The sequence below is a fragment of the Helicobacter cynogastricus genome (genome assembly GCF_900197855.1).
GTDB classification, from domain to species: Bacteria; Campylobacterota; Campylobacteria; order Campylobacterales; family Helicobacteraceae; genus Helicobacter; species Helicobacter cynogastricus.
Genome location: NZ_FZMQ01000005.1, coordinates 1 through 88,114 on the forward strand (window position 1 = coordinate 1; position 88,114 = coordinate 88,114).

88 protein-coding genes are annotated in these 88,114 nt (G+C 44.0%); 37 read left to right on the forward strand and 51 right to left on the reverse strand.

Annotated features, from left to right (window positions below; genetic code table 11):
• The 5 genes from C6H00_RS01215 to C6H00_RS01235 all read left to right on the forward strand — a co-directional run.
• Positions 1 to 1,675: PBECR3 domain-containing polyvalent protein (locus C6H00_RS01215; protein ID WP_104749238.1), on the forward strand; the 1,675-nt coding region annotated here is incomplete at its 5' end.
• Positions 1,676 to 1,777: 102 nt separating this feature from the next.
• Positions 1,778 to 2,539 carry a DNA-methyltransferase gene (locus C6H00_RS01220; protein ID WP_104749239.1) on the forward strand — a complete coding sequence of 254 codons (762 nt, stop codon included), beginning with the start codon at positions 1,778 to 1,780 and terminating at the stop codon, positions 2,537 to 2,539.
• A gap of 10 nt (positions 2,540 to 2,549) precedes the next feature.
• A complete protein-coding gene (locus tag C6H00_RS01225; protein ID WP_233704349.1) occupies positions 2,550 to 2,780 on the forward strand; it encodes a hypothetical protein in 231 nt (76 codons plus the stop codon).
• Between the two features lie 24 nt (positions 2,781 to 2,804).
• Positions 2,805 to 3,053, forward strand: coding sequence for a hypothetical protein (locus tag C6H00_RS01230; RefSeq protein ID WP_104749240.1), 249 nt, complete (start codon positions 2,805 to 2,807; stop codon positions 3,051 to 3,053).
• A 105-nt stretch (positions 3,054 to 3,158) separates the two neighbouring features.
• A complete protein-coding gene (locus tag C6H00_RS01235; RefSeq protein ID WP_104749241.1) occupies positions 3,159 to 3,686 on the forward strand; it encodes a restriction endonuclease subunit S in 528 nt (175 codons plus the stop codon).
• Positions 3,687 to 4,054: 368 nt separating this feature from the next.
• On the opposite strand, the gene C6H00_RS01240 is transcribed toward C6H00_RS01235, so the two are convergent.
• Genes C6H00_RS01240 through ilvC form a run of 15 tightly spaced genes read right to left on the reverse strand, consistent with a single transcriptional unit; the run spans position 4,055 to position 16,421 of the window.
• Positions 4,055 to 4,291, reverse strand: a complete 237-nt coding sequence (locus C6H00_RS01240) for a hypothetical protein (protein ID WP_104749242.1) — start codon at positions 4,289 to 4,291, stop codon at positions 4,055 to 4,057.
• Complete coding sequence (gene fliS, locus C6H00_RS01245; RefSeq protein ID WP_104749243.1) at positions 4,275 to 4,658, reverse strand: flagellar export chaperone FliS; 384 nt, start codon at positions 4,656 to 4,658, stop codon at positions 4,275 to 4,277. Before fliS ends, C6H00_RS01240 begins: the two co-directional genes overlap by 17 nt.
• A 17-nt stretch (positions 4,659 to 4,675) precedes the next feature.
• On the reverse strand, positions 4,676 to 6,733 hold the full coding sequence (gene fliD / locus C6H00_RS01250; protein ID WP_104749244.1) for a flagellar filament capping protein FliD: 2,058 nt from the start codon (positions 6,731 to 6,733) through the stop codon (positions 4,676 to 4,678).
• Positions 6,734 to 6,739: 6 nt separating this feature from the next.
• On the reverse strand, positions 6,740 to 7,111 hold the full coding sequence (locus tag C6H00_RS01255; protein ID WP_104749245.1) for a flagellar protein FlaG: 372 nt from the start codon (positions 7,109 to 7,111) through the stop codon (positions 6,740 to 6,742).
• 55 nt (positions 7,112 to 7,166) lie between these two features.
• On the reverse strand, positions 7,167 to 8,411 hold the full coding sequence (locus C6H00_RS01260; protein WP_104749246.1) for a murein hydrolase activator EnvC family protein: 1,245 nt from the start codon (positions 8,409 to 8,411) through the stop codon (positions 7,167 to 7,169).
• Positions 8,408 to 9,217 (reverse strand): cell division FtsX domain-containing protein, encoded by an 810-nt coding sequence (locus C6H00_RS01265; protein WP_104749247.1) that lies wholly within the window; start codon positions 9,215 to 9,217, stop codon positions 8,408 to 8,410. The genes C6H00_RS01260 and C6H00_RS01265 overlap by 4 nt, the downstream gene beginning before the upstream one ends.
• Positions 9,204 to 9,875 (reverse strand): cell division ATP-binding protein FtsE, encoded by a 672-nt coding sequence (locus C6H00_RS01270; protein ID WP_104749248.1) that lies wholly within the window; start codon positions 9,873 to 9,875, stop codon positions 9,204 to 9,206. The genes C6H00_RS01265 and C6H00_RS01270 overlap by 14 nt, the downstream gene beginning before the upstream one ends.
• The gene (trmB, locus tag C6H00_RS01275; protein ID WP_104749249.1) at positions 9,872 to 11,020 is read right to left on the reverse strand and encodes a tRNA (guanosine(46)-N7)-methyltransferase TrmB; all 1,149 of its coding nucleotides are present in this window, start codon (positions 11,018 to 11,020) and stop codon (positions 9,872 to 9,874) included. The genes C6H00_RS01270 and trmB overlap by 4 nt, the downstream gene beginning before the upstream one ends.
• 3 nt (positions 11,021 to 11,023) lie before the next feature.
• Positions 11,024 to 12,280, reverse strand: coding sequence for a fibronectin type III domain-containing protein (locus C6H00_RS01280; RefSeq protein WP_104749250.1), 1,257 nt, complete (start codon positions 12,278 to 12,280; stop codon positions 11,024 to 11,026).
• A complete protein-coding gene (locus C6H00_RS01285; protein ID WP_104749251.1) occupies positions 12,225 to 13,190 on the reverse strand; it encodes an RluA family pseudouridine synthase in 966 nt (321 codons plus the stop codon). The genes C6H00_RS01280 and C6H00_RS01285 overlap by 56 nt, the downstream gene beginning before the upstream one ends.
• Complete coding sequence (ruvX, locus tag C6H00_RS01290) at positions 13,187 to 13,573, reverse strand: Holliday junction resolvase RuvX (protein ID WP_104749715.1); 387 nt, start codon at positions 13,571 to 13,573, stop codon at positions 13,187 to 13,189. The genes C6H00_RS01285 and ruvX overlap by 4 nt, the downstream gene beginning before the upstream one ends.
• An 8-nt stretch (positions 13,574 to 13,581) precedes the next feature.
• On the reverse strand, positions 13,582 to 14,382 hold the full coding sequence (dprA, locus tag C6H00_RS01295; RefSeq protein ID WP_104749716.1) for a DNA-processing protein DprA: 801 nt from the start codon (positions 14,380 to 14,382) through the stop codon (positions 13,582 to 13,584).
• Complete coding sequence (minE, locus tag C6H00_RS01300; RefSeq protein WP_104749252.1) at positions 14,378 to 14,620, reverse strand: cell division topological specificity factor MinE; 243 nt, start codon at positions 14,618 to 14,620, stop codon at positions 14,378 to 14,380. Before minE ends, dprA begins: the two co-directional genes overlap by 5 nt.
• Complete coding sequence (gene minD, locus C6H00_RS01305; protein WP_104749253.1) at positions 14,617 to 15,408, reverse strand: septum site-determining protein MinD; 792 nt, start codon at positions 15,406 to 15,408, stop codon at positions 14,617 to 14,619. Before minD ends, minE begins: the two co-directional genes overlap by 4 nt.
• A complete protein-coding gene (ilvC, locus tag C6H00_RS01310; protein ID WP_104749254.1) occupies positions 15,408 to 16,421 on the reverse strand; it encodes a ketol-acid reductoisomerase in 1,014 nt (337 codons plus the stop codon). Before ilvC ends, minD begins: the two co-directional genes overlap by 1 nt.
• 72 nt (positions 16,422 to 16,493) lie before the next feature.
• Between ilvC and C6H00_RS01315 the strand changes: the two genes are divergently transcribed.
• Positions 16,494 to 19,121, forward strand: coding sequence for a phosphoenolpyruvate carboxylase (locus tag C6H00_RS01315; protein WP_104749255.1), 2,628 nt, complete (start codon positions 16,494 to 16,496; stop codon positions 19,119 to 19,121).
• Between the two features lies 1 nt (position 19,122).
• Positions 19,123 to 20,871 (forward strand): hypothetical protein, encoded by a 1,749-nt coding sequence (locus tag C6H00_RS01320; protein WP_104749256.1) that lies wholly within the window; start codon positions 19,123 to 19,125, stop codon positions 20,869 to 20,871.
• Positions 20,872 to 20,900: 29 nt separating this feature from the next.
• Here C6H00_RS01320 and C6H00_RS01325 read toward each other — a convergent pair whose 3' ends face one another.
• Complete coding sequence (locus tag C6H00_RS01325) at positions 20,901 to 21,692, reverse strand: outer membrane protein (RefSeq protein ID WP_104749257.1); 792 nt, start codon at positions 21,690 to 21,692, stop codon at positions 20,901 to 20,903.
• A gap of 199 nt (positions 21,693 to 21,891) precedes the next feature.
• On the opposite strand from C6H00_RS01325, the gene flgG reads away from it, so the two are divergent.
• The 4 genes from flgG to C6H00_RS01345 all read left to right on the forward strand — a co-directional run bounded on the left by flgG (position 21,892) and on the right by C6H00_RS01345 (position 27,873).
• Entirely contained in the window at positions 21,892 to 22,680 is a 789-nt protein-coding gene (gene flgG / locus C6H00_RS01330) for a flagellar basal-body rod protein FlgG (RefSeq protein WP_104749258.1), read from the forward strand.
• 459 nt (positions 22,681 to 23,139) lie between these two features.
• Complete coding sequence (locus tag C6H00_RS01335; RefSeq protein ID WP_104749259.1) at positions 23,140 to 25,101, forward strand: methyl-accepting chemotaxis protein; 1,962 nt, start codon at positions 23,140 to 23,142, stop codon at positions 25,099 to 25,101.
• Between the two features lie 58 nt (positions 25,102 to 25,159).
• The gene (gene gabT / locus C6H00_RS01340; RefSeq protein WP_104749260.1) at positions 25,160 to 26,449 is read left to right on the forward strand and encodes a 4-aminobutyrate--2-oxoglutarate transaminase; all 1,290 of its coding nucleotides are present in this window, start codon (positions 25,160 to 25,162) and stop codon (positions 26,447 to 26,449) included.
• Complete coding sequence (locus tag C6H00_RS01345; RefSeq protein ID WP_104749261.1) at positions 26,446 to 27,873, forward strand: NAD-dependent succinate-semialdehyde dehydrogenase; 1,428 nt, start codon at positions 26,446 to 26,448, stop codon at positions 27,871 to 27,873. Before gabT ends, C6H00_RS01345 begins: the two co-directional genes overlap by 4 nt.
• Before the next feature lie 69 nt (positions 27,874 to 27,942).
• Here the strand turns inward: C6H00_RS01345 and C6H00_RS01350 are convergent, their stop codons facing one another.
• Complete coding sequence (locus C6H00_RS01350) at positions 27,943 to 28,779, reverse strand: outer membrane protein (protein WP_104749262.1); 837 nt, start codon at positions 28,777 to 28,779, stop codon at positions 27,943 to 27,945.
• A 375-nt stretch (positions 28,780 to 29,154) separates the two neighbouring features.
• Here C6H00_RS01350 and glaH point away from each other — a divergent pair, with 375 nt between their 5' ends.
• Both glaH and lhgO read left to right on the forward strand, forming a co-directional pair.
• Positions 29,155 to 30,114, forward strand: coding sequence for a glutarate dioxygenase GlaH (gene glaH / locus C6H00_RS01355; protein ID WP_104749263.1), 960 nt, complete (start codon positions 29,155 to 29,157; stop codon positions 30,112 to 30,114).
• Position 30,115: 1 nt separating this feature from the next.
• Complete coding sequence (gene lhgO, locus C6H00_RS01360) at positions 30,116 to 31,324, forward strand: L-2-hydroxyglutarate oxidase (RefSeq protein ID WP_267891972.1); 1,209 nt, start codon at positions 30,116 to 30,118, stop codon at positions 31,322 to 31,324.
• Positions 31,325 to 31,334: 10 nt separating this feature from the next.
• Here lhgO and fliY read toward each other — a convergent pair whose 3' ends face one another.
• The 14 genes from fliY to fliI all read right to left on the reverse strand — a co-directional run bounded on the left by fliY (position 31,335) and on the right by fliI (position 44,611).
• Positions 31,335 to 32,222 (reverse strand): flagellar motor switch protein FliY, encoded by an 888-nt coding sequence (gene fliY / locus C6H00_RS01365; protein WP_104749264.1) that lies wholly within the window; start codon positions 32,220 to 32,222, stop codon positions 31,335 to 31,337.
• Positions 32,219 to 33,280, reverse strand: a complete 1,062-nt coding sequence (gene fliM, locus C6H00_RS01370) for a flagellar motor switch protein FliM (protein ID WP_104749265.1) — start codon at positions 33,278 to 33,280, stop codon at positions 32,219 to 32,221. Before fliM ends, fliY begins: the two co-directional genes overlap by 4 nt.
• Positions 33,273 to 33,986 carry an RNA polymerase sigma factor FliA gene (locus C6H00_RS01375; protein WP_233704352.1) on the reverse strand — a complete coding sequence of 238 codons (714 nt, stop codon included), beginning with the start codon at positions 33,984 to 33,986 and terminating at the stop codon, positions 33,273 to 33,275. The genes fliM and C6H00_RS01375 overlap by 8 nt, the downstream gene beginning before the upstream one ends.
• Positions 33,973 to 34,284, reverse strand: a complete 312-nt coding sequence (locus tag C6H00_RS01380; RefSeq protein WP_104749267.1) for a hypothetical protein — start codon at positions 34,282 to 34,284, stop codon at positions 33,973 to 33,975. Before C6H00_RS01380 ends, C6H00_RS01375 begins: the two co-directional genes overlap by 14 nt.
• 10 nt (positions 34,285 to 34,294) lie before the next feature.
• Positions 34,295 to 35,167, reverse strand: coding sequence for a P-loop NTPase (locus C6H00_RS01385; RefSeq protein ID WP_104749268.1), 873 nt, complete (start codon positions 35,165 to 35,167; stop codon positions 34,295 to 34,297).
• Positions 35,164 to 36,495: a flagellar biosynthesis protein FlhF gene (gene flhF, locus C6H00_RS01390; RefSeq protein ID WP_104749269.1), complete on the reverse strand. Its 1,332-nt coding sequence runs from the start codon at positions 36,493 to 36,495 to the stop codon at positions 35,164 to 35,166. Before flhF ends, C6H00_RS01385 begins: the two co-directional genes overlap by 4 nt.
• Positions 36,492 to 36,881 carry a 2-amino-4-hydroxy-6-hydroxymethyldihydropteridine diphosphokinase gene (folK, locus tag C6H00_RS01395; protein WP_233704353.1) on the reverse strand — a complete coding sequence of 130 codons (390 nt, stop codon included), beginning with the start codon at positions 36,879 to 36,881 and terminating at the stop codon, positions 36,492 to 36,494. The genes flhF and folK overlap by 4 nt, the downstream gene beginning before the upstream one ends.
• A 97-nt stretch (positions 36,882 to 36,978) precedes the next feature.
• Positions 36,979 to 38,004, reverse strand: coding sequence for an aminopeptidase P family protein (locus tag C6H00_RS01400; RefSeq protein WP_104749270.1), 1,026 nt, complete (start codon positions 38,002 to 38,004; stop codon positions 36,979 to 36,981).
• Between the two features lie 3 nt (positions 38,005 to 38,007).
• A complete protein-coding gene (aroQ, locus tag C6H00_RS01405; protein ID WP_104749271.1) occupies positions 38,008 to 38,496 on the reverse strand; it encodes a type II 3-dehydroquinate dehydratase in 489 nt (162 codons plus the stop codon).
• Between the two features lie 47 nt (positions 38,497 to 38,543).
• Positions 38,544 to 40,181: a methyl-accepting chemotaxis protein gene (locus C6H00_RS01410; protein WP_104749272.1), complete on the reverse strand. Its 1,638-nt coding sequence runs from the start codon at positions 40,179 to 40,181 to the stop codon at positions 38,544 to 38,546.
• Positions 40,182 to 40,209: 28 nt separating this feature from the next.
• A complete protein-coding gene (locus tag C6H00_RS01415) occupies positions 40,210 to 40,977 on the reverse strand; it encodes an HpaA family protein (RefSeq protein ID WP_104749273.1) in 768 nt (255 codons plus the stop codon).
• A gap of 75 nt (positions 40,978 to 41,052) precedes the next feature.
• A complete protein-coding gene (locus C6H00_RS01420) occupies positions 41,053 to 42,033 on the reverse strand; it encodes an iron-sulfur cluster assembly scaffold protein (protein WP_104749274.1) in 981 nt (326 codons plus the stop codon).
• Between the two features lie 11 nt (positions 42,034 to 42,044).
• The gene (locus C6H00_RS01425; RefSeq protein WP_104749275.1) at positions 42,045 to 43,214 is read right to left on the reverse strand and encodes a NifS family cysteine desulfurase; all 1,170 of its coding nucleotides are present in this window, start codon (positions 43,212 to 43,214) and stop codon (positions 42,045 to 42,047) included.
• A gap of 86 nt (positions 43,215 to 43,300) precedes the next feature.
• Positions 43,301 to 44,611, reverse strand: coding sequence for a flagellar protein export ATPase FliI (gene fliI, locus C6H00_RS01430; RefSeq protein ID WP_104749276.1), 1,311 nt, complete (start codon positions 44,609 to 44,611; stop codon positions 43,301 to 43,303).
• Positions 44,612 to 44,694: 83 nt separating this feature from the next.
• On the opposite strand from fliI, the gene tig reads away from it, so the two are divergent.
• Genes tig through C6H00_RS01470 form a run of 8 tightly spaced genes read left to right on the forward strand, consistent with a single transcriptional unit; the run spans position 44,695 to position 55,527 of the window.
• On the forward strand, positions 44,695 to 46,002 hold the full coding sequence (gene tig / locus C6H00_RS01435; RefSeq protein ID WP_104749277.1) for a trigger factor: 1,308 nt from the start codon (positions 44,695 to 44,697) through the stop codon (positions 46,000 to 46,002).
• A complete protein-coding gene (clpP, locus tag C6H00_RS01440) occupies positions 45,999 to 46,592 on the forward strand; it encodes an ATP-dependent Clp endopeptidase proteolytic subunit ClpP (RefSeq protein ID WP_104749278.1) in 594 nt (197 codons plus the stop codon). Before tig ends, clpP begins: the two co-directional genes overlap by 4 nt.
• Before the next feature lies 1 nt (position 46,593).
• On the forward strand, positions 46,594 to 47,115 hold the full coding sequence (gene def, locus C6H00_RS01445) for a peptide deformylase (protein ID WP_104749279.1): 522 nt from the start codon (positions 46,594 to 46,596) through the stop codon (positions 47,113 to 47,115).
• Complete coding sequence (locus C6H00_RS01450) at positions 47,115 to 48,638, forward strand: YifB family Mg chelatase-like AAA ATPase (protein WP_104749280.1); 1,524 nt, start codon at positions 47,115 to 47,117, stop codon at positions 48,636 to 48,638. The genes def and C6H00_RS01450 overlap by 1 nt, the downstream gene beginning before the upstream one ends.
• 1 nt (position 48,639) lies before the next feature.
• Positions 48,640 to 50,685 carry a heavy metal translocating P-type ATPase gene (locus C6H00_RS01455; protein WP_104749281.1) on the forward strand — a complete coding sequence of 682 codons (2,046 nt, stop codon included), beginning with the start codon at positions 48,640 to 48,642 and terminating at the stop codon, positions 50,683 to 50,685.
• A 10-nt stretch (positions 50,686 to 50,695) separates the two neighbouring features.
• Entirely contained in the window at positions 50,696 to 51,991 is a 1,296-nt protein-coding gene (gene dnaA / locus C6H00_RS01460) for a chromosomal replication initiator protein DnaA (protein ID WP_104749282.1), read from the forward strand.
• 49 nt (positions 51,992 to 52,040) lie between these two features.
• Positions 52,041 to 54,341, forward strand: coding sequence for a DNA topoisomerase (ATP-hydrolyzing) subunit B (gene gyrB / locus C6H00_RS01465; protein WP_104749283.1), 2,301 nt, complete (start codon positions 52,041 to 52,043; stop codon positions 54,339 to 54,341).
• Positions 54,334 to 55,527 carry an epoxyqueuosine reductase QueH gene (locus C6H00_RS01470; protein ID WP_104749284.1) on the forward strand — a complete coding sequence of 398 codons (1,194 nt, stop codon included), beginning with the start codon at positions 54,334 to 54,336 and terminating at the stop codon, positions 55,525 to 55,527. The genes gyrB and C6H00_RS01470 overlap by 8 nt, the downstream gene beginning before the upstream one ends.
• A 27-nt stretch (positions 55,528 to 55,554) precedes the next feature.
• On the opposite strand, the gene C6H00_RS01475 is transcribed toward C6H00_RS01470, so the two are convergent.
• The gene (locus C6H00_RS01475; protein ID WP_104749285.1) at positions 55,555 to 56,268 is read right to left on the reverse strand and encodes a DUF2470 domain-containing protein; all 714 of its coding nucleotides are present in this window, start codon (positions 56,266 to 56,268) and stop codon (positions 55,555 to 55,557) included.
• Positions 56,269 to 56,480: 212 nt separating this feature from the next.
• Complete coding sequence (locus C6H00_RS01480) at positions 56,481 to 57,674, reverse strand: hypothetical protein (RefSeq protein WP_104749286.1); 1,194 nt, start codon at positions 57,672 to 57,674, stop codon at positions 56,481 to 56,483.
• Positions 57,675 to 57,769: 95 nt separating this feature from the next.
• Here C6H00_RS01480 and C6H00_RS01485 point away from each other — a divergent pair, with 95 nt between their 5' ends.
• The 6 genes from C6H00_RS01485 (at position 57,770) to C6H00_RS01510 (ending at position 61,512) form a co-directional block, all read left to right on the forward strand.
• Positions 57,770 to 58,783: a branched-chain amino acid aminotransferase gene (locus tag C6H00_RS01485; RefSeq protein ID WP_104749287.1), complete on the forward strand. Its 1,014-nt coding sequence runs from the start codon at positions 57,770 to 57,772 to the stop codon at positions 58,781 to 58,783.
• A 307-nt stretch (positions 58,784 to 59,090) separates the two neighbouring features.
• On the forward strand, positions 59,091 to 59,606 hold the full coding sequence (locus C6H00_RS01490; protein ID WP_104749288.1) for an outer membrane protein: 516 nt from the start codon (positions 59,091 to 59,093) through the stop codon (positions 59,604 to 59,606).
• Between the two features lie 295 nt (positions 59,607 to 59,901).
• Positions 59,902 to 60,600, forward strand: a complete 699-nt coding sequence (locus C6H00_RS01495) for an ABC transporter permease subunit (RefSeq protein WP_104749289.1) — start codon at positions 59,902 to 59,904, stop codon at positions 60,598 to 60,600.
• Entirely contained in the window at positions 60,597 to 61,070 is a 474-nt protein-coding gene (locus C6H00_RS01500; RefSeq protein WP_104749290.1) for an ATP-binding cassette domain-containing protein, read from the forward strand. Before C6H00_RS01495 ends, C6H00_RS01500 begins: the two co-directional genes overlap by 4 nt.
• 77 nt (positions 61,071 to 61,147) lie before the next feature.
• Complete coding sequence (locus C6H00_RS09115; RefSeq protein ID WP_407645527.1) at positions 61,148 to 61,255, forward strand: ATP-binding cassette domain-containing protein; 108 nt, start codon at positions 61,148 to 61,150, stop codon at positions 61,253 to 61,255.
• A 32-nt stretch (positions 61,256 to 61,287) separates the two neighbouring features.
• Complete coding sequence (locus C6H00_RS01510) at positions 61,288 to 61,512, forward strand: ATP-binding cassette domain-containing protein (protein ID WP_104749291.1); 225 nt, start codon at positions 61,288 to 61,290, stop codon at positions 61,510 to 61,512.
• A 160-nt stretch (positions 61,513 to 61,672) separates the two neighbouring features.
• On the opposite strand, the gene C6H00_RS01515 is transcribed toward C6H00_RS01510, so the two are convergent.
• Positions 61,673 to 62,869, reverse strand: coding sequence for an AAA family ATPase (locus tag C6H00_RS01515; RefSeq protein WP_233704354.1), 1,197 nt, complete (start codon positions 62,867 to 62,869; stop codon positions 61,673 to 61,675).
• A 36-nt stretch (positions 62,870 to 62,905) separates the two neighbouring features.
• Positions 62,906 to 63,703 (reverse strand): diaminopimelate epimerase, encoded by a 798-nt coding sequence (dapF, locus tag C6H00_RS01520; RefSeq protein ID WP_104749292.1) that lies wholly within the window; start codon positions 63,701 to 63,703, stop codon positions 62,906 to 62,908.
• 45 nt (positions 63,704 to 63,748) lie between these two features.
• Between dapF and C6H00_RS01525 the strand changes: the two genes are divergently transcribed.
• Entirely contained in the window at positions 63,749 to 64,810 is a 1,062-nt protein-coding gene (locus tag C6H00_RS01525) for an AI-2E family transporter (protein ID WP_104749293.1), read from the forward strand.
• Here C6H00_RS01525 and C6H00_RS01530 read toward each other — a convergent pair.
• Complete coding sequence (locus C6H00_RS01530) at positions 64,782 to 66,434, reverse strand: L-lactate permease (RefSeq protein WP_104749294.1); 1,653 nt, start codon at positions 66,432 to 66,434, stop codon at positions 64,782 to 64,784. The genes C6H00_RS01525 and C6H00_RS01530 overlap by 29 nt on opposite strands.
• Positions 66,435 to 66,777: 343 nt before the next feature.
• Between C6H00_RS01530 and C6H00_RS08700 the strand changes: the two genes are divergently transcribed.
• Both C6H00_RS08700 and C6H00_RS08705 read left to right on the forward strand, forming a co-directional pair.
• The gene (locus tag C6H00_RS08700) at positions 66,778 to 67,461 is read left to right on the forward strand and encodes a CgeB family protein (protein ID WP_233704355.1); all 684 of its coding nucleotides are present in this window, start codon (positions 66,778 to 66,780) and stop codon (positions 67,459 to 67,461) included.
• Positions 67,446 to 67,844 carry a glycosyltransferase family protein gene (locus C6H00_RS08705; protein WP_233704356.1) on the forward strand — a complete coding sequence of 133 codons (399 nt, stop codon included), beginning with the start codon at positions 67,446 to 67,448 and terminating at the stop codon, positions 67,842 to 67,844. Before C6H00_RS08700 ends, C6H00_RS08705 begins: the two co-directional genes overlap by 16 nt.
• 26 nt (positions 67,845 to 67,870) lie before the next feature.
• Here the strand turns inward: C6H00_RS08705 and C6H00_RS01540 are convergent, their stop codons facing one another.
• Positions 67,871 to 69,253, reverse strand: a complete 1,383-nt coding sequence (locus tag C6H00_RS01540) for a multiheme c-type cytochrome (RefSeq protein WP_104749295.1) — start codon at positions 69,251 to 69,253, stop codon at positions 67,871 to 67,873.
• A gap of 33 nt (positions 69,254 to 69,286) precedes the next feature.
• Positions 69,287 to 69,979, reverse strand: coding sequence for a cytochrome c3 family protein (locus C6H00_RS01545; protein ID WP_104749296.1), 693 nt, complete (start codon positions 69,977 to 69,979; stop codon positions 69,287 to 69,289).
• A 176-nt stretch (positions 69,980 to 70,155) separates the two neighbouring features.
• Here C6H00_RS01545 and C6H00_RS01550 point away from each other — a divergent pair, with 176 nt between their 5' ends.
• The 3 genes from C6H00_RS01550 to C6H00_RS01560 all read left to right on the forward strand — a co-directional run bounded on the left by C6H00_RS01550 (position 70,156) and on the right by C6H00_RS01560 (position 73,395).
• Complete coding sequence (locus C6H00_RS01550) at positions 70,156 to 71,283, forward strand: DUF2130 domain-containing protein (protein ID WP_104749297.1); 1,128 nt, start codon at positions 70,156 to 70,158, stop codon at positions 71,281 to 71,283.
• 45 nt (positions 71,284 to 71,328) lie between these two features.
• The gene (locus C6H00_RS01555) at positions 71,329 to 72,876 is read left to right on the forward strand and encodes a DUF2779 domain-containing protein (protein ID WP_104749298.1); all 1,548 of its coding nucleotides are present in this window, start codon (positions 71,329 to 71,331) and stop codon (positions 72,874 to 72,876) included.
• A gap of 144 nt (positions 72,877 to 73,020) precedes the next feature.
• Positions 73,021 to 73,395, forward strand: coding sequence for a hypothetical protein (locus C6H00_RS01560; RefSeq protein WP_104749299.1), 375 nt, complete (start codon positions 73,021 to 73,023; stop codon positions 73,393 to 73,395).
• On the opposite strand, the gene mnmA is transcribed toward C6H00_RS01560, so the two are convergent.
• The 11 genes from mnmA to C6H00_RS01615 form a co-directional block, all read right to left on the reverse strand.
• Complete coding sequence (mnmA, locus tag C6H00_RS01565) at positions 73,392 to 74,432, reverse strand: tRNA 2-thiouridine(34) synthase MnmA (RefSeq protein WP_104749300.1); 1,041 nt, start codon at positions 74,430 to 74,432, stop codon at positions 73,392 to 73,394. The two genes, C6H00_RS01560 and mnmA, sit on opposite strands and share 4 nt — an antisense overlap.
• A gap of 71 nt (positions 74,433 to 74,503) precedes the next feature.
• Positions 74,504 to 76,126, reverse strand: a complete 1,623-nt coding sequence (locus C6H00_RS01570; protein ID WP_104749720.1) for a hypothetical protein — start codon at positions 76,124 to 76,126, stop codon at positions 74,504 to 74,506.
• Positions 76,116 to 76,862, reverse strand: a complete 747-nt coding sequence (locus C6H00_RS01575; protein WP_104749301.1) for a hypothetical protein — start codon at positions 76,860 to 76,862, stop codon at positions 76,116 to 76,118. The genes C6H00_RS01570 and C6H00_RS01575 overlap by 11 nt, the downstream gene beginning before the upstream one ends.
• Positions 76,863 to 76,865: 3 nt before the next feature.
• On the reverse strand, positions 76,866 to 77,894 hold the full coding sequence (locus C6H00_RS01580; RefSeq protein WP_104749302.1) for a hypothetical protein: 1,029 nt from the start codon (positions 77,892 to 77,894) through the stop codon (positions 76,866 to 76,868).
• A gap of 22 nt (positions 77,895 to 77,916) precedes the next feature.
• Entirely contained in the window at positions 77,917 to 78,210 is a 294-nt protein-coding gene (locus C6H00_RS01585) for a YkgJ family cysteine cluster protein (protein ID WP_104749303.1), read from the reverse strand.
• Position 78,211: 1 nt separating this feature from the next.
• Positions 78,212 to 78,625 (reverse strand): hypothetical protein, encoded by a 414-nt coding sequence (locus C6H00_RS01590; protein WP_104578830.1) that lies wholly within the window; start codon positions 78,623 to 78,625, stop codon positions 78,212 to 78,214.
• Between the two features lie 215 nt (positions 78,626 to 78,840).
• Complete coding sequence (purB, locus tag C6H00_RS01595) at positions 78,841 to 80,145, reverse strand: adenylosuccinate lyase (protein WP_104749304.1); 1,305 nt, start codon at positions 80,143 to 80,145, stop codon at positions 78,841 to 78,843.
• Positions 80,145 to 81,089 (reverse strand): thiamine pyrophosphate-dependent enzyme, encoded by a 945-nt coding sequence (locus C6H00_RS01600; protein WP_104749305.1) that lies wholly within the window; start codon positions 81,087 to 81,089, stop codon positions 80,145 to 80,147. Before C6H00_RS01600 ends, purB begins: the two co-directional genes overlap by 1 nt.
• 10 nt (positions 81,090 to 81,099) lie before the next feature.
• The gene (locus C6H00_RS01605) at positions 81,100 to 82,323 is read right to left on the reverse strand and encodes a 2-oxoacid:ferredoxin oxidoreductase subunit alpha (protein WP_104749306.1); all 1,224 of its coding nucleotides are present in this window, start codon (positions 82,321 to 82,323) and stop codon (positions 81,100 to 81,102) included.
• Positions 82,313 to 82,741 (reverse strand): 4Fe-4S dicluster-binding protein, encoded by a 429-nt coding sequence (locus tag C6H00_RS01610; RefSeq protein WP_104749307.1) that lies wholly within the window; start codon positions 82,739 to 82,741, stop codon positions 82,313 to 82,315. Before C6H00_RS01610 ends, C6H00_RS01605 begins: the two co-directional genes overlap by 11 nt.
• A 9-nt stretch (positions 82,742 to 82,750) precedes the next feature.
• Complete coding sequence (locus tag C6H00_RS01615; RefSeq protein ID WP_104749308.1) at positions 82,751 to 83,311, reverse strand: pyruvate flavodoxin oxidoreductase subunit gamma; 561 nt, start codon at positions 83,309 to 83,311, stop codon at positions 82,751 to 82,753.
• 106 nt (positions 83,312 to 83,417) lie between these two features.
• On the opposite strand from C6H00_RS01615, the gene C6H00_RS01620 reads away from it, so the two are divergent.
• Positions 83,418 to 84,404 (forward strand): glycosyl transferase family 90, encoded by a 987-nt coding sequence (locus C6H00_RS01620; RefSeq protein ID WP_104749309.1) that lies wholly within the window; start codon positions 83,418 to 83,420, stop codon positions 84,402 to 84,404.
• Here the strand turns inward: C6H00_RS01620 and C6H00_RS01625 are convergent.
• Positions 84,401 to 84,667, reverse strand: a complete 267-nt coding sequence (locus C6H00_RS01625) for an EscU/YscU/HrcU family type III secretion system export apparatus switch protein (RefSeq protein ID WP_104749310.1) — start codon at positions 84,665 to 84,667, stop codon at positions 84,401 to 84,403. The two genes, C6H00_RS01620 and C6H00_RS01625, sit on opposite strands and share 4 nt — an antisense overlap.
• Complete coding sequence (ribE, locus tag C6H00_RS01630) at positions 84,667 to 85,281, reverse strand: riboflavin synthase (RefSeq protein ID WP_104749311.1); 615 nt, start codon at positions 85,279 to 85,281, stop codon at positions 84,667 to 84,669. Before ribE ends, C6H00_RS01625 begins: the two co-directional genes overlap by 1 nt.
• 72 nt (positions 85,282 to 85,353) lie before the next feature.
• Here ribE and C6H00_RS01635 point away from each other — a divergent pair, with 72 nt between their 5' ends.
• The 3 genes from C6H00_RS01635 to C6H00_RS01645 form a co-directional block, all read left to right on the forward strand.
• The gene (locus tag C6H00_RS01635) at positions 85,354 to 86,136 is read left to right on the forward strand and encodes a TatD family hydrolase (RefSeq protein WP_104749312.1); all 783 of its coding nucleotides are present in this window, start codon (positions 85,354 to 85,356) and stop codon (positions 86,134 to 86,136) included.
• Positions 86,136 to 87,218: a lytic transglycosylase domain-containing protein gene (locus C6H00_RS01640; RefSeq protein ID WP_104749313.1), complete on the forward strand. Its 1,083-nt coding sequence runs from the start codon at positions 86,136 to 86,138 to the stop codon at positions 87,216 to 87,218. The genes C6H00_RS01635 and C6H00_RS01640 overlap by 1 nt, the downstream gene beginning before the upstream one ends.
• A 6-nt stretch (positions 87,219 to 87,224) precedes the next feature.
• Positions 87,225 to 88,114: septal ring lytic transglycosylase RlpA family protein (locus C6H00_RS01645; protein WP_104749721.1), on the forward strand; the 890-nt coding region annotated here is incomplete at its 3' end.

Here is an 88,114-nt window from a genome sequence, read left to right on the forward strand (position 1 = left end):
CAAGCTAGACCCTAACACTCCTTATACAGGGGACATCAGTTACAATGAGTTTAAAGCCCAACTTAAAGAACAAGGGCTTTTAGCAGAGGCTAAACCCTTTTTAAAATTCATTGAAAGCAATGTTTACAACAAAGAGGGGGTTAGCTTTACCCAACTTGAAAACGCGCGCAAACTGCTCAATAGCTACTACAAAGAGGCACAAAACCCTAATTTAAGAGATCATATCCAAAGGGGGCTAGAAAACTTTTTAAGAGAGGATATAAAAGCGGGCAGCAGCCAACTTTTTAAAGAACTTCCTGCGCAGATGGGGAGCAAATATGAACAACTCTTTAACACCGCGCTTAAAGATTATGCTTTAAGTAAGCAGACTTTAAAGCAAGTGAAGAAATTGCGCTTAAGAGATGTGGCCAGTAGCCAAGAGCAGGCCCTAGATGCGCTTATCAAATTTGCTAAGGGTCAAGGAGAGGAGGGGCTAGATAATTTTAGCAAGCTCACTAAGGGTCTAAGCGCGCAAAATAAAGAAGTGCTAGAGCTTAACATGCTCCATCGAATTTTTCAACGCTCTTTAATCGGGGAGGAGGATTTAAAGGTCTTTGATAGCGCGCAATTCTTTGAGAAGTTGGGCAAACTCACGCAGGGGACTTTTAGCAGCAAGGGGGCTAAGGATTTTATAGAAATTGCTCAAGGCTTTCATAGACTTTTTAATCAAGATGCTAACATTTTAAGAAGCTTGAAACCCACCACAGGGGGAAAAATTGGCTCAAGCATTGCCACCTCTGTGAGCGGGGCTATGCAATTTCAAGTTACTAAGGCCCTCTTTGATCTAGTGGTGCGCACCGCCCCCTATATTCCCTTTGCTAAAGTGCTCAATGATAAAGTCAGTGGAGCGGCTCTAAGACACCATATTAAAAGCGCATTGCATAAAAGCTACAGCGTTGCAGAGTTTAAACAACATTTGCGCGCCTTAGGCCAACGCGTAGAGTTTGACAACGCCACTAAGGCTCTTATTAGAGAGATTGAAAGGGGGTTACCTCCAGATGACCCACCCCCCGGAGGTGGTGGAGGTGGAGGGGGAGGGGGAATACCTAGCCCTAAAGACACGCCCATTAGTGGTGGAGGCAATAAACCCCCTAAGGGCAATGATGAGAAAACGCTCAAAGAGGGGAATGGGGAACTTATTAGCAAAACCACACCCACACGCAAAGCCACTAAGGAGGACTTGACAGAGGAATTTTTAGAGGAAGTCAAAAGACGCAAGAATGATAAGGTTTGGGTAGGAGACTTGACTAACCCTAAAATCATTGAACATCTAGGTTTTGACCCTAACAAGCCTATTAAGATGTTATTTGATGGGGATGCTTTAACCCATATTGAAAAAAGGCATGGCAAGGGGAGTCCTTTAGTTGAAGAGAGCAAACAGCCAGCAGTAACGCGCGAAGACATAGCCACTTATCCAGAGATTGTGAATGGGGCGGATTTGATAAGAGTAGATAAAGATAGAGGTAGAACAGTGCTTATTATTGGAAAACAAATTAATGGGTATATGGTTGTGGTGGAAATAGTGGGCAAAAAATATAATTTACTATCACTAAAAACAATTTACAAAGAAAACGGGAAGTTAGAAAACGGCTTAGCTTTTAAAGATGGTGCCGGTATACAACTATCTAAATTTTAGATAGCGTAGCTCGTCCGTCCATACGGGTGCTACTTAGATGCAACTGCACCACCACAAAAACCCTATAACAAAAACATTTAATCTTAACTTAAAAGAAGTACCATGCTCTCCTCCTACCTTAACCAAGTTTTTCATGCTGACGCTTTAGAGTTTATGCAGGGCTTGCCTGAAAACTCTATTGATTGTGTTTTGATGGATCCGCCTTATTGCAGTGGCGGGGTGAAGTCTTTGAATGCGCGCAATGCTAACACGAATAAAAAGTATGTAAACAACAATACCAAATACTACGAATTTGTAGGCGATGGCAAAGACCAAAGAGTGTGGATAGCATGGATTGGCTCTGTCTTTGCCCAAATTGAGCGCGTGCTCAAGCCTAATAGTTATTTTTTTAGTTTCATTGATTGGCGCATGCTCCCTGCTCTAAGCGATGCCGTGCAGTTGGCAGATTTGGCATGGCGGGGCGTGATTGTATGGGATAAGGGACGCTCTGCTAGACCCTTTCCCAATGGTTTTAAACAACAATGTGAATTTATTGTTTGGGGAACTAAGGGGGAGCTACCCGCCTATGAGTGCAGAACGGAGGCGCGCTATCACTACGGCTATAAAGAGGCCTATTTACACCCCAAACACAAACAACACGCCACGCAAAAACCCTTAGAGATTTTGACCCATTGCTTAGAGATTGTGCCTAAGGGCGGGATAGTGTTAGATTGTTTTGCTGGCAGTGGGAGCAGCGGGGTGGCGTGTATGCAATTAGGGCTTAATTTCATTGGCATCGAGAAGTCCAAAGAGTATGCCCAAATTGCTCAAGAGAATTTTTTAAAGGCTTTTAAAAATAGGGGTTCTTTGTTTGATAGGCCTTAACCCTTGTTTGATGCGCGCATTGTGGGTGCTGATGCGTGTTGTTGGGGTGGTTTGTTTGGGGGTTTTTTGCTTGGGTTGTGCGCCGCGTGTGCTTTACAAACAAGTTTACACGCCTGTTAAATGCCAAATTGTAAAGCCTATTAGGCCTCATAAGAGTTTAGAGACACTGGAGTATTTAACAGAGTTATTGGCCTACATAGAGGAGTTAGAAAAGGATTTAGATTTTTGTGTGGGGGATTGATAAAACTAGGAAGAAAGGCATAGCGTGGATATACAACAGCTTTTAGAGCAAAAACAAGAAGAGATGAAGACAGCGCGTTATCTCTATGATGAGCATTTTTATACGAGCCGTAAATTCAAGGGGAATAAAGAGCAGCGCAAGCAACAAGAGAGTCTATACTTTGAGCAAGGCAACGCGCTCAGAGATCATCTAGTGGCTCTAAGAGAAGAGGTGGCCCACTTAAGAAAAACCCTAAACTTACCCCCCCCTGCAAGAGCAAAGAACAAAGTTTAAACGACTAAAAACAGAATGCAATGCGCCTTTAGAGCGCGCCAACTTGCAGGATTTCTATAAAAGTATTAGCGCGTTTTTGGAGTATGAAGTTAGGCGGGCATTAGGATGTTAGCTGTCGCTATTAAAGAGTTTTTTAAAGTCTTGCCAAGTGCAAAAAGCTTAGTAGCAAGCAGGGTTGAGATTTTTCAAACTCCTAGCCCTGATACGCACCCCTTTGTGTGCCGCTCTGCTAAAAATAATGGCATACGCGGGTATATCAAGGCAGATGAGAGATTTTTAAACCCCAAAGGCACGCTAAGTTTTGCCCAAGATACTTTTTTTTGTTTCTACCAATCAGAAGCGTATTTTACAGGCAATGGAGTGAAAATACTCGCCCCAAAGTTTGCGCTTAACACACAAGCAGGCTTATTTATCTGTACTAGCATTAATAAAGCGGTGTCTAATTTAAGCTGGGGAGAGAGTGGGGGAGTAGCAAAAATTGAGAATATAGAGTTTTACGCCCCGCTTAAAGAAGATGGCAGTTTGGATATTGAGCTGATGACAGATTTTATCAATGGGCTTTTTAAACTGCATGTAAAAAAGCTAGAGAAGAGTTTTTACCAGCTGAAAACAGAGCTTAAAGGGGTTTGCTAGAGCTTTAAGATGGCCATGATTGTTTGAAAACAGATATGCCAGATTTAGTAAAAGCACGCGTTAAAGGGGTTTGCTAGAGCTTTCAGCTCTAGCCTTAATCTAGTCTAGCTCATCTTGGTTTTACTTGGCACTTCTTTAAAACCACGCGGCGTGAGTGCGTAAGTTAATCTTTCATGTTGTCCTCAAAAGCTCTAAATGGACCAAAAGGGGTAAACATGTAACCTTATGAAAAGATACAAGAGCCAATTAAGGTTACTTAACGCACTAGAATAGAAAGTTTAGGCTTATTGGAGTTGACCAAAAACACACTGGCCAAACACAGAGATGCCAACAGAAACCAAGAGGCTATAGCTCCAAAAATTAAAAGTCTATTGTGAGATTTCCATAAAACGGCGTGCGGCTTTGAGCTGGCGCATTTGCAGACCTAACTGCTGTTGGGCCTCTTGAAGACGCGCAATCGTTTGGGTAATAAGCTCCCTAGCTATCTGCAGAGTCTCTAAATCTGCTTGAGCATTTTCTAAGAAGGGACAATTCTCAACTAAAACCCCCGCCTTTTCAAGGTTGTTCTCTAAAAGAGCGATTTTGAGCTCATCGACCCAGTTCATGCTGGTGAATCTCTCGCCATGCCTCTAGGAGTCCGCGTGCTACCCGTATCACAAGATTGATTTTTTCCGCGTCATTCTCCATATTTGCTTGTGTAAGCACCTTGATTTGGTGGGTATACAGGCCTGTCAGATAGACAGCGACCTCGCCCCCCCTCTCATAATCTAAAACATTCAGAAGTTCTGTAAAAATGTCCGTAACCTTGTTAATGTAAAGAATTTTCTTTTCAATATCACCGGTTTCAATATGTCTTTGGGCCTGTGCACAGAATTTTAAAATCCCTTCATAAAGCATCTCAATAAGCTTGGCAGGCGACTCCACGGTTACAGAGTTTTGTTGATACAAATTATAGGCATTGGCTCGAAACATCTTATCCCTTCTTAACATTAGTTTTTCTTAGCGGCAGCTTGATCGATCATCATCTGCACCGCGTTAAACGACCGATTAGCCTTAGAGATCTGCTCGTCATAGGCAGCGAAACGATCCGCCATAATGTCGTAGCGAGTTTTCAATAACTCCATAGCATTCTCTTTGTCTTTTTTAAGACTTTTGGCATCTTGATCTAAAGAATCTTCATAGAGCTTCAAACGCGCATGTCCACCATCGACCAAATTAGACAAAACTTTATCCACTCGCTCAAAGATTCCATCTTGATGGGTTTCTTTGCCTCCCATACTTTTCACATCGCTTCCATAAAAGAAGTCCTGAGTTCCTTGGGGGTCGGCATTAATCGCGCTGGAAAGACGACTTTCATCTAGGCTCATTTTGCCATGGTCATCTAACATGATTCCATACTTCATCAAGCTTGCCACACCCTTACTATTGGTAATTGTAAAAGTAACTGCATTGATGAGCGAAGAGCGGATAGTGCGGATATCACTCACTCCGTTAAAGACCCCGGCAATCCTTGTATCTGGATCGTAACGGGTAGTCTCGTCCAATTTAGGCATTAACTCATTGTAGGCTTTGACAAACTCTTTAACATTATCGATGATAGCCTTGTCATCTCTAGTAATACTAACAATGGCCCCCTTACCTGGCTCTGTTGTGCCTAGCAAACTTAAAGACACGCCATTGATCACATCATTAACCTCATTGGTAGGGCGCGTAATGCTAGCTCCATTGTAGGTAAATTTAGCATCGCTAGCACTCTGCAAGGTTTTAATTGAAAAGAGCTCTTGGGCGTTAGCATAAGAACGACTAAAGCCCTCAGAAAGTCCTAGAGATTTTAAAGCTTTTTTACCCTCTGGGTTTGCTCCAGTTAAACGCAATTGCCCGCTGACACTATTGAGCACTAATTTCCCATCCGCACCCACAGACGCGCTCAAGCCTGCAATTCCATTAACGGCTTTGGCTAGGGCGTTGGCATTATCTTGGCTAGAATTGTGCTCAGCTGTGATCGCTCCCATGTCAATATTTTGCCCATTTAGACTAATAATGCCCTTGATTTTGCCAGATTGTGGAGCAGTAAGCGCTTTGAGCAAATCACCTTCTGTCTGAGATTTATCTTGGATAAAGCCTAATTCGTGCGCCTTAGCCCCCCCCACCTCCACGCTCAAACCTCTTTTATCATTGATTACCAAAGATTTACCCTCATTGATAATCCCTACATTCAACTGCCCATCGTCTACCAAAGATTTTGTAGTCTGATTATCCTCTAAGGCTTTCTGGATGGCAGCGCGCAAAGCCGCATTTTTGGCTTCAATAGATCCCTGCAACTTGAGAGTGATAGGAATTTCTATGACATTATTTTGCTCGTCATGCAATTTGATAAAAAAATCATCCTCAGGCTTTGTCTCGCTCTTGGCTTCTAAATTAATGGTCGCATCATTGCTCAAATGGGAGATGACACTAGAGCCAAAGAAGATACGATTATCTGCACCCGTCCCCTTACTATTGATCATCAGTTGATAGGGTTTATTTCCCCCCGTTTTCATCACAATTCCCATCACCTTGCCATCAGTAGCATCTGTGATTGCCTGGGCAACATCCCCTAGAGTCATCCCGGCCTTAATTTTGACGGCATAATCTTGATGGTTAGTGTAAAAGTGTAGTGTAGTGTCAAACTGAGCAAAGGCATCATCTCTAGAGCTAAAATGAGTGCCCACTTCATTAATATCCCCCTGTGCTAAACTCTCTACATCTACTTTGATATTTTGAATAGGGATACCCGGACTCACACTCACTTTGAGCGCATCTCCAGTTACATTGCTATGTCTAGCTGTATAAGTAGAATAATCACTTAGAGCTCTGACAGGTGTGCGCAAATTGCCAAGCAAGGTTTGAATTTCAACAAGGGCTTTTTGTTTTTCTAAATTGGCTTCCATCTTTCTCTCGATGGGCTTGACCATAGTATTTTCATCCGCCTTCTTAAGTTTGTCAATCACATCGTAATTTAAAACCTTGCTACCAATCCCCAAAGAACTTAATTGCCCTACTGCCATCGCTTTTTAACCCTTCTTGTCAAAGAGAATCCCCACAATATCGCGCATTTTCTTGCTCAATTCGATCACCGCTTGGGGTGGAATTTCGCGAATCACTCTATTGCCACGATCGTCCTTGATGGTTACTACCAAACCCTCAATGTCCTCATTGTAGCTGAAGGTAATGTCTGAATGCATGCGTTTCATCTTCTCGTTAAGCTCCTTGCTAAGCTTCTGCAAATCCTGTTCCGTCAGCTCTTGTTTTAGCGATTCTATTTCAGTTTTTTGATGATCTGAGGAATGGATTTGTAAGGTTGTAAGCTTATTGTTAGGAGTAGATTGAGATAGAAAGTGATTTAGACCAGAAACATCAGAAACGCCCACAATATTGCCGGACATGAACTCTCCTTAAATACACCAAGATCGGCAATGGCTGGTTGTTTTTGATAAACAACTAAGGGTTTTGTGCGATGAGCTCTAGGGGATTAATATGTTTATCTTTAAGAGTTACTTCAAAACTCAACCTTTGATCGATGCGCCCAATCACATAACCCTTTTGCACATGCAAACCATGCCGGATAGTGGGCGCAATTTTATCTAATTGAGAGTAAATGGTGTGCATCCCGTCTTTATGTTCAATAATGATCACCTTTTTTAAGATGGGCACTTCTTTAGCATAGACCACTCGTCCATCAAAGACGCTACGCACCACAGCATTAGGTCTTGTAGGCACAAGGGTGATCGACTCATTAAAAACTTTGAGTCGATAAACCGGATCAAAATAGGGTCCAAATTTTTGTACCACCCTATAACTGCTCAAGGGAGAGATGGTCTTAGGACCACGATAAGCGATAGTTACAATATCACGATAAGAGCTAGCTACCTGTCTGACTTCAATGGGAGCTTCTATACCTCCAATAGCAGATTTTAAATCCTCCTCATCTTGGGTTTTTTTTCGTTCCATTTCTTTCTGTTTAGCAAGTTTGACAATATTAAGTGAGGCCAAGAGTCGATCGAGTCCCTTACGCTCTTTATCCAAAGTTTCTAGCTTTTTATTGTAGAGTTGAAGTTCGGCGCGCATGCTCTCAATTATTTTTTGTTGTGCGCTTACCACAAGTTGCAAATCACGCTTTCGATCCTTTTGGGCGTTGATGGTGGCACTAATTTGAGTGATACTATCAGAGATTTTAGCGATCTTGGCATTGATCTGCTCCTCTTGGAAACTCAAACTTGCTAACTGATTTTTAGAACTTTGGTTGAGTCGTTTAAAGAGCTCTTGAAGCATAAGATCTTCTGTGCTAACGCGATCTTGACTCTCCAAAACCATCACAAATACAATATCTTTTAGTAGTAGAGTTGTAACCTCATCTTGTATCTTAAGGCGATTCTTTTTAAGACTATTCAAATAGTTGCGGTACTCCCCCAATGCTTTTTCTTGAGCTTGGTTTTGGGCTTGATTTTTATCAATACTTTTTTGAATCTCTCGGATTTGTTGGGCGAGCTCTTGACTTTGTCGGTATTTCTGATTGATCGCATTGCCCAGAGTGTTGAGGTGATTACTAAGCTTGGTTTTTTGAGCGGTAGCTTCTTGCAATTTATTGGTATTAAGGTGGATATTACGCTCGATCTCGTCGATCTCCTCTCCTTTAGAGGCGATACAAAATAATCCTATCAAGATAGCGAGCGTGCATTTTTTCATGCACCTCTCCTCTGAATCACGACAACCCACACACAAGTCAATGAAATAGCAAGCGAAGCTAGTAAAAAGATCGCTAAATCTTCTTGCCACACAAATAACTTATCTTCCAGGCCAAGAGTGCTCAAAATTGTTTGGAATCTTTGTTGCGAGATCAAGTACGCCCCACCTAGCAATACCCCCACGCTTGCTAGTACAGAATCGATTAGGGCTAAACGGAATAAAAAACCATGCTTAATTCGCATAGGAGCCCCCAAAAGGTCCATAATCTCAATGCGCTTAGAGTATTGTAAATTCCATACCCGAACCTGTTTGATCAAGAGCAATACAGAAAGTGTCCCCACTAATAGGGCAAAAATTAAGGTGCTTTCTTTGAGCAATAGCAAAAGGCGGTATTCTTGGTCGTGAGTTTTGCTAAAGACTTCTACCCTAGAGACCCCCGGGATTTTTTGTAGCCTTTTATGGATGAGTTGTAATTCGTCAGAAGTGGGGAATTGACGGAGTTTAAGAGAATAAAAAAGAGGCAGACTCTTTTTAAGATTAGCCAAACTATTGGGGCTGATATTTTGTTGCAATTTTTGCAAGATAGAATCAGGGCTAAGTTGCTCTAAAGAAATGGCAGTGCGAATATTTTGACGGATAAACTCTAATGTCAAAGATTGTTGGCTAACTATTGTGATCGTATAATTTTTTGAAAGTTGTTTTTCGCGTATATCCACAGCCCGCAGAGTCCAAAGTACACTTTCTAGACCAAAGAGGAGTGCCATCAGAGGCAACAAGAAAGCCAGATGTTCCTTAAGTGTATTCATGCACCTCTCCATCCTTAATATAAATCTTGCGGTAAGGCACATTGAAATTACTGGGGATGCGGTGTGTAACCACCACGATCGTAATATCTAATTGCTTATTTGCACCCTTGAGCAAACTCCAAATCATATCACTAGAATAGTCATCTAAGTTGCCTGTGGGCTCGTCTGCTAAGATCAAAAAGGGTTTGTGCGCGATAGCCCTAGCCATAGCCACGCGTTGTTGCTCTCCCCCACTGAGCTCTAAGGGGTAGCGGTTAGATTTATAGAGTAAATCCACATGGGCTAAGAGTTTTTCAGTCTGGATATTACATTCTTCTTTGCGGTAGCCATTAATAAGCATGGGCAATTTGATATTTTGCTCCACGGTCCACTCTTCCACCAGCTTATAATCTTGAAACACCACGCCGATATGGCGGCGTAATTCGTTAATAAAGGCTTTTGAAGCTCGGTTTACATTGATATTACACACTTCTAAGTTCCCTCCTAATAAAGGAAGATCGCCATATAAAGATCGCAAAAGCGTGCTTTTACCACATCCGCTAGGTCCTGAGATAAAAACAAAATCCTTGCGCTCTACTTTCAAATTAGCCCCCCGAATCACCCATTCATCTTTTTTATAGCCTAGAGACAAATCTCTTGCTACCACAATGCTGCTCACAATGCCTCCATGAGAATTTCTAATAATTTTCGTTGCGCTAATCTATTTGCCTCTGTGTTATAAGGCATCCCTCCTACATAACTTAGGTTCTGTCCATTCCACAGAGCAATCTTATTTGTGGGAGCTATAAAATCCCCAAAACTGAGCACTAAAACCCAAAGTTTGCCGTATTCTAACACATCTTGAATGTGCAAAAAGTAACTCGTCTCTTTAAAATGTCGCTGACTCAAAACCTCTTGTAGAGGTTTAGGCGTGCCTTGTATTAGCTCCCTTTCTAAAAGGATTGATTTATGAGATGGGAGATGACTTGCAGATGCACACACCCGTAAATCATAAATATTTCTCTCTTGCTTGAGCCAGCGTTGCTCATACTTGCTAGGCACAGCCACAAGAGCATTTGTGTCCGTGGTGTAGATACAATTTTCTTGTTGAGCAAGGCGTAAGCTTTCTTGAAAATATATCTGACTATCTGTACGCAACCACAAATAAGCGTCTTTTTTGAGAACTCTGAGCATATTTTGAAATACATGAGCCCCCATTACTCTTCTTGTAGGGCTTTTCTCCCAAGGCACAGGAAAATGTAAATCCAAACTAAGACACACGCTAGAAGGGAGTACTTCTAGAAGAGAGCGCGCATCTGTACGCGCCAAATAGAGATTTTTGAGTCCTAAAAGCTCTATCTGCCTTAAAACTTGCTCTAAACTAGGGGTGTGGACTTCTAGGCCTATGTAAATTTCTTGTGGGTGGTTTTTGGCCTTTTCTAACAAGTGTCTCCCCGATCCAAACCCGATTTCCAAATGGAAAGCATTAAACTTTGAAAAATCCCTCCCTGTCAATAAAAACGGGCTTGTCTTGCAAGATTTTTCTTGGGTTAAATTTCCTACTGCTCCCTCACAATGACCCATCAAGACACGCAAAGCTTTTTGTAAAATTCCTACAGGAACAGGCCGTGTAGATTTTTCACCCTTAAAAAGATAGTCCTCTTGGCGCATGATTTTATGCAGGCAAAAATCATGCGCTTCACTCTGAACATGAATAAGACTTTTATGAGGATAAAGACAACTTCGAGCCTCATATAAAAAGTGGAGATTTTCCTCTTGGAAAGGGAAGGAAGCAAAAACTTTAGTTGCGCTAAAATGGGGCATGAGCTAGCGATCCAATCGTAATTCTACCTCTTTGCTTGGGCGCGACTCCAACCCACCTCCATCTACACTTACAACCTGATAGCGGTATTTTGTACCTGTTTCCATCGCTTTGTCAATAAATTGTGTACCCAAAATAGAGCCATACCGCAAGGGTTTAGAATGGGCATTATTTTCAAAACGATATACGGCATAACCCTGCACCCTTGCATCTTTGATCGCTTCCCAAGTAATGATGGCACGACCATCTTCAATAGTGCCTTTTGTGATAATGGGTGTAGGGGGTCTTGGCAAAGTCGCTCCTTTGATGGCCTCTTGAGGCATACTGCCCTCAATTCCATCTTTATCTACAGCCACAATTTTGTAAAACCTATCTATTCCATCTGTATTTACATTGTCAACATAATCCGTAGTGCGGGTTTGGGCAATTTCCTTGTATTTACCATTGAGATCATCAGCTGCGTAAATTTTATAACCTACGATGTCTTTTTGTTCAGAAGGATTCCATTTCAGTTGCACGCGCCGTGTAAGATCGTTGCTGGCTTGGACACTCTGCACTGCGGATGGAGGATTTTTTGTCTTGCCCACCACTACAGCACTAGGCAAAGACTTCGCGCCCTCAAAATCCTCAGCAATCACGCGGTAGCGATGAGTTTGCCCATCTCCTAGTTTGCGATCAAAATATTCTACAAAAAGGCGATTTTTTACTACTCCAATGTTGGCAAATTTTCCCTGATCGTCTTCTCTTTGAATAATGTATTTTGCAATACTGGGGTTGGGATGAGGAGTCCAAAAGACTTTGATTTCTCTAGGCGTGGTCATGCTCGCAAAGACATTTTCTACAGGATTGATAAAAGAAGTGCGCACACCGATTGTCTTAGACATTTGGGAAATCTCACCATTTTTTCCCATAGTAGCGATTTGGTAGTAATACTGGGTTTGGGGCGTGAGGTTGTCATCGTAATAATGGGTCGCAAAGGGGTTACGGACCACACCCACGCGTTTAAAATTTTGATCCTGTTGGGTGCGATAAATCACAAAGCCATCGATTCTCTCAGGGTGGCTAATGGGCAACCATTCAAAACCTACGGACTGCACATCGTTAATAGTCTTAATTCCCTGCACGATTGGAAGATTTGCATCTGTCGTATTTAAATCTTGGTGATCTGCAAAAGAGAGAGTATTATTTTTTTTTGAGGGGGCACAACTAGACAGAAGAAGTGCGAAAACGCTCAAGAAAACTAGCTTCTTGGATACACCCATACCAATCATTTCCTTGCAAGTGGGATTGAGCGCATTCTACCATGTCCTTTAAAAGACTGGCTTTAAAAAGGTGTTGGTGGCCGGTTCTAGGGTGGATGAGATAGAGGATATAGGCGTGCAACATGGTGCGCTCTGCACTTCCCTCTTTAGCTCCATAGAGTGTGTCCCCTAAAATGGGTCGCCTTAAACTCTCTAAATGTGCGCGCACTTGATGGGTGCGTCCACTATAAAGACGCGCACCTATAAGTTGGCATTTGAGCCCATCAAAGAGAGGAGCAAAAAATGTTTTTGAGGGTTTCCCCCCCTTGATTTTAAGCAAATCTAAATTAGTCCTTTTGAGGCGGTTTTTAGGGTGTCTTCCCAAATGACATTCTACAAATAAAGGTTCGTGCAAATGTCCCTGTATCAAGGCTAAATAATAACGCCCCATTTGGCGACTCTGCAGCTGCGCGCTCAAGTGGGCATGACAAGCATTGTTCTTGGCTATCACTAACGCCCCGCTGGTGTCCTTATCCAAGCGGTGCACAATCCCACAACGCCCCGCGCCATTAAAGTTTGAGAGTTGATAGCCCTTAGCGATCAAATAATCCATCAAGCTTTCTTCTTTAAGACTGGGAGCAGGGTGTACAGCTAAATGCGGGGGTTTGTTAATGACTAATAAGTCCTCATCCTCATAGAGGCATTCGATGCTAAGAGTTGTAGGCAAAGGTTTTATTTCTACCGCTGGGGGTTCTTGCACGCATACATAACTTCCGGGTTTGACTTCCACCCCCCCTTTTTGACATATTTTTCCATCCATAAATACCAAGCCCGCCTTGATACACCCCAAAACTTGACTTCTAGAGATGTTTAATGTTTGGGCGAGGAGTTGATCGAGTCGCCCACTTTGTTGAATCACCCACTCTTTCATAATCCTAAATAACGCTCCAAAAGAATACATGCCGCCAAACTATCTAGGATTCCATTCTTGCGCGCCTTTTGGCGTTGTTTGTAAGGGAGATGAAAAATGCGCTCTTGGGCTTGCGCGCTACTATCATCTTCATTGACATAAAAAATAGGTGCAAAGTCTAAACCCTCTATAAAATGTTGCACGCGCGCGCGCGTGTCGGCATAGCAGGCATTAGGCAAACCTACAACCAAACCTACAGCGCGCTTATTCTCTAAAAAAATTTTAAGATCATAGCGGGCTTGATCGCGGTTATGACGCAAGATAGCAGGCATGGGCAAAATGGTCTCTTGAGTGTAGAGAGCTAGCCCGATGCGCTTCAAGCCCACATCGCAGCCAACTAAAATCTGCCCTTTCATGCTAGCACCATGCGTCCATGTCGGCGCGTGATCAAGCCCTGTAATTCGTATTCGTCTATCAAAGTCCCATAACGGGCATAAGCTTGCTCACAAGTGGGATTTGTTTTAAAAAAGCTGAGGTGATCCTCAAGGGGTGGGGTGCTAGGAGGGTTGAGCTTATAAGTTTGGCATAGTGTTTGGCAAAACGCCTCTATATCGTAAATGCTCTGCGCTTTGTCCTCTGCTAAAAGTGCTTGTGTGCCCGCACTCTCTGCTAATCTATGGGGCAATACAAACAGGGGTTTTTGGGCATGCAGGGCGTATTTAGCACTGGACATCGATCCGCTGTGCAGATTTGCCTCTGAGATGATCACTACATCGCTTAGAGCAATCACCAAACGATTGCGCTCTAAAAAAGAATATCTATGTGGAGTGGTATTTTGAGCGTATTCGCTTAAAATAAGCCCCTCTGTAGCGATTTGCTCAATAATGCGCGCATTGCTGGGGGGGTAGAGATAATCTAGGCTACAGGGGGCGATCATGATTGTGTGGGGCAGGGCGTGTTGTTGGGCGATAATATCCACGCCCAACGCGCCCCCACTCACCACCACTGCGCCTAATTTGGCGATCTCTTTAGCCAGCCATGCCGTGTGTTGTTGGGTGTATTGGCTAGGGTGGCGTGTGCCTACGATGGCAACTTTTAGAGGGGCTTGTAATAATTCTTGATTGCCGGTGTAATAGAGCTCTTTGGGAGGGTTTTTGACACACCCCAAACCAAGAGGAAGAGCTTTTAGCTTGGAGTAAGAAAAATGGCTAATTTTCAGGATTTTCCTTTGAGTTACGCTCAAGGATGATTTCAACCTCCAGGGTGTCCATCTCTTGGTTGGAGCTTGTGCGCACATCAATTTTAGTGGTGGCGATGTATTTTTGCACAACCGCTAAAATTTCTTTTTTCATCTCCTCCATGTAGGGGATGCGCATGCTTCTCTCATAAGCCAACACTAAAGTTAGGCGATCTCTAGCCCGCGCGCTCGATCCCCCCTTAAACCACTTCATGCAAACCAACCCTTAATAGTCCCTACTAGGCCTTTTTTACTCTTAAATTCTACAAAATCCACCTCTTCGCCCAAAACGCGCCTTGTGATTCTTTGAAAAGCTAGCGCGCTAGGGCTTTGGGTGTAGATCACTGGTTCGCCGGTGTTGGTGGCTGAAACGATTTTATCATCCTCGGGCACTAGACCAATGAGAGGCAGAGCTAGGATTTTGAGCACATCCTCATTAGAAAGCATTTCTTGTTTTTCAACCAAGTCGGGTTTAATGCGGTTGATAAGTATGTGTTTGACCATCTCTTGCCCCTTTTGGCTCTTAGCATCGATGATGCCGATCACGCGATCGCTATCGCGCACACTGCTAACCTCTGGGGTTACTACAATGATGGCGCGATCGGCAAAGAGCACGGCGTGCTCAAACCCACTCTCAATCCCAGCCGGAGAGTCGATGAGCACAAAATCAAATTGAGCATTGAGCTGTGCTATGAGAGCCTGCACTTTGGCTTTATCTAGGATATTTTTATCCTTGCTTTGAGAGGCGGGCAAAAAATAGAGATTTTTATTTTTCTTATCGTTGATCAAGGCTTGGGGTAATTTACAATTCCCCTCCATCACATCGATTACATCATAAACAATGCGATTTTCCAAGCCCAAAATCATGTCCAAATTGCGCAAGCCGATGTCAAAATCCACAGCCACAACTTTTTTATTCTGCAAGGCTAGCCCTATGGCTAGATTAGCCGTTGTGGTGCTTTTGCCTACTCCGCCCTTGCCTGAAGTAATGGTGATAACCATCAATTTCCCTTAAAAAGATAACTGCGTAAATGCGCCCCCACTTCTTCTAGGGGGTGCTGTGCTAATTGTGCACGCTGATGATGCATTTGGGTAAAACCGCGCGTTTTTTCCTCAAGAAACTTTTGGGCAAAATCTCCCCCTTCAATTTGCTTTAAAATCTCTTGCATGCGCGCTTTCATTAAGTCATCCACAAGATAGCCACCACTGAGCAGACCGCCATATTCTGCCGTGTTGGAAATGTGCTCTTGCATCATAGCCACCCCCTTAGTATAGATCAAATCTGCGATGAGCTTGATCTCATGCACGCACTCAAAATACGCCAACTCTTTGGGATAACCTGCTTCTACCAACACCTCAAAGGCCTGGCGCAACAAGTGCACTAGCCCTCCACAAAGAACCGCCTGCTCTCCAAAGAGATCGCTACAAGCTTCGTGTTTAAAAGTAGTTTGCAAAATCCCCACGCGTCCACAACCCAAAGCACAAGCATAGGCTAGGGCAATTTCTTTAGCATTATGGGCACTATTCTCCTGCTCTACGCCCACCAATGCAAAAAGACCGCTGTTATTTTGATAATTTTCTCTAAGAGCTGACCCTGGACCCTTAGGGGCTACTAAAGCCACACCTACCCCCTCAGGCGCGCAAATTTGCTTAAAATGCACGCTAAAGCCATGCGCAAAGATCAAGGTTTGACCGGGCTTTAAATAAGGGGCGATTTCTTGGGTATACACCTCTTGGTGCAATTCATCGGGTAGTAAAATCGCTAGGACATCTTGACTCTGCGCACAAGAAGCCACGCTGTGCACTTCAAAGCCCTCCTCTCTAGCCAGCGATGCGCTCTTGCTTGTGTCATGCAAACCTACCACGACCTTAACCCCACTATCGCGCAAATTGAGCGCGTGCGCACGCCCTTGTGCCCCATAACCTAGCACCCCCACGCTTCTTTTTGCGATGTGCTCTACACTCCCATCTGCATCCGTATAGATGGGCAAGAAACCATCAGAAACCCTAGACATCGATTTCCTTTTGTATTATAATTTAAAGATAGATTTTAAGAAAAAATAACTTAAACTTGTGCAGGGGAAGCGATGCGCCAACACCCGCAGGTAGAACGAGAACTTGAGTTTCTCCACGACTTGGTCGTGAATGTTTTAGACACCTTTAGCCCCACCATCACGCGCCACTTTTTGCGCCTTAAAAACCTCTTTGAAAATACGGAGCACTCCCAAGCAGAGATAGAGATAGCCTTGAAAGAAGTCGCCACCTCTGAGCAGATATTAGGTGTGATCAAGGCTTTTTCTCTCTACAATATCCTAATTAATATTGTAGAAGAACGGCATAAAAACCAACAACCTGCGCGCTTGCAAGAAACCTACCAAGAATTACTAGATATGGGTTTTGAGACAACAAAGCTAAAAGGCGTGTTAGAGAATATCCAGTTTTACCCCGTTTTCACTGCCCACCCCACCGAGTCAATGCGCCGCACCTTTTTAGAAGCTATTCAAGAGATGTATCATGACCTTTCTTTAGTCTTTGACAATGCGTGCAACCAAGACATGGTCGCGCATGCCAAAAAACGTTTAAACTACCGCTTAGGCCTTTTGTGGAAAAGCCACTTAATACGCCAAGAGAGACTAGAGGTTCTCTTTGAGTTGGACAATCTGCTCTATATTTTGCAACATTCGATTTTGCCTAGCTGTCGCGATCTTTTGGGGACAATTCAAAAAATGCTAGATAAACCCCTTGAACATTGCCCTTTACACTTAGGGAGTTGGATCGGGGGCGATCGAGATGGCAATCCCTTTGTGAGCAACGCCCTTTTACAGCAGGTGGTCAGCATCCAGCATGAGTTCATTATCAAGACCTACTTAGAATACACCGCCAAACTCCAAAGAGAACTCTCCATCGCCCTAGATTTTTGCCCCATCTCAGAGGCTTTAAAAACCGATTTGCAGGCCTCTTTTCATCGACTTGATCCCACCAGCGCGCGCCTGCATGTCAAAGAGCCTTTTCGCGCAAAACTGATTTTAATGGAGCAAAAACTCAAAAACCGCCTCATCGCTTTGAGTGCGCCCCTAGAGATTGACTTCGCTTATAAAAATCCACGCGAACTCTTAGAGGACATCGATCTTTTGTTAGAAAACCTAGAGCCTAGTCTGTCTCAACCCTTATTGGATTTTAGACATCTTGTTCTTTTGGCTGGGTTTCATCTCTTGTCTTTGGATTTCAGGGAGCATAGAGATGTTTTTCTTTATGCCATTAGCGAGGTGTTTTGCCATTTGGGCTTGGCGACTAGCGATTTTTACGCCCTAGAAGAGGAGGCTAAATTAGAGATTCTTAGCCACGCCCTAAGCCAAGAGCCCACCACTCTACAATCTTTGATGGTGAGTCCGGAGTGTAAGCGTCTCTTAGAAGCCTTTAGCCACATCGTGTGGGCTAAGAGTCGTATCGGTACTGAAATTTTTCACTCCATCATTGTTTCCATGACCACGCAAGCAAGCGATCTGCTCTGTGTGCTGTGGTTGGCTAAACAAAGCCGCCTAGTTAGTAAGAATCTCAAAATTTACATCACGCCCCTTTTTGAAACCATCGCCGATCTCCAGCACGCCCAAGTAATCATGCGCACCCTTAGCCAAAACCCCCATTATCGCGCTTATTTGGAGATCATGGAGTTTAAACAGGCGATCATGGTGGGCTATTCGGATTCAAGCAAGGATGGGGGCATTTTTGCGAGCAATTATAATCTTTATAACGCCATCAGCGCGCTTGTGGATTTAGAGCAAGAGTTGGGGATTAAATTTATTCTTTTCCATGGACGAGGGGGGAGTGTGAGTCGGGGTGGGGGAGATTTGCAAAACGCCCTTTTGAGTGCTCCCACACATAGCGTTGATACGACTTTAAAGCTCACAGAACAGGGGGAAATCATTAGCTCGCGTTACCTCAATCCAGCCAGCGCGCGCTCTAATCTAGCCAATATCATGGGTGCGCTTTTAAAAAAGAACACTTTGGATCGCCATTCTCCCTTGCCCAAAGCTCCCCTTCATCCCTCTTTAAAAACCATTTCAGAGGTTTCTTGTACTGCCTATCGCGATCTTATTTACCATACACCGGGCTTTTTAGACTACTTCAAACAGGCAACTCCCATTGCCTTTATTCAAGAGCTCAATTTAGGTTCGCGCCCCTCCAAACGCAAGGAAAGTAGCAAAATTGAGGATTTACGCGCCATCCCTTGGGTCTTTGCGTGGACACAAAACCGCAGTTTGTTACCTGCGTGGTATGGTGTAGGGAGTGGTTTAGAGAGTGTTGGGGATTTTGAGGCGTTGCGATCACTCTATGGTAAAGATGGTTTTTTTAAAGCGGTGCTAGATAACATTGCCCAAGCCCTTTTAAAAGTGGATTTAAACATTGCTAGAGAGTATCACAAATTCGCCACCCATAACCCTAGTGCCCTAGATATTTGGGAGCGCATTGAAAAAGAGTTTGCAAAAACCATGCGCGCGGTTTTGCTTATACGATCAGAAGACAAATTGCTAGACAAAGACCTCAGTGTGCAAGAGGGTATTTTATTCCGCACCCCCTACATTAACGCCCTCAATCACTTACAAATTGCTCTCATCTCTGCCTTTAAACAACAAGAAGGGAATTTAGAGCAACTCAAAATCTATATTCATAGCACCATTGTGGGAATTGCCCAGGGGATGCGCAACACGGGCTAGTATGAGGTGGCTTATTTTAATTCTCTTTTTCTGTGTTCAAGTACAAGCTCTACGGATTCAACTCCTAGAAAGCCTCAATCTACACGCCCGTGGGGGCAAATTTAGGGGATATGTCCTCTATAAAAACACCCCTCAGAAACATTTATTAGTGCATGGACGCTTCCAACTCTTAGGACGCGATCTGCTCTTAGAGGCGACCTCTTTGCAAAAACTCAAACCCCACACAAAAACCCTGCGCCTCTCTAAAGTGCAGGCTAAACAACGCTTAGAGAAAATCCCCGCTACAATTCCTAAGAGAAGCCACGTGTTTTTTAAGGATACCAACCCCCAGCAAATGGCACTTCTACTAGGTCTTAATCCTAAGCAATACGCCCAAGATCAAAGCTTCGGTTTAGGACAAAATCGCACCGATTCTATGGGCTTAACACACAGCACACAAAACGATTTAAATCAAAACACCCGCACCTCTAATAACAAATCCTATGGGCGTTCCACCTCACGCAAACGCTCCTACCGCTCTAAGAGTTCTAAGAGTGCTCGTTCTAGCTCTAAGCGTTCCAGCAGATTTGCCACTTCACGCACCCGCTCCACACGCACACCCCGCACCACCCGATCGCGCACTTCTAGCTCGCGTTCCACTCGCTCATCAAGCCGTGTTAGCCGTACTTCTAGTCGCACTTCACGCACAAACCCAACCCCCCAAACAATTCAAACAACCCCCACCCAGCCCCCTAATCTCTCCACGCCTCAAGCCTCACAACCTCAAAATTCTTACACAGCTTCTAACCCTTACGCTCCAACCCCTCCGCTACTGCCCATTCCTGATCCCTACATTCCACCCCAAGCCTATAATTACTCCGCTAATCTATCTACACCCACTCAAAATACTCCAAGCGCGCCTAAAACTCAAACCCCTGCCACATCACCAAGTACAAGCACTTCAGAAAATCCAGCTTCAACCTCTCCAGCTACGCCTACAACCTTAGCTAGTATTCCTCCAGCCACCCCCCAAACACCTAATGCGGGTATGGGTGGCTTTGAGGAAGTGCCTTGTGGAAATTGGACCTATGATGATGAAAAATTAGAGGCTAGCCGTCCTACGATGTTAAGATCGCTAGATAAAGCCAGTGGGCAGTATCTGAGCATGGGGGCGTGCGATTTTAGTGCCGATGCCTCCAATGGCAAGATAGGTAAAATCACCTTAGCCTATACCCAGCTCCCCGATAAAATTGAGGTGTTAGGCCCCACAAAAACCACACACACTTTTAGCCTAACCCGGGCCTCTGTAGCGACTAGGCGTTGTTACAAAGCCCGCACACGCCAGTGTTTTTGGCCTGAGCAAACCAAACAAGAGTGGAGTAGCACCTACTCTACCACTACCACTAAAACCACAAAAACCTATCAACGCCCTGTGCAAGTGGGAGCTTCTGCCCCTACGGAGTTGGTGCGCCTCATTGTCGAACATAAGGCAGAGCGCAAAACAGATGTCAAAATCAAAGATTTAGGCTTGAGCGAAGATTTTATGAAATTTGTTGAGGTTTATGAAAAACAATATTTAGAAGATAGTATCAAAAACGCGCCTGAATACGCCCAATGGAAAAAGGATTTTGCCCGTCCCGGGCAGGGGAGCTGTGCAGAATTTAGAGTTGAAGAGCCAGCCAAGAGCCTTAAAGTCCTCCCTAGTATTAAAAATACTAGCGTAATATGCGTGCGCAGAGGGGATTACTTGCTAGAAAACCCCAAACCATAGGTGGGGTAAAAATCGCACAGACCTCGCGCTTAAAAATTCGCTACATAGTTGATAAAGATCACCACCAAACGCCTAAGCTCCACATTAGCAATAGGGTTATCTTTATTAATAAAATAGGGTGTGTTGATCACAGGTGCGCGCACCCCTACTTCAAGTCCATTGTGCTTACTCACATTGGCGCGCACCCCAAAGTTAAAGGCAAATTGCACATAGCTAGGAGAATAGCTCGCTCTTTTGCCCAGTTGTTTGCTCAGTTGATCATAGGAAACCTGTGTAGAGCTACAACTCAGATCGCCAGTGTCCATGCTGTATGTGGCATTCGGACACACGCCCTTGCTTTTTCCAAAAAGCCAAGAAGTACCTCCCAACATGATACCTCCAAAAATCCCAAAAGAACGCGTTTCATTTTGATAAAAATCAATGAGTACATCCCACCCTGCCCCATAAAAAAGATTGGTAAGCGCGCCATTTCTGAGAGTATAAGTGTCGTTGCTATAGCGTTGGGGGTAGCTGTAAGGTCCTCCTTGTGCGCTAAACATCGCATAATAACGCATCCCAAAGCGTTTTTTCTTGCCAAAGAATTGCTTATAGCCCAGCTGGAAATCCATGCCAAAAAAATTGCCAGAAGTGGCATCGGTAGTTGCAGTGTCTAACCCATCACTCTTAAAAACATCATTGGCACTCCCCCCAGCTCCCAAATTGGAATACTGAACCCCAATGCCAAAATACCCGCCATTATTCCCAGCACTCAGAGACACTAAACTGCAACAGGCCAGCGCACCTACAAAAAGCTTTTTGCGTATGAATCTATGAACCAACATAATACTTCCTAATCATAAAAAAATATGTTCCGTATTTTAAATAAAACTAAAAGTGTTGTCAAGGTTATTTAATATTTATATTTTTTAATATTTAAATCTAAAAAGTTTTACTAAGTAAAGCCAAAGTCAGAGCCACATAATTTAAGACTTTGAGGGGGAACTTAGGTTAGAATAAGCCACTTCAACAAAAAGGTTAGCCATGTTGCGATCTCTTTATAGCGCGACCACCGGAATGCTCGGGCAACAAACCCATATTGACACCACCTCTAACAATATCGCCAATGTCAACACCGTGGGCTTTAAAAAACAAAGAGCCGATTTTAATGACCTCTTTTATCAAGCCCTCCAGTACGCGGGTACTTCCACTTCAGACACCACCAAATCGCCTAATGGGATTGAAGTGGGCTTGGGTGTGCGCACTTCCAGTGTTACCAAGATGTTTTCTCAAGGCAGTCCCAAAGAGACGGAGAATAACCTGGACATCGCCATCACGGGCAAGGGTTTTTTCCAAATTCAGATGCCTGATGGCTCGATCGCCTACACCCGTGCGGGTAATTTTAAAATTGACGATCAGGGCAATATGGTTACTACAGAGGGCTATTTACTTATCCCTCAAATCACCTTCCCTCAAGACACTACCCAAATTAGTATCGGGGTAGATGGCACGGTGAGCGTAACACAGGGCAACGCCAGCACTTCTAATGTGATCGGGCAGATCACTTTGGCCAATTTTATCAACCCGGCCGGCTTGCACGCTTTGGGAGATAATCTGTTAGCTGTAACTTCAGCCAGTGGACCAGCCATTGTGGGCAACCCCAATGCAGACGGCTATGGGCAATTACGCCAGGGCTTTTTAGAATTGAGCAATGTGCGTTTAGTTGAGGAGATGACTGATCTTATCACCGCTCAACGCGCCTACGAAGCCAATTCTAAGACAATTCAAACCGCTGATAACATGCTCCAAACCGTCAATAGTTTAAAACGATAGGGTAAGTTGCTGTCCATATTTAGGGGGTTTTTGCGCCTCCTTGTAGCAGTTTCTAGACTACACTTTAAAATGTCGAGCAATAAATCAAAAAGGTTTGCTTCCTAGCAACACTTTAAACATTTTTGATTACTAAGGATATTGGACTTCAAATTAGTTTTTTTTACGTTATTGGTGCTCTAAATCTTAGAATCTGCAAGTTTAGTGTGCAAGTCTCAAAGGCTATTTGCCGAGTGTTTTTAGAGTCACCTTTTTAAACAACCCAAGGTCAAAAAGCGTGCTACTTGTGCAATGCTAGTCTAAATCATTCTTTAAGCCATGTTATCATTACCGTGCGCAGGTAGTGGCATCCACTTTTGGAGTAGAGGTGCTATAACCTATCTAGTGGGCAAACCTTGTTGATACAAAAATCCCCTAGCTTCAGCTATGGGGAGTATGTCAAAGAATAATACAGGAGATTTTATGTTTTTCAAATGGAAAAAAGATCGCCAAATAGAGCAGGGGGGTGTGCGCCATCCTAGCAACTTTTCTGTCTCTGAGGGGGAGTTGGGGCGTTTAAAGGGTATAGAGGCGATGGCACTCATTGCCTTTGTACCCGCCTCTATGGATTTTAAAAAGGTGGTGGACACGCTTGAAAGGCAGGGCAGTCATATTAGCGTGCGTTTGGCACTCCAAACAGCTGGGCAAATTGGTTGCAACCCGAATAATTTTTATAACCTTAATTGCTCAGATCGAATTCTCATCCATCTTTTAAGCTCCGATCTGTTTGTAGCCATTGAGGCTTTTATGGTGGATACACTTTGTGCAGATCTACAAAGGGGGGAAATTAGCATGGATTTGGAAACGCGCAAGCACAAAATTAAAGAGCAAATCCAACAGCATGTGCGCCCTTCCATGCATGTCGGACCTAGTGATACCTTTATTTTGAGCTATTTTCCAGGTTTGACCTCTTCGGAGAGCTTTTTCTTAGAGGGTTTGATCAGTTCCAATGTGCCCTTAAGCAATCTAGTTGGGGGGAGTGCGGGGGGTAAATTGGATTTTAAAGAATCTTTGCTCTCTTTTAATGGACAAATCAGTGGTCAAAAGGCAGTGTTAACTTATTGTAAGTTACGACCGGGTTATCATTATGACATTTTTACCACACATAATTTTGCAAAGACTTCTACTTCTTTTATCATTGGAGAGTGTATTCCAGAGCTCAGACAAGTTAAATCTTTCCTTATCAATAAGGAGCTCGTGAGCGCAGCTGATGTCCTCTGCGCACATTTTAAATGCTCGCAAGAGGAATTGACTCAAGCGTTGATAGGTTATACTTTTGCAGTAGAAATGTATGGGCAAATTTTTGTGCGCTCTGTGGGCACCATCAATGCAGATAAGAGCATCACATTTTTCTGCGACCTTTATTTTGGCGAGCGACTCTTTTTGGTCAAATCCGGGAATTTTGTACAAGACACGCAACAAGCCTATACAAAATTTTTAGGGGGGCGTAAACCACTGAATATTTTACTTAATGACTGCGTCCTGCGGCGACTTAACAACCAGACAGCCTTAGATCAATTTAAGGAGTTAGATAGTTGCCCCATTAGTGGCTTTTCTACCTTTGGAGAAATTTCCTTTAGCCTGCACCAAAACCAAACCCTTACGGCTCTTTGTATCTTTAAGGGCGAACCAGATAAAGCCGCTCCACGCAACTTTTTCACCCATTTTAGAGATACTCTCTTGCACTATGAACAAATCAAGAGCAATCGTCTTAAAACAAATATTGCCATCAAAAATACCTTGCTAGAGCAGTACGCGGGTTATAACCAGATCATGGGCACGAATCAAACCCATCTAAAAGATATTGCGATCAAAGCGACCGCCAATAATGAATATGTCCGCACGGCACGCCAAGAAGCCCTCAAACTACATGAATCCATGCGTGTGCTTAAAGAACTCTCTGCGACACTATCGCGCACAGTGGAAACTATTAATCACCACACCACAGAGGTTTCTGAAGCCTTGCAAAAGATCGATCGCGTGTCTTATCAAACTAATTTGCTCGCCTTAAATGCCTCTATTGAAGCTGCGCGCGCTGGACAACATGGGCGTGGCTTTGCTGTGGTAGCTGATGAAGTAGGAAATTTGGCTAGTGGAGTTCAGCAGAGATTAGAAGAGATACAAAGAACCTTTACTTCTATGGGTGAGGCAGTGAAAAATATCGAAAATGCTGCCAAAGCAGTTTTAAACGCCTCTGATGAAAACAACGCAAGTTTAGACTCTTTGCATGGGGCGATGCAATCCTTAGAAGCCCAGTCCCAAGAAATGGAGCACATCGCCCAACAAAGCTTGGTCGATCTTTCCCATATCAATAAACAAATAGAAGAGGTCAGGGCCAATATTCACCACAACCAAGAGTTGGTAAAAAAATTAAATTTTTCTTAGAGAGGTCTTGTTTAAGTATTTGCTATACAATGTGCTTATCAAGAAGTAAGGAGTTAACATGGATGATTTGCGCGCGCGCAGAATGGCCGCCACCCCTCAAGGGATTGGGATTGTGTGCGATTGGTTTGTCAAAGAAGCGCAGAATGCCACGCTTACAAGCACGGATGGGCGCGAATTTATTGACTTTGCCGCGGGAATCGCTGTTTTAAATGTGGGGCATCGCCATCCGCGTGTGATCAAAGCGGTGCAAGAGCAGTTAGAACGCTTCACACACACCGCCTACCAAGTTACCCCTTATGCAAGTTATGTAGAATTAGCTGAAAAAATCAACGATCTAGCTCCCATCAGCGGGGCTAAAAAAACCTGCTTTTTCACCACAGGAGGCGAGGCAACAGAAAACGCCATCAAAATTGCCAAAGGGCACACCAAACGCTATGGAGTGATCGCCTTTGGGGGCGCGTTTCACGGGCGCACTTCTATGGCAGTGAGCATGACCGGTAAAGTTTCTCCCTATAAGGCTGAGATTGGCGCAGGGATGCCCGGGGTTTATCACGCCTATTATCCCAACGCCTTGCATGGGGTGAGCACCAAAGACGCGCTAAAAAGTTTAGAGTTTATTTGTAAAGCCTCCATCTCTGCTTTAGATGTGGCAGCCATCATTTTTGAGCCCGTGCAAGGAGAGGGAGGCTTTAACCCTGCCCCCCTAGATTTCGTGCAAGGCTTGCGGGAGTTTTGCAACACGCATGGGATTGTTTTGATCGCTGATGAGGTGCAAACTGGCTTTGCGCGCACGGGGAAAACTTTCGCGATGGAGTATTTTAGTGCCCAAGCCGATCTAATTTGTATGGCTAAGAGTTTAGGCGGAGGGTTGCCCATTTCAGGCGTGGTAGGGCGCGCGGATTTGATGAATTCTTTGAGCGCAGGAGGGATGGGAGGCACTTATGCGGGCAACCCGCTAGCCACCAGTGCTGCCCTAGAAGTGCTTAAAATCATTCAAGAGGAAAAATTGAACGCGCGCGCAGTGGAGCTAGGCCAAGAGCTTATGAACTTTTTAAACCATCTCAAAAAAGAGGAAAATATCCCCCAAATGGCGCAAGTGCGGGGCTTGGGCTCTATGGTCGCCCTAGAACTCTTTGAGGGGGATCAGCCTAGCTCCGAGCTAGCCAAAGCCATTCAAAAAGAGGCGATGGATCGCGGGCTTTTATTGCTCACCTGTGGATCGTATGCCAATGTGATTCGCTTCCTCTACCCACTCACTATCCCCCATGCCCAATTTAAAAAAGGTTTGGACATTTTGGCCCAATCCATTAAGCAAGCTATCAAATCTTCCAAAAAGGCTATTTCATGAATTTTGACCTCCTTAAACACCCTTTTGTGAGCGCGACCCCTAAAGAGGGCTTTATTCCTGTCATCAACCCAGCCACTCTTCAAGAGATCGCCTATGTCAAAAGTGTCTCTCAAGAACAAGTTGAGCAGATCATCTCTCAAGCCTACAGGGCGCAAAAAGAATGGGCGGGCAAACTCGCCCTAGAGAGGGCCAATATTTTGCTCCAATGGCGCGCCTTGCTCTTAGAAAATTTAGAAGATTTAGCCCGCATTCTCACCCAAGAGATGGGCAAGCCCCTCAAAGAGGCGCGCTCTGAAATCACCTATGGGGCGAATTATCTGCGTTGGTTTGCCGAGGAGGCGCGCCGTGTGGATGGGGATATTCTGCCTAGCGTGGTGGAGGGGCAAAAAATCTTAGTGCTCAAACAGCCTATTGGGGTGTGTGCAGCCATCACCCCCTGGAATTTTCCCTCAGGGATGATCGCGCGTAAAGCCGCCCCTGCGCTGGCTTGTGGGTGTAGTATGGTGGTCAAACCAGCAACACAAACCCCCCTAAGCGCGTACGCGCTTGAAGTTCTAGCCCTGCGTGCGGGTGTACCTGAGGGAGTGATTAGAGTGGTAACAGGAGACACGCGCATGATCTCTGAGGTGCTTTGTCAAAGCGAATGGGTGCGCAAACTCAGCTTCACAGGCTCTACAGAAGTGGGCAAGATTTTAGTTAGGCAGAGTGCTAACACGCTTAAAAAGCTCTCTTTAGAACTTGGGGGTAATGCGCCCTTTATTGTCTTTGAAGATGCGAATTTAGAAAAGGCGGCTGAGGGGATTTTACATTCCAAATTTAGAAATAGTGGGCAAACCTGTGTATGCGCCAATCGGATTTATGTGCAAAAAAGCGTGTATGAGCCCTTGAGCAGTATTTTAAAGCGCAAAGTAGAAGCCTTGAAACTTGGCAATGGTTTAGAAGAGTCCACCACACAAGGACCTCTTATTGACTCTAAAGCGGTGGCGAAAGTGCAAGAGCATATCATGGACGCCACTAGCAAGGGAGCGCAGATTTTAAGCGGAGGCAAGCCTAGCGCGCTAGGGGCAAGTTTTTTTGAACCCACCATTTTAACCGGGGTGACTCAAAGCATGGCGGTGGCTAAAGAAGAAACTTTTGGACCTCTAGCCCCACTTTTTAGCTTCGAGCATGAAGAAGAGGTATTAGCATGGGCTAATGACACCCAATACGGGTTGGCAGCCTATTTTTACACCCAAAACCTTGCGCGCGTCTTTAGGGTGGGCGAGGCGTTGGAATATGGTATGGTGGGAGTGAACTCGGGGCATATTTCCACAGAAACCGCGCCCTTTGGAGGGGTGAAACAAAGCGGTATGGGGCGTGAGGGTTCTAAATACGGCATAGAGGATTATTTAGAGATCAAATACATGGGTGTCAAGCTAGACTAGAGGGGTGGAGGGGTCTACTTATCTAAGTGGCGTAGCAAGAGCCTTTTTGCTACGCATCAATTCATTTATTTAGAAATTATAAACATAATTCCAATAAAGAGCTATATTGCGTCTAAAAGAAATGGTAGCTTTTGACTTGTCTCCTCCAAAAACAGCACCATTGCCATTTCCCTTTGTGTTTGTAACTGAAAAATAGGGAGCATCAATGGTAGGAATACGCGCACCAAACTCAAAGCCTTGATGTTTGGTAAGATTGGTTCTAAGTCCTACATTAAAAATGAACTGCACATAAGAGGGGGAGAAGTTCGCTTTAGCTCCCATAAAATCTCCGTGCTTGTTGATTTCTTTGGTAGCCGAATCGAAAGATTTATTCATGGTGACATCACAAGAATTATTTCCTCCTCCAAATTCAGACCATCTGCAATTAGCATTCCCAGCACCCTTGCCCATAATCCATGAGCTTCCTCCAATCATCACACCTGCAAAAATCCCCAAAGTACGTTCGTGTTTTTCATAGAAGTTAAAGAGAGCATCCACACCCACGCCATAGAAAAGATTGCCAGCAGGTTGGTTGGCATATCCTCTACCCACACTGCTAAACTCTCCTCCCTGTCCACTAAACATGCCATAATAGCGCGCACCAAAACGCTTTTGATGACCAAAGAATTGCTTATAACCAAATTGAATATCTACTCCAAAGAGATTGCCAGTAGTGGCGTTTAGTCCAGATGGGAAAAAATTAGATAAAAGTCTCCCGGGTTCATTGTTTGCAGCGCTCAAACCTACAATATCTGATCCATCAAACTTGATACTTTCATCATTAGTTATTTTTCGCGTGTAAGCTGTGCTATTTGTGGTTACCTTACCGGCAAAATTTGAATACTGAAATCCACCCTGTATATACATTCCACTATTTTCAGCATTTAAAAGAGACGCACATACAAAGAGAGAGAGAGAGAGAGAGAAGTTGCCGCTGTTCTTTTGAAAGTCATGTAGAGTCCTTTTTATGAGATTTAGGGTAAGTCATGATAGTTAAAGTTGTCTAAAACGGCACTAAAGTAGAGTATTTACTCAATAGCCACGGCTATAACTAAACTCTGATGTGAAAAATCTATCTCAAAGACTAAAACGATTTTTAGATCGTTATTTTATGCTAAGATCATCACGAGTGGATTCTTAAAGTTTGCCCTTTTTGCTACTTAATTTGTTAGCGATTTTAGTTTCCATTCTGGAATATTATAGCGTTTTGAGTGCCTTTAAAGTTTAACACAAGGAGAAAAAATGGCATGCACAACACAGACAAAATCTTTTAGCGTAGAACCTACCCCTTATTCTCGACGACTCCTGCAGGTTACTCTAACCCAAGAAACCATGCAAGAATTCCTTAAAGCTATTGAGGTGTATCCGGTGCAGGCGTTAGAATACAAGTCCTTTTTGCGCTTCAGGGTAGCGCAGATTTTAGACACGCTTTGCGATCACCAGCTCAAGCCTTTTTTAGAAAAATCTCTAGGCGATCGCAACACGGGGGCGTTATTAGTCAATCCACAGGGAATTAATCGAGTTGAACAAGGCGATGAAATGGTCAAGATTGCTACGGCGTTTGTACATTTAATTGGCCGTTCAAATTTTGATCAAATGACTGGGCAGTTTTACGCCCGTTGGGCTGTGCTTAATACGGATAATTCAGATAGTTATTTGAGAAAGCCAGATAAGCCTTTAGAGTTACATAACGATGGAACTTTTGTCAATGAGGTTACTGATTATGTGTTGATGTATAAAATTGATGAGCAAAATATGCAGGGGGGAGATTCACAACTCTTGCATTTAGACGATTGGGAAGAGTTGGACAAATTCTATAACCATCATTTGGCCAAGAGAGTGATGCGTTGGTCTGCTCCACCTAGCAAAAATGTAACTAGCGATGTCTATCATCCCGTCTTTGAAGCAGATAGCCACGCTAACCCGGTAATGCTCTACATCGATCAATTTGCCCAGCCTAAAGATTATGAAGAGGGCGTGTATCTAGCAGATTTGGGAGATTCGCTAGAAAACTCTAAGGCTAAGTTGTCTTTCCCCGTGCCTGTGGGGCAGTTCTTGCTCATCAACAATCTTTTTTGGCTACACGGGCGGGATAAATTCCAACCACACGAGGGTTTGCGCCGTGAATTGATGCGCCAAAGAGGCTATTTCTCTTTTAGCACTAATCCCTTTAGCCGTTACAAAGATTTCAAGAATTTTTAACATGGCCACGATTTACGATTGTGTGGTCGTGGGAGGGGGGATTTTAGGCCACTCTGTGGCAATGCAACTATTAGAAAAATACCCTCATTTTAAAGTCGCGCTTTTAGAAAAGGAGATTCAAAGTGCTTTGCACCAAACTGGGCGCAATAGTGGGGTGATTCATGCGGGTGTGTATTACACCCCAGGCACACTCAAGGCGCGCTTTTGCTATGAGGGTAACCAAGCCACTAAAGAGTTTTGCGCTAATAATGGAATTGCTTATGAGGAGTGCGGAAAATTATTAGTTGCTAGCAACGAATTGGAGTTGCAACGCATGGAAGCCCTCTTAGAGCGCACACAAGCCAATGGTTTAGAACGACTTCGTTTAAATGCACAAGAATTGCAAGAAATGGAAAAACACATTGTTGGGTTGGGAGGAATATTTTTTCCTACAAGCGGGATTGTCAGCTACAAAGAAGTTACTCAAGCGATGGCTAGACGATTCCAAGAAAGAGGGGGAGAAATTTTTTATCAGGCGCAGGTAGTTGCTCTTAATGAGCACGCTAGGGGGGTGAAAATCAGCACAACAAGGGGAGTGTATGAGAGCAATTACCTCATCTCTTGTTGTGGCTTGCATAGCGATCGCATTGTGCGCATGCTAGGTATTGTGGCGGATTTTACTATTTGCCCTTTTCGAGGAGAGTATTTCAAACTAGCTAACCAACATCGCCAAATTGTCAAGCATTTAATCTATCCTATTCCTGATCCAAATATGCCCTTTTTAGGCGTGCATTTGACCCGCATGATCGATGGGAGTATCACCGTGGGGCCTAATGCAGTTTTAGCCTTTAAAAGGGAGGGGTATTTTAAAGGCGATGTGAGTTGGCAGGATTTAAAAGAGATGTTTGGGCATCCGGGGGTTAGAAAGGTGATTGCTAGGTATTTCAAACCCGGGCTTTCTGAGTTCAAACATTCACTTTGTAAAAAAAGCTATCTAGGTTTGGTGCAAAAATATTGCCCTTCTTTGCGCTTAGAAGATTTGCAACCTCATCCAGCAGGGGTGCGCGCTCAGGCTATTAGCCAGAAAGGAGAATTGATTGAGGATTTTCTCTTTTGCAACACCGATCGGAGCGTGAATGTGTGCAACGCACCCAGTCCAGCGGCCACCTCAGCCCTGCCCATAGGCAGGCACATTTTAGAACAACTAGCCGGTATCTTAAAAGGAGACTAAGAGATAAAACTTAGTTGCTACCCTTAAGTTGCTCTAGGCGATCTTTTTTGCTACCAATATCCGTGATTTGGATGCCAAAGTTACCATCTACAATCACCACTTCGCCCTTAGCAATAACTTTATCATCTACAAGTATCTCTAGGGGGTCATTGACCATTTGATTGAGCTCGATCACGCTTCCAATGTCCATAGAAACTACATCTTTTAGAATCATTTTCTTTTGCCCAATGCGCACTTTCACATTGAGCTTAATATCTAAGAGCATGTTAATATTGCGCACTTCAAGCTGTTCTAGGTGGCCACTATCTACCTCAGAGCGTTCACTCTTGGGGACGACAGGGAGATTGGGTGCTGAGGGCGCGTGTTTAAACTGGGAAGTGTTTTGTGGAGCGACTTTTTTCTTAAAAAGATCGATGAAGACTCCCCCACAAAAAATAAAGAAACTCGATTTAATTTGATCTAGTGTAAAGCTCAACTCAAAACCATCGCTATAAGGATCGAGTAAAGAAGCATCTTGAGCATCCACTGCCTCGCTGACCTCAAAGGAAAGCTTAGGAATAACTTCCTGTGCCTGTAGGGCTGTAGTGAGGGCTCCAAAAATATTAGACCCAATTTCCTTAATGGCATCCAGATCGTCTTTTTCTAACACTTCCTTGCTAGTACCTTCCCCACCTACCATCAAATCTGCTAAGGCGGTTGCCATAGGCACTGGAACAGCTAAGGTAATGGTTACATTGGTTTGAGGTTTGACTTGCACCACCACAGAAGCGTGTTCGACAAAAATAAAATCCCCTACAGAAATTTCATTTTTAAGCTCAATGGCAGGGGTTTTGCCCAGCAAGCCTCCCAAAGTTGAAGTACATTCTTGGACAAAAAGTTTTAAAAAATCCTCAATCATTCTTCTTCTTCCTTGATATTGCCAATTTTAAGCTTGCGTTGATTTTCTAGTACTTCTAGCACTTCTTTGACTCTGTCTTTTTCTGTATGGATCACTTCTTTAATCTTGATAGTTTTGCGATAGCCTTGATAGCCCACGGTGGCTAAATAGCGCTCTTTTTTATCAATATTAACCACCACGGTGTCATTGGCGACCTTGTTAAGACGAATCGTATCTCCCACGACTAAATCCAACACTTCTTTCAAAGTGAGGCGCACACTCCCCAAAAAGGCAGATACCTCCACACTCGCCCCGCCCACTAATGCTTGCAATTCCTTATTACGGCTTTTCTTAGAGCTAGTCTCAGTGAGCATAACATCGCGATTGCCCATCTTAGAGAGAATTCCCTCAATAGAGATCACCGGGTAGCATAAATTCATCATGCCTCGAGAATGCCCGATCACAATCTCCATCACTACCATAATAACGATCTCATTTTGCGCCACAATTTGCACGACATTTGCACTTGACTCTTTAGCATCAATGGTGGGGAAAAACTCAGTTACTGGACTCCAAATATCCTTGAGAATTTGCATCACCTGCTTTAAAATAGTGTCTAGCAGATTGAGCTCAATATCGCTAAATTCGCGGGTTTGATCATAAGAGCCCCCCTTGCCCCCTAGCAAGCGATCGATCATGGGGAAAACAATGCTAGGGTTAACCTCTAAAACTCCCGTGCCTCCTACAGGCTTCATGGAAAAGACATTAAAGCTTGTAGGGCTGGGCAGGCTCATTAAAAATTCCCCATAAGTCATTTGATCCACGCTGTGGAGCTGGATTTCTACAATACTACGCATGATCGCAGAAATCTGGCTAGAAAGACTGCGCGCCATTTTGTCATGGATACTTCTAAAGGATCGCAACTGCTCTTTACTGACACGATTGGGGCGTTTGAAGTCATAAAGCGTGATCTGCTTTTGGGGCATGATCTCACGTTTTTGAAGGGTGTTGACATCTTCAGATTCATCTACCACTTCTAAGAGGGCATCGATTTCCTCCTGACTTAAAATATCAGCCATGCAAACCCCCTAGATTAATGCGGATTTTCTTAATCACCTCCTTAATAATCTGAGAAATGCGCGATTCGGTTACCCCCAAAATCTCCCGAATTTCACTCAAATTCAACTCTTCAAAAAAATAAAGCTGGATGATGAGTTGCTCGCGTTCAGACATGGTTTTAAGAATGGCATGGATGTGGGCAATAAGCTCTTCAAATTCAAGTTTTGCGTTGATATTGCGCTGTTCAATGGCGTTAAACTGCTCATCAATGGGCACGCTCGCATAGATATCTGAAGCCATCTTGGCATCGCGAATTTTGGCAATATCTTCATTAAGTACTGAGGCTAAATAGACATCATCGGGTTCTTGGCCATGCTCGTTATAATACTTAGAAACTTCATGGTCAATTTTTTTAATCAATTTCCTAGAGGCGCGTGAAACAACATCTAAAGAGCGCAAATAATCTAACATCGCTCCGTTCACGCGGGTTTTAGCATACCCCCAAAAAGAGTCGTTTAAAGAAGTGTCATAGCGGCGCGCTAATTTGATGAGCTCTTCTGTGCCCACAGAAATCAGATCGTTAAAATCTACACAACTAGGGAGTCGCTCCTTGAGGCGAAAAGCCATCGCACGCACGGCAGGGAGATACTGGATCGCTAATGCATCTTGTGAGCTTTGAATTTGGGCATCGTAACTAGACTTTTTGGGCACTCTATTTCTCGTCAAATTCGTAATTATGCACATACTTTAACAACGCCTCTACCTCTCGTTCTCTTTCTACAAACTCCTTATTAAAGTAGGTAAGACGGCGTTCTAAATCCGCTTTGTTGAGGAATTTTTTGCGCGGATAGATAAAATTCATAAAGATTGAGGCAAAAAGAAGCATGATCATGTAAAAGCCGGCAGTGGAAACCAAAGTTCCAAAAAGGATATATTCCGGCTCATCAAACTTGATTAAAGATAAGACTAGCCCGATAAAAAACCCCCCCACGATGGAAAAATTCACAAAATTTTCAACTTTCATGGTGGCCACCTCATAGGTATTTTAATAAACGCTTGAAAAACCCAATGAAATTATCCTTAGGTGTTTCTAACACATTGTGTTCCATTTTCATAGTAAGAATCTTGGCTACTTGTTCCATAGTGAAAGAAAAAGTATTAAAAGGTTCGCTCTTACATAGCAATTTGCGGTTTTTAACCGATTGCTTGAGCGCGTTAGAGTTTTGAATGTAGCCTAGATAATTTAATGTCATATGCGGGATATTCTCCTTAGCCACTCGTTGGATACCTGAGAAGATTTGTTTGCTCTTATCAGCCGAGTCGACCATATTAACCAAAACAAAAATATCATCTTTTGTCTTGGAATTGATCTTGATAGTGGTATAAGCATCTGTGATAGCTGCTGGATCAGAAGTTGTAATCACCACCACACAATCACTAGCACGCAAAAACGCTTGGGTAAATTCCCCAATGCCTGCCCCTGTATCGATGATCATATAATCAAGATCGTCTAAGACATTTTCTTCATCTACAAAGCTATCTAGGATTTCTTGGCTAACATACTTAAAAATTTCCTCTCCACTATCTCCGGGCACTAGATAAAAATCTTTCTCGATGGGATAAACCACATCGCTAAAACGCACCTCACCCCGCAGAGCGTGCAAAATATTCTTATTAGTTTTGATGCCAAAGATAATATCAAGATTGGCCAAACCAATATCTGCATCTAATACTCCAACCTTGTAACCAGCTTTAAAAAGACTATAACCCAAATTAGCACTGATGGTGCTCTTGCCCACCCCGCCTTTGCCACTTGTAATGGCAATAAACTTTGTTTTGCCCTTCTTGCTAAAAATGCTTCTAGGCTCCATGATGTGTTCCAAGCCACTTGCCTGATTTTGAGTCATGTCTGTGTCCTATTTGGGTGGGTGAATCCATCTAACATGCAATCTACTAGGTAGTCATTACTAGCCACTAGCAGATCCATAGGCACTTCCTGTCCAATACAAAGGTAACTAATGGGTTTTTTGCTCTCATAAACCAAAGAAAAAAGATTGCCAAATCCCTGACTCTCATCTAGCTTAGTAAAAATCAAGCTATCTATATCTAGGGGGCTAAAGGCGTTATAAATGTCCTTTAAATCCTCATATTTAGTGGTCAGAGAAAGCACTAAAGTTGTGTCAATTTTGTAGCCATTTTGTGTAAATTTTTTTAGGGCTTCAATTTTCTTTTTATCGCGTTGAGAATGCCCCGTTGTGTCAATCAGCACCACATCGCAGTATTCTAAAGCTTTCATCTCCTTAGTAAAATCCTCAGAATCCATCACGGTTTCAATGCTAATTTTCATCTTTTTAGCATACCAATTAAGTTGTTCTACCGCTCCAATGCGATATGTGTCTAAGGTGAGAATCCCCACTTTATATTTTTTGTCCAATAACTTAGAATAGCGCGCGGCCAGTTTTGCTAGGGTTGTGGTTTTGCCCACTCCAGTGGGCCCTACTAGCATTAAAATCTTTTTATAGTTAGGGTCTAAACTTTCATGGCGACAATAGATCATCTTGCGCAAGACTTCTCTAAAATAACGCTTCACCGTTACAGAGTTTTCGCGCATCTTCACAGGCATCAACTCCAAGCTCAAACGCATGATTTCATCTAGATGCATTTTGTGCATGCCACTATTTTTAGCCAAACGATAGATTTCCGCAAACTCATGCGGAATGACAAAATTTTGCCCCTTTTCCTCACTCCAAACCATGTTTTGGATGAGCTTAAGATTGTCGTTAATTTTATTGAGCTCACCCTTCAAAGAGTGCAACCCCACACTATCTTTATCTTTTTTGACAGGAGGAGGGGGTTCTTTAAAATTATCCTCTAACTCGCGTGCCTGCGTGGGCGGAGGGGTGGGAGCAGGAGGAGGTGCAGACACTCCTGCAAGCCTGCGCATTTCTTCAAGAGTCTTAGAAAGTTCGATACTCACTTCTTCTTTGAGAGGAGCAGGAGGCTCAGGGGTGCGCACTTGCCGTGCACTATCCAAGCGTTCTTGCATATTATTGCTTTTTTTAGGCTCTTCTGGAGGCTTGTCCACAGCCACAACCACCTCATAAAGACCGGGTTCTGTAAGACTCTTTTTGCGAATCTCCTGGGCTTTTACAACCAAAGCATTATGCCCATGTTCACTTTGAGCACGCTTCAAGGCTTCGGCCGTTGTTTCTCCACTATAAGTATAAAGTTTCATGCTGGCCCCCAAATGGCATGTTGCAGGTTGAGAGGAATCAATACAGAGGCGCGTTGATTCCATTGTGGATGAGGTAGAGTGAGATAAGCTTGTCTGTAAACCATACGATTAAAAAAAAGCAGATCGATATCAAGAGTTCTAGGGGCATTTTTAAAGGGGCGTTTGCGCTCTCTACCCCAACGGCGTTCTAAATAAAAAAGCATGCTAAAAAGTTGACGAATGCCTAAAGGTGTTTGAAAAGAGAGGGTGGCATTAGTAAAATCTTTTTGATTTGTGTAGCCAAAGGCAGGATTGATATAAAGAGGTGAAGAGTATAATCTTGAAACTAGCCGATGGCGTGCCAACCACTTCCACAAGGCCAAAAAAACCTTTTTAGAATCGCCCACATTACTCCCTATTCCTAAAGTTACTGCATTCCTAAACGCATGGGTACGCCCACACCACCCCGGAAAACAAGAGGTGTAAACAAGCCTACCCCGATCCTTACAGCACTGCGGCTTTAGAATTTTGCACCACCACGAGGTCTTCAATGCGTACTCCATATCTACCCGGAATATAGATACCCGGTTCGATAGAAAAGACCATGCCATCTTCAATCACTATATCGCTACGGGCCGAAATAAAGGGCAATTCATGAATGTCTAATCCAATGCCATGCCCGGTGCTATGAGAAAAAAACTCTCCATACCCACTTTCTGCAATTACGCCGCGCGCGATCGCATCGATTTGCTTACCAGTCATGCCAGCTCTAAGACGCTCGATAGTGCTCTCTTGAGCCTTGCGCACAACATCATAAATTTTTTGCAATTCCTTGTCTTTAAAACGCTGATCTTTGCTAAAACTAAAATCTGCTTCTTCAAAAAAGGCCGTGCGGGTGCGATCGGCACAATAACGCTTATATTTAATTCCCATATCTGCTAAGAAGAGATCCCCGTGCTTAAGATGCACGCTTGGACTAGGCAGAGCATGTGGTTTGGCAGCATTAGTATTGATTGCTACGATGGGCTCAAAACTTAAATCAAGTTCCCCTAGTCGCGTCAAAAACTCTTTGCTTTTGAATTGCAAATGGCGTTCGCTCTGTCCCTCCGCATTAACAAGATACTTGGCAAACTCCTCGAAGGCAGACACATTAAGTTGTTGGGCGCGCTTGAGCAAAGCGATCTCTTGTTCACTCTTGATTAGACGCTTTTTTCTATGGTAATCTGCCATGCCTACTAACTTCGTGTCTGGCAAACCCGCCAAGAGTCGTTCATGCGCTTGCACACTGATTTGGTTTTTGTCAAAATAAAGTTGTGAAGTTTTGCGTGCCAATGCAAGCACACTTGCCCACAGATCGGAGGATTCTAGCACTTCCACTCCCGCGCGCACATTTTGGCGCGCCTCTAGGGTGTAGCGCGCGTCCGTGATAAAAAAGGCGCGATCCTCTAGTTGCAAAAAGATGCCATGATCACAACTATAGCCACACTCAAAATATTGAGCGTTCTCATCTGTGCTGAAGTGTGCTTCCACGCCCTAACCCTGATCTTGAGGAATGGCCTGCGCTTGGTTCTCTTTGATCATCTTAAGCTCGGCCAAAATCTGCATCATCGCAATCAAAGCCACATGGTAACCAAAAGCCCCAAAACCTGTAATTACACCCGCACTCACAGCCCCAGTGTAGCTAGTTTTCCTGAACTCTTCGCGGCCAAAAATATTGCTCAAATGCACTTCAATCACGGGCATATCTGCAAGCATGATTGCATCGGCAATGGCTACAGAAGTGTGTGAAAATGCTCCTGAATTAATGATAATCCCCTCAAAATCACTCCCTACGCATTCTTGAATACGATCGATGATTTCACCCTCAAAATTTGTTTGAAAAAATTCTAACTCGAGATTGTTTTGTTTGGCAAAAGTTTCCATGTTTTCATGGATTTGATCTAGGGTAATAGGTCCATAGATTCTAGGGTCTCTATGTCCTAGCATATTCAAATTAGGTCCCTGTATCACCAAAATTTTCATTAAAACTCCTTGTAGTAGCTTGTAGTAGATAGTAGATTATAGCACAATTAGAGTCTGAAATTGTGCACGATCTTTTGAAGGTTTTGTGCGGTGAGCTCTAAGGCACTGATTTCTTGGCTGTTTGAGCTCATAGAAGTGGCTACTTCTTGCGCAATGTGTGCGATGCTGTTGATCTCACTGGCGATACGAGCGATGTCTTGATATTGACCCTTTGAATGCACTACAACGCTTTTGGCATCCTCTAAAGAGCTGGTTGCTTTGTTATAAATGGCTTCTAGGGCACAAGAAGCTTGGTTGGCATACTCTTGACTTTTATCAATCTCAGAACCCATGCTCTCTATGCTAGAGACTGATTTGCGAGTCTCATTTTGTATCAGCTTGATAACCTGATCGATTTCTTGGGTTGCATTGGTGGTGTGTTCAGCTAATTTGCGGATTTCATCAGCGACCACCGCAAAACCGCGCCCATGTTCGCCTGCGCGTGCGGCCTCTATGGCTGCATTGAGCGCAAGCAAATTAGTCTGATCGGCAATACCCTGTATGAGTTCAGCACTATGACCAATATTTTGAGCATGCTGGTCTAAAGAGTGAATCTGCTCTGCACTTTCAGAAGCCCGCTGAGTAATGAGTGCCATCCCTTGAGCCGTATTTTGTACGGCCTCTTTACCCTTTTGACTCAACTCCACACTTTGCAAAGAGTTTTCTTCTGTTTGAGCAATGATTGTGCTCACACCATCAATGCTTTTTTGCAAATGCTCCATTGTCTTGATGAGCTCGGCTGTCATATTTTCTTGTTTTGTAGCATTTTCTTGAGAGATACGAGAAAACTCTGAGGCTTGGGTGGATTTTTGGAAAATATCCATAGAGGATTGACGGATTTCTTGAATGATAGTTACCATAGATGTTTGCATGTGCTTAATTGCATCTAGGGCACTTCTCTTAAACTTGGTATGTATTTGATTAGAAAGATCGCCTTTGGCAATCGTGCTAATGATCTCTTTAATAAAGACGGGTTCAGCTCCCAAAGAGGCGTTCACATCACGCACTACGGCAAAGGCAATTCCCAATCCGATTACAAACACAATAAGAGTCAAACTCACCATTAGATAACTAAAATCTCTTGTGATACTTCTAGCTTTTGCTGTGAGGCGTTTGTTAAGCTCCTCTTCATGATCGATAAAGGCATTGATAGAGGCGAGCCACTTGACAATATTTTGTGCTAGACCTTGTTGCAAAAAATCTGCAACATGAACATTGCCAGCAAGCTTAAGATCAATAAGTTTATTGATTTGAGGTAGAGCTACAGCCTCAATGCCATTAATGGTTGCATAGAGACTCCTTTCTTGGTTACTGATATGGTTGGGAAAATGATTGAACATCACTTCCATTAACTTCTTAGCTTCTTGGTAATCCCCATGGAGTTTACGAATCAAGGCGATTTGTACCTCCAACATCTCTTTATCTTGCGTGATCACTACATCGCGCACAGCGATAGCGCGATCGTGCACACTGCCACGCATATTGATAGTGTAGCGTTGTTTTACGGCATTATAGTCAGTAATTTCTGTCAAGGTCTGGTTAATGGCACGCACACGAATCACCCCCACGACGCTCAAGATCACCATCAAAACGATGACGATTCCAAAACCCCCATAAAGCTTTTGGGACATCTTTAATCTATGCATCTCACCACCTTAAACACAATAGCAAGGCCTATTTTTTAATCTTTTCTATGGCATTCCTATAGCGATTGATATTGGCATCCGTGAGCTCCGTAACCAGTTTTTGCATCACCTTTGCGTATATGTCGTTGAGAATTTTACGAATTGCGTCATCTTTGTCTTTAATTAATTGCTTAGGATCAACTTGAGGGACTTGATCTCCATGGTAGCTATAGGTATGCGTAGTGGCCTGATCATTGCCTACATCCACACCAAAATTATGGATGATACGCCCTGTTTCAGGTTCAAAAAAATTAAACCAAACTGATCCGGAACTTTGATCAACCATCACATCCAAATCCTGCTTAGCTGGATCGCTAGTGTTCATTTTTACATCTTCTAAAACACCCACCCAACCGCTTAAATTTAAAACCGCCCAAGTCTTGCGTTTTTCTTCGGCTGTAAGGGCATCCTTGCTAGTAAAGCGCAAAACTTGATAACCGCGCTTTTGAAAGATTTCTTGTATCTGATTTAACAGGGCATCCTGAAATTTTTGAACATAGGGCTTGAGATTGTCGCTTACTTGCATGTGTGGAGCTAGCAAGCCCACAAAGCGGTTATTGATGGGCTCTTGGACAATATTAATAGGATAATTAAAATCTAAGAGCGTGTCGCCTACAATAGATTTAGGAGGTTTAGGCTTTTCTTGAGCACTAAGGGTACTGGAAGGCTGGGTAGTTTGCACATTCGGACCGGCGAGCAAAACCCCACAACCCCCCAATAATACCCATGAAAGCCAAACCTTCAGTTTTTTGCACACAATAAACTCCTAAAAAATAGTGCATAATTATAGCATGGTAATCCAAATATCCCCCCTCAAATTCTCATCTTCGTTCTAAATTGGTAATACGCGGATGTGTTCGTCTAAATGCTCTTGCAACACCCCTTCAATGGCAAATAAAGTCCCTGTAGTCGCGCTAGCACACCCATCGCACGCGCCCATATAGCGAATATACACATCCACGAAGCCCCCACCTTCTTTAATATCCAAAACTTCTAAATTTCCTCCATCCATCATGAGCATGGGACGAATATGCAGATCAATAGCGTTATCAATGGCTTTCACTTTTTGCACCATTGTCATGTCTGCAAAGGCCAAATCCCCACTCAAGGATTTTTGCGCCTTATCTTTGAGCTCTTGCTCGGCCATCTCTGCGCGCACATCTCTTAAAATGTCCACCAAATAATGCTCCCTAGCTTCATGCCCACCGGGTTTAACACAACTCTTGCAAAAGCCTCCCGCTTTGGTGTATTGGGTAATTTCCTCCACACTTTTGAGATCATTAAGGCGAATCACCTCTTTAATTGTACCTAAGCTCACCCGCGCGCATTCACAAACGATGATTTCACTTTCAAAATCCTCTGGGTTTTTGCCCAAATATTGTCCAGCCGCTTGCTTGATCACATCATAAGCCATCACCGAGCAGTGCATTTTTTGCCCGGGCACAGCAGGCACATCGGGGTGATCTCTTAAACCGCGTTCCACATCTAAATTTGTGATTTTGACGGCATCTTGTACGCGTTTGCCCAAACAGAGTTCGACCATCATATCCGAGCTAGCAATCGCCGTACCACAGCCAAAGCTCTTAAATTTCGCATCTATAATTTGATCGGTTTTGGGATCGACTAACCAATACAGGCGCACTGCATCCCCACACGCCTCCGCACCATAATCGGCAACAATGAGTTTAGCCCCCCTAGCCTGTGCCTCTTCCTCCGTAATAACCCCTAAATGTGTGGGATTGTCCATGCGTCTACTGACTTCTTTAGAATACGCATCCCACAAAGCCCCACCCAGTAAATTATTCTTTGCCATGTGATCTCCTTTTAAAACCCATAAGAGCTAGAAATATTACGCAGTCGTTTTACTGCCTTGTTGAAGACTTCGATCGTATAGTCGATCTCTTGGGTACTATTAAAACGGCTTAAAGAAAAGCGGATCGCGGTGTGGGCGAGTTCTTTATCTGCCCCAATGGCGACCATGACCGGATTGGCTTCTAAATCCTCGCTTGCGCACGCGCTCCCAGTAGAAGCAGCAATATTAGCGCGGTTCAAATCCCACAACATCGCCTCACCCTCAATTCCGCGCACGCTCACTAAGGTCGTGTTAGGTACGCGGTGCACACGATCCCCAATCACAAAGACATCTTGGATATTGAGCAACGCGTCTTCTAATTTGTCGCGCAATTCGCCCACAACTCTATGTTCATAATCCAAATGTTCTTGAGCCAAACGCATCGCCTCGCCCATGCCCACAATGTAGGGTACATTCAAAGTACCGCTACGCCGCCCGCGCATGTGTTCTCCTCCGTGTAAAAGCGGGGTAAGCTCCACACCAGAGCGGATATACAGCCCCCCCACTCCCTTAGGTCCATGAAATTTATGTGCAGAAAAAGAGAGAAAATCTACATGCGACTTTTGCACATCCACCGGGATTTTACCAATAGCTTGTACCGCGTCCGTGTGAAAAAGCACGCCCCTCTCCTTACACACCTCTCCGATTGCCTCAATGGGGAAAATAAGCCCAGTTTCGTTATTTGCCCACATTACGCTTACTAAGGCAGTCTTGTCTGTGATCGCCTCTTTGACCTGTTCTACACTAATTGTGCCCTGCGCGTTGATGGGCAAGTAAGTTACTTCCATGCCCACGCTCTCTAAGAATTCGCAAGTAGCGTGTACAGCCGGGTGTTCTACTTCTGTAGTAATGATGTGATTTTTGCCATGTTTTAAGAACGCGTCAAAATACATGGATTTGAGCACCCAGTTATTGCTCTCTGTGGCACAGGAAGTGATAATAATATCATCCTCATTGCGTGCCCCCACGCCCGCATAAAGTTTATCTAATGCTTCTAAGATCGCCGGGTGAGTCTCTGTACCAAACTTGTGCAAAGAATTAGGGTTGCCATAATGATCCCCAAAATAGGGCATCATCAAGCGTTCCACAGCCGGATCAACTCGGGTTGTGGCATTATTATCTAAATAAATTCGTTCCATCAAAAAATCCTAAAAGAAAGATAGAGTTTGGATATGCAAAAATCATTTTCATATTAAAGTGGATATACCACGCTATCCTTTGGCCAATCTTAAGGATTCTGCATAAGATCGATGAGTTGTTGGATACTTTGTTGCGCTTCCACAATTTCTTCTTCCTCTTGAAGCATGAAAGCCTCCATAGTGCTTTTCTTATCCATAGCCTCATCTAAGTCCCTATCAAAGCCCTGTTGGTAAGAGCCAATACGGATTAAGACCTCATTTTCTTTGAGCAGGGCGTAGAGTTTACGAAATTTGCGTGCAGACAGCATGTGCTCATGCGCGCTCACCTCCTTGCTCACCCTTGAGGCAGAGTTTAAAATATTAATAGGGGGGTAGATGCCATGATCGGTCAGCTCACGACTAAGTACTATGTGTCCATCTAAGATACTGCGTGCTTGATCAGCGATGGGATCAGAGAGATCATCACCTTCCACTAACACGGTGAAAAACGCCGTAATACTCCCTTTATTTTTCTCCTTGCCTGCGCGCTCCATTAGTTGAGGGAGCAAGGTCAAGGCTGAGGGGGGATAGCCCTTACTGGTGGGGGGTTCGCCCATAGCTAAACCGATCTCGCGTTGTGCCATTGCAAAGCGTGTGATTGAATCCATCATAAACAAAACATCATGGCCTTGATTTTTGAAATACTCAGCAACGCTCATCGCGCAGAACGCGCCGTATTTGCGCATTAAAGGGGAGTCATCGCTAGTGGCCACCACCAAAACCGTGTTTTCCAAATTGCCTTGCAGATTTTTATGAATAAACTCCGGAATTTCACGCCCCCGCTCGCCAATGAGGGCGATCACTTTAATAGGCGCGCTACACCCACGCACTATCATGCCCATCAGTGTAGATTTGCCCACCCCACTACCAGCAAAAATGCCTAGTTTTTGTCCCTTACCACAAGTAAGCAAGGCATCAATGCTCTTTACCCCCACCCCAAAGGGTTCATTAATCACGCCCCGATCAAGGGGTTTCATAGGCTCTACCATTACGGGCGCAAAGGCGTTTGCTTGCACAAAGCCTAATCCATCTAGGGGATTGCCCAGCGGATCGAGTACGCGCCCTAGCAAGCCCTCCCCTACTGGAAAACTCAAGCCCTCCTTGACAAAGAGGACGCGATCCCCCACCTTGCACCCCTCCACAAAGGAAAAGGGCGCAAAGCCAAATTGACTTTTTTCCACCACCACCACCATGCCTAAGCATTCCTTACCATCGCTGCGTTCTACCCGCACCACATCCCCCACAGAGGGCAAAAAACCCTGCACAAAAACCATATTGGGCAGAATTTTACACACCATGCCATAACGAGGAGAAAGATCACGACTGAGTTGTAGGCGGGCTTTGAGCGTTTCTAAGGACATTGACACCCCCAGTGTTTAATTATCGCTTAACACAGATTTAGCTAGAATGACCCCTTATTATACTCAAACCTGAGGAGTTATAGATGGTTTTAGAGACCAAAAAACTAGATGGGGCTAATGCACGCGTATATGCCAAGCCCTCCCTTGAAGATTTTAATCAAAAAGCACAAAAAATTGCCAAAAAGATCGCTCAAAAAACAAAAATGGATGGTTTTAGAAGGGGCAAAGTGCCTGTCGATATTATCAATCAACGCTATCAAGCTCAAATCCAAGAGGAATCCCAAAAAGAGCTTTTAGATTCTGTGCTCAAAGCAGGAGTAGAAGATCTCAAAATTACCCCTCAAGAAATGATGGGTAATCCAGCGATAATTAAGTTTGAAAAACAGGATCAGCATTTTGATATTGAGCTTAACATTGGTCTCAAGCCCCAAATCGATCTTTCTAATATTGAAACCTGTATCCCTAGCTTTTCTGTGGAGTCTATCACACCTGAGCAGGTTGAAGAACGCTTGGAACGCTTGGCCAAAGAGAAGGCTATCTTTTCTGACGCACCCGAGCATAGCAAAATTAGCGAGGGACAGGGCGTGGTGTTGGATTTTGAAGGTCTTTTAGAGGGAAAACCTTTTGAGGGTAATAGTGCTAAAGATTTTGCACTTATTGTAGGCGAAGGGCGTTTACTCAAAGATTTTGAAGAACAGCTTATAGGAATGCAAGCAGGGGAAGAAAAAAGCTTTTCTGTACATTTCCCTAAAGATTATGCAAACACCACTTTAGCAGACAAAAAAGCGGTATTCCATGTGAAAATTCATAAGATACAGAACCGAGAAATCCCCGCGATTGATGAGGCGTTTATTAAGGCGGTGCTTAACCAAGAAAAAGAACCCACTTTAGAAATGCTCAAAGACAGACTTAAAGATCAACTTTTTATGGAAGCCAAGATCAAGCTCTATAATCAAGGGCTTAAGGATCAGTTGGTGGAAAATTTAGAAAAGGCATTGGATTTTGACTTGCCTCATACGATTGTTGAGCAAGAGTTAGATCTAGTCTTACGCCAATCCTTACAGAATATGTCTAAAGAAGAAGTTGAAGAGTTGCAAAAAGATCCCTCTAAGGTGCAAGAAAAGCGAGAAAGTTTTAGAGAGAGAGTGCTCAAAAGTGTCAAGGTTACCTTTATTATTGACGCGTTGGCTAGACAAGAAAATATACAAGTAGACGACCAAGAGGTCTTTCAAACCCTCTACTACGAAGCAATGATGACCAATCAAAACCCTCAAAAACTCATCGAGTATTACGACAAGAATTTAATGCTCCCAGCTGTGAAAATGACCCTCATTGAGGATCGTCTGCTCACATTCTTACTCGATCGACAACTGGCTAAGGCACAGGCATGAATCATATTCCTTTTGTGATTGAGAAAACAGGGCGGGGGGAACGCAGTTATGACATTTATTCGCGCTTGCTCAAAGATCGCATTGTGCTTTTGAGCGGAGAGATCAATGATGGCGTAGCCTCTAGCATTGTTGCTCAACTGCTCTTTTTGGAAGCCGAAGACCCCGAGAAAGATATTAATCTCTATATTAATTCCCCCGGAGGCTCTGTAACTAGCGGGTTTAGTATTTATGATACCATGAATTATATCCACCCAGACATCTGCACGATCTGCATCGGACAAGCCGCTTCGATGGGCGCATTTTTGCTCAGTTGTGGGGCTAAGGGCAAACGCTTTTCTCTGCCCCACTCAAGGATTATGATCCACCAGCCACTAGGGGGCACACAGGGACAAGCGAGCAATTTAGCCATTTACACTAAAGAAATTTTACGCCTAAAAGATTTGCTCAATCAAATCATGGCGACTAATACCGGTCAACCCTTAGAGAAGATCGAGCAAGACACCGATCGCGATTTTTTCATGAGTGCGTTAGAAGCCAAAGAATACGGGATTGTGGACGAAGTGTTGATCAAGAGCTCTAAACAGGCATAAAATGGCAATTTTGAAGGTTTTACAATATCCTAATAAGAAGTTACGCACGCGTTCTAGTGAAGTACGCGCATTTGATGCGGAATTACACGGCTTTTTAGAGGACATGTATGAAACCATGTTGGCGCGCAAGGGCATCGGTTTAGCTGCCATTCAGGTAGGCGTGCCCAAGCGTATTCTCATTATCAATCTGCCTCGCGAAGAAGACGAAACTCAACATCCAGAAGATCGCCTAGAAATCATCAACCCCGTGATCACCCACACGGAGGGAAGCATTCTATGGCGTGAGGGGTGTTTGTCTGTGCCCGAGTTTTACGAAGAGATCGAAAGACATGCTAATCTCACTCTAGCCTATCAAGACCGCCACGGAGAGTCTAAAATGCTACAGGCTAGCGAGTTGTTGAGCGTAGCAATCCAACATGAAATGGATCACCTCAACGGAATTTTATTTGTGGACAAGCTATCCATGCTCAAACGCAAGAAATTTGAAAAGGAATTTAAAAAAGCTCTCAAGAGTGAGGATTAATGCGCGCCCAAGCGCATGTCAACACCCTTTATTGCGCCACCATGCACGGGGCGAATGCTAAAATTGTAGAGGTGGAGGGGAGCTTTAGCCGTGCCCTGCCCGCCTTTGTGATCAGTGGGCTAGCTAATAACGCTATTCAAGAATCCAAACAACGCGTACAAGGCGCGTTGCATAATAATGGCTTTACCCTCCCCCCCTTAAAAATTACCATCAATCTCTCCCCCTCCGATCTGCCCAAAAGTGGGAGTCATTTCGATCTGCCTATGGCACTCTTGGTCGCCTTGCAGAAAAACCCCTTAAAACATACTTGGTTTGCCTTTGGGGAATTGGGTCTAGATGGCAAGATCAAGCATAGTGATAGCATTTTCCCCATGCTCTTAGACATTGCCCTGCAAGCCCCTAACGCCCATGTGATCTTGCCTCAAGGCGGACAAGAACTCTTTAGTTTGATTCCTAATCTCCATCTGCACTTTGTGGAGCATTTAAACCAAGCCCTAGAGCTCATCACCCAAGATAGCCAAGAGTCCTGCACACATATCCCCTACCTCCCCTTTGAAAGTTTAAATATTGGCAACACGCCCTATTACTACACGCATGATTTTGCTCTAGATTTTACCGATGTGCGTGGGCAGGAGCGCGCCAAACAAGCCGCTTTAATTGCTGCTGCTGGGATGCATAATATCCTCTTAGAGGGTAGCCCTGGCTGTGGAAAAAGCATGATTGCCAAGCGCCTACGCTATATTTTACCCCCTAGTTCTCTAAGCGAAATGATCGCCTCCATTAAACTACGCGTTTTAAGCCAACAAGAGAGCGATTACACCCCATTAAGGAGCTTTAGACATCCTCACCAAAGCGCGTCTAAGTCTAGCATTTTAGGTTCAACTCAGTCTAATCAGCCTAAACCCGGAGAGATCGCTCTAGCCCATAACGGGGTTTTATTTTTTGATGAACTTCCCCATTTCAAAAAGGACATTTTAGAAGCCTTGCGCGAGCCGATGGAAAATAACCAGTTGGTGATTTCAAGAGTTACGAGCAAAATTAGTTACGACACTTCTTTTCTTTTCGTGGGAGCGATGAATCCCTGCCCTTGCGGGAATTTGATGGATAATTTTAAGGTCTGCCGTTGTTTAGAAAGAGACATCATCGCCTATAAAAACCGCTTGAGCGCGCCCTTTTTAGAGCGAATCGACCTTTTTGTGCAGATGAGTCCTACAGAAGTGGGCGCGCAAAGCACGCACAGCTCCGCATCCATGCACCAGCAAGTTTTAGAGGCTTTTAAAATGCAAAAATCCAGAGGACAAACATGTTTAAATGGCAAGTTGAGCGAACAAGAGATCGCTAAGTTTTGCCCTTTGGATTCGCAAGCGCAACATATTTTAGATCAAGCCATTTTGCGCTATGGATTTTCTGAGCGCGTGATTGAGCGCACCAAAAAGGTTGCGCGCACTATCGCCGATTTAGCAGGTTCTAGCGTCCTTGAAAAGGCGCACATTCTGCAGGCACTCCAATTTAGAAAGGTTTAGCATGCAAAAATACCATTTTACCGGGCTAGATTGCCCTGATTGTGCCAACAAATTAGAGAACGCGCTCAACAAACAAAGTTATGTCCAAGAGGCGCGTGTGGTTTTTAATACCAACACGCTCTATCTTAAGACCCAAGACATACCCAAAGCCCTAGCCCTCATCAAACAACTAGAACCCGAGATGGAGCTCTCTGAGCAAGTACAAAGCGAGTCCAAACCCAGCGCGACACCTTTACTAATCAGTATCGTGCTTTACTTGATCGCAGTGGCCACCATCCACTTTAGTACCCAAAATTGGGCACTTTATTTAAGCTATGCAGTCTTAGCAGGCGTGTATGTGGTGGCGGGCAAAGATGTCTTTTTGGGCGCACTGCGTGCCATTAAAAATAAACAATTTTTTGATGAAAACACTCTCATGCTCAGCGCTACCATCGCTGCCTTTGGCGTGAAAGCGCACGAAGAAGCGGTATCTATTATGGTTTTTTATGCCGTAGGGGAGTTTTTACAAAAATTGGCGATTGCGCGCTCTAAACAATCCCTGCACGCACTCTTAGATGTCGCGCCTAATCGCGCCGTGCGTAAAGTAGGGCAGGAATTGCAAGAGGTTGAGCCCAGCGCGCTAGAAGTTGGGGATATTGTGCTGGTCAAAGTGGGCGAGAAAATCCCTACCGATGGCGTGGTACTCAGTGGGGAGAGCTTGCTAGATCAAAAAGCTCTCACAGGGGAGTCTCTACCGGTCAATGTCAAGGAACACAGCGCGGTGTTAGGGGGAAGTATCAATCTTAAAGGGGTGCTAGAAATCCAAGTCAGTAAGCTCTATGCAGATTCTTCGGTGGCTAAAATCGTGGATTTAGTCTCTAATGCCGTGAGTCAGAAATCCCAAACCGAGAAATTCATCACTACTTTTGCGCGCTATTACACTCCAGCGGTGTTTGTGATTGCCCTACTCATTGCTCTTGTCCCTCCCTTGCTAGGGCATGGAGATTTTGATACTTGGATTTATCGCGGACTCTTTGCTTTGATGGTGAGTTGCCCTTGTGCGCTGGTGATCTCTGTGCCTTTGGGGTATTTTGGAGGCGTGGGGGCGGCTAGCCGTGCGGGGATTTTGATTAAAAGCGTGCAAACTCTGGAAGCACTTAGTCAGGTGAAAAATATTGCCTTTGATAAGACGGGCACTTTGAGCAAGGGAGAGTTTAATGTGGTAGATGTCGTGCCCATCGCACCCTTTAGCAAAGAAGATGTGCTCACCCATGCCGCTTGTGCACAAATTCTCTCCACTCACCCCATTGCGATCTCCATTCAAAAAGCCTATAAACGCCAATGCCAGCACGAGGTCAAAGACTACCAAGAGATCGGCGGGCTAGGCGTGCAGGCTAGCTGCCACTCCCACCTCATCATCGCGGGCAATGATAAAATGTTACACAAATACAACATTCCCCATGACACCTGCAGTTTAGAGGGCACGATCGTGCATGTGGCTGTGGATGGGCAACATGTGGGCTATATTGTGGTGGCAGACACGCTTAAAGACAATGCTAAAGAGTGTTTAGGCGCGCTCAAACATGCAGGTATTGAACACATGTGTATTTTGAGCGGAGATCACGAATACAGCACTAAGCGCGTGGCAACAGAATTAGATTGCCCCTATTATGCAAACCTCTTGCCTGAGGACAAACTCAACGCCTTTAAGGAGTTCCAAGCCCAGCATACTCATAAGAGCATGTTTGTGGGCGATGGAATCAACGATGCTCCCACGCTTGCGTGCGCGGATGTGAGCATGAGTATGGGGAGTGCGAGCCAAATTAGCAAGGAGAGTGCGGATATTGTGATCACTAATAACTCTTTGCAATCCGTGCTCAAAGTCTTTAAGATTGCCAAGAAGACCAAGCGAATCATCATTGAAAATATTGTCTTTGCGCTAGGAATCAAGGCAATGTTTATTGTCTTGGGCTTTTTTGGAATCGCTACGCTTTGGGAAGCGGTCTTTGGAGATGTAGGCGTAACCTTGATCGCACTAGCTAATTCTATGCGCACGATGCGTATCTAAAAGAGTAGTCTTGATCGAACAAATTTGGGACGCGCTCAAGTTAGGCGTGAGCGAATACGAGTTTAAAACCTATATGCGCCTCTTGCACTACGATGCGCATGCCTCTAAGGCGGATCTGCTCATCTTTTATGCCCCCAATGTGCTCATGTCCCATTATATGAGCGCAAAATACTGCGCCCTCTTAGAAAATAGCATTGGCGCACACAGAGGCTATAAAGTCCAAGTGCGCATTTTACCCCCCCATGCACAGCCTGCTAGCCCCCCCAAGCCCCTTATTCTGGCTCAAAATAACCCCACCCTCAATCCCGCTTTTTGTTTTGATACCTTAGTAGTGGGGGCGTGTAACCAAATGGCGGTTAAAATCGCCACTCAAGTTGCGCGCCAAGCTGGAGTCTATAATCCTGTGCTTTTCTTTGGGGGCGTGGGTTTGGGTAAAACCCACTTGCTCAACGCCATTGGCAATCACGCCTGCGATCGGCTTAAAAGTGTGCTCTATGTTACCGCCGAACAATTTTTAAACGATTATATTCTGCGTCTCAATAGTCGTAGCATGGATAAATTCCAAGAAAAATACCGCTCTTGTGACTATCTCTTGATTGATGATGTGCAATTTTTTGCCGGTAAGGAAAAGGTGCAGGAGGAGTTTTTTCATACTTTTAACGCCTTACATGCTCAAAACAAGCAAATTGTGATGACCTCAGACAAACCTCCCAAAGATATTAAGGGGCTAGCCCAAAGACTCCTCTCACGCTTTGAAATGGGCATGCTAGCTAGCGTGCATCCTCCAACCTTAGAAACCAAGATTGCCATCATCGAGCAAAAATGCGCTCAAGATCAGATAGAACTCCCTCAAGAGGTGTTGCACTATCTAGCTAGCCATTTAAATGAGAATATTCGTCAAATCGAGGGCACACTCTTAAGACTAAATGCACACGCCACTCTTAACCACCAACCCATTAGCCTACAAATGGCACAAAGTGTGGTGCAAGAAACTACCAAAGAACGCGCCCAAGAGATCAGCTTAGATCGTATTTTAAGAGTGGTCGCCTCTACCCTCAATCTCAAATCTTCTCAAATTCAGAGCAACGCGCGTACGCGCCAGATCAGTTTGGCTAAAAAGAGCGTGATCTATCTAGCCCGCCAGCTTACTCCCAATTCCTCCAGCGCGATCGCGGAATTTCTAGGGCTTAAAGATCATAGCGCAGTGAGTAAATCTTTACGGCTGATTCAAAAGACTATGTTAGAAGACACACAAATAAAACTCCTCCTAGAAGAGATGGCGCACAAGATACAAACCCATAACTAGCTATGTTATAATAGCTTGCTTATTCATCTTCTCTTCAATAAGGCAAATGATGCACTCTTATATGGGCGATAAAATCAAAGTACTCAAAGGACTTGAGGCGGTCAGAAAACGCCCGGGCATGTATATTGGCGACACCGGAGTCAATGGCCTACACCACATGGTTTATGAGGTGGTGGATAATGCAGTCGATGAGAGCATGGCAGGCTTTTGCGATCGCATCAAGGTAACTTTAAGCCAATATGGATCGTGCATTGTAGAGGATAATGGGCGCGGAATCCCTGTAGATATTCACCCTACAGAGGGAATCCCCGCAGCTACGGTGGTGCTCACCATCCTACACGCCGGGGGCAAGTTCGATCAAGAAAGCTATAAGGTTTCAGGAGGCTTGCATGGAGTGGGAGTGAGTGTGGTCAATGCGCTCTCTATTAAGCTCATCATGACTATTTATAGAGAGGGGCAGATTTACCGCCAAGAATTTGAAAAGGGAATTGCTACCACCCCCCTAGAAGTGGTGGGCACCACTAAAAAGCGCGGGACCACGATCGAGTTTTTTCCCGATCCAGAAATTATGGAAGTGATCCAATTTGATAGTGCGGTGCTCAAACGCCGTTTTCAAGAAATGGCGTATCTGAACAATAAAATTACCCTAGAGTTCCATGACCAGCCTGCCCAAGTGCATGAAAGTTATCACTATCAAGATGGCTTGAAACAATTTATTATAGATAGCCAAAAAACTCCCCTCATTTCTGAGATCATCGCTTTTAGCGCGCAGGTGGAGAGTATGGAAGTGGAGGTCGCTCTAGCCTATAATGAAAGTTATGAAGAGCAAACCTTCAGCTTTGTAAATAATATTCGCACCACAGAGGGAGGCACACATGAGAGTGGATTTAAAATGGGCTTGAGTAAAGCCATTTTAAATTACATGCAAGAGAACAATAGCAAAGAAAGCTCTAGTATTGTGCAAGAGGATGTTAAAGAGGGTTTGAGCGCGATCATTAGCCTTAAACTTTTAGACCCACAATTTGAGGGACAGACTAAAGCCAAACTGGGGAGCTCTTTTGTGCGCCCTATCATCGCCAAACTGGTCTATGAAAAGGTGGCTAAATACTTTGAAGAAAACCCCAGTATCGCTAAGGCGATTGTGCAAAAGGTGCTTTTAGCCGCTCGCGGGCGTGAGGCTGCCAAAAAGGCGCGCGAGATCACGCGTAAAAAAGATTCTTTGAGTGTAGGCACTTTGCCGGGCAAACTGGCTGATTGTCAGAGCAAAGACCCCAAAGAGTGCGAACTCTACTTAGTAGAGGGAGATAGCGCAGGAGGCTCTGCCAAGCAAGGCAGGGATCGGGCTTTTCAGGCGATTTTGCCTTTAAGGGGTAAAATTCTCAATGTAGAAAAAGCGCATTTGGGAAAAATCCTCAAATCTGAAGAAATTAAAAACATGATCACTGCCTTTGGATGTGGGGTGGGCAAGGAATTTAACTTAGAAAAATTGCGCTACCACAAGATTATCATCATGACAGATGCAGATGTGGATGGGAGTCATATCCAAACCTTGCTAATGACTTTTTTTTTCCGCCATTTAAAACCTTTGATCGAAAATGGGCATGTGTATATCGCCCAACCTCCCTTGTACCGCTTCAAGAAAAAGAAGATCGAGCGTTATTTGCGTGATGAGCGCGAACTCAACCACTTCTTGATCGAACATGGAATTGATAGCATGGACATCGAGGGCATAGGGCGTAATGACTTGCTAGATTTGCTTAAAACCTTGAGCGCGTATCGCTCGATCTTACAAGAGCTAGAAAAACGCCCTATTTTAATGGAAGTGTTGCGCTACTTAGTCGAGCATGACATAGAGGGCTTGAGTTTCCCTACATTGGCTGAACGCCTAGAGGTACTTTTGCAAGACTTGCAATACCGCATTTTGACCAAACAGGTTTTTGAGCAGGGCGCGCATTTCTTTGTGCAAACTGCTTTAGGGCTTGTGGAGGTTAATATTGAAGAAAGCTTACTTCAAGACGCGTTATTTTTAGAGGCCAAGTCATTATTTGCGCGCATTAGTGAAATTGATACAGAGGTCTTAGGCATGGACGCGTTGGACTTTTTGCACAAAGTAGAGCAGAGTGCGAAGACAGGGGCCTATATCCAACGTTATAAGGGCTTGGGCGAGATGAATCCCGATCAACTTTGGGAAACCACGATGGCACTAGAAAATCGCGCTCTTTTGCGGGTGTCTTTAGAAGATGAGGCAAAAGCCGATGAGGCCTTTAACCTGCTGATGGGCGATGAGGTCGAACCTAGACGCGAATACATCCATACGCATGCCAAGAATGTCAAGCATTTAGATGTGTGAATCTAAGAGCGCACTTGCTACAAGCTCGCCTAAAAGTATGCTGGTGCATATTTGTTGCTCGGTGGATAGCCATTATTTCCTCCAAGAGCTCCAAAAGCTCTACCCAGACACCCGCTTAATGGGCTTTTTCTATAATCCCAATATCCACCCTTATGAAGAGTATCTTTTAAGATTGCAGGATGTCAAACGCTCATGTGCGCGCTTGGGGATTTCTCTTATAGAAGGCGATTACACTCTGCAAGATTGGTTAGAAGCCATCAAAGGCTTAGAGGAGGAGAGGGAAAAGGGGGCGCGGTGCAATGTGTGTTTTGATGTGCGTTTGGAAACTAGCGCGCAAATGGCACTTATGCTAGGGGTGAATCATTTTAGCACTACATTACTCTCTAGCCCCATGAAAGAACAGGAAGTTTTAAGAAAACAGGGGGGGACGATTGGAGAAAAATATGGCTTGGAATTTGTCTATCTGAATGTGCGCGCGCAAGGGGGGGTAGAAAAACAAAACGCTCTAGCCAAGAGAGATAAGCTTTATCGGCAAAATTATTGTGGGTGTAAGTTTGCTCTTAATACTCAAAGAGAAGCGCAAAATAAACCATGTATGGAGCTAATAAGCTCCCTAGACAAACAAATCCACCCGGCTAGCATTGCCCAACGCTTAGAACTCTTTGCCCAAAGGGACAAATTAGAGTTACAGGAGCAAAATTACCACTTATTGCAACAAAGTTTACAAACCTACTTGCTTTTAAGGGGAGTGGTGCGCATGGGCAATAAAACTCTTAAGAGTCTTATCTTAAAGCGTTCCATGTCTAAAAAGATCACCCTCAAAGATTTAGAAGTGCACACCATCACGCTAAAGTCTACCCTTGCTGAAGAAATTCTGGGGGCGCGCTATTCAATCCCTATTGAGGATACGCGCATTGCGCTAGGGTTGAGTGTGAAAGATGAAACTCTATTTTTGGACACTAAAGGCACAGCGCGCTTGTTAAACGCGCCTTTAAAACCCCTTGAACAGCTTACGCTAAGTTATGCGCAAGAACTCTATATCCGTGAAAAACTTGTAGGAGCGGAGAGTATCCAGCCTATTGTAATCATTCAAGACCTCGATCTTCTCAAAAACGCTCATTCTCCTATCATTTTAGAGATTGTCGCAGAGTTTTTTACCCATAAAAATTTTTATCTTTTAAACTGAGTTGCCCCCTTAGGGGCTTGTGAGAAATTAAGAGTGGCGACCTTGAGGGGCATCTCCTCTAGGATTGCCTGCTGGGGCTTGTGCGTGGGGTGCGCCTCTCATTTGCTGGCCTCCCATTTGTGCATGATCGCCTCTCCCATGGGGTGTTTGGCCTGGTTGTTGGAAGTTGCCCATGTGTTGGGGGTGTCCCATATGGTGGGGGTGATTCATATGCGCATGGTTACCCATGGGAGAAAATCCGCCCATATGTGCGTGGTGGTGTTGGAAACCACCCATAGGGAATCCACAGAAAGGCACAAAGCCACATACAAACATGCCACAAACAGGGGGGAAACCATGAAAGGGCATCCCAAAACCGGCATGGTTAAATCCGTGTGCAGCCCCGTGTTGGCCAAAAGGCATTTGGCCTTGGAAATTACCTGCGTGAGCTCCAAAGTGCGCGTTAGGGTTGGCATTTTGGAAACCTTGTGCATGGGGGGCCTCTTGGGAAGCTTGGGCATCAATACCTAGCATAGAGATGAGCGCATCCCTAATTCCTTCAAAGTTTTCTAGTTTTTTAGGGAATTTAAGAGTAAGAACTTCTTGTTTGCTTTCTTTACTGTAAGCGATTTTCATCTCTGTGAGATTCAAATCCTGCACCTGCACCTCTGTAGCGTTTTGAACGCCTTCTTTTTCAAGTAGTTTAATCACATTGTTAATCTGTTTGGAGTTTAGAATCTCCATCGCGTGTTTTTTGTCCATTTGGACTCCTTTTAACAAATTTTAAAGACATGCACATGCTATTTAAAATAGACTTAATTAATTATTAAAATAATATTAGTTTATTCTTAAATAAAATGCAAGTAGCGTTAAAAAATACCCAATTAAAATCAGAATAGAATTAAAGGGTAATTTTTAGGGTATCAAATCATCTTTAAAAGTATGAAGAATTAATGGAGTTTTATAAAGGAATATTAAGCAAGCTGATGCAAGAAACCCTTGACATTGTCCGTATGGTGCAATCCTTTTAAAGATAATTCTTGGGTGATTTGAGAACAATAACTCTCATCAGTCAAAAACATATCGATCTTTTGGGCCATTTCTTGTGGAGTTTGTACAAAGAAATCATCATGAAAATCTTTAGCAGAATCCATTGTTGCAATAAAAGGGATGCATAGCTGCACACTTTGCATTAACAATACGATAGAGATTTCAAGATTGGAGGCATTTAGCAATAATTTGGCCTTGCTTAGGAGCTTATACATCTCTTGACGATTGGGCGTGTAGAAAAAGTGAACTGGTTTTTGACCATGTGCGCGCTCTAGGTCATGGCGGAGTCGTTGCAAGTGCCCTAAAGTCTGATGAGTGTTAACAGAACCTGCAAGCACTAGGGGAAGTGAGACATGACTTAAATAATAACTTTTGAGTACAAAATCTTGCCTACTCTCAGGAGAGAAATCGGCTACATTAACCATGAATGGTTCTGCAAGATTTTCAGGCAAGGAAACCGATTCTAAGAATGGGGCTTGTATGGTCTCTATCAAGTCAGCTGTGCGCGTGCAAAGGGGCTTGAGATAATGGTAGGCGCGGCTATTGGGAGATAAAAACACGCATGAATAAGCCTTCAATCTTTCTTTGAGCTTGAGGCGATCTAAGTAGGGGAGAGATCCTCTTTTCTTAAGACCTAGCATGCTTAAGCCAACTTTGATCACCTCTTTAAGTAGTCGTTTGCGTGAAAAACAAGCGGTCATAAATGCGTGTTCCTCATGGATTCGCAACGCTTTTTTAGTTGCTTTACAGGTGGCCAAATGGGGCAATAAAAGGTCTGTGCTCCAATTTAAAAGCCCCACATTGATCAAAAGGTCGCAAGGAAAGTTGAGCGCAAAATCCTGATAAGCTTGGGTTTCTCCGGTATAAATCAGAGCATTAGCCACAATGGCAAATGGAATAACAAATAAATTTGATTCTATTTCTATGGCTTGTTTTTCTACACCTCCGCTGTAGACTGCATGACTAGGGCCTGCTTTTTGAAAAGTGGCATCTGTGATTACATACACTTTATGCCCTTCTTTGGCAAGAGTTATAGTAAAATCATAGTTGATCAGTGCCGGGATGGTTTGCGATGGATAATACTGAGAGGTGCAAAAGAGGATAGTTTGTAAACCCATGTATTACCTTAACTTAAATATGGCTTATTTGCCGATCTTAGATTGTTTTTGTTTAAAATCGCCTTGTATTATAAAAATCATCATTGAGGAAGTTTATGGTCAATTTAGATTGGAATAATTTAGGTTTCGAGTATGTCAAAACGGATTTTCGTTTTGTGGCGCATTACAAAGATGGGACATGGTCAAGTGGCGATCTCATTGAGGACAATCAAATAGCCTTACATGAGGCTTCTCCTGCTTTGCATTATGGCCAACAATGTTTCGAGGGTCTGAAAGCCTATCGGTGGAAGGATGGCTCGATCAATTTATTCCGTCCTGAAGAAAATGCCAAGCGACTTCAAGAATCTTGCCATCGTCTCTTTATGCCCCCTGTGCCGGTTGATTTGTTTCTCCATGCGTGCACCCAAGTGGTCAAGGCTAATGCAAAATGGGTGGGTCCTTATGGATCAGGAGCTACCTTTTATTTACGCCCCCTAGTGTTGGGTGTGGGAAAAGGATTAGGTTTGCGCCCAGCTCCTGAATACATGTTTGTTGTTTTTGGATCGCCAGTAGGATCTTATTTTCAAGGCGGGATGCGCCCGGCTAATTTTATTGTTTCTGAGTTTGACCGCGCTGCGCCTAAGGGCACGGGAGCAGTCAAAGTAGGGGGTAATTATGCAGCGAGTTTACTCCCGGGAAAATTAGCCAAGGAGCAAGGTTTTAGCGATTGCGTCTATCTTGATCCGGCTACTCACACTAAGATCGAAGAAGTGGGTGGGGCAAATTTCTTTGCTATTTCTAAAAAAGAAGTTTTTGTTACCCCCGCTTCCCCCTCGATTCTACCCAGTATTACGCGCAGATCTTTAGTCTACCTTGCTAAGGAAAACTTAGGGCTAGAAGTGGTGGAGGGCGATGTTTTCATCGATGCTTTAAAAGATTACAGCGAGGCGGGGGTGTGTGGGACAGCAGCAGTGATTGTCCCTGTGGGTGGCATTTCTTATCAGGGTCATTTGCATGTTTTTAATCAGGAAAAGGCTGGCCCTATCACCCAAAAACTTTATGAAACTTTAGTGGGTATGCAACTTGGTGATCTGAGAGCACCCCAGGGCTGGATTACTAGAGTTGTTTGATTAAAGTTACCAACCCCCATTTAACTTTCTAAACCTAGAGTTTGTGGGGATAAGTGCGATCGTTAGCTCATTTTTTATTTTTAAATTGTCATGTAAGAATAATAAAACATACGCGTTAAATGGTCTTACTGGGCGTGCTATTAAAATATCTAGGTGCAGATAGTAACAGATTTTACGCACAAGTGGGCTTTGATTATTTTAATGTCACCTAGAATGGCATGATTAGCTGTTCCCAATTCTATCAAAGACTTAGTCTTGTAGCAGAAACCAGTAATGTTTAAGCAACACTAATCTCTATGGGGTTAATATACAGGTAGGCTATAAACAATTCTTTGGCAAAAAGAAACGCTGGGGACTGCGCTATTATGGCAGTTTTAGTTATAATGCAGGAGGGAGTAGCAGTAAAGCAAACTATGGGATCAGCAATTTTGTTTATGGAGTGGGTGTAGATAGTTTGTATAACTTCTTTGAAAGCAAGGGTTATAACACCACAAGTGGAATTTTCTTAGGCTTGATCCTAGTGGGAAGCTCATGGACAATTGATAGCAAAGCATTAGCAACGACTTTGAATACATGCAAGAGTAACAAGACTTGTAAACTACAGATGGGACAAAGTTATTTCCAACTGCCTTTAACCTTTGGTTTTAGAACAAACATAGGCAAACACAATGGCTTTGAGATCGGCACGCGCATTCCTTTGTTGCCCATGCCTTATTACTACGCTTCTATGGCTACAGATTATGCAGAAATGGGAACTTACAAGCAACAAATAGGCTTTAGACGCAATGCTTCGGTGTATTTTAACTATGTGTATAATTTTTGATCTCACAAGTCAGAATTTTAGTTTAATCTTTTTGTCTGCATACTCAAATGTCCATACGAGCTAAACTATTAAACTATAAATAATATACATCATTTAAAAAGTAGTTCTGTGTTTAAAAGCTCTTTGCGTGGCTACTCTGTCAGCTGGAAGATCAAGAAGAAGGCAAGCACTATGTTTTCAAGCTAAGAGAAGATGTCTATTTTAGCGGTGAAGAGAAATTTAATACGCAGGCGGTCAAGGCGAAATTTGATGCAGAATTTAGAGCGCAACACTTGGCTAAAAACTCGCCGATGCGTTGATTAATTGCAAAGTGGTCAATCCTTATGCCATCGCACTCACCCACTGGGCTTGGTATGCCCGCATTGTGCGCTCCATTATGCTCAGTCTGAAAAATAAAGAATATGTTCTGGTGAGCAAGATGTGCGGGGCTTTAGGGGTGGAAAGTTTCAAGAAAAACATGCTCAGACCCATCTTAGCCCAGTGTGTGATTGTCGCCACTTTAGACATTGGGCATGTGATGTTGCATATTGCAGGCTTGAGCTTTTTGGGGCTTGGTGTGAAATCTCCCACATCTGAGTGGGGCATCATGATTAGCGATGCCAAGGATTTTATTTTTACTTATCCTGAGCTCATTTACTATCCGGGTGTGGCGTTGTTCTTGTATGTGATGAGCTTTAATATCATTGGGGATTACTTACGTGACAAATTAGATGGGGCAAGGTGGTGGAAAATGCCAAAACTCAACATTAATATCCGTATCTCTAAAGAAGGGAGTGAATTTCTTAGGGCTGACTTTAGCCTAGAGCCTGCCAAGATTACCGCCATGCTAGGCAAGAGCGGAAGTGGAAAGAGTTTAAGCGCGACTTCTATTTTTGGCTTTATCGCCTATGGTTTTGAGGGGGGCGCGCAAGTAAATCTAGGCAATAGGCCCTATAATCCGCGCGCTTTAAGCATGATCATGCAAAACTCGCGCACTGCCTTAACACGCTCATGACGCTCAAATCCCATGCCATAGAGAGCTTAAAAGTGTTGGACAAATGGGATAGCTCTGGTATGCAACGCATCTACAAGGCCTTAGAAGATGTATGCTTGAATTCTAGCATCTTGAACAAATACCCCTTTGAGTTGAGCGGCGGCATGTTGCAACACGCCATGATCGCCCTAGCCCTGCTCAAAGAGCCCCAATTCATCATCGCTGATGAGCCCACTACCGATTTGGACCTCATCACGCAAAGCAAGATTCTAGAGCTCCTCCTAGAGCTCAAAGACAAAAAACAGGCGGGATTTTTGCTCATCACCCATGATTTTGGTGTGGTAAAAAAAATCGCCGATCATGTCTTGGTGATGAGTGAAGGGCGCATTGTACAAAGGGGAAGTGTGCAAGAAGTCTTTGAAAAACCCCTGCATGTGCAAACCAAACTATTCATAGAGGCGTACAAGAATTTTGGAGGCGAGGCATGCTAGCCCTAAATCTCCCAACTTCACCACAGCTATGAAGTATTTTCTTTGGTAAAAAGAGCTATTCGGGCGTACTTAAGGATATTTCTTTTGAGCTTGAACAGGGGCAGGCACTAGGGCTTATGGGGCTCTCTGGCTCAGGAAAGAGCACTTTGGCTAACATTATCATGGGCTTCATCAAGCCCATGTAAGGAAAAATTGAATTTTTTGGCAAAGCGTGCAAATGGAGACTTTAGAAAAAAGGCGCGCCTTTTACAAGCAGGCCCAAATGGTGTTTCAAGACCCCATTAGTGGCGTGAATCCAACTTTGAACGTCTTTGAGGCGCTCGCTGAGCCCTTGGTAAATCCGCTTAACATTGCAGATACAGAGTTGAGCTTACGCATTGAGAGAGCATGCGAAATGTTCCATATCGCCAAAAATACCTCCACCAACACGCGGTTTTGCTAAGCGGAGCACGATCTGCACTTGACTAAAGCCTTTTGCAATGAGATTATCTTGCTAGATGAGGGGAAATTGGCGTATCTTGCCCACTCAGTCTTTTAAAGCCCACTAGCAAGGATTTAATCCAAGCGGTAGATGAAACTACAAACTTTGTGCTAATGTGTGCTTAGTTACCCTCCAATCCCCTTACCAACACCTTTGTATTTCCTAAATGATCAATGTCAATGACACATCTTAAACCATGATAATCCTCTAAATCAAAGCGCAGGGGCATGAGCAGTTCATGGAGTTTTTGATCTAACCCGCTCATACCCAACCCTTCATTGAGGGCGTTTTGGATTAAAAAGCGTTTGGCTTCTTGGCTAAACTCTAGGGCACTCCCTGCTTTAAAAAATTCCTCTTGGAAGGGTTTTAAACGCCGATCTAAGAGTTCTGTGAGCATGTCAATATCCACAGGCTCAAAGATCACACGCACGCAGAAACGGCGTAAAAATTCGCGCTTCATGCCACATTCTATTAAATTTTCATTAGTGATTTTGGGAAGTTTTTGATGGAGAGTTTTGTTATTTTTCCATAATTTTTCAAAATGCCCCAAGACAATAAAGAGCATGTGATCGGTTTTTAAAGAGATGGTTTGTTTATTGCTCCCATTTCCATACTCAAAGGACACTATCCCCTTTTCAATGACCTTTAAGAGTTCATTTTGCACCCCCTGTCTCCACTCCTTGTCATGCCAACTCCCCTGTCCTAACTTGTCAATCTCATCTAAGACCAACACCCCTTGCTCAGCTTTTTCTATATTTTTATCCGCATTGCTATAGAGGGTAGCAAACATTTGGTTGGTTTCATTGCCAATATAGCCTGTAGGGGTGAAAGCAGCTGCATTGGCAATACAATAAGGAATGTCTAAATACTTGGTTGCCATTTCAATTAAAAAAGTCTTGCCACTACCTGAAGGGCCTATACAAATGGCATTGGCTTTTTCTAAGTCAGATTGTCCTTGAATGCGTTTATAGTGATCGCTAAAAACCAAACTCATTTGTTTTTTAGCTTGCTCTTGACCGATCACAAATTGATCCAAATAAGATTTAATGGCTTTGGGGGCGTATTTGTCTTGGGGGTTTGGTGGTTTTAAAGAGGGTTCGGGGGATGGGGGGGATATTCTTGAAAAAGAGAGCTCTGGGATAGAGTCTTTGGGTGGGGGTTCTTGGTCTTCTTGAGGGAAGGTTATAAGTTTTGTCTCTTTTGGAGGCGATTTTTCTAAGAAAAGCACGCTAAATAATCTCACGAAAAAATAACCTACAACGATCAATACATAAAGCCCCACCTCCAATAGTATCCAGTAAAAAAGGTATTTAAGCATTTCTGCACACCCCTTTATCTAAAACATGGAATGAAATTAAAATAAATCGGCGCGATAACCTTTAAATGCAGGTTTTTCCAAAATGAATCCTATAAAATGTACTTGTCCTTTAAAACAAACCTCATGGCCTTTCAAATACCAATTTAAGGCCTCCCCACTAGGAGGGATAAGGGTTGCTTGAGGTGTTAAATGATGCTCTTTACGAGCGGCCACAAACACAGCAGCCATGCCTGTGCCACAAGCTAAAGTAATGTCCTCAACACCCCTTTCATAGGTGGCTAGCCTAATGGTATGCGAATCTGTAATGCAAGCGATATTGACATTGGCATTAAAACGCGTGCGTAATGCTTGCATCTGGGGTGTTTTGTGCGTGGGAATTTTATTAGGGTGGTCCACAAAATGCACTAAATGAGGCACGCCCGTATCTAATAAATGCCAAGTTTGCCCCTCTAACTGCAAACTCTCCAACCGCTTAGGTACGCCCAAATTACTTTGTACAATCCCCCCTTGTGGGTTAAGACTCAATACTTCTAGGCTAATCACTCCAGCCCCACTTAAAAAAGTGTGCTTTAAGGAGGCTAATCCTTGATGATAGGCATAAAGTCCTACGCACCGACTCGCGTTTCCGCACATGCTAGCGCAACTCCCATCAGCATTATAAAACTCCCATGTATAGGCATGTTCAGAATGAGGCAAGAGCACAACTAGACCATCTGCTCCAAAGCCATAGTGGCGATCACAAACTTCTTTGGCTAGTGCACTACGATCTTGAGGGGTAAATTGGTGGGTGATCAAAAAATCGTTACCACTAGCGCAGTATTTATGTAAAAGCATGGTCAGCCTTTTTGGGTATTATAGTGCAAAACTAATGAGGTTGGCATGCGCCCGGTGTATTTCTTTTGGCTCTTGTTTGGTGTGGCGTTTTACTGGATGCTCTATCTTTATGAAGATTTTTTGATGGATTTACTCATCGCTGGGCTATTGTGCGTAACTATATTTTGGCTCAAAGAGTTTTTAGATAAATATATGCGCAACCTCTTTAGCTCCTTGCTCTGCGTGGTGGTGCTGTTGAGTTTCTTGGTCATACCTCTCTACTTCATCATTCATCAAAGTGTTGATTTTTTGGCACATATCAACTTAGAAAAACTTTCTTTCTTTTTCAATAAGTTTAAAGCAGATCTGCTCATCTTTTTAGATCGATTCCCCATGATCAATGCAGATGCGAAAAATTTTATCTCGCACCTTTCAGCCCAATCTATGATGTCCTATGTCTTGCGTTTCAGTAGTGATATTGGCAAATACAGCCTAAAACTTGCTAGCGATACGGTGATGGTTCTAGTATTTTTATTCCTATGTTTCTTTTATGGCCGTCGCTTCTATGGTTACATTTTAGAAATCCTTCCTTTTGAGAAAATTCAAAGTAAGGGAATTTTTAGAGAAGTAGCCGGCATTTTGCGCGTTGTCTTGCTCACCTCAATCATTAATGTATTGTTACAAGGTATGGCTTTTGGAGCGTTGGTAGTGTGGTTTGATCTAGATTGGCTCTCTTTGGGGATTTTATACGGATTAGCTTCGCTTATTCCTATTGTGGGTGGGTCTTTGGTATGGATTCCTGTCGCTTTATATGAAATGTATCGCGATCACACGACGATTGCTATTGTAATAGCTATTTACTCTATCGTACTCATCGGAGGTTTAATTGATAGCCTGATCAAACCTTGGTTGATTGGGTTTATCAAACGCAAGATTTTAAAAATCTCCCTCAAAATCAATGAAATATTGATCTTTTTCTCTATCTTGGCAGGTATTAGTAAATTTGGGTTTTGGGGGATTGCGGTGGGGCCTACTATCACCGCTTTTTTTATCGTGCTCTTAAGACTCTATGAACACTCTTTCATCAAGCCTAAGATTCTCAAGCAACGGGCACAACTTGAGGAATGAGATAGGCAATCACACTGATCACAATGCCCATTAAAAGCACAAAAATAATGGAGTATTTCACCGTGAATTTAAAGAGATCGGATTCTTTGCCCGCTAACCCTACAGCCGCACAAGCGATCGCAATACTCTGAGGGCTGATCATCTTGCCTAGAGTGCCCCCCACGGTATTGGCTGTGAGCGTAAGCACTTCTGGAATTTTAAGATTGTTAGCTGTGAGTTGTTGCAGTGAACCAAAGAGTAGATTAGAGCTTGTGTCGCTCCCGGTGAGAAATACGCCCACCCAACCAATGACAGGCGAAAAGAAAGTAAAGGCTTTGCCTGTATGGGTAAGAGCTAGGGCCATAGTTGCAGAGATCCCGCTGTAATTGGAGATGTAGGCAAAACTGAGCACTAAGCCAATGGTCAAAATAGGAAAGCGCATTTCTTTTAAGGTATCGCCAAAGACATGCACCGCATCGCTTGCTTTAACACGCAAGACAAAGATACTCACTAATGCGGCTACCAAAATGGAAGTCCCCACGGTGTTAATTAGGGGCAGTTTGAAAATCACAGGGCTAGTTGCGCTCTTGCCCTCAAGCACAAAGGGCGCGCTTTTTAAAATTTTCTGACTAATGCTATCAAATTCAAAATAGAAGTTAGAGAAAGCTAAAGCTCCACCTTTGGCAAAGAGAGCCTTAAACCAAGGTTGAGTCCAAATAACAATCGTAGCGATCAAAATAACAAAAGGTGCCCACGCCACTAAAACCTTACAAATGTGATGTTGCTGGTGCGTGTGGGTAACTTCTTTACCATCACTCCTAAAAATGTGCTTAGGTTGCCAAAAACGTAAAAATACAGCAGTCGCTACGAGCGAAACGATTGCAGAGAGAATCCCGGGGAGTTCTGGCCCTAGATAGTTTGAGCTCAAATACTGCGCAAAAGCAAAGCTAAAAGCAGCTACAAACACGGCTGGAAAAGTTTCTTTGATCCCGCGCACGCCATCCATTAAAAATACGATAAAGAAAGGCACAAGCAAACTCACAAAAAATAAGATTTTGCCTGCCATCGCGCTAATGGCCAACGCGCTCACACCCACCGCTCCAGCCATCGCAGTGATGGGAATGCCCACCGCTCCAAAGGCTACGGGTGCTGTGTTGGCAATCAGACATAACCCGGCTGCATAGAGGGGGTTTAACCCTAAGCCTACTAAGATTGCTGCCGTGATAGCCACAGGTCCACCAAAGCCAATCGCCCCTTCTAAAAATGATCCAAAACAAAACCCAATTAAGATCACCAAAATGCGGTGATCTGGAGTGATGGATTGCACACTCTCTTTAAGAATTTCAAAATACCCAGATTTGACACTGAGTTTATAGAGAAAAATCGCTGCAATAATGATCCATGCGATGGGCCAAAGACCATATAAAAACCCATAGACAAAGCTAGCTCCCACCATTACCGGGGGCATTTTATACACAAGAAGAGCGATGAGCGCGGAGAGCACCACACTTAAAAAAGCAGCAGTATGGCCCTTAAGCTTAAAAACGATCAATGAGGCAAAAAATAACACGATGGGCAAAGCCGCCACCAACGCACTCAACCATATATTGCCCCCTAAAGGGGCATAAATCTGGTGCCACTCCATCTAACAACTCCTAAAATTTTATTTCAGTATAACATGTTAGGTAAGTATGGGGTGGGTTTTAGATTGTCGCAGGGTTGTATATGGAAAAAATTACCCGTTTTTGCAAATAAATGCCCTGTGTGCTATCATATATTCTATCTCTTTATTTTTAGGACATTCCATGCTTTTAACCCGTGCTTTAAGGATTCTTAAGTGTAGACTTAAGGATTCCTTTAAAACTCAGCTCCTCCATTCTGAGTTTGAAAATCTTGATCCACATAGTCCTGAGTATTATTACAAGTATGCTTGCCCCTCTAATGCTGAATATGATGCTCTAGGAGCGGAAGCTTACAATTAAAAACTTTTGAAACAAAAAGGCTTTAATGATGCTTTTAAAGCGCGTTTTAAAGATCGCAAGCCTTTTGTACTTTTTGCTGGCAATGACGAGCACCAAGACAAGAGTGGTTTTATCCAAGATTTAGAAAAAGTTTGTGAAAAACTCTATCTTTTTTATCAAGACGATGGAGTGTATGGCACTTCTCATTTGGGTTACCGCACACAGCGCACCTATCTATACAGAGAGGCCAACTCATGGCGCAACACCACGAAAATTTGTGAAATTATGGATAGTGCGCCTGCCAATGCTAAGCCGGATTTTCTGATTATTCAAGGATGGGGTTGGAACTACTCTCCTAAAGACTTGCTAGTGATCAAAAAACGCTATCCTGAGCTTAAAATCCTTAATTTACAAATGGACGATCGTCTTACTTATTATTTTAACGACCACGCAGGCACACACGCCATTTTACCCTTCCTAGGCCCCTCCCTCACGACTGCTCCTGAGAGAATCGAATGGATTTTGAAAGAAGGTACCCCTTGTTTCTACTTCCCTTTGGCTAGCAGTGTGGATTTTTTTCATCCCCTAGATAATCCTGCAAGACAATATGACATAGGATTTTGTAGGCGCAGCGCATGGAATTCGAGGACAAGTTGTCAGAACTCTGCAAAAAGAGGGTTTCAAAGTGCAAGCCTATGGCTACGGCTTTGAAAATGAGGGGGGGGGAGGGGGGTGAGCGTTTACCCTTAGAGGAAACCAACGCTTTTTTTAACGCCTGCGAATTGGTGTTAGGTTGTGGAAATATGCTTAATGATTGTTTAGAACCTGTGAATATGAAACTGCGTGATTTTGATGCGCCTATGAGTGGAGCGGCCTACATTACCACTTATAACCCCGATTTAGAAAACCTTTTTGCTCCAAATAGCATGATTTTTTACCGCAGTATTCCCGAGCTCATTGAAAAAGTGCGCCACTATTTGACCCATAAAAAATTATTGATTCCTATACGCACTCAGGCTTTCCAGCAAGCTTCAAGCAAGCATACCTATGAACGCCGTCTAAGCGATGTGTTTAAAAAGTTGGAGATTAGCTAATAGCCCCCAAGGGGCTCAAGAGGAGATTAATCCTCAATTTGGTTAGTTTTGAGCCGTTTAGCGTAGATTTTGCGCAACTTTCTAATGTCTTGTTGGAGCTCAAAAACCCCATGCCAGTGAGAGTAATCTGGTCCGCCCATAATTCCGCCTTGACGCATACGACGACCCTCGTGATGCCACAGATGGTAGAAAATGCGTTGGAACTCGTCATTCCACATATCTTTGTCCAATAAGTTTTTCTTAGCAAGGGCTTCTTTCATTTTGAGCGCCTCGTTGTAATACTCATTGTAAAGTAAGATATTCTTATCGGCCATCGCAAAGAAATTATCAATATGGGTAGAATTATGGCAATCGATACAACCTGCCTTCATCTCTGCGCGTGCAGCATCTGGGCCTTTAGGATTGCCTGCTAGAGGGTTGCCCTTAGTAATCTGATAGCCATCTTTGTAGGCATCGCTAGCAGTCTCATACCCTCCTGTGCGTAGCTGACTTAAGGGCATGAAGAGATTCCATTTTAAACGCCGACTCACATTGTGAGTTACTGCACTCTTAGAGTTACCACTCATGTGGCATGTCGCACAGGTGGGGGCTCTAAAGTCGGGCACTTTCCAAGTGCCCGGAGCTGCATCAAAATTCCACTGACTTCCCTCAGAGTTGAAGATATGTCCATGCATGGAATTATTGTAAATCTCAATATCGGGGTGATCAGGACCTAAGTGGCAACTAGCACACGCAGCAGGTTTCCTAGCCTCTGCAAGAGAGAATTTGTGCGCGCTGTGGCAACTGGCACAATTGCCCACCGAGCCATCTGGGAAAGCTGTACCAATCCCATAAGTGGGCCAAGTCTCAGGGGTGGGTCGTCTGTTTTTATCTAGTTTGATGATAGAGCCATGACATTGGATACACCCGGTAGCCTCAGGAGCGTGCTTGAGATCTGGATGCCCTCTTCCCTCCACCATTTCCATCAAATTGCGCATATTCGCCTTAGCCCAAACTTGCACAGCCCCCCTAGCATGTCCGCTATGTCTAAATTCCGTAGTTTCCTTTTCATGGCACTTCCCGCAGGTATTGGTAGAAACTAGCACGGAGATAGGCACTTTGGAGCCTTCATGCCCATCCATCGTGAGCATAGGGCTATCGCGCGTAACTGCATGGCAGTCAATACAGGTTACCCCCGCGTGCGCGTGTCTGCTCATCTTCCAATCGGCTACAATGCCCGGATGTTTCTTAGCATGGCATTCCACACAGGCCTTCGCTTCTGCTTTCATGTCTCTGAAAGTTTTTAACGGCAGCTGCACATCCATTGCATTATTGATGCTTGTCCCCCCTTGAGGATGCGCACCCAAAAATCCCAGCGTTATACCAAATGCCAAGACAAAGAACGCATAGATAGCTCTACGAGCAGGCATGGCGATCTCCTTGTAGTAGATTTATTAACATCATCACTCCTTATTGCGGGTCTTTTCAGGTTGTATCAATTCTCTGACCACCTGTTTGGTAGGCGTGGTTTCCTTCAAGAATTGATTTATGGGCACTTCTTTACCATCGATTACAAAATCTCTAGGATAGGGTTTATAGTTTTCTTTAAGATACTCTCTAAGATGTAATCCTAGATTTTTATGCCCCACTTCGTTCAAATGGCACTCCACGCATTTTTTCTGCGAAAGTCCTTCAAAATAATCGCGGTGGGGCAAAAAGGATTTCATATTAGAAGAGGTAGCGCGCATTAGATTACTATGGCAGTGCAAACAACCAGAATCAAAAACATATTCCTCAGCGCGATGACGATTCTTTTCCCAATCGAATTTTTTAGGGTCTTTAAAGACATTCCCATAGACATCTTCCATGCCCAAAATGCTTTTGCGTACGAAATAGCTCAGTATATTATTGTGAGGCAAATGGCAATCTACACATCTAGCCTTAAAACCTACGGCATTATTGCCCCCATGTTTGTCTAAGTGGTAAGCGTCTATCTCAGGTTTCATAATATGGCAAACTCCACAGAATTTATCATCCGCTGTCCACTCCACAGCCTGCACGGTCAAGATACTTAAAAGCACGCCCACCACACAGCCCCCCACAAAAATCCAAAACAGAAGATACCTCTTACTCTTGAGGGTTTCTACAACGCCCATCGTGTCCTCACCACTAATAATCTCAAAATGATTACATAATAAGGTTAACCGGCAGAGAATTATATCTAAGGATTGGCAATTCTTATTTATAAATTCTCAATGATTGTTAAAAACACTACTGCACCCCCTATGTCTAAATTCTGTATAATTCAATCTTAAAATACCAAGGGATAAACATGAACGATAGGATCACATGCCCGCATTGTGGCCAAGCCATCCAAGTCAGCGCGCTTTTATCCAAACAGGCGCAACAAGAAGCAGAACAACGGATGACACAAGAAAAGGCGCGTTTTGAACAAGAACTTCAAAAAAAACGCCAAGAATACCAGCAAGCTTTTAAAAACCTTGAAGGACAAAAACAAGAAGTTGCTCAACAAAAACAAGAGTTGGAACAACAAATTCAACAAGAAGCACAAAAAAAACTCGAGCAAGAACGCCGACAAATGCAGGCCCAAATAGAACAAGAACAAGCACGCTTTTTAGCTCAAAATGCAGAGCAATTACGCGCCCAAAAAGAGGAATTAGAAAAAAGATTACAAGCTGCCTACGAACTCAAACTTAAAGAAAAAGAAATGCAGGTAGAACGCCTAGAAAAGGCTGCTCAAGAAGTGCAAAGAAAAGCCCAGCTCACCTCCCAACAACTTCAGGGTGAAGCGCAAGAACTAGCCATTGAGGCGTATTTGCGTGAGAATTTTCCTCAAGACCATATTGAAGAGGTTAAAAAGGGGCGCAGAGGTGGGGATTGTGTGCAAATTGTGCATGATTATAAATTGCAAAATTGTGGTGTGATCTGCTATGAGAGTAAGCGTACGCAAAGTTTCAACGAAGAGTGGATTGAGAAATTTAAAGAGGATATGCGTGAGGCTAAAGCACATATTGGGGTGTTGGTAACTCAAGTATTACCAAAATCGCTAGATCGCATGGGGCTTTATCAGGGAGTGTATGTGTGCACATTCCAAGAGTTTAAGGGGCTTTGTGGGATTTTACGCCAAATGATCATCGATCGTGCATGGGCACAACAAAGCCAAGAACACAGAGGGGATAAAATCCATGAGCTCTACAATTACTTAGTGGGCCCAGAATTTGCCAAAGAAGTAGAAAATGCCCTGCTCACCTTTAGAGAAATGCAGGCAGATTTAGAAAAAGAAAAACAGGCAATGGAAAGACTTTGGGCCAAACGAAGCAAACAAATTCAAAAGATTGCAACCATTACCACTCGCACGCGTGGTTCTATTGAAGGGATAGCAGGCAAGGCGATCGCACCAATTAGGGCTTTAGAGCTAGAGATGGGCGATGATTTTTAATTTTATTTTAGTAAACTTTTAAAACCCATTGAAAAAAGGGGTTTAATGAATCTGTCTAAATCGCAGTTTGTGCGGGGTATGCAATGTCCCAAGATGTTATGGTTAGAGAAACACAAAAAAGAGGTCTTTGGTTCATCTAACCAAGAGATGCAAAGAAAACTTAGAGTTGGACAGGAAGTAGGGTTATTGGCGCAGGGCTTGTTTGCAGGTGGCGTAGAGGTTGAATTTAATGACACAGACATGGCGCAAATGGCGACACGCACCCAAGAGCTCATCAAGGAAGGCCAAAGCGTAATCTATGAAGCCACCTTTAGTTATCAAAATTTGTTGGTAAGGGTGGATATTTTAGAGATTATGCGCGGGAATGGGGGTAAGATTGAGGGACTGATCCTCCATGAGGTGAAGAGTTCGACAAATGCATTTGAAGATAGTGCAAAGACCACTCCTAAAGACGCGTATCTGTGGGATTTGGCCATTCAGTATTACGCCCTTTCTGGCTTAGGCTATACCATCAAGGGGGCTAATCTGATCCACCTTAACAACAATTATACTAAACAAGGCGCGTTAGATTTGGAATCATTATTTCTCAAAAACGATCTTCTGAAAACCGTGGTAGACTTCCAGCCAAAAATCCCTGAGTATTTAGAGACAATGCGCAAGGCTGTCAAAAGTGATGTAGAGCCTGAGATAGAGATCGGTATGCATTGTGAACATCCCTATGCATGCGATGCAAAGGGTTATTGCTGGGAGAGTCAAAGAGGGCTTGGCGGAACAGACCATGTCTTTAACATTTCAAAAATGCGATTCGATCAAAAAATGAAGCTGTATGACAAAAAGCGCGTATTTTTTAAAGATTTAGATGAGCAGGATTTGTGCGCTCTTAGTCGTGATCAAAGACGGCAAGTAGAATGCGCCTTGCAAAATAAAACCTATGTAGATCAAGAAGCTATTCGAAAATTTTTAGACAATCTGCGGTATCCCATTTACCACTTGGATTTTGAAACCGAGCAACGCGCCATCCCTCACTTGGAAGGCACAAAACCCTATGCCCAAATTCCCTTTCAATATTCTATCCATATTGATTTTGACAATGGGAAATTAGAACATCGCGAATTTTTGGCAGATTGTGGCACAGACGGGCGTTTAGCTTTGGCACAAAAGCTAGTAGAAGATATTCCTAGCGATGCGTGTGTGCTAGCCTATAACGCCACTTTTGAAAAAGGTGTGCTAGAAAATTTAGCAAAATTCCTTGAAGAATCCCATCCTGATCTAAGTGTTGCCCTGCTTAAGATCAAGGCAAATATTTTTGATTTAATGCAACCTTTTTCTAAAGGACACTACTACGCGCCACAAATGGGAGGGAGTCATTCTATCAAAAGTGTTTTGCCTGCTCTAGTGCCCGCTTTTGAGCATGCTTACAAGAATTTGGAGCTAGTCCATAATGGCACAGAGGCGATGGAGGTTTATGAGAGAATGCCCCAAATGCCCAAAAAAGAGCAGGAAAAATACAAAAAAGCACTTTTAGAATATTGTAAGCTGGACACTTTGGCTATGGTGGAGGTGCTTAAAGTGTTAAAAATAGCCGTGAAGTGATTGTCTGTTTGCTTTTTAGTGATGTGGAATTATGTAACTAAAATCATTTTCTTTGGCACTTCCCATCCCACTACCTAGCTTGTGCGAAACGCTTAAGTTTGCCCATGTTAGAATGAAAGTATAAATTACCTTCAAGGAATGGCGATGGGAATTGTTAAGCCGTTGGCCATCACGCTGTTTTTTTCAAGCTTTGCAGGTGCTCATATGCTAGAAAGCTGGGGTTCTGAAGTCCGTCTTGGGTTTTATCATGTGCCCCCTAACTCGCTAGTGTGGAAAAAACACCGCGAAAGAAGGGGGTATTCTTATAAGAAAAGGCTGGGTGCTTTTCTTAGAGGCAAGCCTGTTCCTAGTTTAGAAAGTGTTGCGGTTTACGAGGCCCGATCCATGCACTTGGGCCAATATGAAGACTTTACTAGCAAACTTCAAAAGCATGTCAAAATTCACCTGCCCCAAATGGGTAGCCATGTGAGTGCCTCCAACATGGGGGCCTATCATGTCAACTTGCATTGGAAGTTTTAAGCGTAACTTTTAGTGATCACCCCTCCGCCCAAGACGCGATCTTGATCGTAAATCACTAATGCTTGCCCCAATGCCACGCCATAAACAGGGTTTTCAAAACGCGCGCAGATAGTGTCATCTTCCAAACGAATGTGTGCGCTAGTAGGCGTGCTTCGATAGCGCACCTTAACTAAATATTCTCCCTCTTTAAAATTGCTAGGCAAAGATTTATTGCGCGCCTCCAAAGTACAGATAGCTAAAGCCTCCTTTTGCCCTACGATAATCTCATTCTTAAGCGCGTCAATGCCCACTACAAAATGGGGTTCATGCGCGCCCTTGATAGTAAAACCCTTGCGCTTACCAATGGTGTAATGCATATAGCCCTTGTGCGTGCCTACTACCTCTCCTTTGAGATTGCGCACAATACCCTCTTGATCCACTTGCACATGTTTTTTTAGCGTGTCAATGTAATTAGTTTCCACAAAACAAATCTCTTGGGATTCCTTATAGGTTTGCAAGTCCCCTAAAAAGGGCATTTTTTCTAGGGCTAGGGGTTTAATTTCACTTTTGAGCAAATCTCCTAAGGGGAAGAGCAAGCGATCGATGGCTTTTTGAGGCAGAGCGTAGAGAAAATAACTTTGATCCTTACTAATGTCTTTGGCCTCTTTAATGCGCAACACTCCCCCCACCTTCTCTAAGCGCGCATAATGCCCGGTGGCGATTTTTTCACATCCTTGTTTTAGAGCAAACTCTAAGCCTAGTCCAAATTTCATCAAGGGGTTGCACAGCGCGCACGGGTTGGGGGTTTGCCCTTGCTCATAGGCTTGCACAAACGCGTCATAAACGCCTTGTTTAAACTCAGTCTGTAAGTCCACCACCTCAAAGGGGATATTTAAAAACTTTGCCACTTCTTGGCAGTTGCGGATATATACCGCATGTTTTTCTTCTTTGCCATGTAACTTGAGATAGACTCCTAGCAACTCATGCCTAGCTTGTTGCAATAAATACGCGCTATAAGAGCTATCCACCCCTCCACTCATCAAAACGGCGACTTTCATTTTAGGTTCTTTTAAGTTAGATGGCAAGACTATATTTTATTGCACTAAAAAATAGCTTAAAACTCCACAAATCACCAGCGCAATTTGCCCGTGCGGTTAGGGTTTTCCAAAATAGTTTGGACATCCTGCATCGTTTTCACGGATAATTCACCTCCATAGAGTTGACAAATGCCATTCAAGGCATTGTAAATTTTACCTCCATCGCAATGGGCGTAGGCGTGCTCATAATCTTTAAAGCACGCATCTAGTGCCATCAAGCGTTCTTGATGGGTGGAGGCGATCAGGGCTTCTAGTTCTTCTCTCTTAGCCATCAGGGCGGGCAAGTGTGTTTCTACTAATTGGACGATCTCCTCAGCGTGCATTTTGGCACGATCACGAGCCACAAATGCGCTAAAGAGAGAATCTAATGCCATATCGATACTTCTATGACTCACCACCACAGCAAAAGCCCCTGCCACAATGGCTAAAATAGGCGCGACAAAGGGGGCTAACGGGGGCGCGATTACGGCTAATTTCGCCTCTAAACTCTTTTCTAGTCCCACAGTAGCGACCACCCACGCCGCACTAAACAAGGATTTTAAAATAGTTTTGAGTAAATCCCCAAAACTCTTAATCTCCCCCTTGATGTAAGAGACAATGCCGTTGTAGATGGATTTAGCCGCATTTCTGATGGCATGCCAAAGTTGGCGCAAAGACCCGGCAATACTTTTAAAAATCTGCCCCACAATGTTTACAGCTACATCGATCGCCCCAAAGCCAGCCCCTCTCTTAAACGCGCTCTTAAAAGCCTCTAGGGTTTTATTTAAAAGCCGTTTGATCCGCTCTAAAATGCTCGTGTCTGTATCTACGGGGTGTTTGGTGTACATGTCTTTAATTTCCCACACCACTCCACTAGCTAGAGTAGAAAGGCTAAAGACGATCGCATCACTCAAACCCGCTTGGGCGATGTGCCCACTAGCCACCACGCTTTGGGTCATCAGCGCGCTGACTCTAGGGTTTTCGCACATCCAGCGGTTGGTTGTGTTGTTGGCGTTGAGTTTGTCTAGGGCCATCTGCGCCTTTTTGGCTTCATCTCCGCCCTTTGCGACCATTTTCTCTAAGTTTTCTTTGTGGCGTTTGTAATCCTCGTAGGGCATGCGCAAATCCACCCCACTCTCCAAGTAGCGATCCTCTAATAACCCTTTTGTGTCTTTAATCACCTTGAGTTGGGCGGTGTTGATCACATTACCATCTTTATCTAGGGTGATTGTGTCTGTGGTATTGTGGTTAGTGCGTGCAAAATCGCCAAGCTTGCTAAAATCCATGTGCTTCACTTCATCGCCATACAGGGCTAAAATGTGCTCCACTTTTGCTTGGTCTTTGGGGCTAAGATTGTCTAGCTTTTTATGGCTGGCTAAAATGCTCTGCACCTTTTTAATGTCAGCTAGGGTGTCTGTGGTGTAGGTCTTATGCCCCGTGTTTAAAAATGCATCTTGGATATTGCGCTGTCCGCTGTCTAGCTCCTCAAAAGTCTGCCCAAAATATTGGGGATTGTTTTTGTGTCGCTCATACGCCCTAAAGCTGTCCGCGCTCATCGCTACACTTGCCCCATAAGCTCCATAAGTGTTGAGACTAAAAATATTGAGTCCCAAGCGGGCTAAAGTCTGTGTGCCGATCTCCTCGATCACTTCCTTATAAAAAGCTTTATTTGCCATGCGCTTGCCCATCTGGTTGCTTAGGGGGTAGACAAAATTGTTGCCGCAAGGCTAAAAAGAAATTGATCCTTTTGTCATTGTCGCCATAAATTTTTTGCATCATCATCTTTTTAACATAGGCGGGTTGCATTTTAAACTTCTTTAGTAAGGGTTCATCTTTACCAACAATGGGCTCTTTTAGAAGTTTCAAAAGTTGCTGTGTCTGTTTTTTCATGTCTTCTACAAATTGCACTTTCTCAGGCGTATCTAAGGCTTCTTGGCGCGCATCTTGTATGTTCATTTTATCCGCCTTGTCTAACAAATCCTCTAAGGCTTGGTTAGCTTCTTCTAATTTCTTTTTCTTGGTTATAAGGCCTATATGAAATTGCAAGCACATCATCGAGGCTTGGTTCAACTTGCTAGAAATGTCAGGGGCTGCTTCTGCTAATTCCAATAACTCCAATTCATGTTCTTGTACAGCCTTAATCACTGCCCCCACTTTTTGCTCCAACGCTGTTTGTGGAACAAGAACTGCAAATGCCGCTGCAGTGTCTGCATCATTCCACCCATCCACACCCAAGTAAATGCCTGTCTCATCCCACCCTTGTAACTTCTCTTGTAAAAACTTTTCAGGCTCTAAACGGCGACGTTGCAGGGCACAATAGCGTTTTAAACTGCCCGCTACTACCCCCTCTTTAAATTCTTTAAACTCTTCAATGGCTTTTACAATGCTTTTTTGTTCGTCCTCAAGAAACATCTTTTACTCCTTTACTTGAGATGAGCTTTCGCCCCATTTTTCTTGAATTTCCTGCATCAATTTTTGGCATTTTTCTTGATGCGCCATAAGTTCTTGCACGAGGGGTTCTGTTCTGTCCATAATGGGTGCATTGATAGTTGTTACAAGGGTTTCTGCCTGTTGCATCAAGGTTTTTAGTTCTAGTTGCTCTTGAGCGTTCCATGCGCTTGCCTCCAAGCCCTTAGCCTCCATATATCCCTCTACAAGCTCTAAAGACTTTTCAAAATGTGTGTCTAACTTGACTAAAGTGCGGCATTTTTCTATCGATTTATACTTAATGTGTCTCCATGTTAGTCCCATGGATTTCATAGTCTCACACACAGCTAAAACGCTGTCATGGTAGGCTTTTGCCTCTAGTTTCTTTTCTGCCGCTTTAGCCGCAAAGACAGAGGCAGCCACGGCGATCACAGGTGCAGCAATCAATCCACCAAAAACTAAAGTGCCTCCAGCTATACCAAATCCTCCAGAGGCTAAACTCCCACCCCCAAGCCATGCAAGCGTAGCATTTGTAGCCGCTGCACCGCTTAAGGTGCTAATCGCTGTCCCTGTGGAGGCACTGCCCAATAATCCAATCGCCCCCCAAGCTCCAAAGCCTGCCATTGCCCCAGCTCCAACTCCTGCTAGTGCGCCTCCAATAGCTGTTTCTAAATCTACAATCGAGGTTTCAACTCTTTTAAGGTGATCCATGCTCTCCTGTCCAAAAACTTGTAGCCATCCTTGATCATGGGTAACTTGAAGCTTGTCAATAATCTCCTTGTATTTTTCAACGCTAGTTAGAGAGATGGCATACTGCAGTTCCCCTAGAGATTCAAAGGTGTTTCTAGCCTGATTTTGCATGTTAGTCAGGTTATGTTTTGCTTTGTCGTGTTTGCTCTTGGCCTCTTCGTGCAATTTTTTAATTTCTTGCATATCATCGTGGGCATCCATACCCTTTTTAATTCCATATCCTGCAGCTAAGGCCGCTGCGCCCCAAAGAATAAATGGTAAAGGCATTTGTTCTCCTGATTTGATTTTTTTAACTTTGATCCTCTGTGGCTTTGCTACGCAAAGCTCCCTCTTTTTCCTGCAACATCTGGCAGGCTTTGAGATTGAGGGTGTAAAATTCCTCTAGGCTATAGTGTTTGTAAAACACCTTTTCATACATGGTATCTACCCTGCAAATTTGGGGGCGATTCTCATAGATCAAACAACGATTCGTCTGTGTGTCTAAATGGCGACACACGCCATTACCCAAATCAAAGGGGGCAAGCTCTTTAACTCCACTGATATTACGGCAACACGCCCCGCAAATAGTGCAAGGAAAACCCATGCTAAAGATTAATTAAATTCTTACCCTGATCGGTAAGCACTAGCATCGCCTTAGTCCAGTCTGCGTAAATAGTGGCTAAATTAGGTTCTAGCCCAAAGGTTTTAATCATTGTGTCCAACACCTCCTTTTCGCCCTCATGCAAGGCTTCCAAGTGGGTTAAGCGATCTGCCATTGCGAGTGCCATAGTTTCTAACAACACGATTTTTTGGTGTTCTTTTTGCTTAAAAGTCTTTAAAGTGGTCGCTAGATCGAATTTGTCAGCATCGTAAGCGATGTCCTCAATCTGCATTTCTAAGCAATAAGTGGCGATCACACCCTTTTGTGCGTCTGAAAAATCATGATTGCTCCAAGCAAAATGGTGGGCGATCTGTAAAAACGCCTGCTTTTCCTCTGTATTTAACGCGCCTAAAAACATGCCAACTCCTCTTTTGAAATATTTATAATGATATTCTACCCCCCCCCCCCCCTGTCAAGCAAAACGCACTAAGAGGGAGAAATAAACATTAAAAAGTAAAAATTAGTAACAAAATAGTAACAAAATAGTAATAAAGATGTTAGAGGTGGAAGATTTAAGAGTTTTTAAAGAGAAATCTTTGGGTTGAGTACCCAAAGATTTAAGGTTGTAAGGCTTTAATCCCCAAAGACGCGAGCGAAAATACGCGGGATTTGGCGTAGATAATAATCTGTTTCAAAGCAATCGGTAATGAGAGCGCGATCCACTTCTTTTAAACGCTCTTCGGCTAAAAGGTGTTCTAAAAAGCTCGCGTTCTGGCCTTGTTGCAAGAGTGCCCACACGCGCATGGCGTTTTCTTGCACAATGGCATAACTTTGCGCCTTGCTAAAGCCTAGTTTGGGTAATTCTAAGAGCACGCGTTGGGAAAAGACCAGCCCCCCCGTGCGCTCTAAATTCCTACGCATGTTTTCCGGATAAACGACCAAATCTTTTAAAAGATTGGTGAGGCGGTGCAAGAGAAAATCTAGGGTGATAAACGCGTCTGGGAGCACGAATCGTTCTACCGAGCTATGACTAATATCTCTTTCATGCCAAAGGGCGACATTTTCCATCATCGGGATCGCATAAGCGCGAATCATGCGCGCTAAGCCGGTGATATTTTCGCTCAAAACGGGGTTACGCTTGTGGGGCATGGCCGAACTGCCCTTTTGCCCCACGCTAAAAGCCTCTTCAGCTTCGTAAACTTCCGTGCGTTGGTAGTGGCGGATATTAATGGCGATCTTTTCACAACTGCTTGCTAGTAAAGCTAGGGCGTTGCACACACGCGCGTGGCGTTCCCTAGAGATGACTTGATTGCTAATTTTAGCCACTCCCAAGCCCAATTCCTGACAGACCAATTCTTCTAGTTCAAAGGGGCTATGCGCCATGTTGCCCATTGCCCCGCTGATCATCCCTACGCTGACCTCTTTACTCACCTCTTGCAGGGCTTTAAGGTGCGCGCGCATGTCATCATACCACAACGCCCACACCAACCCAAAGGCGATGGGCTCGCCATGCACCCCATGGCTCCTGCCTACCATGACCACCTCTTTAAACTCGTAAGCGCGCGCTTTAAGCACACTTAAAAGTTCGTGCATGTCCTCAATAATAAGGGCTAAACTCTGCTTGATGAGCAGGGCTAGGGCGGTGTCAATGCAATCACTAGAGGTGATTCCATAGTGAAAAAAACGCTCAGAATCGCCTAAGGTTTTGCTCACTGCTTGGATGAAGGCGATGATGTCATGCTTGGTAGTTTTTTCAAAATGATGGATGTCTTCTAGCTGAAAACTGGCCTGCTGGATTTGATCGCAAGTCTGAGAATCCATCAGTCCTAAGGCGTGCCAACCCTTAGCCACCGCCTTTTCCACCTGTAGGTAGGTTTCAAACTTATGCTGTTCGCTCCAGAGGCGCGTCATCGCCTCTCTAGCGTAGCGCTCTAGCATTAAACTTTGGCCTCTTCTCTGCGTTGTAAATATTCCCAACGCGCGTCTACATCTTTTTGCAGGGCTTCAATGATGTGCTCGTTTTCCTTTTTAAAGAGGTGGGCAAAGCGTTTTTGAGGCCCTAGATAATCGCGCACAGGTAAGATATTGCGCGGACGGTAGGTGATTTTGAGCTCTTGGCCATGGAACACTTCAAAGAGAGGGAAAATCAAGCAATCTACGGCTAAATCTGTCATTTCAATGGCTAAAGAGGAATGGTATTTCCACTCAGTAGGGCAGGGACTCAAAGCGTTGATAAAGCAAGGGCCCTCAGTGTCCAAGGCGGTTTTGATTTTTTTGTTCATGTCCTTCCACTTATTGGGCGCCATTTGCGCAGCATAAGGAATACCATGGGCTGCCATGATCAAGGTCAAATCTTTCTTACGCTCTTTTTTGCCATAGCTCACTTTACCCGCTGGAGTGGTGCTAGTGCTCGCGCCCATAGGGGTACTGCCACTGCGTTGCCCGCCGGTGTTGGCGTAGTTCTCATTATCTAGGCAGATGTAAGTGATGTCATGCCCGCGTTCCATACAACCACTGATGAATTGAAACCCGATGTCATAGCTCGCGCCATCCCCCCCAAAGGCGACAAATTTAGGGCGTTGCCCAGTGTATTTGCCCTTGCGCGCGAGAGCCTTGTACATGCTCTCTACCCCACTAATAGCTGTCGAGCCATTTTCAAAGCCAATATGAATCCAAGGCACATCCCAAGAGGTGTGCGGATACACTGCAGAGCAGACTTCCAAGCAACCAGTAGAATTACCTAGCACGATAGGACCCTCTACAGCGTTGAGTACTTCACGCACAATGATCCCATGCCCACAACCCGGGCAGAGTAGGTGCGAACCTTCGAACTTTTCAGCCGATTGGCTAAAACTTTTGAGTGTTTTTACTTCTTTAACCATGCACTCTCCTTTAAAAATAAGACAACTCAGGCCCATGTAGCCCGATGAATTGTTGGGTGGGATGGGTGAGTCCGCCTTTTTTAGCGTCCTGAACCAACGCCTCAAAAATGCTATCTAGGTGGGCTTGAGTCAAATCCCGACCCCCTAGCCCGTAAATGTAATTGCTCAAGACGGGGCGTTTAGAACCGGGGGCTTGATAGAGGCTTGCAGCCACTTCGTTAAAGAGCGCGCCCAGCGCTCCAGAAGGAGAACTGCGATCCATCAGCGCGACCGCTTTGGCATTTTTGAGCGCGTTAGCCACCGCTTCAAAGGGGAAGGGGCGCAGTACATGCGTGGTTACTACGCCTGCTTTAACACCCTGTTCGCGCGCTTTTTTGGCCGCTACAATGGCAGATTCCCAAGTCGTGCCCAGTGCAAAAATAATCACTTCTGCATCACTGGTTTGGAAAGTTTCTACCAAGTGGTATTGTCTGCCTGTGATCTTGGCAAAGTCGTTAAAAACACCCTCTAACACAGAGCTAGAGTGCATGATCGCATGGTGTAATTTGGCTTTGTGTTCAAAATGCCATTCTTCCTCAGCCTGCGCACCAAAGCTCACGGGTTTATCAAAGTCTAGCAGAGGGTGCACACTCTCATAATCGCCCACGAATTTATAGGCCACGCTATCAGAGAGTGTGCGCACATTCTGCACGGTGTGAGAGGACAAGAAACCATCTTGATGCACCATGACAGGCACGCGTACTTCCTTATGTTCTGCTAGTTTGAAAGCCATTAAAGTAAAGTCATAGACCTCTTGAGGGTTGCAAGTGCATAGGCTAATCCAACCGCTATCACGCCCTAAGTACATATCCGAGTGATCGCAGTGGATATTGAGCGGGGCGGCTAAAGCGCGGTTAGCCACATTGAGCACAATGGGTAAGCGCATGCCAGAGGCTTGATAAAGCACTTCAGTCATTAGAGCGAAACCTTGCGAGCTAGTCGCCGTGCTAACCCGCCCTCCAGCAGCGGCCGCACCCACGCACGCGCTCATAGCAGCATGTTCAGATTCTACAAGTACAAATTCCCCATCAATATAACCATTGTCTTTAAAAGAGCCGTAGTTTTGGATAATGGGCGTAGAGGGGGTAATCGGGTAGGCAGCTACCACATCTACTTGGGCTTGCCTAAGCGCGTGCGCGCTAGCGGTACACCCATCCCATGCTTCAACTTCGTTCAAATGGTAATTAGAGCCCATTATAACCCCCTTCTGTGCGGTAACTTTTCTTCTTTAGGCCCTCAGATTTTTGTGGCCATTTTGTGAGTGCTTCTTCTACAGGCTCTAAATTGTCAAACATGAGCAGAGATTTTGGGTTAGTGGGGCAGACATCCACGCACACCCCGCAACCCTTGCAATGTTCGTAATCCACTCCGCTCATCTTACCTTCTCTGGAGAGAATAGAGGCATCTGGGCAATACACCCAGCAGTTAAAGCAATTAATACACACTTCTTTATTGTGCACGGGTTTTTCCACGCGCCAATGCGAAACGCTCGCGGTAAAAGAGCTTTCTTTAGTGTAGGCGCGTTCATCATTGTGCTTGCCTAATTCCTCCTGCCCTTGTTTCTCAAAGGGGAAAAGCACTGCGCCAATTTCAAATTCTTGCCAATTCTTCATAGGTATCCTTTATTGTACTTGGGCGTAGGCTTGATCAATGGCCATCATGTTAGCATCAATCAAAGTTTGTGGCATTTTTTTACCCAACACCTCTTTAAAGGTATTTTTAAAAAATTCCAACTCCAGCATGCCAGATACTCTCATTAAAGCTCCTAGCATGGGCGTGTTGGGAATGGGGCGTTTGATGGTATCCATGGCGATTTTAATACAATCTAAGGTGTAGACCTTTTTACTCGCCAAATTGGGCTTTTTCTCAAACAATTCCTCTTTGCTGAGGTGAGTTGTGATGATATAGGTTGTATTGGGTTTTTCATCCTCTGTAATATCAGTGATGAAAGTTAAACCTGGGTCGATCACTAAAACATAATCTGGCTTCATAAATTTTTCATGGTTTAAAATGGGTTCTGAATCGATGCGGTTATAGGCGGTCATGGCAGCACCTCTTTTGGCCGAGCCATAAAAGGCAAAGCCTTGTACTTCTTTGCCGGTGGTGGTGAGCACATCGGCTAGGCCCTTAGCACCGGTTACTGCACCCTGCCCAGCCCTCGCATGCCATCTAATTTCTAACATTTAATCCTCCTTGTGGCATTCAATATTGTGTTAGACTGCACGGAGAATTATACAGAATTTTGAGTAAATCTTAATTAGTTTGCGCAAAATATGCTAGATTTTAAGAATGAAACACGCACAAAATGCCCTAATCTATAATCTAAAATCTTTGCTTCTATGTCTGCAACCCTATCTTCCCTATCAAAATTTAAGATATGAGAAACGCCTAGATCAACTCAAGAATTTGTCTGATGACGCACTAGAAACCCTTAAAAAGCGTGTCCAAAAAGCATGTATGTTGCCCCCCCACTCGCAAATCCATCCGACTCCTTTGGGACTCATCAAAGGTCTATCGCTAGGAAGCCGTTACTATTATGATTTTATGGCGCATTTTAGATTTTTCCCCCAAGATTTGCATTACCATCTTGAATATGGCGATGTGAATTATAATTTGCTATTTCCCTCTCTTTGTAAGAGCAGACCCATTCCCATTACCAAGTATTCTTACAATGTTCTCTTGCCCTTAGATACAAGACGGCACTTTAAATATATTTTCCCTGCTTCTAACATTCCTTTCAATTCTAAGCAGAATAAACTCTTTTTTAGGGGCGCGTGCATGCAACCTCATCGCCTAGATTTCTTGCAACGCTATTTTAACCACCCCTTGATGGATTTAGGTCATGTGGGCGTGCAGGCCCCTCATTTGAACCCTTTCAGCAAGTCAAAAGCAAGCATTACCACGCACCTAGAATATAAATTTATTCTCTCGCTAGAAGGTTATGATGTAGCCAGCAACCTCAAATGGATTTTAAGCTCTAATTCTATTGCTCTGATGCCTCAGCCAAAGTTTGAAAGTTTCTTTTTGGAAAGTCAATTGCTTCCTAATGTACACTACATTCCTATTAAAGATGACTATAGCGATGTAGAGGCGCAACTAGAGTTTTTTAGCACGCACCCTAAGGCTTGTTTAGAGATTATTGCCAACGCAAACGCCTATGTGCACGCTTTCACTACCCCCCTAGAAGAATGGGTAGCCTTTCTAGTCTTGCGCAAATACTTTTATCAAACAGGACAAATTGACATCTCACCCCTTGAAACCTCCCTTTTTGTCTAGCTCATCTGTGCTCCGCTTTCAGCATGTTGTAACCAAATAAAGACCTCAACCACGCTCGCATAGAGTTCAGGGGGAATAGGCGTATCTAAGGACACATCTAGGAGTGACTCTACCAACGCCTCATTGCAAAATAAGGGCACATCAAAGGCCTTAGCCTTATCCATGATTGCACGCGCGATCACTCCCACCCCGCTTGCCACAACCTTAGGCGCACTATCTTGCCCTACATTATAAGCCAGAGCGACCGCTTTGGGTAGACTCATCAATAACTCATCATAAGAGTGTCAATCTCTTGCCAGCTGGGCGTAGTAGGGGTTTTGAGCAAGTGCGCTACCGCACGCACTAAAAGATCGCTCTCTAAATTGACCCGCCGCCCCTTTTGGTAGCTGGCAAAAAGAGTATTCTCAAAGGTATAGGGGATGATGGTCAGACTAAAACTCTCAGAGTGCACCGCACTTAAAGTGAGGCTCACCCCATCCACAGACACAGAGCCATGCGGGATACACAGACGCAAAAAAGCGCGCGGGGCTTGGATACGCATGTTCACTTGATTGGCTGTAGGCTTGATTTCTGCTACCTCTCCGATCGCATCAATATGTCCCTGCACCAAATGCCCATCAAGGCGATCGCTTACTCTTAATGCGGGTTCAATATGCACACGCTGGGGGGGCGTGTAATTTTCTAAAGCAATGGATTTTTGGGTGTGCGCGCTCAACTCTAGGGCAAAACCTCCCTTAAAAAGCCTAATGGCGGTCAAACACGCCCCATTGACAGCAATACTATCCCCTAATTTGGGACGATAAGGGCTTAAAATTTCTAACACATTGTGATTAAAGGCTTTAATGGGGGCAATTTGGCTAATCACACCGCTAAACATAAAGCTCCCTTCAGATTTAATCATATCCTCTAGGATTATAATATAATTAGAACAAATTACGCGGAGGATTCGATGTTGGAGTGGATAGACACACATTGCCATTTAGATCACCATCTTTATAATGCGGATGTGGAGCGGGTTTTGGAGAATGCTAAGGAGGCGGGGATGTTGCAAGCGATCATCCCCGGAGCCGATCCTAAGGATTTACCAAGAGCTTTGAGTTTGTGCTCTTCTTATGAAGAGCTTTATTTTGCTGTAGGTGTGCACCCCCTAGATTGTCAGCACTTTGATCTTGCAGAATTGAAACGCTATGTTCAACATCCTCAATGTGTCGGGGTGGGTGAATGTGGCTTAGACTACCACCGCCTAGATTCCAGCGATGAGCATACAAAAACCTATCAAAAGGAAATTTTTAAGGCGCAAATAGAATTAGCCTTAGAATATCAAAAACCCTTAATTGTGCACATTCGGGAAGCTAGCCAAGATGCCTATGATATTATCAAAGCCTACCCGCGCTTGCGCGGAGTGTTGCATTGCTTTAATGGAGATGCAATTTTGTTGAATCTTTCTGAAAATTTCTACTATGGCATTGGGGGTGTGGCGACCTTTAAAAACGCCAAACATCTCCAAAGTGTCCTGCCCCAAATTCCCATGGATCGTTTGCTTGTGGAAACTGATGCCCCCTATCTTACTCCTCACCCCTTCAGAGGTACGCGCAATGAACCTAAGCACATCCCTTTAATTCTTCAAAAGCTCTCAGAACTTATAAAAGTGAAACCTATAGATTTGGCACACACAATCAACACCAACGCCACAACGCTTTTTGGCCTAATGCCTCGTGCTAAGGTCTCTTAATGAAACATGCACTTGTAATAGCTGCTTTATTAGCATGGCAGAGTTTTGCCCACGCCCAGCCCATCAATACCGCCCTTAATCTCAAACCCCTCAATGGTTTTGGAGTGGATGCGCGTTTTTTAGCCAGTGTAGATAATTCCCAAACTCTGCAAGGAGTGCAGGAAGCTTGGGATCAGTTTGTGAAACGCTATGACAGCAATGGGGTTTTTATCCCCACTATTAAAAGCATGCTTATTCAGGCAGATATTCCTGTGGAGTTTTTGTTTTTAGCGATGGCTGAGTCTAATTTCTCTACCAAGGCCTATAGTGTCAAAAAAGCTGTAGGCATTTGGCAACTCATGCCTGAAACGGCTAGAATGTTAGGTTTGGAAGTCAATTCTTTCGTGGATGAAAGGCGCGATCCTATCAAAAGTACCCAAGCTGCTATTAAGTATTTGCATATGCTTTATAGACAAACTAAGCAATGGTATTTAGTCGCTATGGCCTACAATTACGGCCCTAGAAGGGTATTAGAAGCCATTCAAGCAGCTGGAAGTGATGACATTAATGTGTTGCTAGATGATGAAAAGAAATTCATCCCTAGAGAAACGCGTGGTTATATCCGCTCAATCTTGAGTTTAGCTATCGCCTTTAACAACCTAGATGCGTTGCAACATAAGGAGTACCTATTAAATCGGGGGGCGCGCACCAGTCTTGTAGCCTTGAAAATGCATGGAGGGACTTTGCTCTCTCACATCGCTCAAAGCGCGCGTCTTTCGCTAGCAGAGTTTAAATCTTATAATGAGCAATTCCACTATAATTTTTTACCTCCAAATAAAGCTTATATGGTCTATATTCCTTATGAAAAGCTTGCTTATTTTAAACAGCACTATGTGCCCTCTTACCCCTTGAGTGCGCTTGTAACGCATCGCGTGCGTCCTAGGGAAACCCTAAGCTCTATCGCTCATAAATTCCACACCAGTGTAGCTCTCATTAAAAAAACTAATCACCTCAAAAGTGCGCGTTTGAGTCGTAACCAACATTTAGTGATTCCTATTTTGCGCAAAGATCGCAGAGATTTTAAACGAGTTGCTTTCAAATGAGTTTTTATGGTATCTAAAGGTTTATATTTGGTGTGTCTTGGAGCACTGGGGTTGTTTGTAGGATGTGCGCAGGAAGCCACAACAAATGAGAGCTCTCATTCTCTATTTGCCAAACAAGAAAGTTTGCGTGCCTACAAGGATGCGCTAGATTTTGATGGCTCTTCGCCTCCTCCAAAAAGGTCATTTTGGCACAGACATACTCATAAATCCTCAAAAGGACATAATAGGCCACAACGAGGAGACGATAAGGAAGTGCAAGAGGAGGACATAGCTCATGTCCCTGCTAATAGTTTGACAGCGGGCATGCGCGACTCTGAGGCGATTCAGCGCGCTACCATGCGCCCTTATCGCGTGGGAAGCAAAATGTATTATCCTACTAAGGTGAATGTCGGCCAAACCTTTGATGGGTATGCTAGCTGGTATGGACCAAATTTCCATGCCAAACGCACTAGCAATGGCGAGACTTATAACATGTATGCTCATACAGCAGCCAATAAAACTCTACCCATGAATACAATTGTCAAGGTTACTAACAAGGATAATAATAAAAGTACCATTGTTCGTATCAATGATCGTGGTCCTTTTGTGGCTAACCGAATCATCGACCTTTCTAATGTAGCTGCCCATGACATTGATATGGTGGGCAAAGGAGTTGCGCCTGTCAAATTGGAAGTGCTGGGTTTTGGGGGAGTGATCTCCAAACAATACCAAAAGACTTTAGAAAAAGCCCCCCAATCTAACGCACTCAAGCAGGAATTTAAAGTCGGCGAAAGTCAAAAAAGTGTTAGCGGGGGAAGTTTTTCTTTGCAAGTGGGTGCATTTAGAAACCAAGAGGGTGCACAAAGGGCTGCAGAAAGTCTGAAAGCCACGCTCAAAAAGCCTTATTACACTCAAGT

Bases quoted from the DNA above. Each gene is read 5' to 3' on its own strand.
- C6H00_RS01570 (WP_104749720.1), bottom strand. From the start codon at position 76,126: ATGGCAAATAAAGCTTTTTATAAGGAAGTGATCGAGGAGATCGGCACA.
- C6H00_RS01285 (WP_104749251.1), bottom strand. From the start codon at position 13,190: ATGAAAGAGTGGGTGATTCAACAAAGTGGGCGACTCGATCAACTCCTC.
- gyrB (WP_104749283.1), top strand. From the start codon at position 52,041: ATGCACTCTTATATGGGCGATAAAATCAAAGTACTCAAAGGACTTGAG.
- clpP (WP_104749278.1), top strand. From the start codon at position 45,999: ATGAATCATATTCCTTTTGTGATTGAGAAAACAGGGCGGGGGGAACGC.
- C6H00_RS01325 (WP_104749257.1), bottom strand. From the start codon at position 21,692: ATGTTGGTTCATAGATTCATACGCAAAAAGCTTTTTGTAGGTGCGCTG.
- C6H00_RS01635 (WP_104749312.1), top strand. From the start codon at position 85,354: ATGTTGGAGTGGATAGACACACATTGCCATTTAGATCACCATCTTTAT.
- flhF (WP_104749269.1), bottom strand. From the start codon at position 36,495: ATGAAACTTTATACTTATAGTGGAGAAACAACGGCCGAAGCCTTGAAG.
- C6H00_RS01530 (WP_104749294.1), bottom strand. From the start codon at position 66,434: ATGGAGTGGCACCAGATTTATGCCCCTTTAGGGGGCAATATATGGTTG.
- C6H00_RS01540 (WP_104749295.1), bottom strand. From the start codon at position 69,253: ATGCCTGCTCGTAGAGCTATCTATGCGTTCTTTGTCTTGGCATTTGGT.
- C6H00_RS01420 (WP_104749274.1), bottom strand. From the start codon at position 42,033: ATGGCAAAGAATAATTTACTGGGTGGGGCTTTGTGGGATGCGTATTCT.
- C6H00_RS01525 (WP_104749293.1), top strand. From the start codon at position 63,749: ATGCGCCCGGTGTATTTCTTTTGGCTCTTGTTTGGTGTGGCGTTTTAC.
- ilvC (WP_104749254.1), bottom strand. From the start codon at position 16,421: ATGTCTAGGGTTTCTGATGGTTTCTTGCCCATCTATACGGATGCAGAT.
- C6H00_RS01380 (WP_104749267.1), bottom strand. From the start codon at position 34,284: ATGAAAGTTGAAAATTTTGTGAATTTTTCCATCGTGGGGGGGTTTTTT.
- def (WP_104749279.1), top strand. From the start codon at position 46,594: ATGGCAATTTTGAAGGTTTTACAATATCCTAATAAGAAGTTACGCACG.
- C6H00_RS01335 (WP_104749259.1), top strand. From the start codon at position 23,140: ATGTTTTTCAAATGGAAAAAAGATCGCCAAATAGAGCAGGGGGGTGTG.
- C6H00_RS01455 (WP_104749281.1), top strand. From the start codon at position 48,640: ATGCAAAAATACCATTTTACCGGGCTAGATTGCCCTGATTGTGCCAAC.
- aroQ (WP_104749271.1), bottom strand. From the start codon at position 38,496: ATGAAAATTTTGGTGATACAGGGACCTAATTTGAATATGCTAGGACAT.
- C6H00_RS01600 (WP_104749305.1), bottom strand. From the start codon at position 81,089: ATGGTTAAAGAAGTAAAAACACTCAAAAGTTTTAGCCAATCGGCTGAA.
- C6H00_RS01450 (WP_104749280.1), top strand. From the start codon at position 47,115: ATGCGCGCCCAAGCGCATGTCAACACCCTTTATTGCGCCACCATGCAC.
- fliM (WP_104749265.1), bottom strand. From the start codon at position 33,280: ATGGCTGATATTTTAAGTCAGGAGGAAATCGATGCCCTCTTAGAAGTG.
- fliD (WP_104749244.1), bottom strand. From the start codon at position 6,733: ATGGCAGTAGGGCAATTAAGTTCTTTGGGGATTGGTAGCAAGGTTTTA.
- C6H00_RS01260 (WP_104749246.1), bottom strand. From the start codon at position 8,411: ATGAAAAAATGCACGCTCGCTATCTTGATAGGATTATTTTGTATCGCC.
- C6H00_RS01510 (WP_104749291.1), top strand. From the start codon at position 61,288: ATGGAGACTTTAGAAAAAAGGCGCGCCTTTTACAAGCAGGCCCAAATG.
- purB (WP_104749304.1), bottom strand. From the start codon at position 80,145: ATGCTAGAGCGCTACGCTAGAGAGGCGATGACGCGCCTCTGGAGCGAA.
- lhgO (WP_267891972.1), top strand. From the start codon at position 30,116: ATGGCCACGATTTACGATTGTGTGGTCGTGGGAGGGGGGATTTTAGGC.
- C6H00_RS01350 (WP_104749262.1), bottom strand. From the start codon at position 28,779: ATGTATATACAGGGTGGATTTCAGTATTCAAATTTTGCCGGTAAGGTA.
- C6H00_RS01470 (WP_104749284.1), top strand. From the start codon at position 54,334: ATGTGTGAATCTAAGAGCGCACTTGCTACAAGCTCGCCTAAAAGTATG.
- C6H00_RS01610 (WP_104749307.1), bottom strand. From the start codon at position 82,741: ATGAAGAATTGGCAAGAATTTGAAATTGGCGCAGTGCTTTTCCCCTTT.
- C6H00_RS01235 (WP_104749241.1), top strand. From the start codon at position 3,159: ATGTTAGCTGTCGCTATTAAAGAGTTTTTTAAAGTCTTGCCAAGTGCA.
- dapF (WP_104749292.1), bottom strand. From the start codon at position 63,703: ATGCTTTTACATAAATACTGCGCTAGTGGTAACGATTTTTTGATCACC.
- C6H00_RS01320 (WP_104749256.1), top strand. From the start codon at position 19,123: ATGAGGTGGCTTATTTTAATTCTCTTTTTCTGTGTTCAAGTACAAGCT.
- C6H00_RS01605 (WP_104749306.1), bottom strand. From the start codon at position 82,323: ATGGGCTCTAATTACCATTTGAACGAAGTTGAAGCATGGGATGGGTGT.
- C6H00_RS01345 (WP_104749261.1), top strand. From the start codon at position 26,446: ATGAATTTTGACCTCCTTAAACACCCTTTTGTGAGCGCGACCCCTAAA.
- glaH (WP_104749263.1), top strand. From the start codon at position 29,155: ATGGCATGCACAACACAGACAAAATCTTTTAGCGTAGAACCTACCCCT.
- C6H00_RS01280 (WP_104749250.1), bottom strand. From the start codon at position 12,280: ATGGGTGTATCCAAGAAGCTAGTTTTCTTGAGCGTTTTCGCACTTCTT.
- fliS (WP_104749243.1), bottom strand. From the start codon at position 4,658: ATGTTTCGAGCCAATGCCTATAATTTGTATCAACAAAACTCTGTAACC.
- minD (WP_104749253.1), bottom strand. From the start codon at position 15,408: ATGGTTATCACCATTACTTCAGGCAAGGGCGGAGTAGGCAAAAGCACC.
- C6H00_RS01590 (WP_104578830.1), bottom strand. From the start codon at position 78,625: ATGTTTTTAGGCGCGTTAAATACAGAGGAAAAGCAGGCGTTTTTACAG.
- C6H00_RS01555 (WP_104749298.1), top strand. From the start codon at position 71,329: ATGAATCTGTCTAAATCGCAGTTTGTGCGGGGTATGCAATGTCCCAAG.
- trmB (WP_104749249.1), bottom strand. From the start codon at position 11,020: ATGCCCCATTTTAGCGCAACTAAAGTTTTTGCTTCCTTCCCTTTCCAA.
- C6H00_RS01485 (WP_104749287.1), top strand. From the start codon at position 57,770: ATGGTCAATTTAGATTGGAATAATTTAGGTTTCGAGTATGTCAAAACG.
- C6H00_RS01640 (WP_104749313.1), top strand. From the start codon at position 86,136: ATGAAACATGCACTTGTAATAGCTGCTTTATTAGCATGGCAGAGTTTT.
- C6H00_RS01265 (WP_104749247.1), bottom strand. From the start codon at position 9,217: ATGAATACACTTAAGGAACATCTGGCTTTCTTGTTGCCTCTGATGGCA.
- C6H00_RS01550 (WP_104749297.1), top strand. From the start codon at position 70,156: ATGAACGATAGGATCACATGCCCGCATTGTGGCCAAGCCATCCAAGTC.
- C6H00_RS01545 (WP_104749296.1), bottom strand. From the start codon at position 69,979: ATGGGCGTTGTAGAAACCCTCAAGAGTAAGAGGTATCTTCTGTTTTGG.
- fliY (WP_104749264.1), bottom strand. From the start codon at position 32,222: ATGATTGAGGATTTTTTAAAACTTTTTGTCCAAGAATGTACTTCAACT.
- C6H00_RS01575 (WP_104749301.1), bottom strand. From the start codon at position 76,862: ATGTTTCTTGAGGACGAACAAAAAAGCATTGTAAAAGCCATTGAAGAG.
- gabT (WP_104749260.1), top strand. From the start codon at position 25,160: ATGGATGATTTGCGCGCGCGCAGAATGGCCGCCACCCCTCAAGGGATT.
- C6H00_RS01500 (WP_104749290.1), top strand. From the start codon at position 60,597: ATGACGCTCAAATCCCATGCCATAGAGAGCTTAAAAGTGTTGGACAAA.
- C6H00_RS01560 (WP_104749299.1), top strand. From the start codon at position 73,021: ATGGGAATTGTTAAGCCGTTGGCCATCACGCTGTTTTTTTCAAGCTTT.
- ribE (WP_104749311.1), bottom strand. From the start codon at position 85,281: ATGTTTAGCGGTGTGATTAGCCAAATTGCCCCCATTAAAGCCTTTAAT.
- C6H00_RS01315 (WP_104749255.1), top strand. From the start codon at position 16,494: ATGCGCCAACACCCGCAGGTAGAACGAGAACTTGAGTTTCTCCACGAC.
- C6H00_RS01625 (WP_104749310.1), bottom strand. From the start codon at position 84,667: ATGAGTCTACCCAAAGCGGTCGCTCTGGCTTATAATGTAGGGCAAGAT.
- C6H00_RS08705 (WP_233704356.1), top strand. From the start codon at position 67,446: ATGGCTACGGCTTTGAAAATGAGGGGGGGGGAGGGGGGTGAGCGTTTA.
- C6H00_RS01480 (WP_104749286.1), bottom strand. From the start codon at position 57,674: ATGGGTTTACAAACTATCCTCTTTTGCACCTCTCAGTATTATCCATCG.
- C6H00_RS01255 (WP_104749245.1), bottom strand. From the start codon at position 7,111: ATGTCCGGCAATATTGTGGGCGTTTCTGATGTTTCTGGTCTAAATCAC.
- C6H00_RS01410 (WP_104749272.1), bottom strand. From the start codon at position 40,181: ATGCATAGATTAAAGATGTCCCAAAAGCTTTATGGGGGTTTTGGAATC.
- C6H00_RS01225 (WP_233704349.1), top strand. From the start codon at position 2,550: ATGCGCGCATTGTGGGTGCTGATGCGTGTTGTTGGGGTGGTTTGTTTG.
- C6H00_RS01620 (WP_104749309.1), top strand. From the start codon at position 83,418: ATGAAACACGCACAAAATGCCCTAATCTATAATCTAAAATCTTTGCTT.
- C6H00_RS01585 (WP_104749303.1), bottom strand. From the start codon at position 78,210: ATGGGTTTTCCTTGCACTATTTGCGGGGCGTGTTGCCGTAATATCAGT.
- mnmA (WP_104749300.1), bottom strand. From the start codon at position 74,432: ATGAAAGTCGCCGTTTTGATGAGTGGAGGGGTGGATAGCTCTTATAGC.
- C6H00_RS01475 (WP_104749285.1), bottom strand. From the start codon at position 56,268: ATGGACAAAAAACACGCGATGGAGATTCTAAACTCCAAACAGATTAAC.
- fliI (WP_104749276.1), bottom strand. From the start codon at position 44,611: ATGTCCTTAGAAACGCTCAAAGCCCGCCTACAACTCAGTCGTGATCTT.
- C6H00_RS01385 (WP_104749268.1), bottom strand. From the start codon at position 35,167: ATGACTCAAAATCAGGCAAGTGGCTTGGAACACATCATGGAGCCTAGA.
- flgG (WP_104749258.1), top strand. From the start codon at position 21,892: ATGTTGCGATCTCTTTATAGCGCGACCACCGGAATGCTCGGGCAACAA.
- C6H00_RS01615 (WP_104749308.1), bottom strand. From the start codon at position 83,311: ATGTTAGAAATTAGATGGCATGCGAGGGCTGGGCAGGGTGCAGTAACC.
- minE (WP_104749252.1), bottom strand. From the start codon at position 14,620: ATGAAGTGGTTTAAGGGGGGATCGAGCGCGCGGGCTAGAGATCGCCTA.
- C6H00_RS01580 (WP_104749302.1), bottom strand. From the start codon at position 77,894: ATGCCTTTACCATTTATTCTTTGGGGCGCAGCGGCCTTAGCTGCAGGA.
- tig (WP_104749277.1), top strand. From the start codon at position 44,695: ATGGTTTTAGAGACCAAAAAACTAGATGGGGCTAATGCACGCGTATAT.
- C6H00_RS01240 (WP_104749242.1), bottom strand. From the start codon at position 4,291: ATGAACTGGGTCGATGAGCTCAAAATCGCTCTTTTAGAGAACAACCTT.
- C6H00_RS01220 (WP_104749239.1), top strand. From the start codon at position 1,778: ATGCTCTCCTCCTACCTTAACCAAGTTTTTCATGCTGACGCTTTAGAG.
- C6H00_RS01515 (WP_233704354.1), bottom strand. From the start codon at position 62,869: ATGCTTAAATACCTTTTTTACTGGATACTATTGGAGGTGGGGCTTTAT.